We start from the raw sequence: 115,343 nt of genomic DNA, 5'->3' as shown, positions 1-115,343 counted from the left end.
ATATACATCAGTTAACGTTTCAGGTTTTAAAGAAAATACTCCAGGATAATCTCTAAAATATGGTATATCGGAATATCCAAAAGGAATTGTTGGAGCAACAACGGGTTTTGCAGTTTCATATGTGGCTTCTGCAACTCTTTGTGCTATACCGGTGCAGATTATATTGTCAACATTAATAGGTAAATGTTTACCATGTTGTTCAGTTTGGCCTGCCGGTATTATTGCAATATCTGTTTTAGTTAACCTATCCTTAATTTCTGGCCAACTCATATCTTTTAAGAAAATGTTTTCATCTTGCATAATATCCCTCCTTAGTATTTATATGTACAACAGGACTAATCCTATTATAAATATTATACAATATAGTATAAGTTTAATAAAATAATTATTAGCGTTTTATTATTGAATTTAAATATTGTTTTATAAGTAAGATAGGTAATGTGTGTATTTTAAATTATATTAAGAAATTTATTGAAAAGGCTTTACTTTTTTATTTTAACGTGATAATATATATTCAATATTTTTTTAAAAGCGTTATGGAAAAGCGTAAAATTGAAAGACTGTAGAGACTAGGTGGTTGGTGAAAACCTAGGTTGGAAAATTTTACTTCTAGTTTCCTAGTTTCATTTCCGAGTTTAGTAAGAAATGACGAGTAGTTTCGTTAAAGACTTTTGAGTGGCATAGTTTTATGCAAATTAGGTGGTAACACGGTTAACAGCGTCCTATTATATAGGGATGCTGTTTTTTTTATTATGACCTAACCCAATGAGCGAAGCGAATTGCAGGTAGGTCAGATCCAGCGCTTCCCAAATCTATGATTTGGTGATAAAGTCGGGCTATGACCTAACCCAATGAGCGAAGCAAATTGTTAGTAGGTCAGCAGACTGTTGAACCCAAGTGAAACTTGGTCAACAGATTGCATGAGACCTGTTGCAAAATCAAAGATTTTGACTAGGGCTTCAAGCTCCAGCGTAATTAAAATCTCTAATATGCAGGTAGTTAAGAGACAATAATAGTTAAAAAAATTTATAACGCTAAGTTACCATAAGAACAAAAAATTTAATATATACGTTATGAAAAAGCATATTCTACAAAAATTTATAGAGAGTTATCATTTGGTGGAAGATAATAATTGGGAGAGAGTATTACTAATTTTCTAGTATTTCTTTTGAATCAAGTAGGAAGAAAGGTTAGTCGCCTTAAGATTTTAAGTGGTCTATTTATTATAGACAAACAGTGTGGTACCGCGAATATTTCGTCCCTGTATTTTACAGGGATTATTTTTTTATATAAATAAGTATTAGTAGGAGGAAAAAATGATAAAGATATTTGATACAACTTTAAGAGATGGAGAACAGTCACCTGGTTGTAGTATGAATTTAAATGAAAAATTGCAAATGGCTAGGCAATTGGAAAGATTAAATGTTGATATTATAGAAGCCGGTTTTGCTATTTCTTCAAAGGGAGATTTTGAGTCAGTAAAAAGAATTGCTCAAACTGTAGAAAAACCAATAGTAGCTTCTTTAGCAAGAGCCTTAGAAAAGGATATTGATGCTGCGTGGAGAGCGGTCAAGGATGCTAATAATCCAAGAATTCATACCTTCTTGGCAACTTCGCCTATTCATTTGGAATATAAATTGAAAATGACAGAAGAACAAGCTATTGAAAGGGCTGTTCAGGCTGTAAGACATGCTAAAAAATACTGTCATGATGTTGAATTTTCAGCAGAAGATGCAACTAGAACATCAGTGGAGTTTTTGGCTAAAATATTTGAAGCTGTTATTGATGCCGGAGCTACAGTAATTAACATTCCGGACACAGTAGGTTACGCAGATCCATTTGAGTATTATGAATTTATAAAGGCCATAAAAGAAAACACAAGAGGAATGGAAAAGGTAGATATTTCAGTTCATTGCCATAACGACCTAGGTCTTGCAGTTGCAAATTCATTAGCAGCTATTAAGGCAGGAGCAACTCAAGTTGAATGTACTGTTAATGGTATAGGAGAACGAGCAGGTAATGCAGCTATGGAAGAAGTTGTTATGAACTTAAAAGTAAGACAGGATGTTTACAAGGTTGACACCAATATTGTAACTACTGAAATAATGCGTTCTTCTAATTTACTACAAAATATTACAGGAGCTAAGGTGCAGGCTAATAAAGCAATTGTAGGTGTAAATGCCTTTGCCCATGAGTCAGGAATACATCAACATGGAGTATTAGCTAATAAAGAAACCTATGAAATAATGACTCCGGAATCAATAGGACTTTCTAAAAACAACATGGTTTTAGGTAAACATTCAGGTAAACATGCTTTGAAAGACAGATTAGAGGATTTAGGATACAGGGTTTCAGATGAGGAATTAAATAATATATTTGACAGGTTTAAAACCTTAGCCGATGAAAAGAAAACTGTTTATGACCAAGACTTAGAAGCCTTAATACTTAGAGATATGTCCAATATGATTTCAAAATATGAATTAGTAGATTATTCTACAGCTACTAGTGAAGGTAAGGAATCTAAAACAATTATAAAAATTAAACAAGATGATGAGGAAATAGAAATTGTCGGTTCAGGAAAAGGACCTATAGACGCAGCTTTTGACGCTTTAGGAAAAATATTTGGCTCGGAAATAAAATTAGAGGATTTTTCAATATACTCAGTAACAAAAGGAAAAGATGCTTTAGGGGAAACTTCATTAAAGCTTTCTAAGGGAGATAGAGTTTTTACCGGTAAAGGTATTTCAAATGATATTATTAAATCCAGTATTTTAGCATATGTAAATGCAATGAATCATGTTGAATACTTTACGGAAAGAATAAACGCGCAGGGAGAAGGAATTTAAATAAGGAGGATTTTAATATGGGAATGACAATGACACAAAAAATTCTAGCAAAACATGCAGGATTGGAGTCAGTTAAAAAAGATCAATTTATAATGGCGAAATTGGATATGGTACTTGGTAATGACATTACAACACCGGTAGCAATAAATGAATTTCATAAAATGACAGATGGTGGAGTTTTTGATAAAGAAAAAATAGCTATAGTTTTAGACCATTTTGTACCTGCTAAAGATATAAAATCAGCAACTCAAGCTAAAAAATGTAAAGAATTTGCCAGAGAATACGGAGTAAAAAACTTTTTTGAAGTTGGACGTTCCGGAATAGAACATGCCTTACTACCGGAAAAGGGTTTAGTTAAGGCCGGTGATGTAATAATTGGTGCAGACTCTCATACCTGTACCTATGGTGCATTAGGAGCTTTTTCTACAGGAGTAGGTTCTACAGATATGGCTGCAGGAATGGCAACAGGAGAAGCTTGGTTTAAAGTTCCGGGGGCAATTAAATTTAATTTAACAGGGAAATTAAACCAATATGTAACAGGAAAGGATTTAATTCTTCATATAATAGGAATGATTGGTGTTGATGGAGCAAGATATAAATCCATGGAGTTTATGGGTGAAGGTGCTTCAACAATAGAAATGGATGACAGATTTTCAATTTGTAATATGGCAATAGAGGCTGGGGCAAAAAACGGAACTTTTCCGGTTGACGATAAAACAAGACAATATATGAAAGAACATGGAGTAAGTAGTTGGGAAGAGTTTTATGCTGATGACGATGCAGAATATGAAAAAGTATATAATATAGATTTATCTGAAGTAAAAATGACAGTTGCTTTTCCACATTTACCTGAAAATGCAAGAACAATAGATGAAGTTGGTAATATTGAAATACAACAGGTAGTAATTGGCTCTTGTACAAATGGTAGAATTAAAGATATGAGAGAGGCGGCAGAAATATTAAAGGGAAAAACCATTGCTGAAGATTTAAGATGTATTATAATTCCGGCAACACAGGAAATCTATAAACAATGTGTTCAAGAAGGATTAGCAGAGATTTTTATAGATGCAGGATGTGTCTTTAGTACACCGACTTGTGGACCTTGTTTAGGTGGATATATGGGAATATTAGCCGATGGTGAAAGATGTGTATCTACTACAAATAGAAACTTTGTAGGAAGAATGGGACATACGGGTTCAGAAGTATATTTAGCTAGTCCTGTTATTGCAGCATATTCAGCAATTGCAGGGAAAATAGCAGGACCGGAAAGTAATTAGGAGGAAAAAATGGGAAGAGTTTTTAAATATGGTGACAATATAGATACAGATGTTATAATTCCAGCTCGTTATTTAAATACGCAAGATCCAAAAGAACTGGCGAAGTTCTGTATGATAGATATAGATGAGAATTTTAATAAGGAAGTAAAAGAAGGGGATTTTATAGTAGCAGGAGATAATTTTGGCTGTGGTTCTTCAAGAGAACATGCACCAATAGCCATAAAGGCCAGTGGAGTAAAAGCGGTAATTGCAAAAAATTATGCAAGAATCTTCTACAGAAATTCTTTTAATATAGGAATGCCTATTTTAGAGTCAGAAGAAGCAGTGGAAAAAATAGACAATGGTGATGACATTGATGTTGATTTTAAAACAGGCATTATAACAAACAATACTAAAAACGAAAAATATCAATCTCAAATAATTCCTGCCTTTATGGAAAAAATAATTGCAGCAGATGGACTTGTAAACTATGTTAGACAGGGAGGTCAAAATGAATAAGACAATTGCAGTTACAAAAGGCGATGGAATAGGTGTTGAAATTGTAGATGAAGCTTTAAAAGTTTTAGATAGAGTTGCAGAAAAATTCGGCCATAAATTTGAATATAAGTATGCCTTAATAGGTGGAGCAGCCTATGACAAATACCATACTCCATTGCCGGAGGAAACCTTGGAAATATGTAAATCATCAGATGCGGTTTTTCTAGGAGCAGTTGGTGGCGATAAATGGGATAGTGTAGAACCGGATTTAAGACCAGAAAAGGGATTGCTAGCTTTAAGAAAGGGACTTGGTCTCTACGCTAATCTTAGACCAGCAACAATATATGAAGCATTAAAATCCGCATCACCATTAAAGGATTATATAGTAGAAAAGGGCGTAGATATTTTAGTAGTAAGGGAACTTATTGGTGGAATATATTTCGGAGATAGAAAAACATATGTTGAAGATGGAGTAAGAACTGCCTATGATGTTGAAAAATATAATGAAAATGAAATAAAGAGAATATCTAAAATGGCATTTGACTCTGCCATGAAAAGAAGAAAAAAAGTTACCTTAGTAGACAAAGCAAATGTACTTGACTCCAGTAAGTTGTGGAGAGAAGTCGTAAAGGAAATGTCAAAGGATTACCCTGAAGTCGAACTTGACTTTATGTATGTAGATAATGCTTCAATGCAACTTATAAAAAATCCGTCTCAATTTGATGTAATACTTACAAATAATATTTTTGGAGATATTCTATCTGATGAGTCCAGTCAAATTACAGGTTCAATAGGAATGCTTCCATCTGCTAGTATAAGCGAAATAGGTATTCATATGTATGAGCCAATACATGGTTCCGCTCCAGACATTGCAGGGCAGGACATTGCTAATCCGCTAGCTACAATACTTTCAGCTGCTATGATGTTAAGATATTCTTTTGATTTAGAAGAGGAGGCTGTAGCTATAGAAAATGCAGTTGAAAAAGTATTGGAAGAAGGAATAAGAACTATAGACATAAAAGAACCTAAGGGAGAATATGTTAAATGTTCAGAAATAGGTACAGCAGTAGCAGAAAGGATATAATGGAAAAAAGAGAAGTACTGGCTTTTGATAATATTACATTTAGAAGGGATGGAAGGGAAATACTAAGGGGAGTAGACTGGACTATAAACGAAGGAGAGAAATGGGTCTTACTTGGACTTAATGGCTCAGGTAAATCTACCTTACTTGGAATGGTTCCGGTATTTACCCACCCAACATCAGGAGAACTAAGGGTGTTTAAAAAAACATTTGGAAAATATCCTTGGGAAAAAATAAAGTCTAAAGTAGGCTTTGTATCTTCAACTATGTATAGTTTTTACAATACTTTAAATTACTACAGTCTAGAGGAAATAGTAATAAGTGGGAAATATAGTACCATAGGTATATACCAAGACTTAGAGACGGAAGACTATATCATAGCCAGGCAGTTAATAAAGGATTTTAATTTAGAGTATTTAAAGGATGGGACTTTTTTGAATCAATCACAAGGGGAGCAAAGAAGAACCTTAATAGCTAGAGCATTTATGAATAATCCGGAACTAATGATTCTCGATGAACCTTGTGCTAGTTTGGACTTGAAATCTAGAGAATATTTGTTAAAAACATTAAACGATAAATATGAAAAGACCAACAAACCCTTAGTCTATGTAACTCATAGTATAGAAGAAATATTTCCGGCTATTAGCCATGTTGCAATAATGGAAAGTGGGAAAATAATATATAAAGGCAGGAAAGAAGAAATAATTTCAGAGGATATTCTTTCAGAAGTTTACAATTGTAAAATAAAATTAAATTGGGAAAACAACAGACCTTGGTCAAGAATTATTTGGTAATGTATATATAATTTCTAATTTACAATATAACAGTAATAACTTATAATAAAGCTATAAATATTTATCTTTTTAAATATATTATATGTTTGTTATAAGTTATTTTTAATTTTACAAATCGTACAATATTTGTAGGAATTAAATTTAAATGTATTTATCTTAAGAAAGAATAAAACTATTTTAGGAGGGGGTAGTTATTTTTTAAAATGTCGAAAAGTCAAGGAGGACGAGTTTTGTTAGAAGCAATAAAAAATAAAAATAAAATCATTTTTTTGCTTAGTATTATATTAATAATGATATTTACAAATATATCCTTTGCAGAAAGCAAAGAAGTAGGTACTGTAGAAGAATTACAGACTGCAGTAGCAGAAGCAAATAATGGAGATATTATAAAACTAGCTGATAATTTTGAACAAGGCAATGTAGTTTTAGAAATGCCTGATGTCGTAGTAACTGTAGATTGTGGAAATATAATTTGGACAGAAGGAAATATTATAATCAAGGGTGATGGTACCGGAAGTTTAACTATTAAAGATTTAAGGGTAGACGGTACTAATATAGAAGTTGCATATAATCATAAATTAATAATGAATCAGTCGGAAAATGGTAAATTAATACTGGAAAATGTAGAAATATATAATTCCACAGTAGGAGCAATCAATGTAAATACAGGACCTGATGCACATACGGAACTTAACAGGGTTTATATTCATGACAATACAGCAAGAAATACAGCACCGGCTATATTTGTAGGAGCTGGAGAGACCAAGTCGGACTCCCATTTAACCATAAACAATTCTACAATAGAAAACAATATCGGAACCGGTGATAACTATGAATGTGGAGCCCTAAGTGGGAAAAACTATACGGGCAATATTACTATAAATAATACCATTTTTAGAAATAATATTAATAAATGTGATAATACAAGTATTTATGGTGGCGGTGGAGGTGCTATAGCACTGCACTATTTTTATGGGAAGGTAGAAATAAACGAATCTGTCTTTGATAAAAATCAAAGTAATGGAGAAGGTAAGAAGGTAAGAAGTACCTATGACGGTGGTGCCATATATGTATTAGACGGGCGAAATGGTGCTGAATTTAATATTAATAAATCTACATTTTCAAATAATATTGCCTATGATGATGGTGGAGCCATTATGTTTCAAGGTACTTTTAATCCCGGTTTTATTACAAATATAAAAAACTCTACCTTTGTTAACAACAAGGCCTACGGCTTAGATGGGGCAGGTTATTCAGGAGGAGCTATTCAATATTTTAAAAATGGTGGTTCTTCACAAATGATAAATAAAATTCATAGTACAACTTTTGTCGCAAATCAAAGTGGAAATGAAAACTCCACTACGGAGCAAAGAGGAGGAGCTATTGCGCTACATGGAGCAGGGCTTTTTCCAACACCTTCAGTTTCAAGATACAATTCCTTATTTATAGGAAACAGGGTTTATAATAATGGTGTACCAGATGAAACATCTAACTATAAGGACATATCCAATAATCAGTTGAAAGTAGCCGGTGGAGTAAATGTTGTCAATGTAGATAAGGGAGATCCGGGAGATACACCGAATTATACTGTAAAGGATATCTTAGGAGTAAGTGAAGCTGTACTACAGGATAATCTATCTAAAATTACAGCAGGATTTAATGATGAGATTATACAGACAATTCCAATAAAGCCGGAAAGTATTGCAGATAATACCTATACTGGAACGGAAAAAGTTCCTGAAAAAGACCAAAGAAATTTTAATAGATATAAGGATCAAGGGGCAGTGGAAATGTCCTGGATTAAATATGATGCTAATGGTGGTGAATTTTCTCTACCTGACTTAAAAGAATATGACGGAAGTATTTATTATGAAAAGGATAAGGTCTTAGATGAATCCGGTAATGAAATAGAAAAAAGTATTACAAAATATTATACAATTGGAACTGTATCAGAACCTATTACCAATATAATAGACGGACAAGAAACATTAAAAGCAAATAGGGAAGGTTATAAGTTTTTAGGTTGGTCTACAAAGGCAGACGCAGTAGAAGCTGACTCGGATTATGAAGTTGGTAAAGAAATATACTATGTAGAGGATAATTTTACCTTATATGCCGTATGGGAAGAAAAACATAGAGTTAGCTATGATGGAAATGGAAACACCGGAGGAGTTGTTCCAGTAGATGAAGAAAAATATGAAAAGGGAAGTAAGGTAACCTTAAAAGGAAATGAAGGGAACCTAGAAAAGACTGGTTATACATTTGCAGGTTGGTCCTTGGAAACAGACAATGACGAAAGTAAGGTAATCACTGAGATAGAAAGTATAAATGAAAATACAACAGTCTATGCCGTATGGAAAGAGGTTCCAAAATATAGAGTTAGCTATAATGGAAATGGAAACACCGGAGGAGTTGTTCCAGTAGATGAAGAAAAATATGAAAAGGGAAGTAAGGTAACCTTAAAAGGAAATGAAGGGAACCTAGAAAAGACCGGCTATACATTTGCAGGTTGGTCCTTGGAAACAGACAATGACGAAAGTAAGGTAATCACAGAAATTACGTCCATAGAAGAAGATACAAGAGTCTATGCTGTATGGAAGCTCGATACTTCAGGCCCGGGACTAGTATATGTAAGCTTTGAACCAAAGGGTGGAGTATTTGATGATGATACAATGAAGACAAAGGTTGTTGAAGTAAAAAAAGGTGATGTAGTTGTCGAAGAAAATATTTCAAAAGAAGGATATATTTTTAAAGGTTGGTATTTAGAAGATGGAACAAAATATGATTTTGAATTGAAAGTTACAGAAAATTTAAAATTACTTGCAAAATGGGAGGAGGATTCAACAGATACAACGAATCCAAGTGAACCAACAAATCCTACAAACCCAACAAACCCTACAGAACCAACGAAACCAACGGTTCCAACAGAGCCAAGTGAACCGGGAAATCCAAGTAAGCCAGAAAAACCAGCAAATACAATAAAAGAAATAACCCTAATAGGTGGAAGAGATACTTTAACTGAAAACATAGAAAACCAATTGAAGAAATTTAAATTAAATAGAATTTATGGAAAAGATCGTTATGAAACATCGGTAAAAGTATCTGAAACATATAGTAAATCCAAGTTGGTATTACTGGCAAGTGGAGAAAAATATACAGATGAATTAACGGCAACAGTACTTGCAAATAAATTAGATGCGCCAATAATGTTAACAAGAAAAGATGCTATTCCGGCAGAAGTAAAAGCAGAAATAAATAGACTTGGGGCAAGTAAAGTAATACTAGTAGGTGGAAGAGATTCTATATCTGAAAAAGTAGAAAAAGAATTATCTAGCTACACCATAGAAAGAATTGGTGGACCGGACAGATATGATACAGCAATACTAGTAGGAAAGCAAGTAAGAGGATTAACCGGTAAAAAGTCAGAGGCAATATTAGTTGACGGAAGCAACTTCCCAGATGCTATAGCAATGACATCTATGGCTGTAGAAGAAAACATGCCAATACTGTTAACAAAACCAACGGAGTTACCGGCAAGTACAGCAAAAACAATAAAAGACTGGAAGCTAAGTAAGGTTACTATAGGTGGTGGAGTTAATTCAGTGTCAGATATGGTAGCAAATGAAGTTAAGAAATTTGCAGCAGTAGATAGAATAGCTGGTGCTGACAGATATGAAACATCAGTATTGGTGGCAGAACAGGTATATGTAAAACCAAAACATACCGTAATAGCAAGTGGAGAAGTATTCCCAGATGCAATAGTTGGAGCACCATATGCAGCAAAGAACGGTTATCCAATAGTATTGTCTAGAGGAAACAATGTTCCGGAAGTAGTTGTGGACTATTTACTGGGAAATAAATAAATAGATTTTTAAAAACGGTTCAAGTTAATACTTGGCCGTTTTTTTGTTATATTTTGATGAATTATATTTTTAATAAATAATATATAACAATATAAAAATAAAATAAATATAATATTAATAATTACTTTGATATTATATAGATTATTTGGTAAAATATACTTATTCTTTTTAATTATATATAATATATAATTAAAAAATAAAATAAAATAAAAGAAAAGGAGAATATATGAACAAAATAAAAAGAGCATTAAGTATGTTGTTAATATTTACGTTTATGTTTAATGTTTTACCGGTTAAAACAACTATGGCAGAAAGTAAAAATATAGCAACATATGAAGAAGATAGTGGGAAAACCCAAGATTTACCTTCAAAACAAACTAAAGAAGTTGATTTTAATAAGTCTGTATCAAAATCAACAGTAAATCCAATTGATACGGTTCAACAGAAAAAAATCCAATCTGAAGAAACTAGAGAAACTGATTCTACAGATAGTATTGAAAAAGCAACAAAAACTGCAAAGAAAGGTGAAAAGACACAAAATTACAACCTTGATGAATTGGATAAGACAAAAGATGCTATAAAAACTCAACAGGAAGAAGCCAAAGCTGAAAGACTTACAGTAACCTACAAAGTAAACGGTGGAGACACTTCTGATACATCTTCCACAGTAAATAAAGGTGAAAAAACACCAGGTTATGAATACATGGGACTTGATGGAGTAAAGTTAACAGAGCCAACAAGAAAAGGCTATGTATTTACAGGTTGGGATCCAAAAGTATCAAAAACCGTAACAGAAAATGCAGTATATACGGCTCAGTGGGAAAAGGCAGTGCAAAAATATACAGTAACCTACAAAGTAAACGGTGGAGACACTAATGATACATCTTTCACAGTAAACAAAGGAGAAAAAACACCAGGTTATGAATACATGGGACTTGATGGAGTAAAAGTAACAGAGCCAACAAGAAAAGGCTATGTATTTACAGGTTGGGATCCAAAAGTATCAGAAACTGTAATAGAAAATGCAGTATACACAGCCCTATGGAAAATTCCAGAAGAGGTTACAGTAGTCTACAAAGTAAACGGTGGAGACACTCTTGATACATCTTTAACAGTCTTAGAAGGAGAAAAGACACCAGGTTACGAATATATAGGATCTGATGGAGTAAAAGTAACAGAGCCAACAAGAAAAGGCTATGTATTTACAGGTTGGGAGCCAAAAGTAGCAAAAACCGTACTAGGAAATACGGTATATACGGCTCAGTGGAGAGAAGCAGAAAAATACACAGTAACCTATAAAGTAAACGGTGGAGAGCCAATGGACGTTTCTTACACAGTAGAAGAAGGTAATGAAACACCAGGTTATGAATACATGGGGCTTGATGGAGTAAAAGTAACAGAGCCAACAAGAAAAGGCTATGTATTTACAGGTTGGGATCCAAAAGTATCAAAAACCGTAACAGAAAATGCGGTATATACGGCTCAGTGGGAAAAGGCAGTGCCAAAATATACAGTAACCTACAAAGTAAACGGTGGAGACACTAATGATACATCTTTCACAGTAAACAAAGGAGAAAAAACACCAGGTTATGAATACATGGGGCTTGATGGAGTAAAAGTAACAGAGCCAACAAGAAAAGGCTATGTATTTACAGGTTGGGATCCAAAAGTATCAAAAACCGTAACAGAAAATGCAGTATATACGGCTCAGTGGAAAAAGGCAGTACCAAAATATACAGTAACCTATAAAGTAAATGGTGGAGAGCAAATGGACGTTTCTTTCACAGTAAACAAAGGTGATAAAACACCAGGTTATGAATACATGGGACTTGATGGAGTAAAAGTAACAGAGCCAACAAGAGAAGGCTATAAATTTGATGGTTGGGATCCAAAAGTAGCAAAAACCGTAACAGAAAATGCAGTATATACGGCTCAATGGGTAATGGACACTGAAATTGTAGATCCAAGTACACCAACAGACCCTGTTAAACCAACAGACCCTGTTAAACCAACAGACCCTGTTAAACCAACAGATCCTGTTAAACCAACAGACCCTGTTAAACCAACAGATCCTGTTAAACCAACAGATCCTGTTAAACCAACAGACCCTGTTAAACCAACAGACCCTGTTAAACCAACAGATCCTGTTAAACCAACAGATCCTGTTAAACCAACAGACCCTGTTAAGTCGGCGAATCCAAGTAAAAAACTACCTAAAACAGGTATTGTAGGAACTTTAGGAATTTCTCTAGTAGGATTAGGTTTAGTAGTTGGTGGTTTATATCAATTTAAGAAAAAAGATGATTAGTTAATAGTATATATTTTAAATATATAAGAAATAATATTTAAATATATTAAATTAACAAACTATTTTATCAGGCAGTTATAACTGCCTGATATTTTTTTGCTATGATGGCATGTTCTAATTCTGGATGTAATTCCTTAAAGAACATAGTTGACGACAAATCTGATAGCGACTTGCAAGTTTTATATGGTGACGTATAGTATAAAGGAAGTAATAGTGAAATCGTAGCTTGATGAACAGGAACAGAATATAAGGCACAAACAGTGGGCAAGTTAGCTAGAGATAGAAAAGTTCTAAAAAGCAACCGTAAACTTAAGGCGTAAATTCTGATATTAAACAATGAAAGTATTATGATTTGTTCTGTGAGTACTCATAGATGAACTAGTAGTATAAATGAATTGTGAGAAATCAGCGGAGGTCATAGTAACAACATAAGTTAGGAAGGTAGAACGATATTGACAGTAGTATTTGAAAGGTTATTCTATAGCTGGATAGAATATAGAGATTGGCGTATTCAATCTTCAAAGTTCGGATAAGAAAAGAATAGGGTGAGATAAGATATACAAATGTATAATACAGGAGCATATCGAACTGCTCAGTATCAAACGGTATACTGGTTTTCTGGTGTGAAAAGGGCTACTTGTTAACACTTATTCAATTTAAAATTAAGAAATAAATAAGAAGAAGATTATTATTTATAGATTTAAAGTTTAAAATTACTATAAATGTCCTTTAATTAATTTTAGTCTATTTCTGAATTTATTAAACTAAAACATAAATGAGTTGTTGTTTTTTTAACAGAATTATGTTAGCTTTATATTGAAAGGTAATATAAAATTAATATAATAAAAAGGGGATATGAATGAATAGTAAATCTGAAGAAGATGCATTTAGGATATCTAATTATCTAGGTAATAAAATGGAAATTTCAAAAAGAATGGGGGCTATTTTATTAGGAGATTTTATTTGTGCTTTTGCAATGACCTTTTTCTTTCAACAAAAAGGTTTACTAAGTGGTGGTTTAGGAGGTATAGGTTTATTATTAAAAATTTTGTACAATATACCTACAGGTATAACTATATTGGTATTAAATATTCCGTTAGTTATACTGGGATATATATTCTTAAATAAAATTTTTACAACCTATGCAATGATTTCAGCATTAGTATTGTCCGGTATATTACTAATATTTGAAAACTTTAAAAATCCATTTATTTTAGAAGATGCTTTTCTTGTTTCTGTAATAGGAGGAGCCATTAATGGAATAGGCATGGGAATTCTTTTTAGATATGGGGCTTGTCAAGGTGGATTAGATATATTGGCAGCTATATTTAAAAAAAAGCTCAATATGAATATTGGTAATGCTTTATTAGGTATGAATATGTTTATAGTCTTAATTGCTTCATATATATTTTCATTGGACAAGGGACTATATACAATAGTTTCCATGGTTGTAGGCTATACACTACTTGATAGAATTCAAATGGGTTTTGGAGAAAGAAAACAGATATTTATTATATCAAAGGAATATGACGGCATAACTGAAGATATAATAAAATATGTTCATAGGGGAGTAACTTACCTAGAAGGTGCAGGAGCTTATAGTGAAACAGGATATAAAATAATTTATACTGTAGTAGGTACAAGACAAATAGCAGCTTTAAAGCAAATAGTGGAAAAGCGTGACAAAAATGCATTTATGACTATTTCAGATACTTATGAAGTAAAAGGTAAAGGATTTACAACAGCCGAGATTTAGATTGTTGATTTAAAGTGGAAAATATGATAATATTAGTCTGATATAAAAATAAGAGGTGAAAGAATGATTTTAATTTCTTGCTAAAAATTTAATTTGGAAATAATAAAAAATAATAGTCTTAAGTTAATGTAATTATATGTATTAAATAAATAATTATATATTTTAGACCGTATTTATTATGACCATAGCAAGAAATCTCTTCATATTATATATTATGTAAACCATTAGACGAGGGATTTCCCTCGTCTTTTTTTAATGACCTAACAGCAATCTTTGATTGCGTAGTAGGTCAGCAGACTGTTGAATCCAAGTAAAACTTGGTCAACAGCTGACATGAGACCTGTAACAAAATCAAAGATTTTGACTAGGGCTTCAAGTTGCAGCGAAGTCCAAATCTGATTTAAATAGAATAATAATTACATAAAACATAAACTTGGAGGTGATAAAATGGAAACTTTATATTATTAACTAATTAATAGAAAGGAGAGTTAATGTCTATAATAGATATAAAAAATTTAGAATTTACGTATATTGGGGATATAAAACCTATATTTGAAAATATTAATCTACAATTAGATAGTAATTGGAAATTAGGGTTAATTGGTAGAAATGGTTATGGGAAATCTACATTTTTAAATATTTTACTAGGAAAATTAGACTATAGTGGAACTATTACAAGTAAGGTTCACTTTGAATATTTTCCATATAAAATAAAAAATGAAGATTATTTAACTGTTGATGTAGTTGAAGAAATAAAGGGAAATTATGAGCTGTGGAAATTAGAAAGAGAGCTAAATCTTTTAAAGGTGGATTTAGATATTTTATATAGGCCATTTAATACTTTAAGCGGCGGAGAACAAACTAAGGTATTAATTGCCTCTATGTTTATATCTGACAACAATTTTTTATTAATAGATGAGCCTACAAATAGTTTAGATATAAACGGAAGAAGGATTTTAGCTGAATATTTAAATAAAAAATCAGGGTTTATATTGGTTTCTCATGATAGAAACTTTTTAAACCATACAATAGATCATGTTCTTACAATAGAAAAGCAAAAAATAGTACTACAAAAAGGAAACTATGACACTTGGAAGGAAAATAAAGAAGCAGAAGATGAATTTAATAGAAATAAAAATGAAAAACTTAAAAAAGAAATAGATAGGTTGGAAAAATCATCAAGGGAGAAGGCCAACTGGTCCGATAAAGTAGAAGCTTCTAAAAATATGAGAAATTCAGGTTCAAAGGTAGACAAAGGTTATGTTGGTCACAAATCTGCAAAAATGATGCAAAGGTCAAAAAATCTTGAGCAACGATATAAAAAAACATTAGAGGAAAAAACAGGTTTATTAACAAATATAGAATTTGAAGATGATTTAGTATTGGAATCTGTACCCCATCATAGTAAAAATCTAATAGTGGCAGAAAATTATTCTATATCATTTAATAATAGAAAAATATTTGAACCTTTGGATTTTTCAATAGAAAATGGAGAGATTGTAACAATTACAGGAGAAAATGGAGCGGGTAAGAGTAGTTTTTTAAAATCCATAGTAGGTTTTAATATTAAAAGAAATGGAAGTTTAAAATTAGCAAGTAATTTAAAAATTTCCTATTTACCTCAAGAGTTTGATTGGATAAAAGGTTCCTTAGATGACTTTATAGAAAATAATAGTGTAGATAAGACAAAATTTCTAACACTACTTAGAAAAATGGGCTTTGATAGAGATACCTTTGACAAAGATATAGGCTCCTATAGTAGTGGACAGAAGAAAAAGGTTCTAATATCTAAAAGCATATGCGAAGAAGCTAATATTTATATTTGGGATGAACCTTTAAATTATTTGGATATAATAACAAGACTCCAAATAGAGAGAATGATTTTAAAATATAAACCTACAATTATTTTAGTAGAACATGATGAAGATTTTTTAAAAAATATTAATGCTAGAAATATAGAAATCAAAAAAATAAGGGATTAAAAAAGTAGAAGATATATTTTATCTTCTACTTTTTTGCTCTACTGTGTAGGGTATAGTCTATAATTGTAATAGGTGATGAAATGTATAAAATAAGTGAGTTTTCTAAAATTACGAATTTAACAATTAAGACCTTATATTATTATGATAAAGAGAAAATATTAGAGCCTTTTTCAAGAGATGAAAATGGTCATAGACTTTATAATGAAGATAATTTCAAACAGGCCAAACTTATAAAGACACTAAGGTATTTGGATTTTTCTATATCGGAAATGAAGGAAGTTGTAGCAAATTGTCAAAGTCAAGATGACTTATTTTATTATTTATTAGAAAAGAAGAAAAACATCTTGGATGATATTAAAAAGAAGGAGGGACTTATTGAATATATAGATTTATATTTAAATAAAGAAATAAACGAGGAAGAAAGGGAAGAACATTATTGTTTCAAACTGGTAGAAATAGAAGAAAAAATGGTATTGTCCTATAGATATAAAGGAAAATACAGTGATGTAGGAAAATACATAGATCAAATCCATAAAGTAGGAAAAGATAATATAACTGGAAACTCATTTTGTTTATATTATGATTATGGTTTTGAAGATGAGGCAGAAATAGAGGTTTGTATACCGGTATCTAAAAAAATAAAGACCTATAATAGTATTGAATTTAAGGTAATTCCATCAGTAAAGGGGGTTAAAACTAACCATATAGGTAGTTATGAATCAATTTACAGGGCTTATAAAAATATAATAGACTATTGTAATAAGAATAATTATATTATGAAAACACCAACTAGAGAAGTACATATTAAGGGACCAGGAAAAAATTTTAAAGGTAATCCAAAAAAATATATAACTGAAATAATAATACCAATAGGAGAAGAAGATGGAAAAGAAATTTGATTATAAAAAAGAATACAAGGATTTATATTTACCAAAGAAAAAACCTAGTTTAATAGATGTTCCGGAAATGATTTTCATAGCAGTAGATGGTAAAGGTAATCCAAATACATCACAAGAATATAAGGAGGCAATGGAAATTCTTTATGGCCTATCATATACAATAAAAATGAGCAAAAAGGACGGAACGAAACCAAAGGATTATTTTGATTATGTTGTGCCACCTCTTGAAGGTCTGTGGTGGTTTGATGATGAAAGCTATAAGGGAGGAACTATAGGAGATAAGAATGATTTTTTATGGACTTCATTAATTAGACAACCGGACTTTGTAACAGAGGAAGTTTTTATATGGGCTAAAGAAAAATTACAAAATAAAAAACCGGAACTTAATCTATCAAAGGCAAAATATTTAAAATGGAAAGAAGGACTGTGTGTACAAATAATGCATATTGGTTCCTATGACACTGAAATTGAATCAATTAATAAGATGAATAAATACATAGAACAAGAAGGTTTTGTTACCGATATTAACAATAATAGAAAACATCATGAAATTTATTTATCAGATCCTAGACGATGTAAAATTGAAAACTTAAAGACGGTAATACGTCATCCGGTTAAGAAAATATAAAATAGTAAAGAAGTTTTTTACAATTATTTTTATTTAAATTAAAGTCATAATGGGTAGAAATAAAGTATACTTATTTAATAATATATATTTTTGTTAAATTCTATATAATTATTTAATAAAAAATATTAAATGAAAGGATTTTTTATATGCTTTATAACTATTCATTACAAACGAAAAAGGAGTCATTTCATAATATTACTTCCTATGCACAAAAATCTGTTTCAATTAGTGAGGTAAAAAATGGCATTTGTCTTGTTTTTTGTCCACATACAACAGCAGGAATAACTATAAATGAAAATGCAGATCCGGATGTAGTAAAAGATATGCTGTTAGGTTTAGAAAAGGCTTATCCGGACAGAGAGGAATTTCGTCATTTTGAAGGAAATAGTTCTGCACATTTAAAGGCAACGTCGGTTGGATCCTCTGTTACAGTTATAATTGAAAATGGAAAATTATTACTAGGAACATGGCAAGGTATTTATTTTTGCGAATTTGATGGACCTAGAACTAGAAAATTTTATGTAAAAATATTATCGTAATAATAAAATATTTATTTAAATATGTTATTATATAAAAGGTAAATTTTTAGAAAAGGAAGGATGTTTATGAAAGACAAGATTTTTGAAGTCTTACAACGTGTAGGGCGAAGTTTTATGCTGCCCATAGCAATTTTACCGGTTGCAGGATTGTTATTAGGAGTGGGAGGCTCATTTACCAATGAAACTATGATTGCCTCCTATGGACTAGAATCAATTCTTGGAAGTGGTACTGTATTAAATTCACTACTTACTGTAATGAGTAAGGCAGGAAGTGTAATTTTTGACAATCTACCACTTATTTTTGCAGTAGGTGTAGCAATAGGAATGGCAAAAAAAGAAAAAGAAGTATCGGCTTTATCTGCTGTAATAGCTTTCTTTGTAATGCATACAGCAATTAACGCTATGTTGACTATTTCAGGTAAAGTATTGGCAGATGGTTCAATTGCTCCATCAGTTTTACCTGGAACAATAGCAGATGCAGTAGGAATACCTTCATTACAAATGGGAGTCTTTGGTGGTATTATTGTAGGGCTTGGAGTTGCAGCATTACATAATAAGTTCTACCGAATAGAACTACCTAGTGCCTTATCATTTTTTGGAGGTAGTAGATTTGTACCAATAATATCAACAGTAGTATATTTAGTAGTTGGAATATTAATGTTTTATTTATGGCCATTTATTCAAACGGGAATATATTCATTGGGAAAACTGGTTACAGGAACCGGATATATTGGAACATTAGCATTTGGAATAATTAAACGTGCCTTAATTCCATTTGGTTTACACCATGTATTTTATTTGCCTTTCTGGCAAACAGCTGTTGGTGGAACAATGGAAGTTGCAGGACAGTTAGTAGAAGGTGGACAAAGAATATTCTTTGCTCAATTAGCTGACCCGAATACAGTACATTTTAGTGCGGAAGCTACTAGATATTTTTCCGGTGAATTTATATTTATGATTTTCGGTTTACCGGGAGCAGCGCTAGCAATGTATAAATGTGCAAAACCTGAAAACAAAAAACAGGCTAAAGGATTACTTTTATCAGCATCACTAACAAGTATGTTTACAGGAATAACAGAACCATTAGAGTTTTCATTCCTTTTTGTTGCTCCTATGTTATTTGCTGTACAAGTAGTTTTAGCAGGAGCAGCATATATGATAGCACATATATTTAATATAGCTGTGGGACTAACATTTTCAGGAGGACTAATCGATTTATTCCTATTTGGAATACTTCAAGGTAATGGTAAAACAAATTGGTTAAGAATTATACCAATAGGAATTATTTACTTCATATTATATTATGTAATTTTTAAATTCTTAATATTAAAATTTAACTTAAAAACTCCAGGAAGAGGAGAAGAAAGTGAAGTAAAATTATATACTAAAAAAGATGTAAAAGAACAAAAGGAAAAAGGTACAGCAACAGCTAGTGACCAAATTATAGATATAACTGAAGGTTTAGGTGGCTCTAAAAATATTGACAGTGTAGATTCTTGTGCAACCCGTTTAAGAATTACTGTAAGTGATTCAGGTAAAGTAAATGAGGAACTCTTAAAACAAACAGGAGCTGCAGGTGTAATAGTAAAAGGTACAGGTGTTCAAGTCGTTTACGGACCAAAAGTATCATTAATAAAAACTGAATTGGAAGAATACTTAGAAAGTGGACAAGTTGTTAGTAATGAAAGAGCAGAGGAGAAAGAAGAAAAAGAACCTACTGTAGAAGTTTCTTCAGAAATAATAACAGCTCCAATAACAGGTGACTTAAAACCAATTACAGAAACACCGGATCCAACATTTTCAGAAAAATTAATGGGTGATGGAGTAGTAATATTTCCAGATAATGGAGAAATAGTAGCACCTTGTGATGGTACAATTAGCTTTGCATTTGAAACAAAACACGCAGTGGGATTAACATCAGATTCAGGAGTTGAAATATTAATTCATGCCGGAATAAATACAGTAGAATTAAATGGTGAAGGCTTTGAAATGTTTGTTAATAATGGCGATAAAGTTAAAAAAGGTCAAAAATTAATTACTTTTGACTTAGACTATGTTAATGAAAATGCAACTTCATCAGCTGTAGTAATGATATTTACAAATATTGATGGAGAAAAAATACATGTGGAAAATTATGGACATGTAAATATAAATGATAATATTTTAGAAATTAAATAATAACTATAAGGAGCAGATAGGAAAATTTATCTGCTCTTTTGTATTAAAAAAATATTTTATAATTCCTTAAATCTAATCAAATAAATAATTTTCTAAAACTTGAGTATTATAGTCGAAATTATTCATTTGTAAATAATAAATAGCTGAATCAACCAATGCTTTTCCGGGAGTAAGTCCTATGATTTCACTTTCTAAAATAGTAACACCATATTTTTTAGCTTCAAGTTTTATAATTTCAAAAATTCTATAAAGTGGGAGTTTATTATAGTCCATCATATTTATAGAAACCTGTACTATATTTTTATCTTCTAATAAAAGACCAATTGCCTTACAATTTTTAAAGCCACCACTTGAACCTCTTATTATTCTTGCAATATTGTTTGCTATTTCCAAGTTATTGGTATTTAAATTAACATTAAAGGCAATCATAGGACTTCTTGCACCTATTGCTGTTATACCAGCAGTAGGGTGTATTTTGTTTTCTCCAAAATCAGGAGTCCACTTCTCTTCTAATAATTTTTTACTCATACCTTCAAATTCGCCTTTTCTAATATTGGCTAAATTAATTCTATTTTCTTTTTTTGCAGAATTTGCATATAGCATTACAGGTATTTCCAATTCATTATAAATTCTTTCTCCAATTTTTTCAGATAGTTTAACTGTTTCTTCCATAGTAATATTTTTAATTGGCACTAAGGCTATAACATCTGTTGAACCCATTCTTGGATGCTTACCAAAATGTTTAGTCATATCTATATTATCTCTTGCTATTTTAGAAAGTTTAACAAGAACTTCCTCAACACCTTCAGGTGACCCTATTAATGTAAATACAGACCTATTGTGGTTTTCATCTGAAGAATGGTCAACAAGAGTAACTCCAGCAGTGGATTTAGCAACATCAATTAATTTCTTAATTGTTGTTATATTTTTTCCTTCACTAAAATTAGGTATACATTGAACTATTTTTGACATTTATTATCCTTTCTACATAAAGCTTAATTGAATTATATTATCTTTTTGTAAATTTGCCATGGCAACACCTAGGAGCCTAATAGGCTTTTCCAGTTTTATATTGTCCAGTAGATAACAAGCCTTATGATAAATTTCTTCAAAGTCATTTCTAGGATTTTCCAAAGTAATGCTACGGGTAATAACCTTAAAGTCATTAAATTTTATTTTTATTGAAATGGTCTTTCCAATTATTTTCCTTGATTTCAACTCCTTGGATAAATCCATTGAAAATTCAAGGATTTTATTTTTAATATCATCTTTATTGTATATATCCTCTGAAAAAGTTCTTTCAATTCCTATGCTCTTTCTTTTTCTAGTAGTTTCAACTTGACGGTTGTCAACTCCTCTAATTCTGTCATAAACAACCAGTCCAAGTTTCCCAAAATGATACTCTAACATTTCCTTATTTATTTGCATTAAATCCTTTACCTTATAGATTCCCATTTTATGAAATTTTTCTTCGGATTTTTTACCAATTCCGGCAATTTTTCCAATAGGTAGGTTTAAAAGAATACCGGGTACCATGTCCTTTGTTATTATTTTTACTCCTTGAGGCTTATTCCAGTCCGAAGCCATTTTAGCAAGGGATTTATTATAGCTTATACCAATGGAAACAGTAAGGCCTGTACTTTTAAAAACATCTCTTTGAATCTTTTTTGCTAGTATAGTAGGATTTAAATTAATATGAGAAATATCCAGACAAGCTTCATCAATAGACATTTTTTCAATTCGATTAGAGTACCTGTAAAGAACTTCAAAGACTTTTTTACTCATTTCCTCATATTTATCATGTCTTGTAGGAACAATAATAACATGGGGGCAAAGCTTTTTTGCTTTAAAAATAGGCATAGCAGAATGAAGGCCATACTTTCTAGCCTCATAATTTGCAGTTGTAATAATCCCCCTTTGACTTCTTCCACCTACAACCATTGGCTTTCCCTTAAGAGAAGGGTTGTCAAGTTCTTCAACGGAAGCAAAAAAGGCATCTAAATCTATATGTAAAAAATTCAAATCATCATTCATACTATTCACCTAGTTTAATTATATCAATAAAGACAAAAAATATAAACATATGTTCTAAAAACAAAAAATAAAATGAAATTATATAAGATGTAGAATTAAAAACATTATGAATATTACAAAAAAGTAATTAAGAATCGATTAATTGATAATAATTATCAAATAGTCTTGACCTACTATTATATTGATTATATTATAGAGGTAAGAAATACCTAAAAAGTAAAATTAAGTTACATAAAGTAGATTATTTAATTTAAATATTCTATAAACCTTCACTTATAAGGACCTTTTAGGAGGAAAAAAATGAATTATAAAAATTATATTAAAAGACAATTTCAAACATTAATTCTTATAATATTAGTAATTGCTCTTGCTTGTATTTATTCTTTAATTAAAAAATAAAATAATTAGGTAAATTATTAATACTACCTAATTATTTTTTAATTTTAATAGATTATTTTCTTTTATTAAATGTGATTTCCATCTATTTCCAAGTACTTCCTTAGTATCAAAAACTAAACAGAAGGCATTAGGGTCAATTTTATAGATGGCATTTTTTACATCTATAATTGTTTTTTCAGGAAAAGTACATAGTAAAACTTCTTTTTTGTCACCGGTATAGGCGCCTCTTCCATCTAAAATAGTAACTCCTAAATATAAGGGTACAGTTAGTTCATAAATTAATTTATCTGTTTTATTTGAAATAACAAGGCAGGTTTTTGCCGGTTGTCCACCTGATTGAGTAACATCTACCATTTTCCCAATAATAAACAATGAAATTAAGGAGTATAATCCTGAGGACAAATCAAAGAAATAAAAAGCTCCTAATAGTATAAATCCATCTACTAATAATACCGAAGTACTTAAGGGAATTCTTAAATAATCATGAATAATCTGTTCAGGAATAGCAGTTCCACCAGTTGAGCTACCGCCTTTAAAAGTTAAACCAATTCCTAGGCCTGTAATAATTCCACCGAAAATAGACGCTAAAATTGTGTCACCTTCAAATGGTGGTATATTTATTATCATTCTTACAAATATAGGAAGTAAAAATGAACAAAAAATAGTATTAAGGGTATATTTTTTTCCTAAAAAAATTAAACTTAAAATAATAAGTGGGAAGTTGGAAACAAACAGCGTTTTGTCAGGAGAAATATTAAAAACATGATAGAGAATAACACTTATTCCATTCATCCCACCAGAAACGATCTCATGGGGAATAAAGAACATATTAATGCCTAAAGCTATTAAAAAAGTTCCTATTATCATATAAATTATATTAAAAATTTCGTTTTTATTAAAAAACTTCATCTTACACCTTCATTAATAAATTATGTAAATAAACTAGGGAAAAATGTTTCTATATTACAAGTAAATTGTATCATAATTATCAATAAAAAGATATAAATAAAAAACTTAGTTAAAGTATAGTTTATCATAATAAAGTGGTATGTAAATAATAGTAATAAAAAAACTGCCATTAGGCAGTTTTTAAATACTAATACTTAACAATAAATTAAATATTTAGATTTATAAATTCATGAATTTTTCTAACAATCTTACCATTTGACAAGTAAATCCGTATTCATTGTCATACCATGAAACAGTTTTTACTAGTTGATAATCTCCAGATGAAGTTACTTCTGTTTGAGTAGGGTCAAAAACAGAACCATAAGTGGTACCAATAATATCAGTAGAAACTATTTCTCTTTCTTCGTAACCAAAAGAAGGATTATCAATAGTATGTTTCTTCACTGCTTCATTTACTTCCTCAACAGTTACCTTCTTCTTTAATATAGTTACAAGTTCAGTTAAAGAGCCATCTACTACAGGTACTCTTTGAGCATGACCTTGTAATTTTCCATTTAGTTCAGGAATAACTAAACCAATTGCCTTAGCTGCTCCTGTTGAATGTGGAATAATATTATCTGCTGCAGAACGTGCTGCTCTTAAATTTCCACCTCTTACAGGTCCGTCTAAAACCATTTGAGTGGAAGTATAAGCATGAACAGTAGTCATAGTACCAACTTCAATACCAAACTCCTCATTTAAAGCATATGCCATAGGTGCTAGGCAGTTTGTAGTACAGGATCCGGCTGAAATTATTTTATCATCACCATTTAAAATATCGTCATTTACATTGTAAACTATGGTTTTCATTTGTCCTGCCGGAGCAGAAATTACAACTTTTTTAACACCAGCATCTATATGAGCTTGTGCTTTTTCTTCAGAAGTATAAAAACCAGTACATTCTAAAACAATATCCACACCATTTTCCTTAACCCAAGGAATTTTACTTGCATCTGGTTCTGCGTAAACAACTGTTTCTTTACCATCAACTATTATAGAGTTTTCAGTTGCTGTAACTTCTCCAGGATATTTTCCGTGAGTTGAATCAAATTGTAGTAAATGTGCTAATAATTTAGGACTTGTTAAGTCATTAATAGCTACAACTTCGATATCGTTTGAAACTTCTCTAATTCTACGAAATGCTAACCTTCCTATTCTTCCAAAACCATTTATTCCAACTTTTATTGTCATAATAAACCTCCTTAGTTTTATTCTCAATATTAAGGATACCCTTTATGTATAAAAAATATTCAAAATAATAAGGAAATTTTTTAAATTCTACATTTATAACCATTTCTTATACCATTATGATAGGCTTAAGTTCAAATAAGATTTTTAATATATTAATAACAACCTTACTAAAAATAGGTTATATAAATAGATAAAAATTTCACTCTTCTATTTATATAACCTATTTTAATTAATTATTTTTACTTGACTATAACTTTTATTTTTTCATCTAGCAGAATAAATTCTGCCCAATTACTTTTTCCAACTTGTTCTCCATCTGTATGGCAATGAAGGTCTTTAGATGTTTCAATTTTAAAATATTTTCCCTTTGAAATATAAACATCCTTATTTGTAACATGCTTTCCTGAATATGCTCGTAGTATTAAAAAAGCCAACTTAAATTTATTTGTAGTATTTATCATACAAAAATCAAAAATATCGTCATATCCTTTTGCATCGGGACAGAACTTTACAGCTTTTCCTTCATAGGGAGTGTTCATAATTACGCAAAAAAAAGGGGAATTGAAAATACTTGTTTTTTCTTCTTCTATAACTGTAAAAGGAACTGGCTTAAATTCAAAAATTACCTTTAAAGCACTAAAAATATATACTAATTTACTAATAGGAGTATTCTTAAAAATTTTTCGGAATTTTGAGTTATTTACCGTATAGGTTATTTGTGCATCAAATCCTATTCCTGAAGAAACAATAAACTTTCTTTCAGAGTAACTATTTTTAATTTTTCCTATATTGTAATTAAGTATTTTTTTAGGGGATAAAATTATTTCTAAATAATTTTGCAAACTAGTTTTATAACCGTATGACCTAACAAAATCATTACCGGAACCAATGGGAATAATTCCTAAAGTAATTAAATGGAAATTTTTTAATCCATTAATTACTTCATTTATAGTACCATCTCCACCAATTATTCCAATAGTCATTGGCGTAGTTAAACCTTTGGAAATTTCATCAGCGATAAAATCTGCTCTTTTTTCCCTTGTTGTTAAAGCAAAATCATATTCTATTTTTCTATTATCCAATATTTTTTTTAATTCTACCCAAGTTTTTTCGCCTAGTCCTGAACTAGCATGGGGATTAATTATAAAATAAATCATATATCCAACTCCATTACTTCATTAATTATAACCTATTTGAAATAAAAGATATATATTGACAAAAAAAAGAAAAATCATATAATATGTTAGGGAGCTAACTAGAGAAGGTGAAATTATGAATCAAATATATTGTGGTAAAAAAATTAATATATTATCCAAAAAAATAAAATGGGGATTTGACCAAATGGCTGAAAAGTACGGTGTAACAGGAGGACAAGCTAGAATTCTGCATTTTATTGTTAAAAATGGTAAAAATTATGAAGTTTATCAAAAAGAAGTGGAGGAAGAATTTAATCTAAGACGTTCAACTGTAACGGGAATACTTCAATTAATAGAAGAAAAAGATCTTATTACTAGAACTATTTCTGAAAAAGATGGACGGGTTAAAAAGATTAAATTAACAAAAAAGGGTATAGAATTACAAAAGAAAATATCTGTTGAAATTAATAATTACGAAAAAATTTTAATAGATGGAATTAAAAAAGAAGATTTAGAGGTACTTTCAAAAGTACTAGATAAAATAATGAACAATATAGAATTAAATTTTTAGGAGGTGTGTATGTTAAAAAATATTTTAAAATCCGTAAGGGAATATAAAAGGGACAGTTTTTTAGCACCATTATTCGTTTCCTTTGAGGTTATTTTGGAAGTTTTAATGCCTTTTATGATGGCATGGATAATTGACAAGGGACTTGCTAAACAAGATATGGCCTATATAACAAAAATAGGAATAATTCTCATAATAATGGCAATATTATCCTTGATTTCAGGAGTTTTAGCAGGAAGATTTGCTGCAAGTTCATCTGCAGGATTTGCAAAGAACTTAAGACTTGATATATTTAAAAAAATTCAAACTTTTTCCTTCCAAAATATTGATGAATTTTCTACGTCAGGCTTAATTACAAGACTAACAACAGATGTCACTAATATACAAAATGCATATCAAATGTTAGTTAGAACAGTAGTTAGGTCACCATTAATGCTAATATTTGCCTTGGTTATGGCCTTAAGGATCAATTTTGATGTGGCTATGATATTTTTGATTATTATTCCATTTTTAGGAATAATATTATTTTTAATAATATTAAAAGCTCATCCGATTTTTGAAAAAGTTTTTGATGAATATGATAATTTAAACAAAGTAGTACAGGAGAATGTTTCCGGAATAAGAGTTGTAAAATCATTTGTAAGAGAAGATGAAGAAATAAAAAAATTCGACAAAATGTCACTTTTAATATTTAATTTGTTTAAAAAGGCTGAAAAAATAGTTATTTTCAACAATCCGGTTATTCAGTTTTCAATATTTACAGCAATAATTTTCATCTCATGGATTGGCTCAACACAAATTATTTCTGAAACTATGACAACAGGTCAACTTATGAGTTTAATAACATATGCTTGGCAAATATTAAATAGTTTAGTAATGTTTTCAATGTTATTTGTAATGATAATTATTGCAAGAACATCCATGGAAAGAATATCGGAAGTTTTAAATACAAATCCAAATCTAGTTAATGGAGAAAACCCAATAGAACAAGTAGAAAACGGTGAAATAATATTTGAAAATGTTGGATTTAGTTATGTTGACGATAAAGATAAACTGGCTTTAAGGGATATTAATTTTAAAATAGAATCTGGAGAAACAGTAGGAATAATTGGTGGAACAGGAACTGGTAAATCCACATTAGTTCAGCTAATTCCAAGATTATATGACGTAACCTTAGGAGAGGTGAAAATAGCCGGTAAAAATGTTAAGGATTATGACCTAACTGTTCTAAGGGATTCTGTAGCTATGGTACTCCAAAAAAATGTATTATTTTCCGGAACTATAAAAGAAAATTTAAAATGGGGAAATAAAAATGCCACAGATGATGAAATAATCCATGCTTGTAAATTAGCTCAGGCCCATGATTTTATTATGAGTTTAGCAAATGGCTATAATACAGTATTAGACCAAGGAGGTACAAATCTTTCAGGTGGACAAAGGCAAAGAGTTTGTATAGCAAGAGCCTTGTTGAAAAATCCGAAAATATTAATTCTCGATGATTCAACTTCAGCTGTTGATACAAAAACCGATGCTTCGATTAGAAAGGCCTTTAGAGAAGAAATTCCTAATGTTACTAAAATAATAATAGCCCAAAGAATTCATTCTATTGAAGATTCCGACAAAATAATTATATTGGATCGTGGACAAATAGTAGCAATTGGCTCACCGGAAGAATTGATGAAAACAAATAAAATTTATCAAGAAATATATAATTCACAACAGAAAGGAGGATTATTTGATGAACAATAATAGAGGGAAAACAATGAAAAGATTATTAAAATATGTATTTGGAACATATAAGATACAATCTGTAGTTGTTGCAATAACAATATTTATTAGTTCAATTTCCTACTTAGTAGGACCTTTATTTGTTATGTATCTTATAGATAACGTAATAACACCTTTAATTGGAAGTCAAAATCCTGACCTTTCACATTTAATAAGAACAATTATTTTAATGGGAACCTTGTATTATACAGGGGTAATAGCAAACTATATCTACAATAGACTAATGGTAAATATAGGGCAAGGTGTTTTAAAAAGAATTAGAGATGACCTTTTTAAACATATGCAAACTCTACCGATAGATTTCTTCGATAAAAATAGCCATGGGGACTTAATGTCACTTTATACAAATGACGTTGATGCTTTAAGACAGATGATTACCCAAAGTATACCGGATACCTTGTCATCCTTAATAACAATAGTAACGGTGTTTATAGCAATGGTTATAATAAACATACCACTTTCAATATTGGCAGTATTTATGGTAATAATAATGATGTTTGCTGCAAAAGCAATTACATCAAGAAGTGGAAAATATTTTGTTAGACAACAATCAGATATTGCAAATGTAAATGGTTTTATAGAAGAAATGATTAATGGTCAAAAGGTTATAAAGGTTTTTAACCATGAAAATAGCACAGTAGAGGACTTTGAAAAATTAAATGACAGACTTTGCCATAGTGCAACAAATGCAAATAGATTTGCAAATATAATGATGCCGGTAGTAAACAATATTGGTTTTATACAATATGTTTTAACTGCATTTGTCGGTTCCATTTTAATAGTAACGGGTTTTAGTGCAATAACCGTTGGAACAATAGCATCATTTTTACAGTTAACAAGAAGTTTTGCAATGCCTTTTGGAAGAATATCAAACCAAGCTAATTTTATAATAATGGCATTAGCAGGAGCGGAAAGAATTTTCAATGTAATAGACATAGAACCGGAAATTGATGAAGGTAATGTTACATTGGTCAACGCTGAAATTAAAGATGGCGATTGTACAGAAGCTGATTGTAGAACTAGAGCATGGGCTTGGAAAGTTCCTGTAGAAGATGGATTTAAATATGTAGAACTAAAAGGCGATGTGCGTTTTAAAGATGTAACCTTTAGTTATGATGGTAAAAAGACAATACTTCATGACATAAATCTTTATGCCAAACCGGGACAAAAAATTGCCTTTGTAGGTTCAACAGGAGCAGGAAAAACTACAATAACAAATTTAATAAACAGATTTTATGACATCCAAAAAGGACAAATCCTCTATGATGGAATTGATATTAAAAATATAAAGAAAGATGACTTAAGACGTTCATTAGGCATGGTATTACAAGATACAAATCTTTTTACAGGAACAATAATGGAAAATATTCGTTATGGTAGATTAGATGCAACAGACGACGAAGTTCGTATGGCAGCAAAACTGGCCAATGCAGATTTCTTTATTAATCTATTACCTGACGGTTATAACACCATGCTTACAGATAATGGAGAAGGATTGTCACAAGGACAAAGACAACTACTATCAATAGCAAGAGCGGCAGTAGCTGACCCACCGGTACTAATACTCGATGAAGCAACATCCAGTATAGACACCAGAACAGAGGCAATAGTTCAAAAGGGAATGGACAGCCTTATGATAGGTAGAACTGTATTTGTAATAGCCCACAGACTTTCAACAATTAGAAATTCCAATGCAATAATGGTACTTGAACATGGAAAAATAATTGAAAGAGGAGACCATGAGGACTTAATAAAAGAACATGGAACATATTATCAATTATATACAGGAGCCTTGGAATTGGATTAATAAGGGAATTTAAAAAGGATATAGATAAGCTAAATGGTTTGTCAATATCCTTTTTGTAATTATGGTTTTTATTATATTGGTAAATTAAGCAAACTTAACCTGGCTAGTAATAAATAAAAGTACAAGTAAAAGTACAAAAGCTATTATAATAAGCTTATTCCATTTTTTCCATTTTTTTCCATCCTTAACATTTTCGTCAATGTTTTTAACCATTTCAATATCCTCCTTTATAAGTTCGTCTAAGGAAAGACTTAAATAATCGCTTAATTGTATTAACATTTCAATATCAGGATAAGTCCTTTCATTTACCCAACTGGAAATAGTCTTATCGGAAACATTTAAGTTCTCTGCTAATGTTTTTTGCGTAAGTCCTAATTCCTTTCGTTTATTCATTATATTTTTTCCAATTGTCATATTATCTCTCCTTATAAACATCATATACTTCTGTATTACAAAAACCTACCTATGATTTGTAGAATGGCTAAAAACAAAGGAAGTCTATAAATAATAGAGTTGGTTTTAGAATATATTATATAATAAAAACATAGCTTTATACTAATTAGTAAAATAAATTGTGATATAATTACTATTAAAATCATAAGCAAGGGGGAAATTATGAAAAGAATTAAAGCTGAAATTATTTCAATAGAAAATACAAATGAGGATTATTATTCAATAAAATTAAAACCTTTAGATGAATTTAGCTGGAAAGCCGGACAGTTTGTTATTGTAAAAATGCCGGAAAGTAAAATAAATGGAAAAGATAAAAGAACCTTATCCATAGCTTCGGCACCGGAAGAAGGTTTTATTATGTTAGGAACAAGAACAGGGGAAAATATTAGTAACTTTAAAAGGGAATTACTATCAAAGAAACCGGGAGATATAATAACAATTGAAGGACCTATGGGAATGTTTGTTAAAAAGGAAGAAATGTGTCCAATGGTTTTAGTAGCCGGTGGAATTGGTATAACTCCTGTTAGAGGATTGTTAAAATCTTTAGAAGATGAAATAGGCAATATGATGGAATTGGTGTATTCTTCAAAAAATTATTACATGTACTTAGATGACCTTAAAGAAATTTCCGAAAAAAATAATAGACTTATTCTACATACAACAGAAAATAGAGTAGAAACAAGTAAAGAAATAGATAGAATAATAGAAAAGTATGGAAATGAACCTTATTATTATATTTCCGGAACAATGGGTATGGTTCAAAGTATAAAAGATAAGCTTAAAGAAAATAATATAGAAAAAACTAGAGTAATAGCCGATACGATGATTGGATATTGATGACCTAACCCAATTTGTGAAACAAATTGTAGGTAGGTCAGATGCAGCGAAGTCCAAATCTATGATTTGGCAAACGTAGCCTGCTAATGACGAAAACAATTAACCAATATATGAGATGTATATTATATCTATTTTGATATTTAAAACCCCAAAATCCTTGTTTGGATTTTGGGGTTCAGTTCAATTCTTTTTATTTTCTATTATCTTAAGAAACCATTTACTATTTCTTGTTCAGCTTCTTCTTCTGTCATTCCAAGAGTTAATAATTTATTTATTTGTGCACCGGCTATTTTACCTATAGCAGCTTCATGAATAAGGGAAGCATCAACGTGGTTTGCAGTAACGTCAGGAACAGCTTTAACCATAGCATTGTCCATTATTATAGCATCACATTCAGAATGTCCTGTACATGCGTTATTTCCATTAATAACAGAATAGAAATACTGTTTTGAATTATCTTTCGCTACAGAACGGGAAGAAAGTGCTACACTTGAATTTTCACCGTTTAAATCGACTGTAAAATCGGTAGTAGCTGATTGGGTACCGCTGGTCATTATTATTTCTTTTATTGTTAAGGAAGCGTCATCTGCAATAGTAGCTTCTGTAACCCTTTTAGTAGAATTAACTCCTTCTATTTGAACAGATTCCATTTCTAAGTTACTTCCCTCATCTAGGTGAATAATAGTTACGGGGTTTAGAACATTTTCACCACTGCCACCGCCTTCACCATAGTGTTTTTCAACATATTTAACTTTAGAATTCTTGCCTACATGAAAAGTATGAATTCCGTCATGTTGTGTTAAATGGGTACCGTCATTGTGAATACCGCAACCTGCAACAATTTGTATATCACAGTTGTCACCAATATAGAAATCGTTGTAAACCATGTCAACTAGTCCACTATTGTCAATAACAACAGGAATATGGGCAAATTCATTTTTTGTTCCGGGTTTTACATAAATATTAATTCCCTTTCCATCTTCTCTGCTTTCTATTTGAATATTTTTAGTACTGGCTCTGCCTTCGCTTTTTCCGTTTACTCTTATATTATATGCACCAGTAGGTTCACCAGACATATCTGCAACAGTATTTAACATATGCTCTCTAACTTCGTTCATATTAAACCTCCTTTACATATAATTCACAAATATCTTGTGTGCTTAATAGGCTAGGTAAAATTTCATCTTTTCTACCTTCAGCAGTAATTGTTCCATTTGCAAGAACAACAACCTTGTCAGCAATATCAAGAATTCTTTCTTGATGGGAAATAATCATAATAGAGCCTTTAGTAGTTTCTTTTAACTTTTTAAAAACTTCTATTAAATTATTAAAGCTCCACAAATCTATTCCTGCTTCCGGCTCATCAAAAATTGAAAGTTTAACCTGTCTTGCCATTAGCATAGCAATTTCAATTCTTTTCATTTCTCCACCAGAAAGACTATCATTTAATTCTCGGTTTACATAATTAATGGCACATAAGCCTACTTGAGATAAATAATCACAAGCTTCATGGGTACTTAGGTTTTTACCGGAAGCAAATCTTAAAAGATCCCTTACGGTTAAACCTTTAAATCTAACAGGTTGTTGAAAAGCAAAGCCAACACCTGTATTTGCTCTATCAGTTATATTTAAATTGGTTATATCTTTACCATCAAGAAAAATTTGTCCTGTAGTAGGTTTTTCTAAACCCATAATAATTTTAGCTAAGGTGGATTTTCCACTACCATTTGGACCTGTTATAACAACAAAACTGTCAGTATCTACAGTTAGATTAACATTTTTTAATATTTCCTTAATAGAACCATCTTCATTAGTGGCATTATAACCAATGTTTTTTAGTTCTAACATTAAATTACCTCCTTTAGTAATTCATTATCAAAATAACATTTACCAGAATCGAAATTACATTTCGTAACAGGTAAATCAGATATTCTATCTAAAAACTCTGTAATTATAGAAATTTCTTCCGGTGTTAAACTGGAAAGATAATTACAAATTTCCTTATTGGCATTTTTATGGTATTGGATATAACCTGAAACTACCTTATAACCTAAATCCGTTAATTTATAATATTTTTCCTTCTTATTTCCTTCTTTTAAATATCTTGAAACAATACCTTTTTCTTCTAACTTGTTTCCGTATTGTGTAACAGCGCCTCTAGTTATATTTAACTTTTTTGATAACTCCATTGCATTTGATTCAGGATTATTATATATTGCATTTATGAAGTTAATCTCAGATTGGTATAATAGTTGCCCTGAACCATAATCCCTTGGTGATTTTTCATCATTTAAATAAGAATCTAAATTATTAAAATATTTACTTATAACTTCACACAACATAAATATTCCTCCCTAATAAAAGAGTATAGTCTTTTTTTACCAATAAGTCAATATTGTTTAGTCACTAAACAAAAACAAATAAATAACAAATAAAACATTTAAAAGACATAGAAAACAGGTATAAGTAATATAGTAGAGTTTTTAGAGGAGATTGTAATGAAAATTTTAATTTCAGATGATAATAAAAAAATAAATGAAAATCTAGCAAGTTATTTAGAAAAAGCCGGCTTTGAAACTATATCCGCCTATGATGGAGAGGAAACCTTAAAGGTATTTGAAGAAGAAAATCCGGACTTAATATTACTGGATATAATGATGCCAAAAAAAGATGGGTTTGAAGTTTGTAGAGAAATTCGAAAAACCTCCATGGTGCCAGTAATAATGGTAACGGCAAGAGGAGAGGACTTTGAAAGAATAATGGGCTTAGAAATAGGAGCCGATGACTATATAGTAAAGCCTTTTTCCCTAGAGGAAATACTTGCCAGAATAAAAGCCATAATTAGAAGAATTTCCTTTGAAGAAGATAAAAGTCAAATATTGGAATATGATAATCTGTATATGGATTTAGACTCCTATATAGTAAAATTAAATGGAGAAGTTATTCCCTTAACAAAAAAGGAAACGGAAATTCTTTGGACATTAGCAAGTAATAAAAACAAGGTATTTAGTAGGAATAATCTTTTAGACTCCCTTTGGGGCTATGATTATTATGGCGATACTAGAACTATAGACAGTCATATTAAAAGGCTAAGAGCAAAGCTAAATAAGTATGACCATCCTAGTTGGGATATTGAAACTATAAGAGGAGTAGGGTACAAATTTGAAGAAAAAAATGAAAAATAATGTATCAGCAAAAAGACTTAGTTTATATTTTGGTATAGTACTGCTTATATTTTCATTAATAATTGGATTTATTTTCTTTGGAATATATAAAAATCAAACAATAGAATTACAGGAAAACTTATTAATAGAAAGAGCGGAAACCATAGCTGAAAATATTAGCACCCTAGACTTAGGGAAAGGTCAAATGGGTGGCTATGGTATGTATTTAAAGTCTATAAATTCAATTGCCGGTGCAGATGCTTGGGTAGTAGATGAAAACTTAAATGTAATAACATCCCACTCCCAAATGCATAATAATACCCATTCCCACGAAAATGCTAACGGTACAGGAAGAATGAATAGAAGGAATACAGAAAACAATGAAGAAGATAACCTAGTAGAAGAAAATATATATGACACAGAAATAAACTTACCGGAAAATGCAGAAAAAATAATTAAAGAAGCCTTATCAGGTAAAGTAGAAGTAAGTGAGGTCTTTTCAGATATTTTAGGGGAGCAAACAATTACCGTTGGTGTTCCTATATTAGCAAATAATAGTGACAACAACCAGGTCGTACTTCTTCACTCACCGGTAACAGGAATAGAGGACGCAGTAAAACAAGGGACAAAAGCATTGCTTATATCACTAGGAATTGGACTTTTAATAGCAATACTCCTATCCATATATCTATCAAAGGTTTTTACAGGACCAATTCTTTTAAAAGAAGCAGAGGATATTATAAAATTAGAAAATGATAGGAAAAATTTCTTGGCACAAATTGCTCATGAATTAAAAACTCCAATAACTGTAATGAAAAGCACCTTGGAAAATTTCAATATAAAGGAAAATCCAACAGTAGAGGAATTACAAGAATATAATTCTCAAGTGCTGGGAGAAGTAAACTCCCTACAAAGGCTAGTAGGAGATTTACTTGACTTAACAAAATTAGAATCACCGGATTTTTCAATAGAAATATCGGAAATATATTTAACGGATTTAATTGACGATATTATAAGAAGTAGTAGAAAATTAGCACTGGGAAAAAACATAAAAATAATTCAAGAAAATATTCCTAACATAGTAATTAATGGAGACTATGGAAGATTAAGACAAATGTTTTTAATAATAATAGACAATGCAATAAAATTTTCCAAAGAAAACTCCCAAATAGAAATAAAAGGTGAAAAAAATAAAATCTTAATTTGTGACAATGGAGTAGGAATAAAAGAGAAGGATTTAAAGCTTGTTTTTAATAGATTTTATAAGGATAATTCCGAGAAAAATATAAAAGGAACAGGCTTAGGACTGTCAATTGCAAAGGAAATAGCAGAAAAACATTCAAGTCAATTAACAGTAGAGTCCCAATATAAAAAAGGAACTTGTTTTATATTTAATTACGAAAAAATATTAAAATGACACATAAATGACATTATGTCTTTATATAATGTATTTAAACAAAGACATAAGGGGGAATAAAAAATGAAGAAAATAAGTAAAAAATTAATATTAATGCTGGCTTTAGTATTGGTATTAGGAGTTGGAACAACATCGTTAGCAGTAGAAAACAATAGGGTTTCCCATCCGGACATTCTTTCAAATATTACTAATAAACCATTAGAAGAAATAATAGAAATAAGAACTACTACCGGAAAAACCTATGGACAAATAGCAGAAGAATTTGGTGTTCTAGAAGAATACAAAGAAGAAATGTTTACAATAAAAAAGAACTTTATTAATGAAAGAGTAGATAACGGCTATTTAGACAGAGAAGAAGCTGACAGAATAATAACTAACATGGAAAAAAATAAAGATCTTTGCGATGGTGAAAATCTAGGTTATAGAAAATTATGTGGAAACTACGGCTTAGGTATTGGCATGTTAAATAAAAAAGGTAGAGGTAATGGTTTAGGAACTGGACAAAGATTACAAGACGGTACAGGAAGAATTGAAAATAACAACCCTGGAAGAAACCAAACTAATCCTACAAACAATACAAGAGAACAAAAACAAAACACAGAAAATTCAAATGTTCAAGACAATAGACAAAATGCAAATGTTAATGCTCAAAATGCAAATGTAACTACTGGTAACAATGCTAACCAAAACAATGCACCACAAGGTAATGTAAATAGAAATAATCCACAACAAAACAATAATCAAAACCCTACACCAAGAAATAACAGCCAAAACAACAACTATGGACATCATGGTAACAGTGGTGGAGGCAGTGGACAAAGGTTACAAGATGGTTCTTGTGGAAATGTTCCAAGCGGACAAGGTGGAAATTGTAGAAGATAAGTTAATAAAAATATTTACAAATCTCTCATATAAAAATATGGGAGATTTTTTATTGTCCAAAATAATAATTTAAAACTATTGACATAGAAAACAAATTCATGTATTATTTACTTAGTTACTCAACTAACTAACCAATTAAGGGGGGTGGTTATATGGATATGACTTCTGACAGACCTATATTTTTACAAATAGTGGACATGGTAGAAAATGAAATAATATCGGGAAATTTAAAAACAGAAGATCAAGCACCATCAACAAATGAATTCTCAAAAATGTACAATATTAACCCTGCAACAGCAAGAAAGGGTTTAACAATACTGGTTGATGAAGGAGTATTGTATAAAAAAAGGGGTTTAGGAATGTTTGTAACAGAAAAAGCAAGGGAAATAATAATAGAAAAAAGACAAAGGGAATTTTTAGACAATTTAGTACCTGAATTAATAAGAGAGGCAAAAAGGTTAGACATAGATAAAGACAAATTAATTGAATTAATAAAACAAATGGAGGTTGAAAACTAATGTTAGAAATAGTAGATTACAGCAAAAAATACGGACAAAAAGAGGTTCTTAAAAATATAAATTTAAAAATGGAAGACAGTAAAGTATATGGACTAATAGGAAATAATGGAGTGGGAAAAACAACCTTACTACAGTCAATATCCAATTTTAAAATAGGCTATACAGGTGAAATTAAATTTAATAATCAGACTGTATTGGAAAATCAGTCAGTTGTTGAAGACATAGTTTATATTTCAGAAGATATGTTTGGAGAGGCCTTTTATACAGAATATAAAATTAAAAAACTTTTTAAAATCCTTTCAACCTTATATAAAAACTGGGACCAGGAATTTAATACTTATCTTGTAGAAAAATTTAATATAAATTTAAAATCTAAATACAAAAAACTTTCAAAAGGTGAAAAGAACCTGGTAAATTTAGTAATTGGCTTAACAACAAGAGGGAAAATTACAATATTTGATGAGCCAACATCAGGATTGGATGCAAAAACAAGGTATGCCTTCTACCAGGTCTTAATGGAGGACTTAGAACTTAATCCAAGAATAGTAATAATTTCCACCCATATAATAGATGAGGCGGCAAATTATTTTGAAGATGTAATATTTTTAGCCGATAAAAGTGTAAAAATATTTGATTCAGTAGAAAATATTAACAAAAATGCAAAATCATTTATGGGTTCACCGGAGAAGTTAGTAATTTTAAAAGATAAGAATATAATAGATGTTGAAAAATTTGGTGGCATGGAAAAATATTATATCTATGACAACTTTACAAAAGAAGAATTAGAGAAAATAGAAGAAAGTAATATAACAATTGAAAATATAACATTACAGAATTTAATTGTTCACACTAACTAAGGAGTATTGAAATGGAAAGTTTATTAAAAAGACAAACAAAGGAATATTTTAAATATTTGTTGATTATTTCAATAATAGCAGTAATAACAACTGTAGTATTTAGCTCAATAATGTTTTTTATTGGAGATATAAAAATAGGGTTAAATAAAGAAGTTATAAAAATAGCAATTGGAGGGTCACTTCCACTGTTAAAAATTTATATTTTATTTATAACCGTTGGACTGGCAATAGAATATGTAGTATCGGTAAAATTACATTTAATAACAGGTTATAGTAGAAAAAGTATATTTAATGTCAATATAGTTATGATACTAATAATGCTGTTAATTGGCTGTTTAATAATAGCGACCATATCCTCCTTTGGTTTTAAATTTGACGATGGAAATCTTATATATCATAGTATGGATTTAAATATATTTTTTAATAGCTTTGTAGAAATTTTTTTACAATTGTTGTTTTTAACCTTAACTGCAAGTTTTATTGCTATTTCCTTTAAGAAAAATATAGTATTAGGATTTATAGTATTAATATTTGGCTTACTACCATTAAAATTTGTAGGTTTAATTGATATTGATACAGCAGTAGAAAATATGTTATCAGGAAGAGATGTATTGCTTAAAGAACATATTTTTTACCTAGTCTTTTCCCTTGTATCATTAATAGGATATAAAGAAGTTTTAAGGAGATTTTAAAATGAATAATTCAGCTAGGTTTTTCAAAACTAAAAGAAGGGAATATTTATGGGACTTTTCATCCTTTCTTTTAGTCCTACTTATATTATTTGCTCTTTCTAAAATAAATATTGTAAGGGATTCTATAAGAATAAAAAGCACTTTTTTAGAATGGGATGAAATAATAAAATCCCTAGTAAACATTTTTACAGTAATATATGCCATAGACTTTGCCATTAATATAGACTTACAAATATTAACAGGACAAACAAGAAGAACCATTTTTACAAATAATATTAAGATAATGGTCTTACTTGGAATAGTTTATAGCTTATTTATAACCCTACTGGGTGTTCTTGGAGTTAATATAAAAGTTACGGGAATGTTATTTACTCAAATCGGTAAATCGGAGTTCTACAAATATTTTATAGACTATTTTTTACAATTTTTACTTATATATTCACTAGCAGGTTTTATAAGCTACTCCTTTAAAAAGAACTATATACTTGGTGGAGTAATAGTAGGAGTTTTAGTGGTATATGTCTGGGGGTTTTATAATTTTATACCTGAAACGGAAACTTTAGTAAATAATTTAATATTTTCCTTACCCTTACTATTAATTGGAACACTAGGTAGTAAAGTAATAATAGATAATTATTAAAAATTAAAATCTAACACAGGAGAAAAAATGAAAAAGAGGAAAGTAAGTTTTAAGCAAGTCTTTAAGGAAATAATATCAACAGTTGTTCTAGCTCTTATTATTGCCTTGTTAATTATTAAATTTATTGGTAGTACAACAATAGTCGATGGTATTAGTATGGAGCCAACATTAAAAACAAATGACTTTATATTGGTAAATAGAATTGGATTTCTTTTAGGTGACCTAGAACCTGGTGATATTATCCAATTTCATAGTCCAAATAATAAAAAGAAGGATTTTATTAAAAGAGTTATAGCTGTAGAAGGGGATACAGTAGAAATAAAAAATAATAGAGTTTTTGTTAATGGGAATGAACTTGTAGAAAATTACACTATGACTAAAGGAATAACCGGTTATAAAGATGAAAAACATTGGGAAATAGGAAAAGACGAAGTTTTTGTATTAGGGGACAATAGGGATTACAGTAATGACAGTAGGACTTTTGGCCCAATAAAAAAAGATTCAATAGTTGGAATTGCGTTTTTAAGGATTTATCCATTTAAAGAAATTAAGAAGTTTTAAATAAAATAAACTTCAGAGGTGAAAAATGAACAATTATAAAAAATTATCGAAATATGTTTTAAAAAGTATATTACCACCCTTAGTAATAGGAATTTTAATATTTGTATTTTTAAATATAGTAGATGAAGCAAAAATGAACTATAATAATCTTTCAGATATTTTTAATGATAATTTTGTATTTAAATTATTGGTGTTGTTAAAAGTTGGAGTCATACTTGCAATATTAACAATTGGCATATCTACAATTATAAATATACAAACCCCAATCTTAGTAGGTTATTCAAGAAGGGAAATCTTTAAAACAACAGTATTTCTAATATTAATATTATCGATTATATTTGCAGTTTTAATAACATCCTTAGAATTATTAGTAAGAGATTTCTTTAATTTAGACGTAGCTTTAGGAAGTTTTTTTAAATTTTTTGCAATATATTTTTTACTTGCCAGCACTATTGTGTTTTATGCATCAATATACAAGGTAAATATTGTGGCCGGAGTTTTAATTACAATAGCAACTGTAATTACTTTTACGACTGTTTTTATTATGAACTTTCGTGGTGAAATTATAATATTAAATTATACAAATCTATTAACTACAGTTAAAAATTATAGCTTCTTACTTATTATTTCGACAGTCTTATTACTTGCTTATAAAAAAATATTAAAGAAGATCTAGAAGATATTACCTACCTGTAATATCTTTTTTTATTTATAGGAACTTAGATATAATTACTCCTATAATTATCATAAAAACAAGGGCTAAAAGCATAGCTAACAGGTTCTTTTTATCGTTATTGTCTGACATAAAATATCCTCCTTTACTATATTTTATAAAGTAAAAGCTTAAATTACAAATTATTTTGCTTAATATATTAGAAACAAATAAATCTACTAATATATTAAATAAAATAATGTTTAGAATGTGATAAAATGGTTAAAAGGAGGGTGTGTAATGAAAAAGTTTAGGAATAAAATAATATTAATACTACTATTATCATTTACATTAACATCGTGTAACAAAGAAGAAAACATAACAAGCGGAAAATTAATAATGGAAGAATCCGATTATTCGTATTTACAAGAATATTATAATTTGGATTTAGAAGAAAGAACAACATTAGATGTAAAAGAAATCAATAAGACCTTTGAAACAATATTCGGAGAAGAAGCAATAAAAATTGAAGGAAATTACTCACCGGACAAACTAATAGAAGCGTCAATAAAAAATGCACAATATGATGAATTAGCTCTTACATATAACAAGGACAAAATAAAAGAAAAACTAAAAAACGACTATAAAATTGATGTAAATAGCAGTAAGGAAAATTACCTTGTCTGTGCAATGGATTTAGGTATTGTAAATAACGAAGTAGTTAAAAAAATATACAAAGAAAATAAATTAAGTACAGATAATTTTGCATATATAATAACAAGAGTACTAAATAGTACAGGAGTAGGAAGAAACTACATAGGAAGTATTTACGATACAGACATTGGCGCTAAAATAAATAATACATGGGAATCCTTTTTATTATTTTCTGATGAAAAATTAGAAGAAGTAGGATATAAAGCAGTAAAAAATGGAACAGTTACAGGTTATAATTTAAAGTCATCAGAGAACAATTCTAACTTTATAAAAGACAAAACAATAGTATATGGTCATTCAGACATAAAACATGCCCATCAACTAGTTGGACTGTTAAGAAGTGAAGGAATACAGGCAAGAATTCAATTAGAACCAAAAATTTCAGTCTATAAATACTTACTGGAATGGGGACCGGTTCCGGAAGCTACTCCAACCTATGAAGTGGTGCAGGACGGAGAAGATTATTTTGTCCATGCTGTTGAATATGATTTAGCAATAGAATTTCTTTCAAATGAAGAAATGGAAAAATTTAATAATATAATAGGAAAATATGCAAAGAAAAATGAAGGTAACGAAGAAGGAAAGGGATTGCTATATGAATCTTGGTGGCAACCACTATACTCAACAACAAATGGAAAAATGAATAAAGAAGAATATGTGGAAATAGTCGACAATATAGTAAAAAATGGAATCTATGAAATACATTCCTTTTCTACAGTGGAAAATAAAGAAAAAGTAAAAGCGGAACTTACGGAAAACAACGACTTTGAAATTGAACAAAGAACAATATATTGTAACAAAGCCTTTTACAGTTACCTAATTGGAGAAGATTATCAATAATAAATGGAGTGAATTTTATATTCACTTCTTTTTTATTTAGTAAAAAACAATAACTTCCTAAATATATAAATAGGAGGTAGAAAATGAATAAAATAGGAGTGGACTTGTCTAATTGGAATAATATGTCCGATATTAAAAAAGCAAAGGATAGTGGACTGGATTTTGTAATAATAAAAGCCGGTAGTGGGGTAACACCGCTAGACGGTAAATTTAATGCTATTTATGAAGAATGTAAAAAATACAAGATGCCAGTAGGTGCTTACTGGTATTTGTATTCTAAGACGGTTACAGGAGCGTTAAACGAAGTGAAAAACCTTCTTAACAACATTAAAGGGAAAGAATTTGAATATCCGATTTGGTTGGATTTTGAAGACCCTTCACAAGCAGGTTTAAGTAGAAAAATTAAAACGGAAATTGCCATAGCCTTTATGGACAAATTAGAAGAAGAGGGTTTTTATACAGGACTTTACACAATGGGTTCATGGTTTAGTAAGGAATTTGACTATTCCTATAAATACAAGGGAAGAAGCCTAAAAGAATTTGACAAATGGGTAGCTCATTGGACATACAGTACAAATAAAAAATCACCCTATGTAGATAGTAACACCGGAATTTGGCAATATTCAAACAAGGGAGAATTTGCAGGTATAGGAAAAGCAGGCAATGGCTTAGATATGAATCTAGCATTTAAAGATTATCCCAATATAATTAAGAAAAATAAATTAAACGGCTTTAAAGAAAATAGTTTTAATCAAAAGGAAATTCCCAATATTTATAATATGACAGGAGTTTTTAAAATAGTAAAGCCAATAAAATGGACTAAAGAATTAAAAAAATCTTGGAATATAGTAATGGAATATTTTAACAGCAGTGAAAAAACCCAATATCTAGTTGTAGCTTCCGGCGAATATGATTTTAAAGGCACAAACCCAATAATTATAGTAGATGAAAACCTAAACGGTCATACAAAAAGAAGAGAAATAACAAAGTATTTAGTAAGAAATGAAAAGGAAGCAAATATATTAAAAAGTGGTCAAAAAAATTGGAATAAATTAAAACAAGTATAATATATACTACAAATATATTTGCAAAATATACAGTATATGGTTTAATATAAGTAAAGGGGAAGGTTACATAATAAAAAGGAAAGGCTTATTTTTTTTGCCTTTCCTTTTTTTATTAAACGTCTAAGTTTTCCCAATCATCTAAATTAAAATCATCTTTTGAATCATTATCTTTTATATTTTCATCTAGATTTTCGGTATTATTTTCACTTGTATTTTCACTTACCTTAGTATTTATCTCTTCTTCATCTTTTAAATCCAAGATATTCATAAATTCGTCACCAGTAATGGTTTCTTTTTCTATTAAAAATCTTGAAATTTCATGAAGTTTATCAATATTTTCAGTTAAAATCTTTCTAGCTTTTGCCTGTGCGTCTTTCATGATTTTTTCAATCATATTGTCGATTTCAGCAGCTTTTTCAGGTGATGCACTACTTGTAGTGCTACCATCAAGATACATCGATTGTCGAGTATCTAAAGCTACCATACCGAACTCGTCTGTCATACCATATTGAGTAATCATAGCTCTAGCAAGTCTAGTTGCCATTTCAATATCATTTGCAGCGCCTGTTGTTTTAGTGTTGAAAATTAATTCTTCGGCAGTTCTACCACCTGTATAGGTAACAATTTTTGTGAAGATGTCATCTTTACTCATAAGGAACTTTTCCTCCTCATCAACCTGCATAGTATAACCTAATGCGCCTGATGTTCTCGGAATAATCGTAATTTTTGTAACTGGTGCAGAATGAGTTTGCATTGCTGCAACTAAAGCGTGACCAACTTCGTGATAAGCAATAAGTTCCTTCTCTCTTGGAGAAATAACCATCCCTTTTTTTTGCTGACCTGCAATAACTACTTCAACAGATTCTTGTAGATCTTCTTGTGCAACTAACTTTCTATTAAACTTAACAGCCCTTAAAGCAGCTTCGTTAATAATATTAGCTAATTGAGCACCGGAGGCTCCTGCAGTCATTAAAGCAATAGATTTAAAATCTACATGAGGGTGTATTTTAATTTTCTTAGCATGAACTTTTAAAATAGCTTCCCTTCCAGCTAAATCAGGTAGTTCAACAGGAATTCTTCTGTCAAAACGACCAGGTCTTGTAAGTGCCGGGTCTAAAATTTCAGGCCTATTAGTAGCTCCTAAAATAACAACTCCCGTATTTCCTTCAAAACCATCCATTTCATTTAAAAGCTGGTTTAATGTTTGTTCCCTTTCGTCATTACCACTAAGACCATGGGAATCTCTTTTTTTACCTATAGCATCTATTTCATCTATAAAAACAATACAAGGAGCTTTTTCCTTTGCTTGTTTAAATAAATCTCTAACTTTTGAAGCACCCATACCAACAAATAACTCAACAAATTCAGAACCTGACATTGAGAAAAACGGTACATTGGCTTCACCTGCAACAGCTTGAGCTAGTAGGGTTTTTCCTGTACCAGGAGGTCCAACTAAAAGTACTCCCTTTGGTAAAACAGCTCCTATTTCGCTATATTTCTTTGGATCATGTAGAAAATCTACAATTTCGGACAAGTCCTCTTTAGCTTCATCTTGTCCCGCTACGTCTTTAAAACTCTTTCCCGGTTTTGATTGTACATACACCTTTGCATTTGACTTACCAAAGCTCATTGAGTTACCTCCCATTCGCTTAGTAAGACTCCTCATAAGCAAGGAAAGAAGTGCAAACATTATGACAATAGATAATATATTAGGAAGTAAAGTTTCAGTAAAGAAATTCGAAGTTCTTGCCTTATATCCTACTTCTTTTTCCTTTAAAACAGGTTGTAAATCTGCATCTTGTATATAAGCATTGTATGGAGTCTTATAATTTTTCTCCACACCCTTAGAGTCCTTTGCAGTAAAAGTTAAAGGATCATCTAACTCTACTTCAATAACAGAACCTGCTTGTAGCATTTTCCAAAAATCGCTATATTTTACTTCCGTAACGGTTTGCCCAGTAAAAAGCGGTGTAACAAAAGACATTACTGTAGCCCATAATAAAAGTCCTAGTAAAAGAATTGTAACAGAATTAGGTTTAAATCCTTTTGGAAATTTGGACTTATTATTATCACTCATATATTCTCCTTTCTATTCAAAAGAAGCTAGATTGTCTAAATGTTTATTTAGAATTACAAAACTATAAATAATTTGCTCAAGTTCCTCATCGGTTAAGTCCTCTTTGCAATTTTTATATTTTTTTTCAAGTTCATCCTTAACATTCTTGACGGCTTCAATGCCCTTGTCAGTTAAAGTAACAGTAACAATTCTTTCATCTTCTATACTTCTAGTTCTTTTTAAATAACCTTCTTTTTCTAATTTTTTGCACATATTGGAAATATTACCATCAGCAATACCTAAAGCTTGACCTATTTCTCCAATATTTGCAGTGTTTTTTTTGTTAATTTCTTGCAATACCTTATATTTCATATTAGTTAAATTGTATTCATCGGAAATTGGAAATAAAATTGTATCCATTTTACGAGAAACCTCTCTAACTAACTGTGAAATATTAGTATCAACTAATTTTAGTGACATAATTTCCCCTTCAATAAATAATAATTAAACTTAAAAACGATTATTAGTTCCTCTGCCTATTATAATATATCATATATAAGTAATAAAAATAAGTGTTTATATAAAAAAATTGTATTAATTTGAAAAAACTTTAAAAAAATAAAATTTTAGAAAAATAAACAGCTAAATCTTAGAATAGCAAGGTGTTCAGTAATGTCATACAGTAAAAAAGCATTGGGAATATCCCTTAAAATATATCTTAAATATGATAAAAAATGTAAAAATATTACTGAATAATATCAAATATTCTAGTATATATTCCTTATATATAAAGAAGGAAAAACTTTTGAAATTAACTATTAGTACATTATAGAATAAATTGATAATTAGTGTCAATACATAAATAATATAAAATATAAATTAAAGATGTTTTCATGTTAAAAAAATTAATAATAGGGCATATAATATAATATAAAGGAAAATAAAATAAAATTAATCTAATATCCTTTACAATATAGAAAAATTAAGGTATCATAATGAAGTTGTTAAGTATATGAAAGTATATTTATCTTTACTATAAATAATTTGTTTAATAATAAATAATATCGTATAAATTTTTTATTAAAATTTATTAATAAATGTAAAATATTAATAAAAAAACAAATTATTCCATAATAAGAGAAACTACATTACATAGTGGTGGAACGGCTTAAAACTACACCTTATGGTGTGGACTTGGATTTTATTATAAAATATAAAAGAAATTGTACTTGGTAAAATACTTCATATATATAAAAATAATAGCAATTTATATTAAAAAAATTGCTAAATTATTTGCTTAAACTTGATTTTAGCGAATAATAATAATATAATGTAATAAGTAATTCAAAATAGAATTACTATTATATAGTTGCTAGAAAGCAACAGCCGAACCTTGACAATCCTTGAAAACGAAATAAATTTTATTAAACTACGTAGTACATCGATCGATAGATGCTACGGTAGACATTAAATTAGTTTATCTTGGCCCATTGTATCGATGGGTGCACAATATAAATTTATTTTGTTACTAAATTATTTAGTATAGAGGGTTCTTACTTTATTTGTCAAAGATTGACAAGGAAAGGCGAGAAAAAATATAGGAGGAGTGATTAATAATCATGAGAAAGAACAAAAAAGTTTTATCGTTACTTTTAGCTCTTGTAATGGTGTTTGCTACAGCAGTTCCTGCTTTTGCAACAGGTAAACTTTATGACAAAGTTGAAGTTCATACTTTGTTAGATGGTAAGCTTGCTGAGCTAAAAAACAAGATAAAAATAACTGAAGATGGTATAGATATAACATCTAATTTTAACCCTTTGGATAATACTGATGCAAACAAAGGTAAATACCATCTAGGAGAAAATTTAAAGGCAGATACTACTTATGTATTTGAAGTAAAAGCTGGAGAAAAAGTTGTAGATGGAACACCAACAAAGTACGAGTTCAAAACTGATGCAGCAGGAAAAGTAGATATGTCATCAATAAAAATAACTTATACTATGGTTGATGGAATGGATAAACCTGTATTTGAAGACAATATAATACATTTTAACTTTGTAGATTCATCAGTAGTCAACTTAAAAGGTGGAGATTACTTAATACAACTAGTAAATAAGGATAAAAAACCTTTAGCAAACAAATATGTACAAGTTTATAATGTAAAGGCTCAAGATGGAAAATATCTTTTAGATAAAGAAACTGAATCTTACATTGTAGATTGGTCAGATCAAGTTTTAGATCCAGATTGGTTATACTATTTCTTCAAATTACAATATAAAACTGATAGTAATGGACAAATTAATTTAGTTTCTGATGAAACTATAGCTGAAAATGGTGGAAAAGCTCCTAAAACATCATATCCATCATTAGGCCTATTGCGAGACAGAGTTACAGAAAAAATAACTCCTAATGTAACAGGCTATGGTAAAGATGTTAAGCAAAGAGTTGTAGCTATTGTATATGACCCAACACCTGTTAAAATAGCTGGAAAAGGTGGACCAAATAGTGGTGATGAAATATATGTATTTACAGATTTAAATAAAGATAATTACGCTTTATTATCAGAAGATAAATACACTACAACTTTAGAAGTTACTGTAACAGGTGTTAAAGATGCAAAAGAAGAACCAGTAGAAGGAGCTTTAGTAAAAGTATATCCTAATACTACAGAACTTTGGGGACCTGAATCTTATGATGAAAAACCTATAGCTGAAGGTAGAACTGGTGCTCATGGTGTTATTCAATTTAAAGACTTAGATTTAGAAAACATTATGAGATACCTATCAGGAGCAGGTTTAGGTGGTAGACCAATTTATACAGAAATAAAACTACCTTTCAAAGTTGTTGTAGAAGAAGCTGAAGGCTGGACTGTTCCAAGAACAGTTGAAATTCCTTTTAGAGACATTAACTTTAGAGGAACAACAGCTGCAAAAGTTACATTATTACCAGGAACAGCTTTTGGTAATAGAATATCTGGTACAGACAGATTAGAAACTTCAGTAGAAGTTGCTAAAAAAGCTTATCCAGAAGGAGCAGATAATAAAAAAGTTGTTATAGCTTCAGGTTATAACTTTGCTGACTCATTAGTTGCTAATGGTATTGTTGGTATAGAAGATGCTCCATTATTATTATCAAACACTAATGCTTTAACAAAATCTGCAATGGATTATATGGCAGAAGTTGGAGCTAAAGAAGCTATAATAGTTGGTGGACCAAATACTTTAAGTTCAAAAGTAATAGACCAATTAGAAGCTGCTAAAATAACTTATACAAGAGTTTATGGTAATGACAGATTTGCTACATCAGCAAAAGTACTTGATTATGTTGTAAGAAACGAAGGAAGTACAGGCGCTGACCCAACAGATCGTATTCATGAACAATATAATGGTACAGTAATGTTAGCTAATGGATACAATTTCCCAGATGCTTTAGTTGCATCAGTTCCATCAGCAATATATACTCAACCAATATTATTAACAGAAACTAATACAGTTCCATCTCCAGTAAAAGCTGCTTTAGCTGATACTTATTACCAAATTAACAAGGTTATGGTAGTTGGTGGACCTAACTCAGTTTCATCAGAAGCTTTAGGACAAATTAATATTTCTAATATCGACAGATTATCTGGAAATAATAGACAATTAACTTCAATGGCAGTTGCTGAAGAATACTTTACACATGGCGGACAAGCTATAGTTGTTAATGGTAAAGATTATCCAGACGCATTATCTGCAGGTCAATTAGGATTTGTTGAAAATGCTCCAGTATTATTAACAGAAAGTCCAGCTGTATTAGGTGATGCTTTAGTTAAATATCTAAATGATAATAGAATGACTGAAATTCACATCGTTGGTGGTGTTAATTCAGTTACAGATGCTATTGCACAACAAATTGCTGACTTATTAGTTAGTAAATAAGATAAACTAAAAAAACTACTCGAAAGAGTAGTTTTTTTTGTATATATTTTCTTACTGTTATTATTAAAAATTATAGGATATAATAATGCTAGGAGGTGTTTAAATGATTAAAAAGAAAGGAATATCGTTTTTTCTTGTTTTTACATTGGTATTTGCATTTTTTGTAACTAATAATGTAGAGGCTAAGGAAAAATTTATTGAAACAGCATTTGTTACTAAAGTAGACGGTAAAGCCCCAACAGAAGAACTGGAATTAGAAGTTAATTCTTTAGAATTAAAAGATGAAAAGGGAATTAATATACTGTATTTAGAAAATGGTAAGGATTACGAAATAAAATATAATGAAGATAACTACACTTTAAAATCCATTACCATTGATGGCAAGGTAGTTTCCACTAGTAATATTTTAAAATTAAACACAGACAAGGAAACGGAATTTGTTTACTTAGACTTTATTGAAAATATTAAGTATTCGAAGTTTAAAGCTACTTTAGAAGATAATAATTTTAATATAAAATTAAAATTAGACGGTGAAGACTACAAATTAGGTGAAAGAATTGACTTAAAAAAAGGTGAACATATTTTAGAATTTACTAATGTACCTGAAGGCTTTTATATCTATAAAGTAGAAGATGGTCTTAATTCAATAGTAAAAAATGGAAAATACAAATTTACCTTAGATTCAGATTTGAATTTAGAATTTAAACTAGTAAGGGAAAAGGAAGTTGGCTTAAAAAGATTTGCCGGAAAAGACCGTTACGAAACATCAGCTAAAATTGCAGAAAATATATTTAAAAATCCGGAAAATATTGTTTTAGTCAATGGAGTTAAGGAAGCCGATGCCTTGTCTGCAGGTCCACTTGCTAATGAATTAAAGGCTCCAATTCTTTTAACAAATGGCAAAACTATTTCTAGGCCAGTGGCAGACTATATTGAATCTACAAAAGCTTCTAAGGTTTATATTGTAGGTGGAAAAGAATCTGTAGCAAATTCTTTAAAAGAAGAACTTAGTGATGACTACAAATTAGAAGTAGAAAGAATAGCTGGAGAAAATCGTTATGAAACATCAGCGAAAGTAGCAGAAGTTTTAATTGAAGACCATAAGTACAAAAATGAAATTATATTGGCAAATGGAGTTAATGCAGCTGATGCAATTTCAGCAAGTCCTTTAGCTATACAAGAAAAATATCCTATAATTTTAACAAATGGTAATATTATAGAAGTTAATGTAGTAAACAAATTAAATGATTTTAATATTAAAGACGCTATAATTGTTGGTGGAAAAAACTCTGTTTCTAATAATATATTAAATAATACCAATATTGTTTTAGAAGAAAGAATTGCTGGAGAAAATCGTTATGAAACTTCAATAGAAGTTGCAAGGGAATTAAATAATATTAACAATCTTGTTCTAGCAAGTGGAGTTAATTATATTGACGCTCTAACAGCAAGTTCAGTGGCAGGTAATAAAAATGCTCCAATTATTTTAGTAGATGGTAAAGAAATTAACAAGGAAACAGAAAAATATATTAAAAATATAAAAAATAATATCTTTGAGGTTTATGTAGTTGGGGGAACAGACTCTATTAATAGCGACTTAGCAAAAGAAATATTAAATTTAACAAAATAATTTTTAAATAGGTATTGTACAATACCTATTTTTTTGTTTATTTTTCACAACTTTTTTTAAATTTATTTTATGGTATCATATATTATAAAGGAATAAGGAGGAATTTATGTTAAAATCAAAAAAAACAATAAGTATTTTATTAGCTTTAGTTTTAGTATTATCAGTTTATGCAGGTACAAAATCTCTAGCAGAAAATAATAAGGAGCCAGGATCTGGTGCAGATGGAGCAGCTACTGCACCAACTACGGAAACATCTGATGAAGCAACTACTGCACCAACTACTGCACCAACTACGGAAACATCTGATGAAGCAACTACTGCACCAACTACTGCACCAACTACGGAAACATCTGATACAACTAATGCAACAGATAATAAAGAAATAGAAACTGTTGTTGTTATTGAAAAGATAAAAATAGGTAGTAAAGAAATAAAAGGTAGAGATGTAACTGATTGGTCTGAATATGGATTTAAATTTATAAATGAAGTATCAGAGAATGATAATAAGTTGGTTACTAGTACTAATACTACAGTAAAGGGAACTACTTCTACAGAAGAAAAAGATATTATAAATTATGTTTACACAGTATCCTCAAGTAAGCATAAAATAGAAAAAATAGATTTTAATCCTAGTAGAAATAAAGGAAATGATGCTTATTCTTTCAAAGCAACAGTAAATAGAGTTTATTTGACTATTACTTTAAAATCAGATGAAGAAATTGATAAAGTAACAAGACTTGAAGGTACTGATCGTTATGAAACAGCAGTTGAAATAGCTAAAGAAGCTTATCCAACAGCGAAAAATGTAATAATAGCAAATGGAGAAGTTTCAGCAGATGCATTAGCAGCAGGACCTTTAGCAAATGAATTGGAAGCTCCAATACTTTTAGTTAGAAATAACTCTGCAATTCAAGGTGTTAAAAACTATATTAGAGATAATGGTGTAGAAAAAATATATGTAGTAGGTGGACCAAATTCAGTTTCTAAAGATTTATTAGCAGAGCTATTAGCTATAGATACAAAAATTAAATCTGAAAGAATTAATGGTAAAGACCGTTACGAAACTTCTATTAAGGTAGCTACTACATTAAAAGATAAAGGTTATACTAATGGAGTAATTATAGCAAATGGTACAGATGCAAAAGATGCCGATGCCTTAGCAGCATCAACTTATGCAACAGAAAACAAAATGCCAATAGTATTAACTAATGGAAGTGTATTAACTACAGAAGTTAAAGCTGGTTTAAAAACTATAGGGGCAACAAATGCTACTATAATTGGTGGACCACAAACAGTTGCTGAAAATATAATTAATGGAACAGCTCTTACTTATACAAGTGAAGGAAGAATCTCTGGTGCAAATAGATTTGAAACATCAATAGCAATAGCTGAAAAATTAACTCAAGCAAATGTTAAAACAGTTGTAGTTGCAAATGGTTACAAATCACCTGATGCTTTAACAGCTGGACCATTAGCATTTACAAAAAATGCAGCTATTATTTTATCAACAGAAACTGACTTTACATCTAGCCAAAATACTTATATAGGCACAATTAAAAATATTGAAACAGCTTATATAGCAGGTGGAGTAAACTCAGTAAAACCGGCAGTAAAAACTGCATTAGAAACATTAGTTGAAAATAGTAGAGACAAATAAATTCAATTTTTGAATAAATGGTAATAGTAATTGCTATGTTTATGAATTAAAAAGCAGGTTATTATATCTTTTTTATTAAGAGATAGCATAATCTGTTTTTTTATACTTATTTTATATATTAGAAAAATATTTATATATAATCTTTAAAGTATAATATTTTAATTTAAAAAGTAAAAAAAATGTACGTTTTATGGTATCATATATTTTAAAGGTATAAGGAGGGAATTATGTTAAGAACAAAAAGAATAACAAGTTTTTTATTAGCTTTTGTTATGGTTTTTTCAATATTTGTAGGAACTACATCAAAAGCTCAGAATGATAATAATGATTCTGTTACGGTGCAAGATCAAGACGCTCAAAAAGGACAAGAAACAACACCGGTTTTAGAAGATGCAGAAAATACAGGTGACTCAGATGACGATACGAATGTTCCAGCAGAACCTAAACCTGAAGAAGTTAAGTTTAAAGCTGAAATAAACTCTTTAAAAGTGGATGATGAAGAAAAAGAAAATTTAACGGAAAGTCAAATTGAAGTATATGGTTTACAACTAAAAAAAATTAACTCTGAAGATACTGTAGATTTTAATACAGAGGAAACTATGGAAAAAGTAAAGAAATATAAAGTTGTTGTAGACGATGGGTATAATATAAAATCAATAACTATTAAAAATGGTGAAGAAAGTGTAAAACTTGAAAGTGATCTTTCATTTACTACACCAGAAACTGGAAATAAATTAGTTTTTGATATTGTTTTAGAGTCAGTAGGTACTGTAACTACTACTGTAACTTCTTTGAAAGTTGATGATAAAGAACCGATAACAACAGCAACAGAACTTACAGCAGCAAAACTAAAAGAATACGGTTTAAAATTAAAAAGAAATGAAACTGAATTAGATTTTCCTTCAGATACTAACAAATTAGTTAATGAATTGGAATATGAAGTAATATCAAGTAAATATGATATTGAAGAGGTTAAATTTGGAACTGGAGATAATAGAGAAACAGCAACAGATAATAAATTTACAGTACCAAACGATGCGACCGCATTAAATTTTGATATCACTTTAAAAACAAAAGTGGTAGCTGATAAAGTAACAAGACTTGAAGGTACTGATCGTTATGAAACAGCAGTAGAAATAGCTAAGGAAGCTTATCCAACAGCGAAAAATGTAATAATAGCAAATGGAGAAGTTTCAGCAGATGCATTAGCAGCAGGACCTTTAGCTAATGAATTAGAAGCTCCAATACTTTTAGTTAGGGACAACTCTGCAATTCAAGGTGTTAAAAACTATATTAGAGATAATGGTGTAGAAAAAATATATGTAGTAGGTGGAAGAAATTCCGTTTCTGAAAATCTAGTTAGAGAATTACAAGCAGTAAAAGAAGGCGTAACAACTAGCAGAATTGATGGTAAAGACCGTTACGAAACTTCCATTAAGGTAGCTACTACATTAAAAGATAAAGGTTATACTAATGGAGTAATTATAGCAAATGGTACAGATGCAAAAGATGCCGATGCCTTAGCAGCATCAACTTATGCAACAGAAAAGAAAATGCCAATAGTATTAACTAATGGAAGTGTACTAACTACAGAAGTTAAAGCTGGGTTAAAAACTATAGGGGCAACAAAGGCTACTATAATTGGTGGACCACAAACAGTTGCTGAAAATATAATTAATGGAACAGCTCTTACTTATACAAGTGAAGGAAGAATCTCCGGTGTAAATAGATTTGAAACATCAGTAGCAATAGCTGAAAAATTAACTCAAGCAAATGTTAAAACAGTAGTAGTTGCAAATGGTTACAAATCACCTGATGCCTTAACAGCTGGACCATTAGCATTTACAAAAAATGCAGCTATTATTTTATCAACAGAAACTGACTTTACATCTAGCCAAAACACTTATATAGGCACAATTAAAAATATTGAAACAGCTTATATAGCAGGTGGAGTAAACTCAGTAAAACCGGCAGTAAAAACTGCATTAGAAACATTAGTTGAAAATAGTAGAGATAAATAATATAACTTAAAAAACTCCTTGTAGTGAAAACTACAGGAGTTTTTTTATATAATCGTAAGGATATTGTAATTATTTTTTTAACAAATTGTAATATAATAATATTGTAGGTATTTTTTTAGTTATGTAATTTTATATAAGTTGTAATTTGTGTTATCATCAAATATAGGAGGGATATAATGAACAAGAGTAAAAGAATTTTTGGAATTTTAATGTCATTTGTAATGGTATTTTCTATTTTTGCTGGAAATTTGTCTTATGCAGATACAAGTTTAAGCAGTAATACAGTAAAATATGAACATAATGTTAAAATTGATGGTGTAAAAGGGGGCGGCAGTGGAACTGCTTATTTAGATTTAGGACTTAAATTAAAAAAATCCGGAAATAGTACTGCTACAGATATAGATGATGTAGAAGAACTAGAAAAAAAGGCTGAATACACTGTAGAATATAATACCGAAAAATATGTTTTAAATTCAATAGACATAAATAATAAAAATGTTAAATCAACTTCATTTAAAGTTCCGGATACTAATGAAGAAATATTTATTATGTTTAATTTTAGAAACAAATCAACTTCACTTGTAGAAATTAAAGTATATGCTGATAATGAACAAATAGCACCAAGTAATGCAGATTTAGAAATAAATGGTAAAAAATTTGCTTTTGGTGATGAACAGATATACTTAACAAAAAGCAAAGATTACCCTATAAGTTATAATACAGTGGATTTTAAATTTGATAGTATGAAAATTGACGGTGTTAAAACTACAAGTTCTACTATTAATACAAGTAAAGATAATATTTCTGTAGAAATATATTTGACTAGAGTTACAGATAATAGAAAAATAACAGTAGATTTTAAAGCACCTACTGAAATTAAAAATAAAATAAAAATCAGTTCAACTATTGAAAATTTTGTTTTAAATAAAGAAATTAAGATAAAAGAAGGAGACTATACTGTTACTTTTACAAATATTCCTGAAGATTATGAAGTAATTGTAAGAGATAATGGTGGAATTGTTATTGAAAAAGACAAATCCAATAGTACAAAAACAAAATCTGTTTATAAAATTGCTTTAACAAAGACAGCGAAAGTTGAATTTGGATTAAAAAGTGAAAATTATAAAGTTTTAATAGATGCACCTAGAATTTCCAGTAATAATAGAGGTGTGGAAGAATTTAACGTTTATACAACACCTAGTACGGAAGTTAATATTAAATTAATGGATACAGTAGATAATAGGGAATTAGCAGCTAAAACAGTAAAGACAGATTTAAATGGTAAGGCTACAGTTAAATTAGAAAATACTGGAATATTAACAAGTGGTGGTGTTATTGTTAAGGCTACTGCAGAAAGTAATAATTTAGTTGCAGAGAATTCTGTGAAAATTACTTCTGAAACAACAAAATTAGAAGTTAAGGCTGATGAAATAAATATAGGTGATAAGAAAATTACAGGTACTTCAACAGGTGCTTCTGTAAAGGCTTATATTTATAATACAAGCACTAAGAAATTTACTGAATTAAGTGAAGCTAAAGTATCAAATGGTAAATTTGAAATAGAACATAAAACAGGTTTTGTTAATGATGACCAAATTTATATTAAGGCTTTAAACTCTGAGGATGAAGGCGTATATACTGTAATAAAAACAGCTTCTTCTGTTGAAAGACTATATGGTTCTACTAGATTTATTACAGCAGTAAAAATAGCAAAGGAATCCTATCCAACAACAGATGCAGTTGTTATTGCTAATGGATATGTTTCAGCAGATGCACTGGCAGCAGGACCTTTAGCTAATGAGTTAAATGCTCCAATACTATTAGTAGAAAAAGATTTTGTTGCACAAGATGTTGTTAGCTATATTGAAGAATCCGGTGCTACAAAAATATATATAGCTGGTGGACCAAATTCAGTATCAGATAAGGTTATTACAAATATAAAACCTTCTGCATCAACAAAAACTGAAAGAATTTATGGCACTGACAGGTATGAAACATCTTTAAAAATAGCAGAAAAATTAGTTGAAAACCACAACTATAATAAATCAGTTATTTTTGCTAATGGTTTAGATGATAAGGATGCCGATGCTTTAGCAGCATCAACTTATGCTACTCAATCAAAGCAAGCTATTATTTTAAGTAGAAATAATGCTACAACAGATAAGGTAAAAGCCGGTTTAAAAGATTTAAATATTACTAGTGCAGAAATAGTTGGTGGACCAAAGACCCTATCAGACAAAGCAGTTACTGATGCCGGTTTAACTCTTGGTACTAGAACATATGGCGATAATCGTTATGAAACCTCAGTTGCTATTGCGGAAAAACTGGAAAATGTTAATTCAATTATTATTGCAAATGGCTACAAGTCAGCAGATGCTTTAACAGCAGCTTCCTTGGCTAAAACAAAAAATGCAGCAATATTATTGTCAGCTGAAAATAGTATTACAAATTCACAAACTGAATTTATTAAGAGCAAAAAACCAATTGGCACTCTTTATATAGCTGGTGGACCTAAGTCTGTATTTGATACATTAGAGAAAACTTTAGAGGATTTAATTAAATAATTTTTAAAATACCGCTTCTTATGAAGTGGTATTTTTTTATCCAAAAACAAGGAATAGTTGAATTTTTATAAGAATAAGGGGTTATTCTTAATGAAAACAGGAAGAATAGGTATTCATTCTTAATTTTAAGGGAAGAATGGGTGCTTATTCTTATTTTTTCTTTTAGTGAACAAGACTATACAATTAATTTACCTAGGAATTTACTGCAGCTGCAAGAAAGGCGTAGTATTGGTAAATTTAGTTGAGAAAATTATTAAAGAAAAGGACATTTCAAAGGCCCATATTGTTGTTGAAAGTTACAAACCCTTGTTAATTTCTGCTATTAAAAAGTTCTATAATAAGCATAATTTATTTGAAGAGCTATTACAGGAAGGGGTTTTAGAAATTTGTGAAGCTATTTTAGATTTTGATGAAAGTAAGAATATTCCATTTTCCGGATATTTAAAGTCCAGAATATATTATTTTTATTTAGGGAAAAACAATATAAAAGATGACTATATTTCCTTAGATAAGGAAATAGAAGGGGAAGAAAATATTTCTTTAATAGATTTAATTACAGACAGCACAAATATTGAGGAAGATTATAGTATTAAGGAAAGAAATCAAATCTTATATTATGGCTTAAATAAGCTTACTGAAAATCAAAAAAACATTATTGTAGATTTTTATTTTAAGGATATGAGTTTAAAGGAAATTGCTAGTAAATATGGTAAATCCTATAGGACTATTGTAAATACAAAAACCAATGGTTTAAAGAGTTTAAAGAAAACTTTAATTAATAATGGTAATTTTTAAGGATTAAAGCAATATATAAATAGGAGGTGAGAAAATGAAGACTGTAGAAAAAGTTAAATTAAAGGTCTCCTTTACTATTAATGATGGAGAGAAAAATGTAAACAAGTCAAAAACGTATTCTTCAATAAACAGTTCAGCAAGTGATGAGAATCTAAAAAAAGCTGGAGATGCAGTTCTAACTTTAATTGAAGGAAACAATAAGAATGTTTACAGAATTGAAGAAGCTATTTTAGATTAGCTTTGATTAAATTTTTGAAAGGAGGTAAGTATGAATAGTTATTTAATGTTGAAATTTGCAAATGAATTAGATGAAACTTTGCAATTAAGAGTAGATAATATTAAAAATGGTTTAACAGACGAAGTTGTTAAGGCTGCTATAGTAAATATTGCTGAGTCAAATGCATTACAAGGGAAAAAAGGTACTATGACTAAGGCTGTTGAAGCTAAAGTAGTAGAAACAACTTACACTGAATTTAATATAGCTTAATTAAAGGGAGCCTTGCTCCTTTTAATTTTTAAAGGAGTGAAATTATGGAAGAGATTTTAGGATATATTGCTAATATTGGTTTTCCAATTGTAATAACAGTTTTCTTGTTAGCTAGAATTGAAAATAAATTAGAAAACCTATCTAATAGTATCCAAGAATTATCAACAGTAATTAAAAGTAAAAAATAAAAATACAGGTACTCTTATAAAATATAGGAGTACCTGTATTTTTTATTGAAGGTTGGTATTTAGTAACAATAGTATTGTATAATAATATTTGGGAGGGGATTAAATGAGAAAAAAATTTACAGGTTTACTTTTAGCCTTAACATTAATTATTAATATTTATCCTGTTGTTTCTAAGGCTGACAATAGCTTGAATATAAGAAGATTAAGCGGCAAGGACCGGTATGAAACAGCTATTAATATAAGCAGAGGTACTTTTAGTAATTCTAAATATATTATTATTGCCAGTGGTGAAGACTACCACGATGCTTTAGTAGGAGGAACCTTAGCTGCACAAATCAAAGCACCTATTTTACTAATAGGAAAGAATAATGTACCAATTGAGGTTTTAGACGAAATAAAAAGATTATCGATAGAGCAGATTTATTTACTTGGTGGAACAAATACTATTTCAGCTAAATCTGGAGATATTTTAAAAGAAACAGGTGCAAAAGTTGAAAGACTATATGGGGCAAATAGAGTAGAAACTGCAAAAAAAATTGAAGAAATACGATATAGTTTTGCTGAATACATAATCCCCGGAGATTATTACGCTGTTGTAGATGGACGAAACTTTGCCGATGCATTAGCTGCTGCTCCCTTTGTTGGTCAAATGGATCCTGTTACTTATTTATATCCATATATGGAAAATGTAAGTTCCGGAAAATCATATTATATGGTTTTTGGAGGAACATCCTCTGTACCAAAGGGATATAATGAAAGAATTCGATATGCCGGTAAAAACCGTTACGATACAGCAACAAAAGTAGCAGATGCCTATAAAAGTCAACTAAAAAGAGATATTGACACCATTGTCTTAGTAAATGGCGAAGATTACCCTGATGCTCTTGCTTCGGCTCCTGTAGCTAGTATTAACAATGGGGCAATTTTATTAACTGGAAGTAAAAAATTATCATCTGAGACAAGGGAATATATTTTAAACAATAGCAATATAGAAAATATTATTATTGTAGGTGGAGAAAATTCTGTTTCTTCAAATATTGAAAATGAATTAGAGGCTATAAATGGATAATAGCAATAAAAATGACCTTATACCTAAATAAAAATAGGTATAAGGTTTTTTTATTGTAAAAAATCTTATATTACAAATAGATAACAAAATCTTGTTTTTTGTTAGGATATTGTAAGGTAAAATTAACTAATTTGTAACCGAATAGTAACTGGTTTGTAATTTATTAGACAATATTGTTTGTTATAATACATTTGTAAGATAAATTAAGGGGGAAAAGAAAATGAAAAAAAGATTTAGAGTTGGAAGCTTGGCATTATCATTAGCTATTATTTGTGGTTCTTTTATTCCAACAATTGCTCAAGCAGACGACAAGGTAGAAACAACTAATATGAAGGTAACAAGAATTGACGGTGCAGACAGAATTGAAACAGCAGTTAAGGCTAGTCAAAAAACTTTCCAAAAAGGCTCAAGATATGTAGTTCTTGCAAGTGGAGAAAAGTTTGCAGATGCTTTAGTCGGTGGAACCTTAGCTACACAAATAAAAGCTCCTATTCTATTAACAGGAAAAGATAATTTACCTAAAGAAGTTGAAAAGGAAATTCTAAGATTAAATCCAGAGAAAATATTTTTACTTGGCGGAAGAAATACTATATCTGATGAAGTTGAAGGACAAATTATGTTGTTAAGAAAAAGAGTTGATAGACTTGCTGGTAAGGATAGATATGAAACAGCAGTAGCTATTTGGGGACAAAGGACAGATTTAGCTACAGAAAATATTTTTATCGATGATTATGCTGCCTTTAATGGCAATGATTTCGCAGATGCTCTAGCTGCAGCACCTTTTGTTGGACAAAATCAATGGTTGCCTTTAATTCCTTATGTTGAAGGCGGTAAACCAGCTGCAATAGTATTTGGTGGGTTAAATTCAGTACCAAAAACTCTAGATAGAGAAATTAGATATGCTGGCGCTGACAGAATTGGAACAGCAGTTGAGATTGCCAAAGCCTACAAAGGTGTTTTAAAGAAGGATATTGACACAGTAGTTCTTGTTGATGGTTACGATTTTCCGGACGCTTTAGCTTCTGCACCAGTAGCAAGTATGAACAATGGAGCAGTACTTTTAACTAATTCAAAAACACTTTCCAAAGGTACTAAGGAATATATTGTAGGAAATAAAAATATTAAAAAAATAATTATTGTTGGTGGAGAAAATTCAGTTTCTTCAGATATTGAGAAAGAATTAAAGGCTTTAAAGGTAGAAAAACCTGTTGACGAAAGTGAAGAAGAAAAACCAACAACACCAACAGAAGAGACTAAACCAACAACAAATATAAAAGAAAATATTTCAACTGATCCTACAAAAAATAATGATGTAAAAACTCCAGAAAAAGTAGAAGAAAATAAATAATTTTTAAGCTATATGATTTTTAGTCATATGGCTTTTTTGTTAGGATGTTGTAAGGCAATTTTAACTATTTTGTAATTATATAGTAACTATTATGTAAACTTTAGTATTAATATTTATTATATACTAAGTACAGTATGAAGGGAGCGAGTTTAATATGAAGAGGAAATTTGGAATACTGTCTTTTTTTATGGCAATCTTTATGATTATTGGCTATTTACCAAATAATTCTAAAGCAGATAATAAAATCGATTTCCAAATTAATCTACATGGACCAAGTAAAATAGTAGATAGATTTACACTAACTGTAGAGGGGAAAAATGTTAAAAATCAAAGACAGAAAGTTAGTAAAAATTCTAATATTAATATAAAAAATCCAACGGAATATTATATTGGAAGTTTTTATAATGATTATTTTCAATTTGGAAGTATGCATACCGATGATTATAAGGTAGGAAGTAAGGATGAAGTAAGAGATTATTATTTAACCGATTTGAATGTATATAATAAGATAGTTTTGGATACTCCGGTTGTAGGAAGTAAGGAAATAAAGGTCTATGGTGTTCCCGAAACTGAATTTACTTCCTATGTTCATAATTTAAAAACCTACGAAAATTCAGAATTAAAAACAGGTCTTATTAATGAAAATGGTATAGGAACAATTTCTTTTGATAACGCCCTTAAAAATAATGAAGAGGTAAGGGTCTATAACAGAGGAGATTTTGTTTATTATGACAGCATATCAACTAAAAAAACTATAAGGGATTTAAATTTAAAAGTAGATATTATTTCAGCAGGAGATACTGAAATAAAAGGAAGGGCAAAAGGAAATTTTGCTTTATATATTATTGATACTGTAGATGAAAAATCTTTTAGGTATTCTGTAAAATTAAATAATAATTTTACTATTCCAGTTAAAGAAATAAAGGAAACAGATATTATTTTAGCCAGAGCATATTCGGAGGATTTAGTTACTAATATTAATAAACTGGATATTCATAATGAAGAAAGTGAAAATATTACAAGACTAGCCGGTGCTGACAGATTTTTGACTTCTTTAGAAATAGCAAATAAGTTATATCCGACAACGGAAAACATTGTTATAGCAAATGGAGATATTTCAGCAGATGCTTTATCAGCAGGACCCTTAGCAAATGAATTAAATGCACCTATTTTACTTGTTAAGTCAAATAATATGAAAGAGGAAATACAGGATTATATTCAAAAATCAGGTGCAGAGAATATTTATATTATTGGTGGTAAATCCTCTGTTTCAGATTATATATATAATTTGTTAAATAAATTAGGAAAGAAAAATATTGAAAGAATTGCAGGTAAAGACCGTTATGAAACTTCTATTGAAATTCTTAAAAAATTAAAAAAAGATTTTTCTTATGGCAATTCTATTATTATAACAAATGGTTTAGAAGGTAAAGATGTTGATGCACTAGCAGCAGGACCTTATGCTAGGGAAAATAAACAAGGTATTGTTTTAACTGATGGAAAAAATTTAAGGACCTATGTTAGTAAGGAACTGAAGGATTTAAATATTAAGTCAGCTATAATAGTAGGTGGAAAAAACACTGTAGCCGATAATGTTTTAAGTAGTACCAATATAAATATAAGCAATAGAATAGCCGGAAGTAATAGACAGGAAACATCTTTAGAAATTGCTAAGAAACTAAATAGTCCAGATACACTAATAGTTGCAAATGGATATAAATCACCGGATGCATTGACAGCAATTTCATTATCTAAGGTTGAAAATGCGCCTATTATTTTAACTGATGGAAAGATTTTAACAAATTCTCAAGAAAAATATATTATGGATATAAAAAAGAAAGAGGAAATGGAAAAGATATTTATAGTTGGTGGAAAATCATCAGTAAGTTCTAATTTATATAATAAGTTAGATAGTATATTTAAATAAAATTCAATCTATCTGTTGGCAAGAATAGAGCTAGGTTTGAATTTGAATATTTTGTTAGGATATTGTTAGGTATAATTAATATTTTTGTAATAATAGAGGTATTAAAATATGATATTCTAATGTAGAAGTTATGAAAGGTGAAGGACTTATTTTCATACAATATATTTTAGACCCCAAATTAATGCACCCTTATCATTTATTGATAGGGTGTATTTTTTATGACCTAACCCAATTTACGAAGTAAATTGTAGGTAGGTCAAAGGCAACCTGTTATCCAAGGTTCGAAGAAGCTTGGCAAAAAACAGTCTGCGTTAAAATGAAAGGTATAAAAATACAATAAAAATAAATATTACTTATAATTAAAATAGCTAACCCAATTTGTTTTACAAATTGTAGGTAGGTCAAAGGCAACCTGTTGTCTAGTTTAAAAGAAGTTTAGTGAAACATCCTGCGTTAATATAAAGAAGAAAGTAAGTCATAAAAAACAAAAAAAGTCTTTTATGGTATAATAAATAAACATTTAGATTTAACGGAGATTATTATGGCAATAGATATGAAAGAAGTTCTAGCATCGGCTACTAGAGAGTTAATTGAAGAAAAGGGAATAGATAAGGTAACTATTAAGGACATTGTTGCAAAATGCAATATTACCAGACAAAGTTTTTATTATCATTTTGAAGATTTTGACGACCTATTTAGCTGGATTATTGAAAGAAATATTGAAGAAGTTTATAGAAATAGTCAACAAATAGACAATATGAAGGATTCTATTAAGCTCTTTATTAAATTTGTTATAGAATATAAGCCTTTGTTTTTTAATATTAAAAACTCTAAAAGACGAGAGGATTTTGAATTTATAATTTCTAAAATTACTAAAAAATATATTGGAAAAATGCTTTTAGAGAAAAGTCATAAGCTGAATTTATCTATTTCTGATTTTGAGGTTGCTTTAAAATTTTATTCCTTTGGAGTTTTAGGTTTGTTAATTAGCACCGATGTAGGAGACAATGAAGGGGAAATAGACGAATTAGCGGAGAAAATTTGTAATTTGCTAACAGGAAAGTTAATAATTTTTAAATAAATTTTTACAAAAAGACAAAAGTGTAAAGTTTCTTTACACTTTTGTCTTTTTGTATTTACAGTAAGTAAATATTGATAGTGGTTAACAACTTCTCTTCTTGATATTATTAATTTAGTGAAAGGAGTACTGTATGGTTAATGCTAGTAATGAAATTTTAACTGCTAAATTATTAGAAATAGATAAAAAATACACAAGATTAATAAGTAGAATATATGAAATACAGTTTTGTAATGAAGATACTATTTTGGAAGAATTAGATGAAATAAAAAAAATATACAATCAATTAAAGGAAGAACTAATTAATTCTTCAGAAAATAGTAAGTCGGAATATATAAGGGAGCTTGCAAAAGCACAGTTAGATTTTAATAAGAGAGTGGAAAAAATTCAAAAAAATATTGACGATATATATCTGGATAATAATGAGCAAATAGATGAAAGAATAGTTGAAAGCATTATTGTCTATGCAGAGTTTACTTTAGACATGGCCTTATATTCTATGGTAAATGTTTTGTATAACTCTCTAATAGCTTCAAATTGTCAGTTAAATTACAATAGAAAATCGGAAAAGGGGGAATAAAATGAAAGAAGTAAAATCACCTAAGAAGTCCTTGTTATTTTATTATATTATTGTCTTGGTGGTGGTCTTATTACTAAATATATTAATTAAGCCTTTAATAATGGAACAAAAGGTAAAGGAAGTAGACTATGGAACATTTATGAAAATGACTGAAGATAGAGATATTAAGGAAGTTGAGCTTTCATCAAATGAAATAGTCTTTTCAGATAAGGAAGGAAATTTCTATAAAACAGGAACAATAAATGATCTAACCTTAAATGATAGGCTTTATAAGGCAGGAGCTAAATATTCTGCTAAAATTGTAAAACCAACTTCTCCCATATTATCCTTTTTGCTTTCCTTTATAGTACCTTTAGCAATCTTTTATTTATTTGGTGCCTATATGGCTAAGAAAATAGCTTCTAAGGCCGGAGGAGGAAATGCTTTAACCTTTGGGAAAAGCAATGCAAAGGTATATGTTCCGTCAGAAGAGGGAATAAGTTTTAAAGATGTTGCCGGCCAAGACGAAGCAAAGGAAAACCTTGAAGAAATAGTGGACTATTTGCACAATCCAAAGAAATATTCTAAGGTAGGGGCAAATATGCCAAAGGGAGTTCTGTTAGTTGGTCCACCGGGAACCGGTAAAACCATGCTTGCAAAGGCTGTTGCCGGTGAATCCAAGGTTCCGTTTTTCTCTATGTCCGGTTCTGAATTTGTGGAAATGTTTGTAGGTATGGGAGCTTCTAAGGTAAGGGATTTATTTAAACAGGCTAAGGAAAAAGCTCCATGTATTGTCTTTATAGATGAAATAGATGCAATTGGGAAAAAACGTGATGGAAATATTGGTGGAAATGATGAAAGAGAACAGACTTTAAACCAGTTATTAGCTGAAATGGACGGCTTTGAAGAAAATACCGGAGTAATTTTATTAGCGGCTACAAATAGGCCGGAAGCATTAGACCCTGCTTTAACAAGACCGGGACGTTTTGACAGAACAGTACCTGTTGAGTTACCGGATTTAAAGGGTAGGGAAGAAATTTTAAAAGTCCATGCTAAGAAAATTAACGCAGAGCCTGGAATTGACTATGGTATTATAGCAAGAATGGCCTCTGGTGCATCTGGTGCAGAACTTGCCAATATGATAAATGAAGCGGCCTTAAGAGCTGTAAGAGATGGAAGGGATATTGTTAAACAAGAGGATATTGAGGAATCTGTAGAAGTTGTTATTGCAGGTTATCAAAAGAAAAATGCTATACTTTCAGACAAGGAAAAATTAATTGTATCCTACCATGAAGTTGGCCATGCCTTAGTAGCAGCCTTACAAACCCATTCGGCACCGGTTCAAAAAATTACTATTATACCAAGAACTTCAGGTGCTTTAGGCTATACGATGCAGGTTGAAGAAACTGATAAAAACCTACTTTCTAAAGAAGAATTGGAAAATAAAATTACAACCTTAGTTGGAGGTAGGGCAGCAGAGGAAATAGTATTTAATACTATTACTACAGGAGCTTCTAATGATATTGAGCAAGCGACTAAATTAGCTAGAGCAATGATTACAAGATTTGGTATGAGTGAAGAATTTGGAATGGTAGCTTTTGAAACGGTTACTAACCAATATTTAGGTGGAGATACGTCACTAGCATCTTCTCCGGAGACCCAAAAAGAAGTAGATAAAATGGTAGTAAGATTAATTAAAGAACAGTATGAAAAAGCAAAGGCTATTCTAATGGAAAATAGACAGAAGTTAGATGAGATTTCCAAACATCTTTATGAAAATGAAACTATATCCGGTGAAGAGTTTATGAAAATATTAACAGCTAAATAGGCATTTTAAATATCCTTAAAATAATAGATATATCTATTATTTTAAGGATATTATAGAATTTTCCGACCCCTTAAAGGCTGGTAAAATTTGGAAGGTATTTACAAGAAAAGATAATCTTCTAACAGTAAATGGTGAATATGTAGTTAATTATGAGTCAAAAGGAAAGGTGGAAATTGATGAAGTAAAGGTTGGAAGTAGTTTGATTTCAGGAACAGTTGATGGAAATATTAGAGCAATGGAAATTAGAATATATAATTATGTAACTGGTAATTTAAATAATGAATACATACAGGTGGAAAATGGGAAATTTAAGCTTGAAGTTGATGAAATAAAAGAAGAGGATATTATATTAATTACTGTAAATGATAATGGAATTTCAAAATTTATTGAAGTAAGGCCTAGTAAATAAAAAAGAGGGATTTTCCCTCTTTTTTAATTCGTATTAAAAATTCTTAAGGCGTTAATATAACCAAATTTTTCCATTTCCCTATATTTCCAACCGTCTTTTTCCAAGGCATTAAAGAGTAATTGCATATTTTCTGCTCTTTTAATGTCCATAATATCTGCCCAGGTTCCGTCAAAGTCCGTACCTATGGCAAGAATATCCAAGCCACCTATATTTTTCATATGATTAAGGTGTTTTACCATTAAGTCAATGGAAGAATGGTTGCCGTCTTTTTTCAAAAATCTTGGAGAGAAGTTTAATCCAACAACTCCGCCGGAATTTCCAATAGCCTTAATCATGTCATCTGTAAGATTTCTTGGATGCTCTGCTAAAGCTCGGCAATTTGAATGGGTTGCTATAAATGGTTTTTTAGAATATTTAGCAACATCCCAAAATCCACCATCGGATAAATGAGAAACATCTACTACTATTCCAAGTTCATTCATGTAGGATATTGCCTCTACACCAAAGTCCTTTAAACCCTTATTCATAATATTTTTATCAGTTGAGTTTGGAAATCCAAAACAATTTTCATAGTTCCATGTTAAGGCGATTATTTTAACTCCCAAGTCATGAAAATATTTCAAATTCTCCATTTTACCATCAACGGCTCTTCCGTCTTCAATAGTCAGTATTGCAGATATTAATCCATTATTATTATTCTTTTCAATTTCTTTTCCATTATTTGCCCATGCAACTAAGTCACTATTTTCCGAAACTTCTTTTCTTAGTCTTTTACTGGCAAGGTCAATATAAGCTATGTCGGAATTTCCGCCGGTAGGAACTAATTCTTCAGAAACTTCTATTCCGGCTAAATCACCTGCAACAGGCATCCAAATAGCAAAACATTGGGCCATTGCTTCTGCCTTTTTCAATCCAATTAAGTCCAAAGCAAGTTCTTTGTTTTCTCTTAAGGAACTATTTTCCCCTTGTTGTATAAGAGGAAGAATAGTATCACAATGTAAGTCTATATATTTCATATTTTCACCTATAATATTTTTACTCCTACAAAAGCCCAAACTATTATGAATATTACAACTGGAACTATACTAATCCAGTTACCTTGTAATACTTTTTTCATATTGCTGGAATGAGCAATTCCCATTTGTCCAACTAAATTTGAAGTTGGATAAATACTACCGGTAAGTCTTGTTGCAGCAAGTAATGAAATAGCGAACATCTCCATAGGTAACTTAGCATTTCTTGCCATTTCACCAAACATATCGGAAATAATTTGAATTTCTGAAACTGCCGCTGCCTCTATTCCTAAACCACCTGTTATGCTGGAAATTAACATTACAGATGTAGCGCCAATACCGTTGAAAGCATTTTCTATAAAGTTAGCTAAAGCTTCAAATCCACCTGCTACTGTAACAAGGTTTAGAAGAACATCTATTGTTACAAAAATTAAAAATAGTTCAGCCATACTTGCAACACCGGAAATAACCTCAGTTTCTGCTTCTTTTGGTTTAATTCCGCCAACTATGGAAACAACAACAATTAAAACAACCATTACTAAAATAGCGTAACTTGTTCCTTGTTCTGCCAATATTCCATAAACAACCAAGGCTATAAAAGTTAGAAGGAATATTATTGTAGCAATATTTTCCCTTTTAGTTGATTGATTATTTTCTACCTTCATATCTTCTGTAATTTCATAACTTTCAGTTCCAACAGTTTGTTTTTGCACTCTATTTGCTCCAATCCAAGTACCAATTAACCAAAGTACTCCAAAAGGAATTGCTGCAAATAACATAAATCTTCCATAGGAAAGACCGGTAACTTTTAAAGACATAAGTGTTACACCTGTTAATGGTCCCCAAATAAGCCCAACTTCACCGGCGTTTTTCAAGATTAAAGATGCAGCCGATGGAGTTATTCCAACAGTAGCAAGTATTGGAATAATAATTGGTGCAACAACAGCATTACCACCACCTAAGGTGCCTAGCAAACCACAAATTACAATAGAAACAATTATAATAACAAGTTTTGCCTTTGATTGAGTGTCAACACCAATTCTTTTAACTATCCAATAAACCAGAGTTTTTGTAATACCTGAGCGATTCATTAATTTTCCTAGTCCTGAACCTAACATAATGATGAAACCAATAATAGCAACAGATGAGCCAAGACTTGCTGCAAAATTATCGGCCATCATACCTAGGCTTTGTCCCGTTATAATAGCACCAACAAAAATACCTACTAGTGTAGCTACTAAATTTGATTGGTTCATAAAAATTAATACTATGTAAATTAATAACGGTATTAATCCCCATAATGATGGACTATTAATTAATGCATTTGTTCCAAGTTCCATAATTTTTTCCTCCTTTATATTTATATTATCACAATACTATATTAATGTAACTTAAAATAATAATTTAGGATATTTAGAACAATTAACATATAATAAATATTTAAAATTGACCCCGAACATATGTTCTGATATAATTTAACCACTGGAGGGATATATGTATTCTAAAGATGATATAGTTGCTCTCGAACCAAAATATGTTGAAGGAATTGGAAATATTACCTATGTATATTTACTAGACGGCTCCCTAGTAAGAGATAGTAGGAGAATATCTACAATTTTTAAACAGATGGCAAGGTTCGATTTACTCGATATGGAGCAAGTTAGGTTAATTATTAAAAAACATCTTTATATAAAGAAGAATATTCCTTACGTTTACAATAAGGAAAATATATTTGTACCAATAAAAACAAGAAAGCCAATTTGTAAAAATGACGGAGCTTCTACATATATAAAGATTTCAGCTATTAAAAATATTATTGGAAATAAAATTTATTTAGTAAATGGAATAATTTTTAAGTCCTTAGAAAGTAAAACCACTATTGAAAAGAAAATAAATAACGGAAGATTGTCAGCCTTAATAATAGAAGAAAAAAATTACCTTGTATACAAATAAGAGCAGAGATGCTCTTTTTTTATTTATTGTTTATAATATTAGAAATAATCATAAATTTTATTTTAAAGTTATTTTATAAAAACAATTGGGTATAAAATAATTTATGAAATTAAAAAATAATGATAAAAATCACATTATCTAAAAAATAATTGTGCTATAATTACAATTATATAAGGGGGAGTAATTTTGGCTGATTGTAATTCAAATTGCTCAGATTGTAGTCAAACATGTTCAGACAGAACTGCACCAAGCAGTTTTTTAATACAACCTGATGAAAGTACTAAAATAAAAAAAATAATAGGAATAGTAAGTGGTAAAGGTGGAGTTGGAAAGTCTTTAATTACCAGCTTGCTGGCTTCAGAAATGGCAAAAAAAGGTTATAAGGTCGGTATTTTAGATGCTGATATTACCGGTCCAAGTATTCCTAAATACTTTGGAATTCATGAAAAAGCCTATGCAAATAATGAAGGTAAAATAATTCCACAAGTTGCTGAAAATGGCGTAAAAATAATAAGTGTTAACTTAATATTGGAAAATGAAGAAGATCCTGTAATATGGAGAGGTCCAATTATAGCAGGAGTAGTAAAACAATTTTACCAAGATGTTATTTGGGATGAATTGGACTATTTATTTATAGATATGCCACCAGGAACTGGTGATGTACCATTAACAATTTTTCAATCATTACCAATAGATGGAATAGTTGTTGCAACAGCACCATCTGATTTAATTAGTATGATTGTAAAAAAAGCAGTAAAAATGGCTACTATGATGAATGTAGATGTTATAGGAGCTGTAGAAAATATGAGCTATTTAAAATGTCCTGACTGTGGAAAAGAAATTGCAGTCTTTGGAGAAAGTAAAATAGAAGAAATAGCAAAAAATGAAAAGATAGATACATTTAGTAGAATTCCAATTGATCCGGAAATTTCCAAGGCAACAGATGCCGGAAGAATTTTCGATATAAAAGAAGATTACTTATTTGATATAGTAGATAAATTGGAAATAATTTAATAGTTTTTAGTAGGAGAGGGGAAACCCTCTCCTTTGTTATGTGTAAATAAAATTTAATAATTTTGCATTTATAAATAATTTAGGAATTAATGGTGGTGTAATAGCAACAGAATATATTGATTTGTATAAAAATAAAAGTGATACTATTAACCATAAATGAATAACTTATGTTGGAATTGTTCATAGAGACAATTCTAATTTATTTATAGATATTAAATTAAGATTTGAAAATAATATAACTAAGGATATGTAGGAGTAATATTTTTTTGGATATAGTTGATGAAAATAAAGGCTTATTTGACTTAAGAGTAAATAATTCAGCATTAATGAAAATAGAGTGAAATACTAAGTTCTACTCTATTTGTATTTATTGAAAAATATATTTATAGATGATAACATTGATGTATGTGGATAGTATTAATATATGTAGATAATATTGTTAAGATGATTTTAAAGTGAGAGGTAAGAAATGAAAACGTTTAGTAGGAAAAAATATTTAAGTTTAATATTGGCAATAATAATTATATTTTCAAATACGATAACTTTAGCTTCAAATGAGGTTAAACAAGAAGTAAATGAAGAAATAATGGATACAATAGGAGAAGATGAAAAAACAGCTCCAACTGAGAAAAAACTTTCTAATGGAAATGAAGATGAATTAGAAAATTCTTTTAAAGAGCTTAAGGAAGAAGTTCAACCTTTAGCAAGTGAAACAATTCAGTATAACTCTTGGGAAGAAGTACCTGAAACTTTAGCTGTAGGAACATATGATTTTTCAAATCTTCCGGAAGAGGCAGGAATAGTCGATAACTACTTAGTAAAACCTAAAGAGATAACTATTGATGATGCTGAAGTCACTATAATTGCTAGTAGCGAAATAACTTTTAAATATCTTCAAATCAATCTCAAAAATGGAGCTAAACTGACTATAAAAGATTTAAAAATCGATAATTATCGAGGTTCAGCTCAAAGATATAATTCCAGTAATCGTGTTTCAGCTATTAAGGTATTAGATAATACGGATAATAAATTAATTGTTAAAGGAGAGAACAATTATCTAACAGGTAATGAACATGGTGCAGCAATTGGAGTCAATGCTGGGACATCTTTAACAATAACAGGCGGTGAAAACTCTAAACTGGAAGTGGTTGCTGGATATATTACTAACACTAATAACTCGGATTCAGGTGCTGGAATTGGTGGAGATTATCAAAACTGTTGTGGAGATATAAATTTCACCGGTAAAATAAAGATGGATGCGAAAACTTTAGGTAATGGTGCAGCTATTGGATCAGGCTATTTAAATTTCGGTTTGCCAGGTAGTAAACCTAAAGGACCAAATGGTGCTATTACAATTAAAGATGATGTAATAATAGACGCACACTCTATAAAAAATGTAAGCTTTATTAACGGTGCAGGGATAGGTTCTGGTCAAAGTTATGGTCATTACGATAAGGGTGAAGAAATTTATTCTCCTATAATAAATATTGAGGGGAATGCTACGGTGAATGCTTCTACAAGAGGGAGTAATGTAGCAGCAATTGGAAATGCATATGGTACTAATTTGGGTCAAATAAATATTAAAGATAATGCTACTGTAATAGCAGTTAATAATGCTGTTTATAATCCTGAAAAATATAAGGAAAACTTTGGTTTTGGAGATATTACAGGTGGTAGTAGTGGTCCTGGAATAGGATTTCAGCTGCAAAATACAATTCAACATGACAATAAGTTTAGCTATATAAATATCTCAGAAAATCCCACAATTATAACAGGTGGAAATGAAGGTGGAATAATATCACCAAATGGGAAAATAAATATTTCAGGTGGTACCATAAAGATATTTACAAGAAATGGTGGAGGAATTGGAATAGATATTCCGCCTAAATTCGGAAACGACTTATCAGGGAAAATAAATATTAGTGGAAAAAGAACTAGCATTGATATATTAGGACGTGAAACCGTTACTCAAGAGAGAAAAGACAATGATATATTTAATTATTTAGATGATTATGAAGTTGGTGATTTTATTGATAATTTTCATCCTGGAATTGGCCTTGAAGTTGCTAACGAAATTGATGGTGTGAGGATGAATATTACTATTAAAGATGCAAGTGTTAATGTTTTAGTAGGTGATGGAGCTGCTATAGGAGGTGCGGGAACCAATAAACGTAAAATAGAACCAAACCAAAGCTATTCAAATATATTAATAGATGGAGCAACAATAAATGCTGAATCTATTCGTGGAACAGGTATTGGTAGTGGTATAATTTCGAATGATAAGTGGGATGTTGACATTAAAAATAATTCGCAAGTTATAGCTAAATCTACAGACGGCGCTGGAATAGGTGCCGGTGTTTCACAATTTTACAAATCAGACTCTCCTAGCTATGCTGGAAATATTGAGATTGATAATAGTACTGTGACTGCTTCCAGTAATTATGGTGCTGGAATAGGTGGGGGAAGAAGAAAACACTACGATGACAGTGGAAAAGATACAGGTATGCAGACACCTAGGAATATAGATACAGAAGGAACTTTGAAAATTTTAAACAATGCTATTGTTAAAGCCTATTCAGGTGCATATTTTGCCGGTAGCTCAAAATTCTTCTACAGAGATGCCATTACTGCAAAATTATTATCAGGCTCAATGCAAACTATGGCAAGCCATACTTTTAATCCACTATTAGAAATAAAAGAAGACTTGACAATAAAAACATATGATGAATTCGGTAAAAAAGTGACTGAAATGACTTTACCAAAAGGGGCAAAAAGTTATGCTTATTCTATTCCAAACAGTAGTGGAGTTACCTATAGTGAAAAGGCAGTAGATAGTAGTGGGAATATTTGCCGTATAGGACAATATGAGAATACAGATTTAAATATTAACTACAGAGAAAAAGGACGTCACCCTGAAGATAAAAGCTTATTTACTGCTGTAACAGAGTATAAAGGAGTGGCTGATGACCATCTTGATGATAATACTGTTGTAGATTTAATTCCTATAGAAACATATATAGTAAAATATAATTCCAATGGAGCTGATAGTGGAACTGCACCTATAGATGAAAATTCACCATATGGAAAAGATGAAGAAGTAACTGTATTGGATAAAGGAAATTTGGCAAAAGAAGACTATACTTTTGATGGATGGAACACTAAGGCAGATGGAAGTGGAATAGGCTATAATCCAGAAGATAAGTTTAATATTACAGAAAATACTGTATTATATGCCCAGTGGGTACTGGATACATCTGTTATAGATCCAGAGGAACCAACAAATCCAACAGAGCCAAGTAAGCCAGAAAGACCAACAGGTACTATAAAAGAAATAACCCTAATAGGTGGAAGGTCTACCTTAACTGAAAATATTGAAAATCAATTAATGGATTTTGTACAATATAGACTAGCTGGTAAAGATCGTTATGGTACATCAGCAGCTGTAGCAAAGGAATATAACAAATCCAATATAGTATTACTGGCAAGTGGAGAAAAATATACAGATGAATTAACAGCAACCGTACTTGCAAATAAATTAGATGCACCAATAATGTTAACAAGAAAAAATGCTATTCCAGCAGAAGTAAAAGCTGAAATAAACAGACTTGGAGCGACTAAAGTAATATTAGTAGGCGGAAATAATTCAATATCTGAAAAAGTAGAAAAAGAACTATCTGCTTATACAGTTGAAAGAATTGGTGGACCAGACAGATATGATACAGCAATACTTGTAGGAAACCAAGTAAGAAGTTTAACAGGAAGTAAAACAGATGGGGTATTAGTCGATGGAACAAACTTCCCAGATGCCATAGCTATGACATCCATGGCTGTAGAACAAAATATGCCAATACTATTAACAAAACCAAGGGAGTTACCGGCAAGTACAGCAAAAACAATAAAAGACTGGAGCTTATCTAAGGTTACTATTGGTGGTGGAGTTAATTCAGTATCAGGAGCAGTAGCAAATGAAGTTAAGAAATTTGCAACAGTAGATAGAATAGCTGGTGCTGATAGATACGAAACATCAGTATTAGTGGCAGAACAAGTATATGTAAAACCAAAACATGCAGTAATAGCAAGTGGAGAAGTATTCCCAGATGCAATAGTTGGAGCACCATATGCAGCAAAGAATAGTTATCCAATAGTATTGTCTAGAGGAAATTACGTTCCAGAAGTAGTTATGGATTATATACTTGGTAGTAGATAAATAAATGCAATATTAAAAACAGCAGTAACTCTGACATACTAGAACCCCTAAATTCCAACAAGGATTTGGGGGTTTTAGTTTGTAAAAACATATACTTTAGATAGCAATTAAAAACAATAATTTGAAAAGTTTTATATTTTATTTTTTGATAAAAATATGTTTGAATTTTAATTCATTAATAGGAAAATATTTCCTAATTAATGAATTTTTTTATTTTATCTTATTTTAAGTATAAAAAATAATTATTTTAATTATAAATTTAATATTAATTAATATATATAATAAAAAATCTTAACAAATAAAATATAGTTATAATATAGAAACTATAAATATAAACATTGGAATTCCAATGTTTATATTTATAACTATTATGCCAGGCATAAGTACCATGAAATTGACAATAGTACTTTGAGATAATAATATGAAATTAATAGATAAACGCTAAATTTGAACGTTTATTAGTGTATATTTTTTGAAAAAAGGGAGTGTTCATAAGTTTAAAAAAGAAAAATTACTGATGTAGACAATGGGAAAACGATAACAGAAAATTAAAGAAAAAAATTAACAAACTAATCTATGTGTAAGATACATAACAAAAATGAAGAATAGACTATATTTCAAAGAAGGAAAAGGGGCTGGGATTAAAAAATATAATTTTATTTTCAGTACTATTAATTTAGAACATATTAAAATATCTAAATAAAGATTAATTTAGATATAGCGAACATGGTAAGGAGGTTATATAATGAGAAATTTAAAACGTAAACGCTTTATATCTTTTCTGTTATCAATACTAATGATTTTAGCTAGTTTTAATGGAGTATTTGTTAATTTAGCAAAGGCTGATGATAATCCACCATTAGAGGAAATAGTTGAAAATCACGAAGATGGTACGGAAAATGAGATTAATAAGGCTAATGATGAGATTAATGTAGATGTTGAAGAAACTGATAAGGAAGAAATCAAAGATAGTTTTGAAGAAATTAAATTAGTTGAAGAAGAAATAGCGCTAGATGAAGAAATGGAGACCTTTTATAATTTAGATAACTTACCTGGACCAATGGAAATTGAGGCTCCTGAAATAAGGTACGATATTTTTCCTGAAACTGCTTATAGGACTAAACGTTCTCTTGACAGTGATTTAGAACTTGGTCAGGTAAGAATGACAAAAGATGCCAAACCTGTAGAAGGCAAAGTAAATATGTGGGACATTACACTGAGAATAGAAGGCAGAGACGATGAAACCAGTTCAGATATTGTATTGGTAATTGACCGTTCAGGAAGTATGGGCTATGAAGCAAGTGGTGGCGGTACGAGAATGGATGCTGCAAAAACGGCAGCTATTGCCTTTGCAGATACCCTCCTATCTGACGAAAATGTTAAGACCAGAATTGCAATTGTATCATTCTCTTCAAGTGTAACAGTTGATCAGGCATTAACTGATGACAGGGAGGCAATTGTAAATGCCATAAAAGGCTTAGAGGCACAGGGAGGAACTCTCACCCAAGCAGGTATTAGACAAGCCAGTGTCTTACTTGAAAATTCTGATGCAGATATGCAAAATATGGTTCTACTATCCGATGGAGAACCAACTTATAGCTACAATTTCAAACATAAAAATAAATATTGGATACCTTATGGTGAACATTTTGAATCTTCAACAGAAATCCCTGAAAGCGAATTTGTCTATAATGAATCAAGGGGAAATGGAGATGATATAAGGTTTTTATTTGATACTACAGATGATGGTACTAAATATTATATTAATAACGGAAATTCTACTATTGCAGAAGCAGGATTTGCAAAAAATAAAAGCAATATGATCTACACCATTGCTCTAAGTATGAGTGCTGAAGGTACTGAAGTATTAAAGGGTGTGGCAAATTCTGGAAAAGATTATACTGCAGAGCCTGAAGACTTAGAAGAAATATTTCAGGTAATCGGTGGAGATATACTCTCTGCAGCAAAGAGTTGTCAGGTAACAGACCCAATGGGAACCGGATTTGTAGTATACGGTGATGTCAGCTCAATAATTGCAAGTGATGGTACTGTGGACTATAAGGCAGAAACTAAGACTATAAAATGGGACATAGGAACACTAAAGAAACCTATTAAGGAAGGTTCTGACATTAAGTATGCTGAACTGAAATATACAATTGAAATAGATGACGATATTTTAAATGCAACTTCAGAGGACGGTACAAATTATGCCACCAATGGAGAAACTGTGCTGGACTATGTAGACAATAAAGGACAGCAACAGAAAATCGTAGTAGAAGTTCCAAAAGTGGATCCGATTCTCTTGGTAATTGAGAAGAAACTCATCAATAGTTTAGGCTTTGAAGTTCCTTCTGAAGGATTTGAAGTAGATGGCAGAGAATTTACAATGCCCGTGGACAATGACAAGGGGGATTATAAACAGGAATACACCGTGAAAGCTGGTGGAAAGAAGGTTATGACCAACCTACGTATAGAGGATACCTATACAGTAGCTGCTGAAAAATTTTCAGGTCCAATTGCCCATGAGGCAACTGACTATGGAACAAGTTATAATATTTATGGCGAAGATACGAACACCTTTAAAATTAAACAAGGGGATGAAGATACTCCTATTATCGTAACAAATAAAGAGAAACCTCTTGGTGAATTGACCATAACGAAAAAATTCAACCCTGTAGCAAGTACAAAATCTGCTAAATCTGGTAAATTTGAATTTGAAATTACCGGACCGACCAAGGCAGACGGTAGTAATGCACTTGAAGGGATTAAAGAATTAACTCCAACCTTAGAAAAGGATAAATTTACCTTCAAACTGGGAGTAAATGAATCGCTGATATTAAGTAATTTACCTTATGGAGAATATCAAGTAACTGAAACGGACTCTAAAGGATTTATTCCTAGTTACAGTATTGCCGATGGAAAAGTTGATTTGGCTATTAACAATAAAAAACAAGAATTAGTTGTTACAAATACACCAAAAGCCGGAGACGATAAAGTAGACATAAGAGCTAAAAAAGTATGGGTTGGTGGCCTGTTAGACGAACATAAAAAAGTGGATTTGGTTCTCTATAGAAATGACAAGGCGACAGATATTAATCCAACCAGCATAACACCACAAGAGGACGGACAAAGTGAATATATCTATATTTGGAAAGATCTTCAAAAATTTGATGAAAATGGATTAGAGTATCAATATAGTGTAAGGGAAAAATCAACACCTAAATATTATAAATCCACAGTAACAGGAGATATGGATAAAGGTTTTACAGTAACCAATGAATATACAGCAGAAGCTGATGGAAAATTAAAGGTTAGAAAAATAATTGATATAGGTGGTGAAGATACAAGGTCAGGGAAAAATCCTGAATTTAAATTTGAGGTAATTGGACCGACTAAGACTGACGGAACAAGTGCTTTAGTAGGAGTAAAAGGGTTAACAGAAGAAAACGGAAGATACTTCTTTACTATAAAGGGACCAGAATGTACAGTACTTCAAGATTTAATGTATGGCACCTATGAAGTTATTGAAGTGGAGCATGAAGGTTTTGAACCAAGTTATAATCCTGAAAATAGAAAAGTGGAAGTTGTAAATGATGAGGAACCGGTAGAAATAGTAGTTACTAATAAACTTATTGGAGATAATAAGATAGACTTTGTAGCTAAGAAAATTTGGACTGACGGTTTATTGAAAGATTATAAACCTATAAACTTAGTTCTCCTTCGAGACGGAGAAGAATTAAAAGATGTTAAATATGATGTCATTCCAAAAGAAGACGGTAAAAAAGAATACACTTATACCTGGAAAGATTTACCGGAACGTGCTGAAGATGGACATTTATATGAGTATAAGGTAAAAGAAGTAGAAGTTCCTAAATACTACACTTCAAGTATAGATGAAACAGGTAAAATTATAACAAATAAATATACGGCAAAACAAGATGGACAGCTTACCATAAAGAAAGAATTTGACAATGGTATTAAACTAAAAAGTGAAATAAAACCAGCTCCAACTTTTGAATTTGAAATTACCGGACCTATTAAGGAAAATGGTGAAAGTGCATTAGCAAATATTGAAGGACTGACAGAAGTTCCACAAGTTAATGATGTATCCAGATTTTTCTTTAAATTAAAAGCAGGAGAGAGTAAGACACTGGAAGGACTATACTATGGTGACTACAAGGTAGAAGAAATTGACACTCAAGGATTTGTAGCAAGCTATAATCCTGGACAAGAAGTAACTTTATCCGATGAAGTAAAAGCTGCCATTGTAACTGTTACCAACAGTCCAAAAACCGGAGATGAAACTGTAGACATAACAGCTAAGAAGATCTGGAGAGACGGTTTAATCGAGGACTACAAAGCAGTAGATTTAGTTCTCCTAAGAGATGGTAAAGAAACAGATATTAAACCAACTTCAATTACACCTGATAAACCGGGACAAAAGGAATACACCTACACTTGGGGAAAACTGACTAAGTATGGCAAAGATGGACACGAATACACCTATGAAGTAAAGGAAGCAACAGTTCCTAAGTACTATGAATCCAATGTAGATGGCCTAGAAGTCTACAATGATTATGTGGCAGAAAAAGATGGAAAGCTTACAATCAAAAAAGCATTTGACGATGGCATTAAAACAAGAAGTGCAATAAAACCATCACCGACCTTTAAATTCAAGGTAACAGGACCGGAAAGTGAAGCAGGAAAATTTGAAGAAATCTTTGAACTAAAAGCAGGAGAGAGTAAGACACTGGAAGGACTATACTATGGTGACTACAAGGTAGAAGAAATTGACACTCAAGGATTTATAGCAAGCTATAATCCTGGACAAGAAGTAACCTTATCCGATGAAGCAAAAGCTGCCATTGTAACTGTAACCAACAGTCCAAAAACCGGAGATGAAACTGTAGACATAACAGCTAAGAAAATCTGGAGAGACGGTTTAATTAAGGACTACAAAGCAGTAGATTTAGTTCTTCTAAGAGATGGTAAAGAAACAGATATTAAACCAACTTCAATTACACCTGATAAACCGGGACAAAAGGAATACACCTACACTTGGAAGAACTTAACCAAGTATGGCAAAGATGGACACGAATACACCTATGAAGTAAAGGAAGCAACAGTTCCTAAGTACTATGAATCCAATGTAGATGGCCTAGAAGTCTACAATGATTATGTGGCAGAAAAAGATGGAAAGCTTACAATCAAAAAAGCATTTGACGATGGCATTAAAACAAGAAGTGCAATAAAACCATCACCGACCTTTAAATTCAAGGTAACAGGACCGGAAAGTGAAGCAGGAAAATTTGAAGAAATCTTTGAACTAAAAGCAGGAGAGAGTAAGACACTGGAAGGACTATACTATGGTGACTACAAGGTAGAAGAAATTGACACTCAAGGATTTATAGCAAGCTATAATCCTGGACAAGAAGTAACCTTATCCGATGAAGCAAAAGCTGCCATTGTAACTGTAACCAACAGTCCAAAAACCGGAGATGAAACTGTAGACATAACAGCTAAGAAAATCTGGAGAGACGGTTTAATTAAGGACTACAAAGCAGTAGATTTAGTTCTTCTAAGAGATGGTAAAGAAACAGATATTAAACCAACTTCAATTACACCTGATAAACCGGGACAAAAGGAATACACCTACACTTGGAAGAACTTAACCAAGTATGGCAAAGATGGACACGAATACACCTATGAAGTAAAGGAAGCAACAGTTCCTAAGTACTATGAATCCAATGTAGATGGCCTAGAAGTCTACAATGATTATGTGGCAGAAAAAGATGGAAAGCTTACAATCAAAAAAGCATTTGACGATGGCATTAAAACAAGAAGTGCAATAAAACCATCACCGACCTTTAAATTCAAGGTAACAGGACCGGAAAGTGAAGCAGGAAAATTTGAAGAAATCTTTGAACTAAAAGCAGGAGAGAGTAAGACACTGGAAGGACTATACTATGGTGACTACAAGGTAGAAGAAATTGACACTCAAGGATTTATAGCAAGCTATAATCCTGGACAAGAAGTAACCTTATCCGATGAAGCAAAAGCTGCCATTGTAACTGTAACCAACAGTCCAAAAACCGGAGATGAAACTGTAGACATAACAGCTAAGAAAATCTGGAGAGACGGTTTAATTAAGGACTACAAAGCAGTAGATTTAGTTCTTCTAAGAGATGGTAAAGAAACAGATATTAAACCAACTTCAATTACACCTGATAAACCGGGACAAAAGGAATACACCTACACTTGGAAGAACTTAACCAAGTATGGCAAAGATGGACACGAATACACCTATGAAGTAAAGGAAGCAACAGTTCCTAAGTACTATGAATCCAATGTAGATGGCCTAGAAGTCTACAATGATTATGTGGCAGAAAAAGATGGAAAGCTTACAATAAAGAAAGAATTTGACGATGGTATTAAAACAAGAAGTGCAATAAAACCATCACCGACCTTTAAATTCAAGGTAACAGGACCGGAAAGTGAAGCAGGAAAATTTGAAGAAATCTTTGAACTAAAAGCAGGAGAGAGTAAGACACTGGAAGGACTATACTATGGTGACTACAAGGTAGAAGAAATTGACACTCAAGGATTTGTAGCAAGCTATAATCCTGGACAAGAAGTAACCTTATCCGATGAAGCAAAAGCTGCCATTGTAACTGTAACCAACAGTCCAAAAACCGGAGATGAAACTGTAGACATAACAGCTAAGAAAATCTGGAGAGACGGTTTAATTAAGGACTACAAAGCAGTAGATTTAGTTCTTCTAAGAGATGGTAAAGAAACAGATATTAAACCAACTTCAATTACACCTGATAAACCGGGACAAAAGGAATACACCTACACTTGGAAGAACTTAACCAAGTATGGCAAAGATGGACACGAATACACCTATGAAGTAAAGGAAGCAACAGTTCCTAAGTACTATGAATCCAATGTAGATGGCCTAGAAGTCTACAATGACTATGTGGCAGAAAAAGATGGAAAGCTCACAATCAAAAAAGCATTTGACGATGGCATTAAAACAAGAAGTGCAATAAAACCATCACCAACCTTTAAATTTAAGGTAACAGGACCGGAAAGTGAAGCAGGAAAATTTGAAGAAATCTTTGAACTAAAAGCAGGAGAGAGTAAGACACTGGAAGGACTATACTATGGTGACTACAAGGTAGAAGAAATTGACACTCAAGGATTTGTAGCAAGCTATAATCCTGGACAAGAAGTAACCTTATCCGATGAAGCAAAAGCTGCCATTGTAACTGTTACCAACAGTCCAAAAACCGGAGATGAAACTGTAGACATAACAGCTAAGAAAATCTGGGATGGTGGACTATTAAAAGAGCATGTAAAAGTGGATTTAATCTTACTAAGAGATGGTAAAGAAACAGATATTAAACCAACTAAAGTAACACCGGAAGATGGAAATCACAATGAGTTCATATACACATGGGAAAATTTACAAAAATATGATTCAGAAGATGCTCACCAATACAAATATACTGTAAAAGAAAAAGAGAAAATAGAAGATTATAAAACAATATATAGCGAAGATGGTTTAATAGTAACTAACAAGTATGATGCTAAGATTAATGGAAAACTTACTATAAAGAAAGAATTTGACAAGAAAACACCAAATACGAATAAAAATAAAAACTTAGAATTTAAGTTTACAATTAAAGGACCTCTTAAAGGTAATGGAGAAAGTGTATTAGAAGGAATTGAAGGACTAACAAAGGAAGGTAATACTTATACCTTTAAACTTAAGGCTGGACAATCCTTAACTCTTAAAAACTTATATTATGCAGATTATATAGTAGAAGAAATTGAAACTCATGGATTTAAGCCGACATATTCCCCTAAGGATGGAAAAGTAAATATTTCTGGTGAGAATATAGAAGGTAAGATTACTGTTATTAATAATTATAAAAAACCAATTGATCCTACACCTCCTATAAAACCAACAATAAAAGAAATAACACTAGTTGGAGGACCTAAGACCTTAACTAAGAACGTGGAAAATCAGTTAATGGACTTTGTACAATATAGGTTATGGGGTAAGGATAGGTATGGTACATCAGCAGATGTAGCAAAAGAATATAACAAATCCAATATAGTATTACTAGCAAGTGGAGAAAAATATACAGATGAATTAACAGCAACAGTACTTGCAAATAAATTAGATGCACCAATAATGTTAACAAGAAAAAATGCTATTCCAGCAGAAGTAAAGGCTGAAATAAATAGACTTGGAGCGACTAAAGTAATATTAATAGGTGGAAGAGATTCAATATCTGAAAAAGTAGAAAAAGCATTATCCGGCTACACCATAGAAAGAATAGGTGGACCAGATAGATATGATACAGCAATACTTGTAGGAAATAGAGTAAGAGGATTAACAGGAAGTAAAACAGAGGCAATATTAGTTGACGGAACAAACTTCCCAGATGCCATAGCAATGACATCTATGGGAGTAGAAGGAAATATGCCAATACTATTAACAAAACCAAGGGAGTTACCTGCAAGTACAGTAAAAACAATAAAAGACTGGAACTTATCTAAGGTTACTATTGGTGGTGGAGTTAATTCAGTATCAGGAGCAGTAGCAAATGAAGTTAAGAAATTTGCAACAGTAGATAGAATAGCTGGTGCTGACAGATATGAAACATCAGTATTGGTGGCAGAACAGGTATATGTAAAACCAAAACATGTAGTAATAGCAAGTGGAGAAGTATTCCCAGATGCTATAGTTGGTGCACCATATGCAACAAAGAACGGTTATCCAATAGTACTATCTAGAGGAAATTATGTTCCGGAAGTTGTTATGGACTATATACTTAGTAATAGATAATATACAATAAAAAAATAGCAATAACTCTCTTAGGGTTATTGCTATTTTTGTGCTATTATTTCAGGAATCCAAGCATCTTACCTTTTTCTATGGCATCTTGAGCATTTTGAACATTTAAGGTTTTATATAAAAGTCCAATGTGATTTTTAATTGTACCAAATGTAAGGCCTGTTTTTTTAGCTATTTCTGCATAGGTTAAATCTTCATTTAATAATTCTAGTATCATTTGTCTTCTAGGTGATAATTTATCAACTTTTCCTAAAATAGTACTATCATATTCATTACTAATATTATTAATTATTGTTTCAACATATTCAACTTGACCTTTCTTAATTTTATTTTGATTAATTAATCCTAGTAAAATAGGGTAAGTATGAATTCCATATTTGATAAATTGTCTTGTAAAATTATAAGGATATGAAATATTCAAGGCTCTTTTTAAGTGAATATAGGACTCCTCGATTAGATGTTTTTCATAATAGGATATACTTAAGAGTATATTACTTTCAATTTGATCAAGCGGTCTATTATAATTCTTTGCGAATAAATTCAGTTTTTTTCCAAATTCTATAGCTTTATCATACTCTTCCAATGCTATATAACTATATACAATTGTATAATATAGACCTAATTTACAAAAAGAAAGATTTTTTGTTTTAGGTATATAATTAATATCTAACCAATTTTTTATATTTTCTAAATTACCTTGATTGATTTCTCTGAAAATTACCATTGCTTTTAAGTTAGAATATAAGTTATTTGCAGGCCATTTTTTTATATAATTTTCTAGGAAATTATATATTTTTGATATTTGTTTTTCTGCCCCTAAAGGTTTTAGTGTACTTATTAATATCATTGAAGCACAGAAAACAGTTTCATAGTTAGTGTTTTCTGTAATATTACCATAGGCATCTAAGGCATATTTAGCTGCTATTAAAATATTATTTCTTTCATAATATATTCCGGCTTTTAAACAAGATTCTAATATATGAGCATCAGATTCAACTAAAATGCCAAAGGAGCTCATTATTATATTAATATCTTCATTATTAAGGTCATAAAATTCACTATAATCTCTCATTGAACGATGGAAATATGGTAGATTATGAGTTATAGAAACAACGGATATTTCATTATTACCCAACTGAAAATCAAAATTATTAATAAGATTAACAACTTTTAAAGCAAAATCTTTTAAGGACATATTGTAGTACAGGCTAACTAAAAAAATAATGGTTTGAATATGCTCGGGAGTTTCTTCTATTATCTTAGGAATTATATTAATAATAGCTTGTATCCCTTCATTAAAAAGTTTACTATTTCCACATAAAAATCCATACCAAGTTTTTTCAAAAAGCAGATAATAGTTGTTAATAATATCATCTTCGGATAATGGAAGAATTTCTTTTTCTATAAATTTCATATATTTTTCTATTGGAATATGATTTTCGTATTTGCTACCTTCTATTAAAGAGTTAATTGCACTATGAAAGTCCCTATTTTCTAAATATAATTTTGCTGCAGAAAGATAATCTTCTTGTTCAAAGTAAATTTCTGCTGAAATTTTCTTTATCTTATACAATATTTCATTATTAAGTATAGCTGTTGATTTTTTTACTAAATAATCTATAAATAAGTCATGTATTGTATAGGTATTATTATCAATTTTTAATAAAAAAATATTTTCTTTATGTAATTTATACAATATTTTTTTTGCATTAACATTACCGGTTAAACGGACTGCAAGTTCTGGTGTAATTTCATCTATGAAAATTAAATGTAAAACAAAATTAAGAATTTCCAAGTTCCAAGATTGATGAATTATTTCATCAATATAATTATCCAGATCTTTATATGTTAATATGGCATTATTTATTAAATCCTCATCTCCAATTAATAAGGCTTTAATTGTAAGGGCCTGTCCTTTAGTTAGTTTGGCAATTTTATTTATTCCTTCATAGTCAAAGTGTTTATTTTCATTTATACATAATTCATTAATTTCATCGTTTGAAAAAGTTAGGTCATTTGAAGATAGGGTTAAAACGTTATCATCTAAATTAGGAATGGTTACTCTACCTATTAAGCCAATAATTATAGAACTATTATTTAAACTTTTAAGTATTAAGGAAAGTGTATTCAGTATTTCTTCATCGGCCTTATGTAAATCATCAACAATAATGAAATAGTTTGCTGTTGTGTTAGGAAGCAATTGAAGTATTTCCAAAACTTCTCCAAGGGAATAATTCCCCTTGTAAGAAAGTAGAAGTTCTTTAAATTTTTGATTTTGTAATATTTTTGATAGAGCATTTAAGAAAACTTTTAAAAAAGAAGATATATCATTATTTTTTTTGTTTATTGTAATCCAAGCTTTCTTACCTTTTGTTTCACTTAAAAATTGTATAGCTAGGATGGTTTTTCCATAGCCTCCAGGTGCTATAATTGCAAAATTATTTTTAGTTTTATTGATTTTTTTTAACTTATTTATAGAGTTACTTCTTCGAATCCAATCTTTTTGTGCTTCAGGAACTTTATAGATATTTCTAGCCATAATACTCTCCTTATAATTTTAAAAAAGAAAAATAATATTATTATAATAAATTTAATAGAAACAAATATATATGTGAAATATATTTAATAAATAAAAACAACTATTATGCATATATTATAACAATAAAATGTTGAAATTCCAATATTTAAAACTAAAAACATTATGCCAGGCATAGCTACCATAAAATTGACAATAGTAACTTGAGATAATAATATGAAATTAATAGATAAAGGCTAAATTTGAACGTTTATTAGTATATATTTTGGTGGAAAAAGAGTGGTTATAAGTTTGAAAATAAAGGACAGCTGACGTAGATGGTAGGAAAACGATAACAAACATAAGAGTTAAAAAAACTAGTAAAATTGATAAAAGGTTTTTAATCAGAAGGGAAGGTCAATATTATGAGAAAGAAACATAAAAAATTATCGTTATTTTTAGTTATTATAATGATGATAAATATTTTTATTCCTTTTAGTAACATAAGAGCTGATAATAATATTGGGGAAAATGTTACTGACAAAATAACACTTGAGAAGACTATATTGTATTTATTACAGGATGGTAATAAAATACCAATTATTGATGAAAATGGAAATAAAGTTGAACCACAACCGGAAATAAAAAATGGAGATACTATAAAGATAAGATTCGAATGGTCAGTTTCTAAAGAGAATCTAAAAGATATAAAAAATGAAGATTATTTTACAATCGATTTACCAGATTCTAATTTTGTAGATATGAAAATAGATGAGCCACAGGATTTAATTTGTGATGGTGAGTTTAAAATAGGAACTTTTATAATTAAAGATGGAAAAATAATAACGACATTTAATGAAGAAGTAGAGAAAAAAATAGAGTTAAAAAATGGTTATTTTGAAATAGAAGGTTATTTAATTAGTGATGGGGATCTTATTATTTCTACTGAAGAAGGAGAAATTACTATAAAGGTAGATCCAAAGACAGATCCACCGGGGCCGGGACATGGCGATGGAAAGAATCCAATTAGTGAAGATAAACTCAAATTTACAAAAGATGGAAGACAATATCAAGGTAAAAATAAATTAAATTGGCACATTAATATAAATTACGATCAACTTGCAAATATGATTGCCAGTAAAAAAATTACAAATAAATATAATATGATTTTTGAAGATGAAATAACGGATGGACTGGAAATAGATGAGAAAAGTTTTAATATTTCTACACCGTTATTTGTACCAACTCCGGAAAAAACAATGAGCGATACTTCTATAACTTACAGAACAGTAAAAACCGGAGAAATTCTTAGACCAAATCCTGAGGAAAAATATGAGGATTTTTACAATCGAATAAAGGGAACAAGTACTCCTGTAATAGGAATATTTGATAAAACTATATTAATAGGATTTGGTAGTTTAACAGACGAAGAACCCGGTAATGGCATTACTTATGATGGATTAATGGATGAGGGAGAGAGTCTAAATAATATAATTGACACTGCATCTGATTTAATTAGTCAGGAACAAAAAGACTATATGAAGATTGTTTATAGTAAAGAAGGTATATCAAAAGGTCAAGTTCTTGCCTATGATATTTCTTTTGACACTATTGTCACAGATAAAGCTACAGATAAAAAATATGTAAATAAAGCAACAATTAGATGGAATGAAAAAGATGAAGATTCATCAGAGTGGGAAATTGAATTTAAAAAAGCAGAATCCGGAGTAGAATCTGTAGATCCGGGAGAATTACGTATTAAAAAATTAGATAATGAAAATAATACAATTTCCGGAGTTGTTTTTAAAATACAAAAACAGAATGAGGAAGGGAAATATATAGATTATGAACCTTTAGATAACGGTGAATTAGAAAGAACTACCAATGAAGAAGGTATTGTAGAATTTAAAAAACTGGAACCGGGACAATATAAAATAATAGAAGTAAAATCTCCTCCGGGATATGGTAAGGCTAAATACATTCCTAGTGAATTCTTTGAAATAAGAAAAGATGATAAAGTAGGGGTTTACGTGGAAGTAGTAAATCCTATTATAAAACCGGCAAAAGTATCAATAAAAGGAAGTAAAGAATTAACCGGAAGAGACTTAGAGAATAATGAATTTAGCTTTGTACTAGTTAATGATGAGAACGATGAAGAACGTTACACAGGGAAAAATACAGGCACGTCCTTTAGTATAACAGGCATAAAGATACCAAAAGCCGGAGAATATACTTATACCCTAACAGAAGAAAAGGGAAGGGATCCAGATATTAACTATGACGAAATCATATACAAGGTAAAGATAACTGCAAGCATAAATGAAGAAACAAACGAACTAGAAACAAAAATTGAGTATCTGAATGAAAATGGAGAAGCTATAGAAGGTTTGCCAGTCTTTAATAACACCTATATAGAACCGCAACCAATAGAAGTCGAAATAGTCATCGAAAAAGAATTAAGAGGAAGAAAGTTAAAAGCTAACCAATTTTCATTTGTATTAGAAGGTATTGAAAATACAAAAGATGTAAGGTTAATCACAAGAAATGATGAATATGGATTTGGATCTTTTGAGAAATTAGAATTTAAAGAAGAAGGGGTTTATAAATATAAGATATTTGAGAGAAAAGGAAAAGATTCAAAAATCAAATATGATGATGTTATTTATGAACTAGAAGTTAAAGTAGAATTAAACAGCGATAATAAATTGGTAGCAAAAATATGCCTAAATGGATCTGAAACAACTAGTCCAGTTAAGGTTAAATTTACTAATTTCTATGGTAGTACCACAATAGAAGGAAACAAAAAAGTCGAGAACATTAAAGTAGAGTAAAATTTAGGAAGATAATGGTAATCACATATGTGAAAGATCCGAGGTAATTACAGTTAAATTATTAGCGAATGGAAAGAATTGATTTGTAATAATAAATAGTTGGAACTTTAAATAAGTTAGATGGTCATTTGGCCGTCTAACTTATAAGATAAGACTAACTATATGAAGTCAAGTAAAAAAGATAAATAACGCAGACAATTAAATATGTAAAAACAGGCACACAAAAAACCAGTTATCAACAATAGAAATTATTAAAATACTATTGTGGAACAAACTCTAAATCGTTAATTAACAAATGGTGGAGAACTCTAATAAGTTTTTTAGCAACATGAGTAATAGCAACATTATGACACTTACCTTCACTGCGTTTCTTTTTGTAATAGTTTTTAAAGTTGTTATCTCTCATAGAAATTAGCCTAGCAGCTTGTAATAAAGCCCATCTTAAGTAAGGTGAACCTCGCTTTACCATAGAAACATTACTGGCTCTAAAATTACCTGACTGGTAAGTAGAAGGATCAAGCCCTGCAAAAGCTACAAGCTTTGAAGAAGAAGAAAATCTATGGATATCACCTATCTCCGATAAGATAATAGAACCTAGATTATATGAAATACCAGGTATAGTCAAAATAGGACTTTGAATATCCTCCATAATTGATTTTATCTCATTATCAAGTAATATAAGCTCCTCTTCGATATCATTGATTAGACGGATAGTTTGCTTAAGTTCAAAACTTAAAGCTCTACTATCAGAACCGATAGAGTTTTTAGCAGAGTTTTTGATATCAATTGCTTTAGCCTTGGAATACTTGTCCTTAGAATTTTTCTTAAGGATATTAGTAAACTTAGTAAGGTGAGCATCAGCTATTAATTTAAGAGATGGAAACTCATAAAGAATAGCCATAGTAGATTTTTGATTAATAGAATACAGACAATCAGTAATCTCAGGAAACATAATTTCAACAAGGCGGTTTAAAGAAACCTTTAGCTTAGAAGATTGTTCCCTAAGACGTTTTCTATGTCTAGTTAATGACTTTAACTCCAAAATCTGATAATCTAGATTAGAGTGGGGTTTTAAGTCAGGATTACTTAGCATAGAAGCAATACACTTAGCATCAACCTTATCGGTTTTAGTCTTTCTAAGCGTTAGAGCTTTTCTGAAAAGACTAGTTTGAAGCGGATTGAGGATAATGGGTGGGTAACCATTGCTGTTAAGAAAATTAGCGATATTAATGCTATAATGTCCAGTGGCTTCAAGCCCCACTTTTACAATTTCATCAGTAGAAGGAATAGAATCAATTAGATACTTAAAACCTTCAATAGAATTAGGAATAGTAAAAACATCCTTGATAACAGTACCATCAGAATGAGCAATAAAACAATCATGCTTATTTTTAGAAACATCGATACCAACACATATCATAAAAAAATCACCTCAATTAAAATTTGTTGTGTTTTCCACATAGGCTATGTTGTGTATCCTTGTCCTAGATAAAACGTCTAGCGTTATCTAACTAATAAACAATAAAACATAGATATGTGGTTGGAGACTTAATTAAATAGTCGAACTATAGGAGTAAAAACCAATCCACAACATTATGTTTATTATATAAAAACATAGAAAACAATGAGCTATAGTTGACTTAGTTCATTATACAAGGAGTTAATTATGAAAAACAAAAAGAGAATCTTAAGTATAATATTAACATTTGCATTGGTATTGTCTTCAACAATTATACCTTATTTATCTTTTGCAGAAGAACAAGAAGTAGTGGAATCAGGACCGACAATAGTTGTAACTGCTGAACAATTGCCGGAAGAGGTTGGAGAAACTATATTTAAGGAAACAGTTAAGGATAATAAGATATTAGAAAATGAAAAAGAGAGCTCTCAAGACACCATTGAAAATTTAAAAGAAGTAGAAGATACTGAAGAATTGAATTTACCAGAAGACACTCACAGTGAAAATAAAGAAGACATAGATGAAGAAAACGATATACTAGAAGAAAAAGATATACTAGAAGAACCGAATAGGATTGATATTGCAGAAGAAAATGAATCAAAAGTAATAGAAGAAAAAAAGCCGAATACTATACCTAAAAACGAATTAAAGGCAAAAAAGAATCTTACAGAAAAAAATAGTACTAAAGAAAATGAAGAAGAATCAAAAGATGATAAAGCTTCAAAAAACAAAGAAGATGTAACAGATTTTAAATGTACAGATACTATAGTTAAAGATAAAGACGATAATATATTCAGAAAAATTAAAGAAGGGGACTTTTTTGTTGAAATTCAAGAAGCTATTAAAGACGCAACTGGAAATATTTTAGGTTGGATAGAAGGAATAATAAAAGGTGATAATGGGCAAGAAGATTTTGATGAAGATATTTGGAAATCGGATTTAGATATAGAAGAAAAAATTGTAGCCATTGTTCCTGAATTAGATGCTAACGGAAAGGAAGTGGAAGGTTCTGGAGAGTGGAAAGTTGATTTGCATCCAGATACAGATGGAACTACATATTATAAAATAGTAGAATCTAAAAAATATCAAGAAAGAGAAATTTTAGAGGAAATAAAGGACAAAGATGGTAATGTAATTAATTATAAAGAAGGGCGATTAATTTACTTAGACGAAAACGGTAAGGAAACTTTTGAAGCTACGAGAATGGAGTTAGAAGATCCTAATGACGATGATTCTCAAATGATAGAAGTTCAAAATGCTCCAAAGCTTAGTGATAAATCATTACATGGAGTTACCTATGACGAAACTATATATTATTTAAAATATGAAGGTGGAGAACTTATAGAAGCAAGAATAGTGATACCAGGAAAAGACGAAGATCCTTTTAAAGGTTTGGAAAGTTATAGTAAGGAAGAAGTAAAAGCAATAACGGATGGTTCTAATATACCATTAGACGATGATAAGTTACCTATAGATTTTTTTACTGAATACCTAAAAGGACAAGGAATAGAGGGGGTAAATGAAAATAAACTTGACGACTTAGAGGAATATAAAGAGTCTAAATTAATTTTCAAAAACAAATTTACTCTACCAACAGGAGAAGCACAAATTGGTGGAAATAAGAAACTTACAGGAAAAGATTTAGAAGAAGAGGAATTTGAATTTGCTTTAACAGACAAATATGGTAACATATTAAAGGACAAGGATGGAAATGAATTAAAAGTTTCAAATGATGAAAATGGAAACTTTATTTTTGATATTCCAGTAGATCATGAAGGAGAATTTGAGTTTTATTTAGGAGAAGTAAAAGGGAACAATTCAAGTATAATTTATGACAATATAGTTTATAAAGTTGCTATAAAAGTGTGTTTTGATAGACTAACCAATACATTAATATCTGAAGTGGTATATATGGATGAAGATGGAAATGAATTACAATTAAATGAACTGCCTACATTTAAAAATAAATATGAAGAGCCAACAGAACCAACAGAGCCAACAGAACCAACAGAACCAACAGAACCAACAGAACCAACAGAACCAACAGAACCAACAGAACCAACAGAACCAACAGAACCAACAGAACCAACAGAACCAACAGAACCAACAAAACCAACAGAACCAACAGAACCAACAGAACCAACAAAACCAACAGAACCAACAGAACCAACAGAACCAACAGAACCAACAGAACCAACAAAACCAACAATTCCGACCGAACCAACAATTTCAACAAGAGAAATAGAAGAAAAGAAAAGGGGTAAGGATTTACCAAGAACAGGAATGGCAGGAACATTTGGAATATCGATTATTGGTTTAGGATTAGTAATTGGTGGAATAAGTCAATTTAAGAAAAAAGATGATTAATAGATAAAATATATGATTTATTTTTAAAAAACATCAATAAAAAATGGTTTAAGTATCCTAACACTTGAGCCATTTTTTAGTTAAAATTTTCAATGTTTCTATTCTATAAAAACGTTTTAATGATATAATATAAATGATAAAATTTAAAAAGTAAAGGAGATGTTATGGAGTTTCGACAGTTAGAAATCTTTGTTTCTCTTGTTGAAAATGAAAGTTTTTCATTGACTGCAGTAGAAATGAACATTTCACAACCAACAGTTAGCTTACAGCTAAAACAATTGGAGGAAGAGTTGGACACTGCACTTTTTATACGTTCAACGAGGGAATTGAAATTGACGGATACTGGACAAAAATTATATGAAGAAGCTAAGGAATTAATTTCTCGTAGAGACAGAGTAATTGATAGATTTAGCGAAAGAAAGCAAAAGAAACTTGCTATTGGTGTATCTACCATTTCAGGTTCTTATATCTTGCCGAATATTCTTAAAGAATATTGTAGCAAATTTCCTAATATTTTAATTGATGTAAAGGAAACCAATAGTGCAGTAACTATTAAGAAAGTTTCAGATTACCAAGTTGATTTTGGTATTGTAGGCATGAAGAAGGAAAACGAAAATTGTGAGTTTTATCCAATTTACGAAGATGAATTTGTATACATATGTCCAAACACAGAGTATTATAGAAAATTAAAAGAATCCAATCCCAGTATTTCACAGCTAGCAAAAGAACCTTTGATTATTAGAGAATATGGTTCAGGTATAAAAAATAATATGGATAGGCTTTTGGCTACAGAAAATATTAATGTAGACAAATTAAATATTGTAATTTCAATTAATGATGAAGAAATTATAAAAAAACTTGTATCTTTAGGTTTAGGAACGTCGTTTATTTCAAAAGTAGCAGTGGAATCTTTAGAGAAAAAGGGAGATTTAATAACTATTCCTTTAACAAACTATCCAGAAAGATTCCGTTCCCTTTATGCCGTATGGAATAAGAAGGTTAATTTAGCTAGTCATGTAAAAGATTTTTTAAATATTGTCATAAAGAAATAAAGCACAAAACACCTTTAATTATGGTAACTAGGGTGACCAAAATAAAGGTGTTTTATATATCCATGACTATATGATTTAGCTCTTTATCATCGGTATTTAAGATAAATAATTCAAAGCCTAAATGTTGCCTATGAAGTATTGTATTATCAATGTTTTCTCTATTTTTATTCTTATCAATAAAATAGTAATAGCCCTTTACATAGGGAGGTATATTTATATATCCTTTAAATTTACTACTATCTTCAGCGTTAGCAGAAGATGATAAAATATAGTCTTCAAGTAATACTTTTAAATTTTTTGTTAGGGGAAGTTTTTTCCAATTATTGTAGGTGTGCATTGTTTCAATAAATTCATTTAATACTTCTGAATCAAATTCATATTTCTCATATTTCATTCCTAAACCTTTAATTTCACCGTATGTGTTAAATTCTAGGGTTTTATATTCAGAGTATTTTTTTAAATTAATTTGTAATTGTTTGTTTTTATCTTTTTTATTATATTTCAAGTATATGGTATATATAATTACGACTATTAAGATAAATATTACTAATTTCATAAATTACCTCTTTTCTTTATATCTATCTATTATTATATTCTAACATTAAGATCAATATTTTTTGTTACAAATAGGAAACAACAATTCTACAAAATGTCTAAGATGTTCTCTTGGTAAAATAAAAATAGCCTTTTTAGGCTATTTAAGATTCCTCTTCTATTGTTACACATGACACTTTTTCTTGCAATTTATCAGAAATCCATTTTTCACTACCAATGGTTACTGCTTCATGTAGTCCAATGCTTTTTAAGTATTCCTTAGTTTCTAAGTCTAGATTATCATTTTGTGGCATTAAAAGTATTGGAAACTGAGTTAATCCGGCATAAGGACCAGCTACTATTCCATCTGCATAATTTTTACCACTAACTAGTATAACTGCATGATGATTGTAGTTAATTAGTTTTGTAACTTCTAATGAGGTTTTATATCTATTGGAACCACTAATTCTAGTAATTTTTTTATTGTTGAAGTTTTTTTCTATATCATTTGAAATAGAATTTTCGCCACCAACAATGTAAATATCTGAAATATTATTTGCATTAACAAATTCCACAGCTGATTTTTCTATTTTTTCCGGACTAGCTAAAATTATCGGAGTATTAAATCTGTTAGCAACAGTTGTAGAGGATAAGGCATCGGGAAAATCAAAGCCATTGGCAAAAGTTATAGCTTTTTTATCTCCAGTTATATTATAGATTTCTTCTGCAATATTTAGTGATGTTTCTATTCTGTCAGAACCGGTAATTCTAGTTGTTATTATGCCAATATTAGAAACTTGTTCTTCTATATTGTTGGATATTGTATTTTCCGCTCCTATTATATATGCTTTTTTAACAGCTAAAGATTTTAACAAGGAAATATCTTCATTACTAATATTATCTTTTCTAGTTAATATTAGTGGGGAATCTGTAGCAGTAGCAAGGGGAGACGCACTTAAAGCATCAGGATAGGAATAGCCATTAACTATTACAGCATAATCGGATTGTAGGAATTTACTAGCAACTAATCTTGAGGTTTCAAATCTGTCCTTTCCTCTAAGTCTAAAAGTGTCACACCAACTTATAAATAAATTAGTATCTTTTTTTACAGGTTGGGAAAAGTCCATGGGAATGCTATGACTTCTATTGTCATAAAACCATCCACCAAATTTTTTGTTATAAACTCCTGCAGATGGACCGGAAGAAATTTCTATTTTTTCATAAATAGGTTCTTCAGGTGGAGTAGCTAAATCTCCATAGTCAAGGGTCTGGGAAGGAACATCAATACCTTTGATTCTAGTATTATATGTAATTGTTACTTTACTTCCTGGGGATTTTTCATTATTTAATTCTAGTTTACCTATTGTCTTTAAAATATATTTGCTAATATTTCCATAAATATCCTTTACTTTAAACAAGTAAACCCTTTCACTGGTTTCATCTGTAATTATGTCGAAATAATTTATTTTTTCTAGGGTTCTACCATCATTTTTAAAAGAATTTTTATCTATTCTATCATATAATCCAATAGCTGTTTTATCTTCAATTAAATCGTAATATAAATCTAAACTTACTTCCATTTCCTTTATTTTTAGGTAATTAAAATTAATTAGTGGACCACCGGTATTTCCATATATTTTGAAATATGCACAGTCAACAAAATTACCATTTTTATAAAATCTATTTATAAAAGCTTGACCTAATTCTGTTGTAAAAACCCTTCCCTTTCTTTCTTGGCTTTTATAACCACTTTTATTTAAAGATTCTTGTTGAGAAGGATTTAATTTTAATCTACCTCTATAGTTTGTTTGTTCAATAGTAGTACTTTCAGTGTATCTACCATATACATCATCATCTATTTTTGTATATATAACATCTGTTAAACCACTAGCTTTTGAAATACTAGCAGATATGAAAATTAAATTAATTAATATAATAGAAAATGACAAAAAATATTTCTTTATTTTCACTTTTAACCTCCTTTTAAACAATGTATTTATTATATAATATAAATTATTATTAGCAAAATTTAATTAAGAAAAGCAAGGATTAATACAAATATCCTTGCTCTAATAATTTACCTAAATAATATGACATTTGGATTCTCCACCAAGGCCAGTCGTGGTCGACATCATAGCCCCAATAATCAATCCAAGCCGGTATTTGTTTAAAGTTAAAAGCCTCTTCCATTTTTTTTGTGTCTTTAATACTTTGCTCTTCCCATTGTCCCTGGCCTGTTACCATAATTATATTACTGTTTCTATATTTATCTATGAACCAAGGATCGTTTTGATTCCAAATATAATCTACTGGAGAATTTTCATAAACATTAAAATCATCATAATCTGAATCTATTATATACCTTATATCATAAACTCCACTTAAGGCTATTGTAGAATCAAATACGTCTGGATGTCTTAAAAGAAAATTCACAGCATGGTAAGCGCCCATACTACAACCGGTAGTCATATATGGTCCAGGATTATTAGTATAGCTTTTAATAAATCCTACTAATTCATGGATAATATACCTATCGTAAGCATTATGCATTTCTGCCTTATCATGTGGACTTTTCCAATCGCATAAAAATGCTTCTTTGTCTACCGAATCTGCAGCAAATACTTGTATATGGCCATTATCAATAAACCAAGCTATAGATTCTATCATTTTAAAATCTTCATATTCATAAAATTTTCCTCCAGATGAGGGAAATGCTATAATTACCTTTCCATTATGACCATATCTTTTAAATGGCATATCTCTATTTAAATGATGAGAATAAAAACTATGATATTCTATATTCATTTTAGCTCCTTTCAATTGATATCGCTTGAATTATTTCGGATAATTTATCTTTTTCAGGTGTTCTAATAATAAATCCGTAATTACCCATAATTGTAGAAAAAATTCCAGGTATAGATTGAATATCTACAATATAATCATAATATTTTTCAATAATATCATCAACTGAATTAAGATAGTTTCTGTCTTTTCTGCTTATATAGCAGCAGTAGTATGGTCTTGTAATCTTAGCTTCAAAAGTATTATGGGTTACTATATTAGCATATTCCTTGTAAACATCAATATCATTTGCATAATTAAACATATCTGTCGTACTTCCACCAGGTGGTCGACAATTTATTTCTAAAGCAATTAATTTTCCTGTATCTTTCTCTCTAAAAAACTCAATATGGAAAAATCTTTCAAATACATTAAAGGCTTTTATACAAAGTTCTCCATATTCAATTAGGTCTTCAGGTATTTCTCTAGGAATATAATAGTACATATCCGTATCAAATTCAGCAATTTCAAGAACTGCTTTATCATATAATAAAGTAGAATTAAATACAGTGTTACCATTTTGATCTGTTAAACCATCATAGGTAACAATATCACCATCAATGAATTCTTCCATTATATAATCCACATCATGTTTAACTGAATAAAAAGCCATTAATTCATCTTCATTATGGATTTTATGAGTGTCATTAGCACCAACTCCACAGTCCGGTTTTATACATACAGGATATCCTAATTCCTTTGCAAGTTTAATAGCATCTTCATGATCTGTAAAAACCCTACCTTTGGCAACTGGAATATTACACTCTTTAAATACTTTTTTCATTTCAGATTTTCTTTTTATTTTGTCCATATCCTTATTATGAAAACCAAAAACATTAAAATCTGTTCTAAGTTTAGCATCTAGTTCTAACCAATGTTCATTGTGGGATTCTATTCTGTCAATTTTGCCGTATTTGTGTGTAAAGTAACCACAGGCACGTAAAACTTCACCGTAATTTTCTAAATCATTTACCCTATAATATTCAGTGAGATTTGCTTTCAAATTTTCAGAAAGGTTGTTATATTGTTCGTCTGCTATGCCCAATACATTTACTCCATTTTCACGTAGACGAACTATAAAATTTTCAAAATTACTTGGGAAATGAGGGGAAATAAAAACAAAATTCATAATAACCTCCTTAGTAAGTTAATGTTTTAAAGTAAAAATAAATATTATTACTATTATACTATATATAGATTTTTTTACCTAATATTAATTTTATATTTATGAATATCTATAAATTAAAACTATTTAGCTATAGTTATTTAACAGGTATCTTGCATTATACAGTACCTTGTTTTATAATAGTGTTAAGGAGCTGGTAAAATGAATACCCAATTAAAGAAAGGTGTCCTTGAATTATGTGTACTGGCAATTATAAATAGAAAAGATTCTTATGGCTATGAAATAGTTGATTCCTTAACAGAATTTATAAAAATGTCGGAAGGAACTATTTATCCCATGCTTAGAAGATTATCAAAAGATGGATATGTAGCAACTTATTATAAAGAATCTCAAACAGGACCGCAAAGAAAATATTATAAAATTACAGAAACAGGCAAAGAATATCTTAAGAAATCCTATGAAGATTGGAATGAACTGGTTAATGGGGTTAAGATGATTTTAGAGGAGGAGAAATAATGAATGAAAAAGAATTTATGGAGCTTCTAGATTACTATTTTAGAAACGTAGATTCAGCTGTATATAGGGAAATAAAGTTAGATTATGAGGAACATTTTAGATCCGGAAAAGAAGAAGGCAAAACAGAAGAGGAAATTTCTCGCTCATTAGGAAGTCCTAGGGAAATATACGAAGGATTTAAAGAAGAAGGACTTTTTAATGAAAATAAAAAAGGAAATATTTTCGAAAATTTTAATGGAGAATTTTTTACCGATATAGCAGATAAGGTTGGTAATTTATTTTCAAAGAAAGAAAAAACTGTTTACGATTCTACAGATTTAATTATGGATAATGAAAAAATAGATACTCCTATCCATAGAATAGAAGTAAAAGTTGCTAATACAGATGTGTTTATTGAAAACCATAATGAAGATTATATTGAAGTAACCCATACTGCCATAGATGAAGAATATGATTTTACAATATTAAAAGAAGGAACAACATTAAAAGTTGGAACATATAATGCAAGTAAGTTCGATATTAATAAATATTTTTCTTTTGGAGTTAAAAGCCCTGTTAAAGAAATATATATAAAATTACCAATTGGAAATGAAGCAAACATAAGTGTTAGCTCTGAAAGTGGAGATGCTAAAATATATGTAAATAAAAATAATGTTAATTTTTTCTCTGCTAGTGGAGACCTTGATTTAGAAAGTTTAGGAAGTACTTTTAAAGGAAATTCCGCTTCAGGAGATATTCTTGTAAAAGGTGTTAAAAATAGTATTAATATTAATACTATGTCAGGAGATATTTCAATAGCAGCAGATACACCGGAAGTTAATATTGATACAGTGTCTGGGGATTTTAAATTCGACTTGGTAAATTCAAATAATTTTTCAGTCAATTCCGTTTCAGGAGATGTAAAGGGAAGAGTGGAAAATATGAATTACATTGTAGATATTTCAACAGTATCAGGGGATATTTTCATTAGAGATGAAAAGGGAATAAAAAACAATATAGGTAAGAGCTATAAGAATATAATAGGAAAATCCAGTAGTAAAATGACTGTAAAGACAGTATCTGGAGATATAAAAATACAATAAAAAGATTAATAAAGTTAGTACTCCCTTCTAAACGGATATAAATATATTAGAAGGGGGTATTTTTAATGGATTATAATAAACTATATATTAATGGTCAATTTGTAAAAGCTAATTCAAATGAATATATTGAAGTTGAGAATCCTTCAAATAGAAAAATTATAGGAAAAGTCCCAAGGGGAAATTCAGAAGATGTAAATAATGCAGTTAATGCAGCTTTTGAAGCATTTAAAACTTGGAAGAACACAAGTATCGAGGAAAGAATAGAAATTATTGAAAAGTTCAAAGAATATATAGAAAATAATTTAGAAAAAATTGCAAATATAATTACTGAAGAACAAGGTTCCCCTGTTAATTTTGCACAAAACAACCAAGTTCGGAATAATATAAATAGAATTAATGCCTATATTAATATTGCAAAAAATTTTAAATTTGAAGAGGAATTGGGAGTTGGCAGGGTAAGATATGAACCTGTAGGAGTAGTAGCTTGTTTAACGCCGTGGAATTTTCCTATGGGGCAAATTATTCAAAAGATAGTGCCAGCAATTCTTTCCGGCTGTACAGTTGTATTAAAGCCTAGTCAAATTGCTCCTTTAACATCCTACTATATAGTTGAGGGTTTACATGAAGCAGGTCTACCTAAAGGCGTTTTGAATTTAGTAACTGGAAAAGGAAGAGAAGTAGGGAATGTTTTAGCAGAACATAAACTTGTTAATAAAGTTTCCTTTACCGGTTCAACTGAAGGTGGTAAGGAAGTAGCCAAGACTGCCTTAAATACCGTAAAGAAAATAACCCTTGAATTAGGTGGAAAATCACCGGCTATATTTTTAGATAATAGTAATATAGAAATTGGTGTAAAAAGAATCTTCACATCTTTATTTGGAAATTGTGGTCAAACCTGCGTAGCATTTTCAAGGGCAATTGTAATTAAAGATGTTAAAGATGAGGTTATAGCAGAAATAATAAAACAGTACTCAAAATTAGTAGTAGGTAATCCTAAAGATATTAATACTAATGTAGGACCCTTAGTAAGTGAAAAACAGTTTAAGAAGGTAAAAAAATATATTGAACTTGGAATTGAAGAAGGGGCAAATATAATTTTAGGTGAAATTCCTAGAGAATATGAAAATGGATATTTTATAAAGCCTGTAATATTTGACAAGGTAAATAATAATATGACCATTGCAAGAGAGGAAATATTTGGTCCGGTTCTTTCAATAATTGAGGTTGAAAACATAGAAGAAGCCATTGAAATAGCCAATGATACTATTTATGGACTATCAGCTGGGGTATATGGTAAAGATGAAATAGCTCAAAAGGTAGCAAGGGAAATTAATTCCGGAGAAGTTTATATTAATAAAGATTCCTCCGATGCCTATTTACCTTTTGGAGGATATAAGCAGTCAGGACTGGGAAGGGAAGCAGGAATATTTGGTTTTAAGGAGTTTTTAGAAGTGAAGTCTTTAATTGGCTAGTTATAATAATTATTTAGGGTTATAATATAATAAATAAAAATTTTAGTTAGGATGGTTAATTTGAACAAAAAAACAAATATTGACAAATTGCTTTTTATTTATTTTATAACTTTGATTATTATTATAATAGTTTCCGGTAAATTATTAGGACAAGGATATGAAAAAGCATTTACTACTATTTTTTTCTATATTTTGTTACCAATAAGTGCTTTTCTTACTAATTTAATATCTAGTCTATTTGGTAGGATGATGAAATATTTATTTCTAATAATGTATCCTGTTGCCGGAATATTATTACCAATAGTGGTTTTTAAAGGAGTAGGATATGATTCTACTTCACTATATTATGGATTAATACCTGGTATAGCAGGTTTTATAATAGGAACATATTTAAAAATGAGAAGGAATATAAAAGTAAATAGGGAAAACAAAAATAAATAAGGAAATCCACATATATATGAATTCACATATATGTGGATTTTTTATTGACAAAAAATATTAATATAGTAGAATTAAGATACCGAAGTATGTTAGGTGATATTTATGAAGGAAAGAGATGCAGAAAGAACTAAATATAAAATATTAAGGGCGGCAGAAAAATTATTTCTGGAAAATGGATATGATGAAACTACTATTGCAGATATTGTTAGTGAAATTGGTATGACAAAAGGGGCAATATATCATCATTTTAAATCAAAGATGGATATTTTGTTAAATCTATTTGAAGATAGGGTGGGCAAAAAAATGGAGGAATTAAAGCCCGGTAAAAATGGTTTGGAAGATTTAAGGAATATGTTTAGACTATCCTTACAATCTCATAATATTCAAGCTATAATTTACTCTGCACAAGTTTCTTTAAAAAGTCCGGAGCTTGTAGGAAAAGAATTTTTTCATGTATTGGATTCTGCAGAAGAAGTTGAAAGAATAATCCGTAAAGGAATAGAAGATGGTTCAATAGAAACAAATTATCCAAGGGAAATAGCAGAAATTACACTTTTATATTTAAATATGCGTATTGGAATATTTCTTACAGAATTTACCAAGAAAGACTTTATGCGTAAAATGAATTTTTCAAGGGATATGTTGGAGAGTATGGGAGTTCCAATATTTACAGATGAAATAATTAAAGATGCAGAAAATCTTTACGATTTTATTAAAAAAAAATAGTTAAACTATTTTTTTTAATAATTAACATACCTAGGTATGTAACTAGGTCTTATATATTTTGAATTTGTAATTTTAATTGATTTTTTTAAATTATATGACTTAAAATCAAAGCTTGAGCAGAAAATATTTTTAATAAATTATTATTTTTTTTTGGAATCTAACATACCATAGTATCTTAAATCTTTAATTTACTTATATTTACTAATATAAACATACAAATGGAATTTAAGAAGGAGGCAGTAAATGAATGAAATTTTAAGTTGTAGAAATCTAGTTAAATCTTTTAAGAGTAATGAAGTTTTAAAAGATATAAACTTAACTTTAAGAAGAGGAGAAATATATGTCTTAGTAGGAAAAAACGGGGCAGGAAAGTCAACTCTTTTTAAAATACTAACGGGATTAATGAAGGCAACAATGGGGGAAATAGAACTTTTAGGTAAAAATATATTGGATTATAAAAATGAATATTTTAAGGAATTAGGATTAAATATTAATGAGCCTAAATTTTATGAACATTTAACAGCCAGGGAAAATTTAGAAATACATTGTGACTATATGAATTGCAGAAAGGATAAAATAAGATTTTCCTTGGAAAATGTCGGCTTATCTTATTCAAATAAGACAATAACTAAAAATTATTCGCTAGGAATGAAACAAAGACTTTCTCTAGCGAGAGCATTGATTCATGAACCTAAGTTATTAATCATAGATGAACCCTTAAATGGATTGGATCCTAAGGGAATTAAGGATTTAAGATATTTATTTAAGGAGATAAGAAAAAAAGGAGTAACTATTTTAATGTCCAGTCATATTTTGGCAGAAGTAGAAAAAATAGCAGATAGAGTAGGAATATTGAATAATGGGAATTTAATATTGGAAGACACAATAGAAAATTTATTAAGGGTAAATGGGGAAAAATTTGAAGATTATATTATAGAAAAAATGGAGAAAAATTATGAAGTATATTAACTTAGAATTACGAAAATATTCTTATAAACCCTATATAATGGCAAATATAGGTATATTTATTGCTACATTTTTACTTACAGCCTTACTTGTAGCTGTACAATATATGGAGGCTCCTTCTGCAGAGGAGACTTTGAGTAGTGGTTTAATATTAACCGTGATTATAACAATAGAAACAGTGTCCTATATTTGTTTAACTGCAGTTATGTATAGTAAATTTGTATTAGAATCATATAATTATGACAATGTTTTTTTAACCTTGGCCTATCCTGTAAATAGGGGGAAAATATTTTTTAGTAAGCTTATTTTAGTAAATTTATCTTCTATAATAGGTTTTTTAATATCGACAATATTAATTATAGTCTTATTTACCTTGTTTAATAATACATTTAATGTCATGATGGACAAGCTTTCAGTTGAAATATTATTATCTAAAACACCTATGATTATTTTATCCATTATTTTCATAATAAGTGGAGGGATAATTTCCTTATTAATAGGTTGGTTAAAAAAATCAACAGCCTTATTAATTGTTACATCGGTTATTATAGGCAGTATAGTTAGCAATTTATTAGGTACAGAATCAATAAATTTACTTTTTGTATTCGCACTTATAATTCTAATTTGTGGTTTAATATCTACAATAAGTATGTATAATAAGATTAAGAGTTTAGAGGTGGAATAATGAAATTATTAAATAAAAATTTTATATTTTTAGTAGGAAGTCAGTTGTTTTCGGTTTTTGGAACAGCTATTTCACAATTTGCAATATCCCTTTATGTTCTTGACAAAACCGGCTCTATGGGAATATTTAGCTTGGTTTTGTCCTTATCGATGATATCGAGAATTATATTCTTACCTTTTGGAGGGATTGTTGCTGATAGATTGCCAAAGAAAAAACTGATGATAGTTATGGATTTTAGTTATTTAATAATGGTATTGGCAATAGCAATCGGGGTTGTAAAGGGAAATACCATATTAATTATGGGAATAATTTCCATAATTTTAGGAGTAGTATCTTCTTTTGAGACTCCTGTTGTACAATCGGCAATTCCCTTAGTATGTAAAGAAGAACAAATACCTAAAGCCAATGGAATAATAAATTCGGTAGCCATGCTATCCAATATTTTAGCCCCTGTATTAGCAGGAATTATTTACAATTTTAATAAGGCCTATAATATATTTATTGTTAGTGGTCTATTCTTTTTAATAGCTGTAATTTGTGAAATATTTTTAACTATTAAACAAAAAGAAAGTAAAAAAACCGGTAGTTCTCCTGTAAATATAGTTGTTGAAGACACTAAGGAAACTCTTGTCTATTTAAAGGATAATATGCTTATAGTAAGAATTTGTCTTGTAACATTTTTACTAAATATGGTTATATCGTCATTTACAATTGTAGTTCTACCTTATACAGTAAGAGTAGGTTGGTCAATAGGAGATGAATTATATGGAGTAATGAATACCTTATTTGCTATTGGAGGACTTAGTGGAAGTATAGCAGTATCTACCCTACTATCAAAAATAAATGGAAATAATATTATAAAGATGTTGCTTATAAGTAGTTTTATATTTCTATTATTGGTAATACCATACTCAGGTATATATAATAATCTTACTTCTTTTTGGATTATGGTAGCACTAATAACTCTATTAGAAGGAATATTTACCATGGTTTCTATTCAATTGATTTCTTTTGTACAATTAATTACAGATAAGGAAATAATGGGACGAGTTATGTCCTTTATGATGATGATTTCAATGTTGGCAATGCCCTTAGGACAAATAGTTTATGGTATGCTAGGAAAACTTATAATAGGAAAATGGGCTGTTATAATAATTATGGTAATAGCTTTTATATCGATACTAATAACTATTTATTCTAGAAATATTTTCAAAGAAGTTAAAATTGTTACTGAAAAGAGTAAAATATAAATTTATGTAAAAATGCATCTACGATATTAATTTATCATAGATGCATTTCTTTTTAATATTTAAGCTTCAACTTTAATGTCCACTTCACTAGTCCATAAACCGTGAATATTACAGTAAGATGTAGAAATTAATTTTCCACCTTTAGCTAATTTTAATTTTGTAGAAACTTTTGGTGAAGTTAGTGCTTCTCCTTCTCCATGTGCTGAGAAATTATAGTCACCAATTTCTATTGGTAATTTTGCTCCTTCTGGTAAATAATATAATTTAATCCATACAATATGATGTTCAAAAGTATTAGGATGTTCAATTTCCTTTCCTACTTGAACCAATACTTCAAATTCTTCTCCTGCTTTTACAGATGCTGGAGCATCTATTGCCGGAACGTGTTTTTCACCTTTCCAGTCTGCTGATTGATATAATTCGCCTATATTCATTAATAAAATCCTCCTTAAAAATTTTTTAACTTACAGTAATATATATACCTAAATTTAATATAAAATAACATTTAAAGTTATAATTTTCTGATATTTTGTTATAATTGTTATAAGATAAGGATGTGAAGCATGTATTTTAAAATCATAGCTACTACAACTTTTGGATTAGAAGCTGTAGTAAAGAGAGAATTACAGGATCTAGGATATGAAAATATTAAAGTAACAGATGGTAAGGTAGAAATAGAAGGCAATGAAGAGGATATTGCTAATTTAAATATAAATCTACGATGTGCTGAAAGAGTTTTAATAAAGTTTGGTGAATTTAAAGCTTTAACTTTTGATGAATTATTTGAAAGGACCAAGGCTCTTCCATGGGAAAATATTATTCCGGAAAATGGAGAGTTTCCAGTTGATGGTAAAAGTTTGAAGTCAAAATTATTTAGTATTTCAGACAGCCAAGCAATAGTTAAAAAAGCCATAGTAGAAAGACTAAAGTCCGTATATAAGATAGACTGGTTTGAAGAAAATGGTCCTAAATATAAAATAGAAGTTAGTTTATTAAAGGATATTGCAACATTAACAATAGATACTTCCGGAGAAGGTCTACACAAAAGAGGTTACAGGGATAGAGCAGGAGATGCTCCTCTAAAGGAAACTTTAGCTGCAGCAATGATAAAGTTGTCCTATTGGAATCCGGACAGAACCCTATATGATCCATTTTGTGGCTCTGGAACTATATTAATTGAAGCAGCAATGATAGGGAAAAACATTGCTCCGGGAATTGATAGGGAGTTTATTTCTCAAGAGTGGCCTATTATTGGAAAAGATATTTACAAAAAACATAGGAAGATTGCCCTTGGAAAAATAGACCATAAGGTTAAACTTCATTTACTCGGCTCGGATACAGATAAAAGATCAATTTTAAGAGCAAGGGATAATGCTGAAAATATTGGTGTAAATGAAGATATACAATTTTTTATGAAGGATATGCGAGATGTAGATCTACTTGATAATTACGGTGTAGTAATTACAAACCCACCTTATGGTGAAAGGATGGGAGAACAAAAGGAAATAGAAAAACTATATAGGGATCTTGGAAAAAAATTCAAAGATTTTCCCACTTGGTCTGTTTACTTAATTACTAATAATGAAAAATTTGAAAAATTATACGGTAAAAAGGCAGATAGGAAAAGAAAATTGTATAATGGAAGAATAAAGGTGGACTATTACCAATTTTACGGGCCTCGACCACAAAGATAAGAGGGAAGGAATGTTTGGAAAGAAAAATAATGTAAAAACTATTAATTCGGTTTTGAAAGCCAACAATAAGAGAATTAGTGACTATTTACCTGACTGGATAAGAATTATAGACCCTAGTGGAATAATACTCTATGAAAATGAAGTAATGATTGACTCAAATGGAAACAATGAGGGAGAAAATTGTTACGATGAAAATAATATTGAAAGAGGAATACCATTAGGTACAAGAGTTTCGGAGTTTGAAAGTAAATATTATTCCAGTAAAAACATAGAGTTTGAAGGAGATACTTACTTAGTTAGAAGCACTCCTATATATAATGAAAACGGAGAAGTCTTTGCAATTGTTGAAAGTTTTAGAAATATAACAATAGAGGTAATTTCCATTAAACGCTATGAGAAAGTTGCAAAACAAACTAGAAAAGAATTAAATGATGCAAAAAATGTACAAAAAGCTTTACTTCCCGATAAAGGAGATCATAATGGTATTTGTGTCGATTATCGCTATATACCTTCTCAATTTTTATCTGGTGATATGTTTGATATAATTTCTTTAGACCAAGATACTATTTGTCTGTATATTGCAGATGTAGTTGGTCATGGAGTATCGGCATCTTTAATAACTATGTTTATAAGACAAACCGTAAGATCATTGGTAAAAAGTCAAAAAGCAATTACACCTAATTTATTATTAGGGGAGTTAACTAAAAGATTTGCAGAATTAAATTTAGAGGACAACAAGTACTTTACAATTTTTTATGGTGTCTATACCATAAGTAAAAATGAATTTATTTATGTAAATGCAGGACATAATGCTGTTCCTATAAAAATGAGTGAAGATGGCTCAATAGAGTTAATTGAAGGTACAGGATTGCCAATTTCCTTTATTTTTGCTAAAGGTAAATATATAGAAAGTAAAATAAAATTAAATATAGGAGATAAAATTTTATTTTATACCGATGGAATAACCGAAACAAAGGACTATTTTAATGAGTTTTATGGAATAGATAGGCTAATACAGGTTATGAAAAAAAATAGAGGAAATATGTTAGATAATATTGTGAACTCCGTTTCTGCTTATAGATGGGGAGCACAAGAGGATGATATAGCAATTATGCTAATAGAGAGATTGGAGGACGAAAATGACTGTGAAGCTAGATTTAACTAATTCCGGAATTGAAAAGAAAATTGAAAGTATAAAGGAAAAATCTTTTGGTGCACTAGACAAGTTACTTAGTAAGACCGGTGAGGGAAATGACTTTTTAGGTTGGATAGATTTACCGGAAAATTATAATAAGGAAGAATATGACAGAATAAAAAAATCTGCAGAAAAAATTAAAAAGGATTCAGAGGTCTTAGTAGTTATTGGAATAGGTGGAAGTTATTTAGGAACTAAGGCTGTAGAAAATGCAATAAAGCCATATTTTGGAAAATTAGATGGAGTTGAATTAATATATGCAGGTCACCACTTAAGCTCAACCTATATGGTAGAGCTATTGGATTATTTAAAAGACAAGGACTACAGCCTTAATGTTATTTCAAAATCCGGAACTACTACAGAACCGGCAGTAGCTTTTAGATTTTTAAAGGAAGCTATTGAAAAGAAATATGGGAAAGAAGAATCCGTTAAAAGAATTTATGTTACAACAGATAAAGAAAAAGGGGCCTTAAAGGGACTTGCTAATGAAGTAGGATATGAAAGCTTTGTTGTACCTGATGATGTTGGTGGAAGATTTTCAGTTCTTACAGCAGTAGGTCTTTTACCATTAGCTGCAGCAGGAGTTAATATTGACGAGTTAATGGAAGGTGCAAGACTTGGTAGAAAAAAATATACTACAAAGAATTTTGAAGACAACATTGCTTTACAATATGCTACTGCAAGAGAAGTCTTATATGATGAAAACAAGGCTATTGAAATTTTAGTGTCCTATGAAGAAAAAATGAGATATTTAGCAGAATGGTGGAAACAGCTTTTTGGAGAATCTGAAGGAAAAGATGGAAAGGGAATATTTCCAGCATCAACTATTTTTACTACCGACTTACACTCAATGGGACAAATGATACAAGATGGAGTTAGAAATATTTTTGAAACGGTAATTTCCATAGAAAACCCTGAAAAGAATTTAAATATAAATGAAGAAGAAGCTAATTTAGATGGACTAAATTATATAGCGGGAAAAAGTGTAGACTATGTAAATAAGAAAGCAATGGAAGGTACAGTAGTTGCCCATGTAAAAGGTGGGGTACCTAATATAAAAATTGAAATAGATAAATTAGACGAAAAAAATTTAGGAGAATTATTGTATTTCTTTGAAATTACAGTAGCTGTTTCCGGTTATTTATTGGAAGTTAATCCATTTAATCAACCGGGAGTAGAAGAATATAAAACACAGATGTTTAAATTACTTGGCAAACCTGGTTATTAATTAAAATAAAATCCAACCTCTTAAGAGGTTGGATTTTTACTTTGAAATAAGTTAAATACTTCTTTCTTTTCTTTTTCTTCTATTAGCCCATCTTGCATAATTTTGAATATCTAAAACTTCAAATAATGTGGCAATAATCAACAATATAAACGAAGTTATTATTGCTCCTGTAAGTCTGCCAAATATATATCCTATGAGAAAAATAGCTATGGTAATTAGCGGTCTAATACTGTACTTACTCCCGTTAATATATGGCTCCAATACCTGTTTTACTATTATTAATATTATGTATACGATTGCCAGTTGACCTGCTAATTCTATATTTTTTGCCAATAATCTTACTATTATCCATGGAATCATTATTATTCCTGAACCAATTGCAGGAAGAATACTTGCTATTCCAACTAAAAGAGATTTTAATAAAGTATTATGTATACCAATGATCTTCAAACCGATAAAAGCGGTAAAAGTCATTATTAGTGCAAGAATAACCAATGATAAAATATACTGTAATAAATTTCTTTTTGTTCTAAATAATATTTCAGATATATATCCTTTAATAATTTTCATATATACCTCCAAATTGTAATTAGTAAATAAATCCTATTCTTTATCATTATATCAAATTTTCGTATATTACTAAACAAATATATATGCTAATATAAAAAACTATAGTAAAGAATAATCACTTATTACTAAAAAACTTAAATTACTAGTAGTTTTTATTAAAAAGAATAGGAACATGATGTATAATAATAATATATAAAATTTTATATTCTTGCAAAATATATAAATAAGTTATATGATATTATTCATAATAATTTAATATGCTAAAGGAACCAGGAGGATTATATGACACAAAAAGTATTTTATCAAGGAGAAATAGTAGATGAATCATCTGTAAGCATAAGTATAAGATCTAAAGCATTTAATTATGGCTTAGCTTGCTTTGAAGGAATTAGGGCTTACTGGGATGATGAGGAAGAGCAGTTATATGGTTTTTGTATGAAGGAACATTATGATAGACTTTTAGAATCATGTAAATGTTTAAATATGAAAATTCCTTATACATCTGAAGAATTATGTGATTATACAGTTGAGTTGTTAAAAGCAAATAATTGTAAAACAACTACATATATAAGACCAATTGTATATAAGGGTGCTGAAACATTAAAACCGTCTTTAATGGAAATGGATGACAGAATCATTATATATACACAACCACTTGACTCATATTCCGGGAAGGATGAATTAAGAGTTGCAGTTTCCAGTTGGAGAAGAATCTCAGACACTTCTTTACCACCAAGAACAAAGGCTACAGCAGGATATTTAAATTCAGCTTTAGCAGGTCTAGAAGTAATAAGTAAGGGATATGACGAAGCAATATTTTTAACTAATGCAGGTTTTGTTTGTGAAGGACCTGGAGAAAATATCTTCTTTGTTAAAAATGACAAGCTTATTACACCACCGCCATCAGACGATATTTTAGAGGGAATAACAAGGGCCTTAGTAATGAAGCTAGCAAAAGAAGAACTTGGTATGGAAGTTGTTGAAAGATCTGTAGCAAGAACCGAATTATATAATAGCCAAGAGGTGTTCTTCTCCGGAACTGCAATGGAGGTTACTGCAGTTGTTGAAGCAGATGATAGAAGAATTGGAACCGGTCATGAAGGTGAAGTTTGTAGGAAATTAAAAGAGATATTTGCAAAAGTTGGAGTTGGGAAAATAGACAAGTATAAATATTTGACTATACCTGTTTGGTAAAAGCAAATGGCCATTCTTATGAATGGTCATTTTTATGTCCTTTAGAAATTTCTATATAAAATTTATTTGTTTAAATTAATTTAACATAAGTATTGTATAATTGTAATATAGATTAAACATAGGAGGGAATATGATAGACTTACACAATCATTCAGAGTTTTCTTTTGACTCAAAAACACCAATTGAAGAAAATATTCAGGCTGCAATAAATAAAAATCTTAAATATATTGCCGTAACTGATCATATGGATTTAATAAAAGTTACAGATAATTATGAAGACGGTATAGATATACCCGGCTATTTTGAAAAAGTAAAAATATTAAAAGAAAAATACAAGGACAAAATTAAGGTTCTTTATGGAATTGAAGTAGGAATTCAATATGAAACAGCAAAGAAAAATGATGAAATAACAAGTCAATTCGACTTTGATTTTATTATTGGGTCAATTCATTCTCTAAAGGAACAAGATATTGTTTTAGATAGATTATTTTATAAATATCCTCCAAGGGATTTGTATAAATTATATTATACAGAAATGTTAAAAGCAGTAGAAAGTACAAAAAACTTCGATGTACTTGGTCATATTGACTATATTGACAGATACGCTCCAAGTAATAAAACAATACCAAATATAATTGAATATAAGGATATTATTGAGGAAATTTTAAAGTATCTTATTAAAAATAATAAGGGTATAGAAGTTAATACTGCAGGAATAAGAGCGGGTTTAAGTTATATGCATCCAAAAAAAGAAGTGCTAAAATGGTATAGGGAACTTGGTGGAGAAATCATTACAATAGGTTCTGATGCCCATAGAAAAGAAGATATTGGAGAAGGGGTGTTTGAGGCCTGTGAAATGTTAAAGGAATTAGGCTTTAAGGGAGTTTACGTTTTTGAAAAACGAGTTCCTAAAAAAATAGAATTTTAGTGAGGAATAAAGAAAGAATATGAAAAGAGTGTTAATAATATCTACTGGAGGGACAATAGCTTCAATAAAAACGGAGAATGGATTGGTTCCAGGAATTAGCTCAACTCAGCTATTAGAATATCTTAATATAAAACTTGAAGGTGTGGAAATAGATACACTGGATTTATTAAATATAGATAGTACAGATATTAGAGTGGAAAATTGGATTTTAATTGCTAAAACAATTGAGAAACACTATGAAAATTATGATGGCTTTGTAGTAACTCATGGTACCGATACCTTAGCCTATACAGCTGCAGCACTTTCCTACTTAATACAAAACTCTAGAAAACCCATTGTAATTACAGGGGCACAAAAATCCATAAGCAATGAAATAACAGATGCTAAAATGAATTTAGTCAACAGTATAACATATGCAAGTAGTGAAAAGTCCAACAATGTTGTAATTGTTTTTAATGGAAAGGTAATTGCAGGAACAAGAGGAAGAAAAGAAAAAACAAAGAGTTACGATGCTTTTTCCAGTTTAAATTATCCGGTTTTAGCTACAATTCAAGATAATAAAATTATTAGATTTATTCAGAATGAAGAAAAACAAAATAGACCGGATTTTTATTTTGATTTAAACAATTCTGTATTTTTATTAAAGTTAATTCCAACAATAGAAGGGGATATTTTAGATTTTATATTTGAACACTATACCTGTATTATTATTGAATCCTACGGGGTAGGTGGTATTCCAAAACATATTTTTGACAAGTTCATTAAATTATCTAAAAAGTATTCTGGAAATAAAATTATTGTAATAACAACACAGGTTCCAATGGAAGGCTCGGATTTAATGGTTTATGAAGTTGGACAGAGATTAAAGGGAGAACTTAGTATTTTAGAATCCTTTGATATGACAATTGAAGCAACAGTTGTTAAATTAATGTGGGCTATGGCTGAAGGAAAAGGGGACTATACTAAATTTAAAGAGTTGTTTAATAGACAAATAAACTACGATACCCTATATGATATTTAGTAGTAATTTACAAATAATATAAAAATATTACTTAGTTCTTATATTTTGTAACATTTTCCAATTTATATTCGTATTAATATATAGAGATATAAATTTGGGAGAGCAAAAATGAAAAATAGAAAAATATATACAAATACAAAATTATTTATAATTCCATGTATATTAAATTTAATAATCAGCATATTATTTTATTTAATTTTTACTACTATTTTTAATACCGGTTTAAAGGCATATGATAGTAATAGATTATTTCTTGTATTTTTAATTGGTATATCTATAATTGTTGTAAATTTTATTTATTATAATATTATTTTTTATAACAGGGAAAAAAGTTATATTAAAAAAACAATAGGCGGGGTAATGAAAACTTCAATAATAGTATTTTTTACAATAGTATTATTATTTATTTCCATCTATATTTTTAGGAAAATAGGAATTTTTAGAATTAATAGTATTATACTTGGAATAGAGTTGTTTTTATTTTTCTTACTAATATTAAATATATTACAATTTCTATCTATGATTTTAATTAAAATATATAATAAAAACTCCTAAGTCCATAGTAAATTTTGAAAAATAAAAAAGTAAATTAATGGATTTATTAAACAATAAAATGTCCTACAAACCTTTAAAAAGTTTATAGGACATTTTTTAATATGCTAAATTCCCTTTGATTCTAAAAAGTAATTTAAGAAATTCATAGAAACATCTTTTCTATATTCTACAGAAACTCTTCCAGCTCTCGGATTAATAGCTTCACTGTATTTATTTAAATATTCTTCTTTTAAGGACTTTGCTTCCTCAATTGTTTTACCAATTAGTAGATTGTCAATATCAGGTCTTCTTATTATTAAATCCTCTATGGCACCAATAGCTACTGCAATGTGTTTAATAATATTGTCCTCAATATCTATTATTCCTGCAAAATCAACTCTTGAAATTGCTAAAGCCTGTCTAGCTCCAACTTTTTCATAGACATAATTCGTATATTCTTTTTCAGGTAACCAGATTTCTGTAATTAATTCATCCTTATTTAAATCCAGTTTCTTATTGCCCTTATAAAAATCTTTAATAGGAATTACTCTTTCATTATTTTTAGACTGTACTTTAATATATGCATCTAAAACCATAAATATTAAAACGGAATCTGCCTTAGAAGAACCATTTCCAATATTACCGCCAATTGTTCCAAAATTTCGAATAGCCGGTGCAGCAATTTTCTTTAAAGCATCTCTTAATATTTCAGGTATTAATTTATTTTCAATTAA

The 115,343-nt window shown here is 30.0% G+C and carries 89 protein-coding genes and 2 other annotated features (2 of these 91 only partly in view); of the genes, 66 read left to right on the top strand and 23 right to left on the bottom strand.

Annotation, left to right across the window (positions count from 1 at the left end; genetic code table 11):
* On the bottom strand, positions 1-300 hold the 5' portion of the coding sequence (locus JFY71_RS01625) for a creatininase family protein (protein WP_243661309.1). The gene continues 558 nt to the left of window position 1, outside the view; only the first 300 of its 858 coding nucleotides appear in the window; its start codon is at positions 298-300; its stop codon lies off the left edge, out of view.
* 225 nt (positions 301-525) lie between these two features.
* Positions 526-728, top strand: a binding site (T-box leader).
* A 334-nt stretch (positions 729-1,062) separates the two neighbouring features.
* Positions 1,063-1,266, top strand: a binding site (T-box leader).
* Between the two features lie 50 nt (positions 1,267-1,316).
* Between JFY71_RS01625 and JFY71_RS01620 the strand changes: the two genes are divergently transcribed.
* The 13 genes from JFY71_RS01620 (at position 1,317) to JFY71_RS01550 (ending at position 20,628) form a co-directional block, all read left to right on the top strand.
* A complete protein-coding gene (locus tag JFY71_RS01620) occupies positions 1,317-2,846 on the top strand; it encodes a 2-isopropylmalate synthase (RefSeq protein ID WP_243661308.1) in 1,530 nt (509 codons plus the stop codon).
* A 17-nt stretch (positions 2,847-2,863) separates the two neighbouring features.
* The gene (gene leuC / locus JFY71_RS01615; RefSeq protein ID WP_243661307.1) at positions 2,864-4,123 is read left to right on the top strand and encodes a 3-isopropylmalate dehydratase large subunit; all 1,260 of its coding nucleotides are present in this window, start codon (positions 2,864-2,866) and stop codon (positions 4,121-4,123) included.
* A gap of 9 nt (positions 4,124-4,132) precedes the next feature.
* Positions 4,133-4,621 carry a 3-isopropylmalate dehydratase small subunit gene (gene leuD / locus JFY71_RS01610; RefSeq protein ID WP_243661306.1) on the top strand — a complete coding sequence of 163 codons (489 nt, stop codon included), beginning with the start codon at positions 4,133-4,135 and terminating at the stop codon, positions 4,619-4,621.
* Positions 4,614-5,684: a 3-isopropylmalate dehydrogenase gene (leuB, locus tag JFY71_RS01605; protein WP_243661305.1), complete on the top strand. Its 1,071-nt coding sequence runs from the start codon at positions 4,614-4,616 to the stop codon at positions 5,682-5,684. Before leuD ends, leuB begins: the two co-directional genes overlap by 8 nt.
* Positions 5,684-6,475: an ABC transporter ATP-binding protein gene (locus JFY71_RS01600; protein ID WP_243661304.1), complete on the top strand. Its 792-nt coding sequence runs from the start codon at positions 5,684-5,686 to the stop codon at positions 6,473-6,475. The genes leuB and JFY71_RS01600 overlap by 1 nt, the downstream gene beginning before the upstream one ends.
* 230 nt (positions 6,476-6,705) lie before the next feature.
* The gene (locus JFY71_RS11985) at positions 6,706-10,338 is read left to right on the top strand and encodes a cell wall-binding repeat-containing protein (protein ID WP_263457744.1); all 3,633 of its coding nucleotides are present in this window, start codon (positions 6,706-6,708) and stop codon (positions 10,336-10,338) included.
* 226 nt (positions 10,339-10,564) lie between these two features.
* On the top strand, positions 10,565-12,646 hold the full coding sequence (locus JFY71_RS01585) for an InlB B-repeat-containing protein (protein WP_263457743.1): 2,082 nt from the start codon (positions 10,565-10,567) through the stop codon (positions 12,644-12,646).
* Positions 12,647-13,505: 859 nt separating this feature from the next.
* Entirely contained in the window at positions 13,506-14,402 is an 897-nt protein-coding gene (locus tag JFY71_RS01575) for a YitT family protein (RefSeq protein WP_243661303.1), read from the top strand.
* 491 nt (positions 14,403-14,893) lie between these two features.
* The gene (abc-f, locus tag JFY71_RS01570; protein ID WP_243661302.1) at positions 14,894-16,384 is read left to right on the top strand and encodes a ribosomal protection-like ABC-F family protein; all 1,491 of its coding nucleotides are present in this window, start codon (positions 14,894-14,896) and stop codon (positions 16,382-16,384) included.
* 80 nt (positions 16,385-16,464) lie between these two features.
* The gene (locus JFY71_RS01565; protein WP_243661301.1) at positions 16,465-17,283 is read left to right on the top strand and encodes a MerR family transcriptional regulator; all 819 of its coding nucleotides are present in this window, start codon (positions 16,465-16,467) and stop codon (positions 17,281-17,283) included.
* Entirely contained in the window at positions 17,267-17,911 is a 645-nt protein-coding gene (locus JFY71_RS01560) for a GyrI-like domain-containing protein (RefSeq protein ID WP_243661300.1), read from the top strand. The genes JFY71_RS01565 and JFY71_RS01560 overlap by 17 nt, the downstream gene beginning before the upstream one ends.
* A 146-nt stretch (positions 17,912-18,057) precedes the next feature.
* Complete coding sequence (locus tag JFY71_RS01555; protein WP_243661299.1) at positions 18,058-18,450, top strand: secondary thiamine-phosphate synthase enzyme YjbQ; 393 nt, start codon at positions 18,058-18,060, stop codon at positions 18,448-18,450.
* A 66-nt stretch (positions 18,451-18,516) separates the two neighbouring features.
* Positions 18,517-20,628 carry a PTS sugar transporter subunit IIABC gene (locus tag JFY71_RS01550; RefSeq protein ID WP_243661298.1) on the top strand — a complete coding sequence of 704 codons (2,112 nt, stop codon included), beginning with the start codon at positions 18,517-18,519 and terminating at the stop codon, positions 20,626-20,628.
* A 72-nt stretch (positions 20,629-20,700) separates the two neighbouring features.
* Here the strand turns inward: JFY71_RS01550 and ftcD are convergent, their stop codons facing one another.
* From ftcD to JFY71_RS01525, 5 genes are all read right to left on the bottom strand, one after another.
* Positions 20,701-21,600 carry a glutamate formimidoyltransferase gene (gene ftcD / locus JFY71_RS01545; protein WP_243661297.1) on the bottom strand — a complete coding sequence of 300 codons (900 nt, stop codon included), beginning with the start codon at positions 21,598-21,600 and terminating at the stop codon, positions 20,701-20,703.
* Positions 21,601-21,612: 12 nt separating this feature from the next.
* On the bottom strand, positions 21,613-22,662 hold the full coding sequence (locus tag JFY71_RS01540; protein ID WP_243661296.1) for a DNA polymerase IV: 1,050 nt from the start codon (positions 22,660-22,662) through the stop codon (positions 21,613-21,615).
* 426 nt (positions 22,663-23,088) lie between these two features.
* Positions 23,089-23,970, bottom strand: coding sequence for a YitT family protein (locus JFY71_RS01535; RefSeq protein ID WP_243661295.1), 882 nt, complete (start codon positions 23,968-23,970; stop codon positions 23,089-23,091).
* Positions 23,971-24,189: 219 nt separating this feature from the next.
* Positions 24,190-25,200, bottom strand: a complete 1,011-nt coding sequence (gene gap, locus JFY71_RS01530; RefSeq protein WP_243661294.1) for a type I glyceraldehyde-3-phosphate dehydrogenase — start codon at positions 25,198-25,200, stop codon at positions 24,190-24,192.
* Positions 25,201-25,439: 239 nt separating this feature from the next.
* Entirely contained in the window at positions 25,440-26,357 is a 918-nt protein-coding gene (locus tag JFY71_RS01525; RefSeq protein WP_243661293.1) for a diacylglycerol/lipid kinase family protein, read from the bottom strand.
* 115 nt (positions 26,358-26,472) lie between these two features.
* Between JFY71_RS01525 and JFY71_RS01520 the strand changes: the two genes are divergently transcribed.
* The 3 genes from JFY71_RS01520 to JFY71_RS01510 are packed head-to-tail and all read left to right on the top strand — an operon-like array spanning position 26,473 to position 30,499.
* The gene (locus tag JFY71_RS01520) at positions 26,473-26,907 is read left to right on the top strand and encodes a MarR family winged helix-turn-helix transcriptional regulator (protein WP_243661292.1); all 435 of its coding nucleotides are present in this window, start codon (positions 26,473-26,475) and stop codon (positions 26,905-26,907) included.
* A gap of 9 nt (positions 26,908-26,916) precedes the next feature.
* On the top strand, positions 26,917-28,653 hold the full coding sequence (locus tag JFY71_RS01515; RefSeq protein WP_243661291.1) for an ABC transporter ATP-binding protein: 1,737 nt from the start codon (positions 26,917-26,919) through the stop codon (positions 28,651-28,653).
* A complete protein-coding gene (locus tag JFY71_RS01510; RefSeq protein ID WP_243661290.1) occupies positions 28,643-30,499 on the top strand; it encodes an ABC transporter ATP-binding protein in 1,857 nt (618 codons plus the stop codon). The genes JFY71_RS01515 and JFY71_RS01510 overlap by 11 nt, the downstream gene beginning before the upstream one ends.
* An 84-nt stretch (positions 30,500-30,583) precedes the next feature.
* On the opposite strand, the gene JFY71_RS01505 is transcribed toward JFY71_RS01510, so the two are convergent.
* Positions 30,584-30,913, bottom strand: coding sequence for a helix-turn-helix domain-containing protein (locus tag JFY71_RS01505; protein ID WP_243661289.1), 330 nt, complete (start codon positions 30,911-30,913; stop codon positions 30,584-30,586).
* 201 nt (positions 30,914-31,114) lie between these two features.
* On the opposite strand from JFY71_RS01505, the gene JFY71_RS01500 reads away from it, so the two are divergent.
* Complete coding sequence (locus tag JFY71_RS01500; protein ID WP_243661288.1) at positions 31,115-31,789, top strand: FAD-dependent oxidoreductase; 675 nt, start codon at positions 31,115-31,117, stop codon at positions 31,787-31,789.
* Positions 31,790-31,989: 200 nt separating this feature from the next.
* Here the strand turns inward: JFY71_RS01500 and JFY71_RS01495 are convergent, their stop codons facing one another.
* From JFY71_RS01495 to JFY71_RS01485, 3 genes are read right to left on the bottom strand one after another with little or no spacing between them, the layout of a single operon-like run.
* Complete coding sequence (locus JFY71_RS01495; protein WP_243661287.1) at positions 31,990-32,907, bottom strand: SufB/SufD family protein; 918 nt, start codon at positions 32,905-32,907, stop codon at positions 31,990-31,992.
* A 1-nt stretch (position 32,908) separates the two neighbouring features.
* The gene (locus tag JFY71_RS01490) at positions 32,909-33,637 is read right to left on the bottom strand and encodes an ABC transporter ATP-binding protein (RefSeq protein WP_243661286.1); all 729 of its coding nucleotides are present in this window, start codon (positions 33,635-33,637) and stop codon (positions 32,909-32,911) included.
* Positions 33,637-34,131, bottom strand: a complete 495-nt coding sequence (locus JFY71_RS01485) for a MarR family transcriptional regulator (protein WP_243661285.1) — start codon at positions 34,129-34,131, stop codon at positions 33,637-33,639. The genes JFY71_RS01490 and JFY71_RS01485 overlap by 1 nt, the downstream gene beginning before the upstream one ends.
* A 156-nt stretch (positions 34,132-34,287) precedes the next feature.
* Between JFY71_RS01485 and JFY71_RS01480 the strand changes: the two genes are divergently transcribed.
* From JFY71_RS01480 to JFY71_RS01430, 11 genes are all read left to right on the top strand, one after another.
* The gene (locus tag JFY71_RS01480; RefSeq protein WP_243661284.1) at positions 34,288-34,974 is read left to right on the top strand and encodes a response regulator transcription factor; all 687 of its coding nucleotides are present in this window, start codon (positions 34,288-34,290) and stop codon (positions 34,972-34,974) included.
* Positions 34,964-36,370 carry a sensor histidine kinase gene (locus JFY71_RS01475; protein WP_243661283.1) on the top strand — a complete coding sequence of 469 codons (1,407 nt, stop codon included), beginning with the start codon at positions 34,964-34,966 and terminating at the stop codon, positions 36,368-36,370. The genes JFY71_RS01480 and JFY71_RS01475 overlap by 11 nt, the downstream gene beginning before the upstream one ends.
* A 63-nt stretch (positions 36,371-36,433) precedes the next feature.
* Positions 36,434-37,252, top strand: coding sequence for a DUF2680 domain-containing protein (locus JFY71_RS01470; protein ID WP_243661282.1), 819 nt, complete (start codon positions 36,434-36,436; stop codon positions 37,250-37,252).
* Between the two features lie 152 nt (positions 37,253-37,404).
* Positions 37,405-37,770: a GntR family transcriptional regulator gene (locus JFY71_RS01465; protein WP_243661281.1), complete on the top strand. Its 366-nt coding sequence runs from the start codon at positions 37,405-37,407 to the stop codon at positions 37,768-37,770.
* Positions 37,770-38,627, top strand: coding sequence for an ATP-binding cassette domain-containing protein (locus tag JFY71_RS01460; RefSeq protein ID WP_243661280.1), 858 nt, complete (start codon positions 37,770-37,772; stop codon positions 38,625-38,627). Before JFY71_RS01465 ends, JFY71_RS01460 begins: the two co-directional genes overlap by 1 nt.
* 11 nt (positions 38,628-38,638) lie before the next feature.
* Entirely contained in the window at positions 38,639-39,319 is a 681-nt protein-coding gene (locus JFY71_RS01455; protein WP_243661279.1) for a hypothetical protein, read from the top strand.
* A 1-nt stretch (position 39,320) separates the two neighbouring features.
* Complete coding sequence (locus JFY71_RS01450) at positions 39,321-39,959, top strand: hypothetical protein (protein WP_243661278.1); 639 nt, start codon at positions 39,321-39,323, stop codon at positions 39,957-39,959.
* Positions 39,960-39,986: 27 nt separating this feature from the next.
* Entirely contained in the window at positions 39,987-40,520 is a 534-nt protein-coding gene (lepB, locus tag JFY71_RS01445; protein WP_243661277.1) for a signal peptidase I, read from the top strand.
* Positions 40,521-40,545: 25 nt separating this feature from the next.
* Positions 40,546-41,196 (top strand): hypothetical protein, encoded by a 651-nt coding sequence (locus JFY71_RS01440; protein WP_243661276.1) that lies wholly within the window; start codon positions 40,546-40,548, stop codon positions 41,194-41,196.
* A 276-nt stretch (positions 41,197-41,472) separates the two neighbouring features.
* A complete protein-coding gene (locus JFY71_RS01435; protein WP_243661275.1) occupies positions 41,473-42,726 on the top strand; it encodes a hypothetical protein in 1,254 nt (417 codons plus the stop codon).
* 83 nt (positions 42,727-42,809) lie between these two features.
* Complete coding sequence (locus tag JFY71_RS01430) at positions 42,810-43,793, top strand: GH25 family lysozyme (protein WP_243661274.1); 984 nt, start codon at positions 42,810-42,812, stop codon at positions 43,791-43,793.
* A gap of 112 nt (positions 43,794-43,905) precedes the next feature.
* Here JFY71_RS01430 and ftsH (JFY71_RS01425) read toward each other — a convergent pair whose 3' ends face one another.
* Both ftsH (JFY71_RS01425) and JFY71_RS01420 read right to left on the bottom strand, forming a co-directional pair.
* Positions 43,906-45,870 carry an ATP-dependent zinc metalloprotease FtsH gene (ftsH, locus tag JFY71_RS01425; protein ID WP_243661273.1) on the bottom strand — a complete coding sequence of 655 codons (1,965 nt, stop codon included), beginning with the start codon at positions 45,868-45,870 and terminating at the stop codon, positions 43,906-43,908.
* A gap of 12 nt (positions 45,871-45,882) precedes the next feature.
* On the bottom strand, positions 45,883-46,329 hold the full coding sequence (locus JFY71_RS01420; protein ID WP_243661272.1) for a MarR family winged helix-turn-helix transcriptional regulator: 447 nt from the start codon (positions 46,327-46,329) through the stop codon (positions 45,883-45,885).
* A gap of 1,139 nt (positions 46,330-47,468) precedes the next feature.
* Here JFY71_RS01420 and JFY71_RS01415 point away from each other — a divergent pair.
* The 16 genes from JFY71_RS01415 (at position 47,469) to JFY71_RS01340 (ending at position 67,326) form a co-directional block, all read left to right on the top strand.
* On the top strand, positions 47,469-49,766 hold the full coding sequence (locus JFY71_RS01415; RefSeq protein ID WP_243661271.1) for a cell wall-binding repeat-containing protein: 2,298 nt from the start codon (positions 47,469-47,471) through the stop codon (positions 49,764-49,766).
* Between the two features lie 103 nt (positions 49,767-49,869).
* The gene (locus JFY71_RS01410; protein WP_243661270.1) at positions 49,870-51,396 is read left to right on the top strand and encodes a cell wall-binding repeat-containing protein; all 1,527 of its coding nucleotides are present in this window, start codon (positions 49,870-49,872) and stop codon (positions 51,394-51,396) included.
* 106 nt (positions 51,397-51,502) lie between these two features.
* Positions 51,503-53,053 (top strand): cell wall-binding repeat-containing protein, encoded by a 1,551-nt coding sequence (locus JFY71_RS01405; protein ID WP_243661269.1) that lies wholly within the window; start codon positions 51,503-51,505, stop codon positions 53,051-53,053.
* Positions 53,054-53,280: 227 nt separating this feature from the next.
* A complete protein-coding gene (locus JFY71_RS01400; protein WP_243661268.1) occupies positions 53,281-55,074 on the top strand; it encodes a cell wall-binding repeat-containing protein in 1,794 nt (597 codons plus the stop codon).
* 176 nt (positions 55,075-55,250) lie between these two features.
* Positions 55,251-57,638, top strand: coding sequence for a cell wall-binding repeat-containing protein (locus JFY71_RS01395; RefSeq protein WP_243661267.1), 2,388 nt, complete (start codon positions 55,251-55,253; stop codon positions 57,636-57,638).
* 228 nt (positions 57,639-57,866) lie between these two features.
* On the top strand, positions 57,867-58,433 hold the full coding sequence (locus JFY71_RS01390) for a sigma-70 family RNA polymerase sigma factor (protein WP_243661266.1): 567 nt from the start codon (positions 57,867-57,869) through the stop codon (positions 58,431-58,433).
* A gap of 34 nt (positions 58,434-58,467) precedes the next feature.
* Positions 58,468-58,671 carry a DUF1659 domain-containing protein gene (locus JFY71_RS01385; protein WP_243661265.1) on the top strand — a complete coding sequence of 68 codons (204 nt, stop codon included), beginning with the start codon at positions 58,468-58,470 and terminating at the stop codon, positions 58,669-58,671.
* A 30-nt stretch (positions 58,672-58,701) separates the two neighbouring features.
* Complete coding sequence (locus JFY71_RS01380; protein ID WP_243661264.1) at positions 58,702-58,920, top strand: DUF2922 domain-containing protein; 219 nt, start codon at positions 58,702-58,704, stop codon at positions 58,918-58,920.
* Positions 58,921-58,964: 44 nt separating this feature from the next.
* Positions 58,965-59,108, top strand: coding sequence for a YvrJ family protein (locus JFY71_RS01375; protein WP_243661263.1), 144 nt, complete (start codon positions 58,965-58,967; stop codon positions 59,106-59,108).
* 103 nt (positions 59,109-59,211) lie between these two features.
* A complete protein-coding gene (locus tag JFY71_RS01370) occupies positions 59,212-60,177 on the top strand; it encodes a cell wall-binding repeat-containing protein (protein WP_243661262.1) in 966 nt (321 codons plus the stop codon).
* Positions 60,178-60,397: 220 nt separating this feature from the next.
* Positions 60,398-61,525, top strand: a complete 1,128-nt coding sequence (locus tag JFY71_RS01365; protein WP_243661261.1) for a cell wall-binding repeat-containing protein — start codon at positions 60,398-60,400, stop codon at positions 61,523-61,525.
* A gap of 154 nt (positions 61,526-61,679) precedes the next feature.
* Positions 61,680-63,452, top strand: coding sequence for a cell wall-binding repeat-containing protein (locus JFY71_RS01360; protein ID WP_243661260.1), 1,773 nt, complete (start codon positions 61,680-61,682; stop codon positions 63,450-63,452).
* 541 nt (positions 63,453-63,993) lie between these two features.
* A complete protein-coding gene (locus tag JFY71_RS01355; protein ID WP_243661259.1) occupies positions 63,994-64,533 on the top strand; it encodes a TetR/AcrR family transcriptional regulator in 540 nt (179 codons plus the stop codon).
* Between the two features lie 130 nt (positions 64,534-64,663).
* Positions 64,664-65,110: a hypothetical protein gene (locus JFY71_RS01350; RefSeq protein WP_243661258.1), complete on the top strand. Its 447-nt coding sequence runs from the start codon at positions 64,664-64,666 to the stop codon at positions 65,108-65,110.
* Position 65,111: 1 nt separating this feature from the next.
* Positions 65,112-66,917 carry an ATP-dependent zinc metalloprotease FtsH gene (gene ftsH / locus JFY71_RS01345; RefSeq protein WP_243661257.1) on the top strand — a complete coding sequence of 602 codons (1,806 nt, stop codon included), beginning with the start codon at positions 65,112-65,114 and terminating at the stop codon, positions 66,915-66,917.
* A gap of 166 nt (positions 66,918-67,083) precedes the next feature.
* Positions 67,084-67,326, top strand: a complete 243-nt coding sequence (locus tag JFY71_RS01340; RefSeq protein WP_243661256.1) for a hypothetical protein — start codon at positions 67,084-67,086, stop codon at positions 67,324-67,326.
* Between the two features lie 23 nt (positions 67,327-67,349).
* Here the strand turns inward: JFY71_RS01340 and JFY71_RS01335 are convergent, their stop codons facing one another.
* On the bottom strand, positions 67,350-68,342 hold the full coding sequence (locus JFY71_RS01335; RefSeq protein ID WP_243661255.1) for a dipeptidase: 993 nt from the start codon (positions 68,340-68,342) through the stop codon (positions 67,350-67,352).
* A gap of 8 nt (positions 68,343-68,350) precedes the next feature.
* On the bottom strand, positions 68,351-69,679 hold the full coding sequence (locus tag JFY71_RS01330) for a TRAP transporter large permease subunit (RefSeq protein ID WP_243661254.1): 1,329 nt from the start codon (positions 69,677-69,679) through the stop codon (positions 68,351-68,353).
* Positions 69,680-69,833: 154 nt separating this feature from the next.
* Here JFY71_RS01330 and JFY71_RS01325 point away from each other — a divergent pair, with 154 nt between their 5' ends.
* From JFY71_RS01325 to JFY71_RS01310, 4 genes are all read left to right on the top strand, one after another.
* Positions 69,834-70,292 carry a hypothetical protein gene (locus JFY71_RS01325; RefSeq protein WP_243661253.1) on the top strand — a complete coding sequence of 153 codons (459 nt, stop codon included), beginning with the start codon at positions 69,834-69,836 and terminating at the stop codon, positions 70,290-70,292.
* A gap of 186 nt (positions 70,293-70,478) precedes the next feature.
* Positions 70,479-71,306 carry an Mrp/NBP35 family ATP-binding protein gene (locus tag JFY71_RS01320; RefSeq protein ID WP_243661252.1) on the top strand — a complete coding sequence of 276 codons (828 nt, stop codon included), beginning with the start codon at positions 70,479-70,481 and terminating at the stop codon, positions 71,304-71,306.
* Between the two features lie 469 nt (positions 71,307-71,775).
* Positions 71,776-75,513, top strand: a complete 3,738-nt coding sequence (locus JFY71_RS01315) for a cell wall-binding repeat-containing protein (protein WP_243661251.1) — start codon at positions 71,776-71,778, stop codon at positions 75,511-75,513.
* A 745-nt stretch (positions 75,514-76,258) separates the two neighbouring features.
* Positions 76,259-84,373 (top strand): Cna B-type domain-containing protein, encoded by an 8,115-nt coding sequence (locus tag JFY71_RS01310; protein ID WP_243661250.1) that lies wholly within the window; start codon positions 76,259-76,261, stop codon positions 84,371-84,373.
* Positions 84,374-84,428: 55 nt separating this feature from the next.
* On the opposite strand, the gene JFY71_RS01305 is transcribed toward JFY71_RS01310, so the two are convergent.
* Positions 84,429-86,921 (bottom strand): winged helix-turn-helix domain-containing protein, encoded by a 2,493-nt coding sequence (locus JFY71_RS01305; protein ID WP_243661249.1) that lies wholly within the window; start codon positions 86,919-86,921, stop codon positions 84,429-84,431.
* Positions 86,922-87,322: 401 nt separating this feature from the next.
* On the opposite strand from JFY71_RS01305, the gene JFY71_RS01300 reads away from it, so the two are divergent.
* Positions 87,323-89,728 (top strand): Spy0128 family protein, encoded by a 2,406-nt coding sequence (locus JFY71_RS01300; RefSeq protein ID WP_243661248.1) that lies wholly within the window; start codon positions 87,323-87,325, stop codon positions 89,726-89,728.
* Positions 89,729-89,987: 259 nt separating this feature from the next.
* On the opposite strand, the gene JFY71_RS01295 is transcribed toward JFY71_RS01300, so the two are convergent.
* On the bottom strand, positions 89,988-91,148 hold the full coding sequence (locus JFY71_RS01295) for an IS110 family RNA-guided transposase (RefSeq protein ID WP_243661247.1): 1,161 nt from the start codon (positions 91,146-91,148) through the stop codon (positions 89,988-89,990).
* 246 nt (positions 91,149-91,394) lie between these two features.
* Here JFY71_RS01295 and JFY71_RS01290 point away from each other — a divergent pair, with 246 nt between their 5' ends.
* Both JFY71_RS01290 and JFY71_RS01285 read left to right on the top strand, forming a co-directional pair.
* Positions 91,395-93,554, top strand: a complete 2,160-nt coding sequence (locus JFY71_RS01290) for a Spy0128 family protein (protein WP_243661246.1) — start codon at positions 91,395-91,397, stop codon at positions 93,552-93,554.
* Positions 93,555-93,718: 164 nt separating this feature from the next.
* Positions 93,719-94,606, top strand: coding sequence for a selenium metabolism-associated LysR family transcriptional regulator (locus JFY71_RS01285; protein ID WP_243661245.1), 888 nt, complete (start codon positions 93,719-93,721; stop codon positions 94,604-94,606).
* A 52-nt stretch (positions 94,607-94,658) separates the two neighbouring features.
* Here the strand turns inward: JFY71_RS01285 and JFY71_RS01280 are convergent, their stop codons facing one another.
* The 4 genes from JFY71_RS01280 to JFY71_RS01265 form a co-directional block, all read right to left on the bottom strand.
* Positions 94,659-95,162 carry a hypothetical protein gene (locus tag JFY71_RS01280; RefSeq protein ID WP_243661244.1) on the bottom strand — a complete coding sequence of 168 codons (504 nt, stop codon included), beginning with the start codon at positions 95,160-95,162 and terminating at the stop codon, positions 94,659-94,661.
* Between the two features lie 142 nt (positions 95,163-95,304).
* A complete protein-coding gene (locus JFY71_RS01275) occupies positions 95,305-97,110 on the bottom strand; it encodes a cell wall-binding repeat-containing protein (RefSeq protein WP_243661243.1) in 1,806 nt (601 codons plus the stop codon).
* 79 nt (positions 97,111-97,189) lie between these two features.
* Entirely contained in the window at positions 97,190-97,945 is a 756-nt protein-coding gene (locus JFY71_RS01270) for an esterase family protein (RefSeq protein WP_243661242.1), read from the bottom strand.
* 1 nt (position 97,946) lies between these two features.
* A complete protein-coding gene (locus JFY71_RS01265) occupies positions 97,947-99,110 on the bottom strand; it encodes an ATP-grasp domain-containing protein (protein WP_243661241.1) in 1,164 nt (387 codons plus the stop codon).
* 198 nt (positions 99,111-99,308) lie between these two features.
* Between JFY71_RS01265 and JFY71_RS01260 the strand changes: the two genes are divergently transcribed.
* From JFY71_RS01260 to JFY71_RS01225, 8 genes are all read left to right on the top strand, one after another.
* Positions 99,309-99,623 carry a PadR family transcriptional regulator gene (locus JFY71_RS01260; protein WP_243661240.1) on the top strand — a complete coding sequence of 105 codons (315 nt, stop codon included), beginning with the start codon at positions 99,309-99,311 and terminating at the stop codon, positions 99,621-99,623.
* Entirely contained in the window at positions 99,623-100,705 is a 1,083-nt protein-coding gene (locus JFY71_RS01255; RefSeq protein WP_243661239.1) for a DUF4097 family beta strand repeat-containing protein, read from the top strand. The genes JFY71_RS01260 and JFY71_RS01255 overlap by 1 nt, the downstream gene beginning before the upstream one ends.
* Before the next feature lie 65 nt (positions 100,706-100,770).
* On the top strand, positions 100,771-102,177 hold the full coding sequence (locus JFY71_RS01250) for an aldehyde dehydrogenase family protein (RefSeq protein WP_243661238.1): 1,407 nt from the start codon (positions 100,771-100,773) through the stop codon (positions 102,175-102,177).
* A gap of 60 nt (positions 102,178-102,237) precedes the next feature.
* Positions 102,238-102,618 (top strand): hypothetical protein, encoded by a 381-nt coding sequence (locus tag JFY71_RS01245; protein WP_243661237.1) that lies wholly within the window; start codon positions 102,238-102,240, stop codon positions 102,616-102,618.
* Between the two features lie 102 nt (positions 102,619-102,720).
* Complete coding sequence (locus JFY71_RS01240; RefSeq protein WP_243661236.1) at positions 102,721-103,344, top strand: TetR/AcrR family transcriptional regulator; 624 nt, start codon at positions 102,721-102,723, stop codon at positions 103,342-103,344.
* A 243-nt stretch (positions 103,345-103,587) separates the two neighbouring features.
* Positions 103,588-104,313, top strand: coding sequence for an ABC transporter ATP-binding protein (locus JFY71_RS01235; protein WP_243661235.1), 726 nt, complete (start codon positions 103,588-103,590; stop codon positions 104,311-104,313).
* Positions 104,300-104,995: a hypothetical protein gene (locus tag JFY71_RS01230; RefSeq protein ID WP_243661234.1), complete on the top strand. Its 696-nt coding sequence runs from the start codon at positions 104,300-104,302 to the stop codon at positions 104,993-104,995. Before JFY71_RS01235 ends, JFY71_RS01230 begins: the two co-directional genes overlap by 14 nt.
* Positions 104,995-106,245 (top strand): MFS transporter, encoded by a 1,251-nt coding sequence (locus tag JFY71_RS01225; RefSeq protein WP_243661233.1) that lies wholly within the window; start codon positions 104,995-104,997, stop codon positions 106,243-106,245. Before JFY71_RS01230 ends, JFY71_RS01225 begins: the two co-directional genes overlap by 1 nt.
* 59 nt (positions 106,246-106,304) lie before the next feature.
* Here the strand turns inward: JFY71_RS01225 and JFY71_RS01220 are convergent, their stop codons facing one another.
* A complete protein-coding gene (locus JFY71_RS01220; protein ID WP_243661232.1) occupies positions 106,305-106,679 on the bottom strand; it encodes a class II SORL domain-containing protein in 375 nt (124 codons plus the stop codon).
* A 129-nt stretch (positions 106,680-106,808) separates the two neighbouring features.
* Here JFY71_RS01220 and JFY71_RS01215 point away from each other — a divergent pair, with 129 nt between their 5' ends.
* The 3 genes from JFY71_RS01215 to JFY71_RS01205 are packed head-to-tail and all read left to right on the top strand — an operon-like array spanning position 106,809 to position 110,362.
* Positions 106,809-107,939 (top strand): THUMP domain-containing class I SAM-dependent RNA methyltransferase, encoded by a 1,131-nt coding sequence (locus JFY71_RS01215; protein WP_243661231.1) that lies wholly within the window; start codon positions 106,809-106,811, stop codon positions 107,937-107,939.
* 10 nt (positions 107,940-107,949) lie between these two features.
* Entirely contained in the window at positions 107,950-109,104 is a 1,155-nt protein-coding gene (locus JFY71_RS01210) for a PP2C family protein-serine/threonine phosphatase (protein WP_243661230.1), read from the top strand.
* Entirely contained in the window at positions 109,085-110,362 is a 1,278-nt protein-coding gene (locus JFY71_RS01205) for a glucose-6-phosphate isomerase (protein ID WP_420846435.1), read from the top strand. The genes JFY71_RS01210 and JFY71_RS01205 overlap by 20 nt, the downstream gene beginning before the upstream one ends.
* Positions 110,363-110,413: 51 nt before the next feature.
* On the opposite strand, the gene JFY71_RS01200 is transcribed toward JFY71_RS01205, so the two are convergent.
* Entirely contained in the window at positions 110,414-110,932 is a 519-nt protein-coding gene (locus tag JFY71_RS01200) for an AI-2E family transporter (RefSeq protein WP_243661228.1), read from the bottom strand.
* Between the two features lie 282 nt (positions 110,933-111,214).
* Between JFY71_RS01200 and JFY71_RS01195 the strand changes: the two genes are divergently transcribed.
* From JFY71_RS01195 to JFY71_RS01180, 4 genes are all read left to right on the top strand, one after another.
* Complete coding sequence (locus tag JFY71_RS01195) at positions 111,215-112,126, top strand: branched-chain amino acid transaminase (RefSeq protein WP_243661227.1); 912 nt, start codon at positions 111,215-111,217, stop codon at positions 112,124-112,126.
* A 130-nt stretch (positions 112,127-112,256) separates the two neighbouring features.
* Positions 112,257-113,054 carry a histidinol-phosphatase HisJ family protein gene (locus JFY71_RS01190; RefSeq protein ID WP_243661226.1) on the top strand — a complete coding sequence of 266 codons (798 nt, stop codon included), beginning with the start codon at positions 112,257-112,259 and terminating at the stop codon, positions 113,052-113,054.
* Positions 113,055-113,073: 19 nt separating this feature from the next.
* The gene (locus tag JFY71_RS01185) at positions 113,074-114,075 is read left to right on the top strand and encodes an asparaginase (RefSeq protein WP_243661225.1); all 1,002 of its coding nucleotides are present in this window, start codon (positions 113,074-113,076) and stop codon (positions 114,073-114,075) included.
* Positions 114,076-114,183: 108 nt separating this feature from the next.
* Complete coding sequence (locus JFY71_RS01180) at positions 114,184-114,630, top strand: hypothetical protein (protein ID WP_243661224.1); 447 nt, start codon at positions 114,184-114,186, stop codon at positions 114,628-114,630.
* Positions 114,631-114,734: 104 nt separating this feature from the next.
* Here JFY71_RS01180 and JFY71_RS01175 read toward each other — a convergent pair whose 3' ends face one another.
* On the bottom strand, positions 114,735-115,343 hold the 3' portion of the coding sequence (locus tag JFY71_RS01175; RefSeq protein WP_243661223.1) for an FAD binding domain-containing protein. Its footprint extends 210 nt past the window's final position; only the last 609 of its 819 coding nucleotides appear in the window; the start codon falls outside the window, past its right edge — the gene reads right to left on this strand; the stop codon is at positions 114,735-114,737.

Origin of the sequence: Miniphocaeibacter halophilus, assembly GCF_016458825.1 — a bacterium.
Classification (GTDB): domain Bacteria; phylum Bacillota; class Clostridia; order Tissierellales; family Peptoniphilaceae; genus Miniphocaeibacter; species Miniphocaeibacter halophilus.
This window is presented reverse-complemented; position numbering and strand designations above follow the sequence as displayed.

Excerpts from the sequence above, each read along its gene's own strand:
- JFY71_RS01620 (WP_243661308.1), top strand. The coding sequence starts at position 1,317 with ATGATAAAGATATTTGATACAACTTTAAGAGATGGAGAACAGTCACCT.
- leuC (WP_243661307.1), top strand. The coding sequence starts at position 2,864 with ATGGGAATGACAATGACACAAAAAATTCTAGCAAAACATGCAGGATTG.
- leuD (WP_243661306.1), top strand. The coding sequence starts at position 4,133 with ATGGGAAGAGTTTTTAAATATGGTGACAATATAGATACAGATGTTATA.
- leuB (WP_243661305.1), top strand. The coding sequence starts at position 4,614 with ATGAATAAGACAATTGCAGTTACAAAAGGCGATGGAATAGGTGTTGAA.
- JFY71_RS01600 (WP_243661304.1), top strand. The coding sequence starts at position 5,684 with ATGGAAAAAAGAGAAGTACTGGCTTTTGATAATATTACATTTAGAAGG.
- JFY71_RS01585 (WP_263457743.1), top strand. The coding sequence starts at position 10,565 with ATGAACAAAATAAAAAGAGCATTAAGTATGTTGTTAATATTTACGTTT.
- JFY71_RS01575 (WP_243661303.1), top strand. The coding sequence starts at position 13,506 with ATGAATAGTAAATCTGAAGAAGATGCATTTAGGATATCTAATTATCTA.
- abc-f (WP_243661302.1), top strand. The coding sequence starts at position 14,894 with ATGTCTATAATAGATATAAAAAATTTAGAATTTACGTATATTGGGGAT.
- JFY71_RS01565 (WP_243661301.1), top strand. The coding sequence starts at position 16,465 with ATGTATAAAATAAGTGAGTTTTCTAAAATTACGAATTTAACAATTAAG.
- JFY71_RS01560 (WP_243661300.1), top strand. The coding sequence starts at position 17,267 with ATGGAAAAGAAATTTGATTATAAAAAAGAATACAAGGATTTATATTTA.
- JFY71_RS01555 (WP_243661299.1), top strand. The coding sequence starts at position 18,058 with ATGCTTTATAACTATTCATTACAAACGAAAAAGGAGTCATTTCATAAT.
- JFY71_RS01550 (WP_243661298.1), top strand. The coding sequence starts at position 18,517 with ATGAAAGACAAGATTTTTGAAGTCTTACAACGTGTAGGGCGAAGTTTT.
- ftcD (WP_243661297.1), bottom strand. The coding sequence starts at position 21,600 with ATGTCAAAAATAGTTCAATGTATACCTAATTTTAGTGAAGGAAAAAAT.
- JFY71_RS01540 (WP_243661296.1), bottom strand. The coding sequence starts at position 22,662 with ATGAATGATGATTTGAATTTTTTACATATAGATTTAGATGCCTTTTTT.
- JFY71_RS01535 (WP_243661295.1), bottom strand. The coding sequence starts at position 23,970 with ATGAAGTTTTTTAATAAAAACGAAATTTTTAATATAATTTATATGATA.
- gap (WP_243661294.1), bottom strand. The coding sequence starts at position 25,200 with ATGACAATAAAAGTTGGAATAAATGGTTTTGGAAGAATAGGAAGGTTA.
- JFY71_RS01525 (WP_243661293.1), bottom strand. The coding sequence starts at position 26,357 with ATGATTTATTTTATAATTAATCCCCATGCTAGTTCAGGACTAGGCGAA.
- JFY71_RS01520 (WP_243661292.1), top strand. The coding sequence starts at position 26,473 with ATGAATCAAATATATTGTGGTAAAAAAATTAATATATTATCCAAAAAA.
- JFY71_RS01515 (WP_243661291.1), top strand. The coding sequence starts at position 26,917 with ATGTTAAAAAATATTTTAAAATCCGTAAGGGAATATAAAAGGGACAGT.
- JFY71_RS01510 (WP_243661290.1), top strand. The coding sequence starts at position 28,643 with ATGAACAATAATAGAGGGAAAACAATGAAAAGATTATTAAAATATGTA.
- JFY71_RS01505 (WP_243661289.1), bottom strand. The coding sequence starts at position 30,913 with ATGACAATTGGAAAAAATATAATGAATAAACGAAAGGAATTAGGACTT.
- JFY71_RS01500 (WP_243661288.1), top strand. The coding sequence starts at position 31,115 with ATGAAAAGAATTAAAGCTGAAATTATTTCAATAGAAAATACAAATGAG.
- JFY71_RS01495 (WP_243661287.1), bottom strand. The coding sequence starts at position 32,907 with ATGAACGAAGTTAGAGAGCATATGTTAAATACTGTTGCAGATATGTCT.
- JFY71_RS01490 (WP_243661286.1), bottom strand. The coding sequence starts at position 33,637 with ATGTTAGAACTAAAAAACATTGGTTATAATGCCACTAATGAAGATGGT.
- JFY71_RS01485 (WP_243661285.1), bottom strand. The coding sequence starts at position 34,131 with ATGTTGTGTGAAGTTATAAGTAAATATTTTAATAATTTAGATTCTTAT.
- JFY71_RS01480 (WP_243661284.1), top strand. The coding sequence starts at position 34,288 with ATGAAAATTTTAATTTCAGATGATAATAAAAAAATAAATGAAAATCTA.
- JFY71_RS01475 (WP_243661283.1), top strand. The coding sequence starts at position 34,964 with ATGAAAAATAATGTATCAGCAAAAAGACTTAGTTTATATTTTGGTATA.
- JFY71_RS01470 (WP_243661282.1), top strand. The coding sequence starts at position 36,434 with ATGAAGAAAATAAGTAAAAAATTAATATTAATGCTGGCTTTAGTATTG.
- JFY71_RS01465 (WP_243661281.1), top strand. The coding sequence starts at position 37,405 with ATGGATATGACTTCTGACAGACCTATATTTTTACAAATAGTGGACATG.
- JFY71_RS01460 (WP_243661280.1), top strand. The coding sequence starts at position 37,770 with ATGTTAGAAATAGTAGATTACAGCAAAAAATACGGACAAAAAGAGGTT.
- JFY71_RS01455 (WP_243661279.1), top strand. The coding sequence starts at position 38,639 with ATGGAAAGTTTATTAAAAAGACAAACAAAGGAATATTTTAAATATTTG.
- JFY71_RS01450 (WP_243661278.1), top strand. The coding sequence starts at position 39,321 with ATGAATAATTCAGCTAGGTTTTTCAAAACTAAAAGAAGGGAATATTTA.
- lepB (WP_243661277.1), top strand. The coding sequence starts at position 39,987 with ATGAAAAAGAGGAAAGTAAGTTTTAAGCAAGTCTTTAAGGAAATAATA.
- JFY71_RS01440 (WP_243661276.1), top strand. The coding sequence starts at position 40,546 with ATGAACAATTATAAAAAATTATCGAAATATGTTTTAAAAAGTATATTA.
- JFY71_RS01435 (WP_243661275.1), top strand. The coding sequence starts at position 41,473 with ATGAAAAAGTTTAGGAATAAAATAATATTAATACTACTATTATCATTT.
- JFY71_RS01430 (WP_243661274.1), top strand. The coding sequence starts at position 42,810 with ATGAATAAAATAGGAGTGGACTTGTCTAATTGGAATAATATGTCCGAT.
- ftsH (WP_243661273.1), bottom strand. The coding sequence starts at position 45,870 with ATGAGTGATAATAATAAGTCCAAATTTCCAAAAGGATTTAAACCTAAT.
- JFY71_RS01420 (WP_243661272.1), bottom strand. The coding sequence starts at position 46,329 with ATGTCACTAAAATTAGTTGATACTAATATTTCACAGTTAGTTAGAGAG.
- JFY71_RS01415 (WP_243661271.1), top strand. The coding sequence starts at position 47,469 with ATGAGAAAGAACAAAAAAGTTTTATCGTTACTTTTAGCTCTTGTAATG.
- JFY71_RS01410 (WP_243661270.1), top strand. The coding sequence starts at position 49,870 with ATGATTAAAAAGAAAGGAATATCGTTTTTTCTTGTTTTTACATTGGTA.
- JFY71_RS01405 (WP_243661269.1), top strand. The coding sequence starts at position 51,503 with ATGTTAAAATCAAAAAAAACAATAAGTATTTTATTAGCTTTAGTTTTA.
- JFY71_RS01400 (WP_243661268.1), top strand. The coding sequence starts at position 53,281 with ATGTTAAGAACAAAAAGAATAACAAGTTTTTTATTAGCTTTTGTTATG.
- JFY71_RS01395 (WP_243661267.1), top strand. The coding sequence starts at position 55,251 with ATGAACAAGAGTAAAAGAATTTTTGGAATTTTAATGTCATTTGTAATG.
- JFY71_RS01385 (WP_243661265.1), top strand. The coding sequence starts at position 58,468 with ATGAAGACTGTAGAAAAAGTTAAATTAAAGGTCTCCTTTACTATTAAT.
- JFY71_RS01380 (WP_243661264.1), top strand. The coding sequence starts at position 58,702 with ATGAATAGTTATTTAATGTTGAAATTTGCAAATGAATTAGATGAAACT.
- JFY71_RS01375 (WP_243661263.1), top strand. The coding sequence starts at position 58,965 with ATGGAAGAGATTTTAGGATATATTGCTAATATTGGTTTTCCAATTGTA.
- JFY71_RS01370 (WP_243661262.1), top strand. The coding sequence starts at position 59,212 with ATGAGAAAAAAATTTACAGGTTTACTTTTAGCCTTAACATTAATTATT.
- JFY71_RS01365 (WP_243661261.1), top strand. The coding sequence starts at position 60,398 with ATGAAAAAAAGATTTAGAGTTGGAAGCTTGGCATTATCATTAGCTATT.
- JFY71_RS01360 (WP_243661260.1), top strand. The coding sequence starts at position 61,680 with ATGAAGAGGAAATTTGGAATACTGTCTTTTTTTATGGCAATCTTTATG.
- JFY71_RS01355 (WP_243661259.1), top strand. The coding sequence starts at position 63,994 with ATGGCAATAGATATGAAAGAAGTTCTAGCATCGGCTACTAGAGAGTTA.
- JFY71_RS01350 (WP_243661258.1), top strand. The coding sequence starts at position 64,664 with ATGGTTAATGCTAGTAATGAAATTTTAACTGCTAAATTATTAGAAATA.
- ftsH (WP_243661257.1), top strand. The coding sequence starts at position 65,112 with ATGAAAGAAGTAAAATCACCTAAGAAGTCCTTGTTATTTTATTATATT.
- JFY71_RS01335 (WP_243661255.1), bottom strand. The coding sequence starts at position 68,342 with ATGAAATATATAGACTTACATTGTGATACTATTCTTCCTCTTATACAA.
- JFY71_RS01330 (WP_243661254.1), bottom strand. The coding sequence starts at position 69,679 with ATGGAACTTGGAACAAATGCATTAATTAATAGTCCATCATTATGGGGA.
- JFY71_RS01325 (WP_243661253.1), top strand. The coding sequence starts at position 69,834 with ATGTATTCTAAAGATGATATAGTTGCTCTCGAACCAAAATATGTTGAA.
- JFY71_RS01315 (WP_243661251.1), top strand. The coding sequence starts at position 71,776 with ATGAAAACGTTTAGTAGGAAAAAATATTTAAGTTTAATATTGGCAATA.
- JFY71_RS01310 (WP_243661250.1), top strand. The coding sequence starts at position 76,259 with ATGAGAAATTTAAAACGTAAACGCTTTATATCTTTTCTGTTATCAATA.
- JFY71_RS01305 (WP_243661249.1), bottom strand. The coding sequence starts at position 86,921 with ATGGCTAGAAATATCTATAAAGTTCCTGAAGCACAAAAAGATTGGATT.
- JFY71_RS01300 (WP_243661248.1), top strand. The coding sequence starts at position 87,323 with ATGAGAAAGAAACATAAAAAATTATCGTTATTTTTAGTTATTATAATG.
- JFY71_RS01295 (WP_243661247.1), bottom strand. The coding sequence starts at position 91,148 with ATGATATGTGTTGGTATCGATGTTTCTAAAAATAAGCATGATTGTTTT.
- JFY71_RS01290 (WP_243661246.1), top strand. The coding sequence starts at position 91,395 with ATGAAAAACAAAAAGAGAATCTTAAGTATAATATTAACATTTGCATTG.
- JFY71_RS01285 (WP_243661245.1), top strand. The coding sequence starts at position 93,719 with ATGGAGTTTCGACAGTTAGAAATCTTTGTTTCTCTTGTTGAAAATGAA.
- JFY71_RS01280 (WP_243661244.1), bottom strand. The coding sequence starts at position 95,162 with ATGAAATTAGTAATATTTATCTTAATAGTCGTAATTATATATACCATA.
- JFY71_RS01270 (WP_243661242.1), bottom strand. The coding sequence starts at position 97,945 with ATGAATATAGAATATCATAGTTTTTATTCTCATCATTTAAATAGAGAT.
- JFY71_RS01265 (WP_243661241.1), bottom strand. The coding sequence starts at position 99,110 with ATGAATTTTGTTTTTATTTCCCCTCATTTCCCAAGTAATTTTGAAAAT.
- JFY71_RS01260 (WP_243661240.1), top strand. The coding sequence starts at position 99,309 with ATGAATACCCAATTAAAGAAAGGTGTCCTTGAATTATGTGTACTGGCA.
- JFY71_RS01255 (WP_243661239.1), top strand. The coding sequence starts at position 99,623 with ATGAATGAAAAAGAATTTATGGAGCTTCTAGATTACTATTTTAGAAAC.
- JFY71_RS01250 (WP_243661238.1), top strand. The coding sequence starts at position 100,771 with ATGGATTATAATAAACTATATATTAATGGTCAATTTGTAAAAGCTAAT.
- JFY71_RS01240 (WP_243661236.1), top strand. The coding sequence starts at position 102,721 with ATGAAGGAAAGAGATGCAGAAAGAACTAAATATAAAATATTAAGGGCG.
- JFY71_RS01235 (WP_243661235.1), top strand. The coding sequence starts at position 103,588 with ATGAATGAAATTTTAAGTTGTAGAAATCTAGTTAAATCTTTTAAGAGT.
- JFY71_RS01230 (WP_243661234.1), top strand. The coding sequence starts at position 104,300 with ATGAAGTATATTAACTTAGAATTACGAAAATATTCTTATAAACCCTAT.
- JFY71_RS01225 (WP_243661233.1), top strand. The coding sequence starts at position 104,995 with ATGAAATTATTAAATAAAAATTTTATATTTTTAGTAGGAAGTCAGTTG.
- JFY71_RS01220 (WP_243661232.1), bottom strand. The coding sequence starts at position 106,679 with ATGAATATAGGCGAATTATATCAATCAGCAGACTGGAAAGGTGAAAAA.
- JFY71_RS01215 (WP_243661231.1), top strand. The coding sequence starts at position 106,809 with ATGTATTTTAAAATCATAGCTACTACAACTTTTGGATTAGAAGCTGTA.
- JFY71_RS01210 (WP_243661230.1), top strand. The coding sequence starts at position 107,950 with ATGTTTGGAAAGAAAAATAATGTAAAAACTATTAATTCGGTTTTGAAA.
- JFY71_RS01200 (WP_243661228.1), bottom strand. The coding sequence starts at position 110,932 with ATGAAAATTATTAAAGGATATATATCTGAAATATTATTTAGAACAAAA.
- JFY71_RS01195 (WP_243661227.1), top strand. The coding sequence starts at position 111,215 with ATGACACAAAAAGTATTTTATCAAGGAGAAATAGTAGATGAATCATCT.
- JFY71_RS01190 (WP_243661226.1), top strand. The coding sequence starts at position 112,257 with ATGATAGACTTACACAATCATTCAGAGTTTTCTTTTGACTCAAAAACA.
- JFY71_RS01185 (WP_243661225.1), top strand. The coding sequence starts at position 113,074 with ATGAAAAGAGTGTTAATAATATCTACTGGAGGGACAATAGCTTCAATA.
- JFY71_RS01180 (WP_243661224.1), top strand. The coding sequence starts at position 114,184 with ATGAAAAATAGAAAAATATATACAAATACAAAATTATTTATAATTCCA.